This window comes from Pradoshia sp. TA40_28 (assembly GCF_059694525.1).
In genome coordinates, this window is record NZ_JCATZO010000011.1 from 1 (window position 1) to 84,067 (window position 84,067).

80 protein-coding genes, 16 tRNA genes and 1 pseudogene are annotated in these 84,067 nt (G+C 38.4%); 76 read left to right on the forward strand and 21 right to left on the reverse strand.

The annotated features are described in order from the left end of the window. Positions 1-95 precede the first annotated feature (95 nt). The 8 genes from AC58NB_RS14050 (at position 96) to AC58NB_RS14085 (ending at position 907) form a co-directional block, all read left to right on the forward strand. Positions 96-168, forward strand: a tRNA-Thr gene (locus tag AC58NB_RS14050). Positions 169-202: 34 nt separating this feature from the next. Next, positions 203-277: transfer RNA gene (locus AC58NB_RS14055), tRNA-Glu, on the forward strand. A 7-nt stretch (positions 278-284) separates the two neighbouring features. Beyond that, positions 285-360: transfer RNA gene (locus AC58NB_RS14060), tRNA-Val, on the forward strand. Positions 361-455: 95 nt separating this feature from the next. After that, a tRNA-Thr gene (locus tag AC58NB_RS14065) sits at positions 456-528 on the forward strand. Between the two features lie 11 nt (positions 529-539). Further along, positions 540-623, forward strand: a tRNA-Tyr gene (locus AC58NB_RS14070). Between the two features lie 53 nt (positions 624-676). Further along, positions 677-751 (forward strand) — tRNA-Gln (locus AC58NB_RS14075). A gap of 4 nt (positions 752-755) precedes the next feature. Next, positions 756-828 (forward strand) — tRNA-Lys (locus AC58NB_RS14080). 4 nt (positions 829-832) lie between these two features. Further along, positions 833-907, forward strand: a tRNA-Gly gene (locus AC58NB_RS14085). 733 nt (positions 908-1,640) lie between these two features. On the opposite strand, the gene AC58NB_RS14090 is transcribed toward AC58NB_RS14085, so the two are convergent. Further along, positions 1,641-1,808 (reverse strand): Spo0E family sporulation regulatory protein-aspartic acid phosphatase, encoded by a 168-nt coding sequence (locus tag AC58NB_RS14090; RefSeq protein WP_497427472.1) that lies wholly within the window; start codon positions 1,806-1,808, stop codon positions 1,641-1,643. A 152-nt stretch (positions 1,809-1,960) separates the two neighbouring features. Here AC58NB_RS14090 and sigW point away from each other — a divergent pair, with 152 nt between their 5' ends. The 20 genes and pseudogenes from sigW to AC58NB_RS14190 all read left to right on the forward strand — a co-directional run bounded on the left by sigW (position 1,961) and on the right by AC58NB_RS14190 (position 25,513). After that, complete coding sequence (gene sigW, locus AC58NB_RS14095) at positions 1,961-2,533, forward strand: RNA polymerase sigma factor SigW (protein WP_497427473.1); 573 nt, start codon at positions 1,961-1,963, stop codon at positions 2,531-2,533. A 15-nt stretch (positions 2,534-2,548) separates the two neighbouring features. Next, positions 2,549-3,151, forward strand: coding sequence for an anti-sigma factor family protein (locus tag AC58NB_RS14100; protein ID WP_497427474.1), 603 nt, complete (start codon positions 2,549-2,551; stop codon positions 3,149-3,151). A gap of 159 nt (positions 3,152-3,310) precedes the next feature. Beyond that, the gene (cdaA, locus tag AC58NB_RS14105) at positions 3,311-4,153 is read left to right on the forward strand and encodes a diadenylate cyclase CdaA (RefSeq protein WP_497427544.1); all 843 of its coding nucleotides are present in this window, start codon (positions 3,311-3,313) and stop codon (positions 4,151-4,153) included. After that, positions 4,146-5,396, forward strand: a complete 1,251-nt coding sequence (locus tag AC58NB_RS14110) for a CdaR family protein (RefSeq protein WP_497427475.1) — start codon at positions 4,146-4,148, stop codon at positions 5,394-5,396. Before cdaA ends, AC58NB_RS14110 begins: the two co-directional genes overlap by 8 nt. A gap of 82 nt (positions 5,397-5,478) precedes the next feature. Continuing rightward, positions 5,479-6,828, forward strand: coding sequence for a phosphoglucosamine mutase (gene glmM, locus AC58NB_RS14115; protein ID WP_497427476.1), 1,350 nt, complete (start codon positions 5,479-5,481; stop codon positions 6,826-6,828). A 417-nt stretch (positions 6,829-7,245) separates the two neighbouring features. After that, a complete protein-coding gene (gene glmS / locus AC58NB_RS14120; protein ID WP_497427477.1) occupies positions 7,246-9,048 on the forward strand; it encodes a glutamine--fructose-6-phosphate transaminase (isomerizing) in 1,803 nt (600 codons plus the stop codon). A gap of 350 nt (positions 9,049-9,398) precedes the next feature. Then, positions 9,399-10,139, forward strand: a complete 741-nt coding sequence (locus AC58NB_RS14125) for a GntR family transcriptional regulator (protein ID WP_497427478.1) — start codon at positions 9,399-9,401, stop codon at positions 10,137-10,139. A gap of 624 nt (positions 10,140-10,763) precedes the next feature. Continuing rightward, positions 10,764-12,122: an MFS transporter gene (locus AC58NB_RS14130; RefSeq protein WP_497427479.1), complete on the forward strand. Its 1,359-nt coding sequence runs from the start codon at positions 10,764-10,766 to the stop codon at positions 12,120-12,122. Between the two features lie 501 nt (positions 12,123-12,623). Next, positions 12,624-13,712, forward strand: a pseudogene (locus AC58NB_RS14135) (glycosyltransferase family 2 protein); the annotation flags it as partial. A gap of 414 nt (positions 13,713-14,126) precedes the next feature. Then, positions 14,127-15,368, forward strand: a complete 1,242-nt coding sequence (locus AC58NB_RS14140; protein ID WP_497427545.1) for a nucleotide sugar dehydrogenase — start codon at positions 14,127-14,129, stop codon at positions 15,366-15,368. Between the two features lie 62 nt (positions 15,369-15,430). Then, positions 15,431-16,933, forward strand: coding sequence for a glycosyltransferase (locus AC58NB_RS14145; protein WP_497427480.1), 1,503 nt, complete (start codon positions 15,431-15,433; stop codon positions 16,931-16,933). A gap of 223 nt (positions 16,934-17,156) precedes the next feature. Further along, a complete protein-coding gene (locus tag AC58NB_RS14150) occupies positions 17,157-17,402 on the forward strand; it encodes a hypothetical protein (RefSeq protein WP_497427481.1) in 246 nt (81 codons plus the stop codon). Positions 17,403-17,820: 418 nt separating this feature from the next. Next, complete coding sequence (locus AC58NB_RS14155; protein WP_497427482.1) at positions 17,821-18,801, forward strand: LacI family DNA-binding transcriptional regulator; 981 nt, start codon at positions 17,821-17,823, stop codon at positions 18,799-18,801. Next, positions 18,798-19,676 carry a ribokinase gene (gene rbsK, locus AC58NB_RS14160; protein WP_497427483.1) on the forward strand — a complete coding sequence of 293 codons (879 nt, stop codon included), beginning with the start codon at positions 18,798-18,800 and terminating at the stop codon, positions 19,674-19,676. The genes AC58NB_RS14155 and rbsK overlap by 4 nt, the downstream gene beginning before the upstream one ends. Continuing rightward, the gene (gene rbsD / locus AC58NB_RS14165) at positions 19,676-20,065 is read left to right on the forward strand and encodes a D-ribose pyranase (RefSeq protein WP_497427484.1); all 390 of its coding nucleotides are present in this window, start codon (positions 19,676-19,678) and stop codon (positions 20,063-20,065) included. The genes rbsK and rbsD overlap by 1 nt, the downstream gene beginning before the upstream one ends. Before the next feature lie 20 nt (positions 20,066-20,085). After that, the gene (locus AC58NB_RS14170; RefSeq protein WP_497427485.1) at positions 20,086-21,573 is read left to right on the forward strand and encodes a sugar ABC transporter ATP-binding protein; all 1,488 of its coding nucleotides are present in this window, start codon (positions 20,086-20,088) and stop codon (positions 21,571-21,573) included. Beyond that, entirely contained in the window at positions 21,545-22,507 is a 963-nt protein-coding gene (gene rbsC, locus AC58NB_RS14175; RefSeq protein ID WP_497427486.1) for a ribose ABC transporter permease, read from the forward strand. The genes AC58NB_RS14170 and rbsC overlap by 29 nt, the downstream gene beginning before the upstream one ends. A 14-nt stretch (positions 22,508-22,521) precedes the next feature. Next, entirely contained in the window at positions 22,522-23,439 is a 918-nt protein-coding gene (gene rbsB, locus AC58NB_RS14180) for a ribose ABC transporter substrate-binding protein RbsB (RefSeq protein WP_497427487.1), read from the forward strand. Positions 23,440-24,247: 808 nt separating this feature from the next. Further along, the gene (locus AC58NB_RS14185) at positions 24,248-24,718 is read left to right on the forward strand and encodes an alpha/beta hydrolase (protein WP_497427488.1); all 471 of its coding nucleotides are present in this window, start codon (positions 24,248-24,250) and stop codon (positions 24,716-24,718) included. Positions 24,719-24,889: 171 nt separating this feature from the next. Beyond that, a complete protein-coding gene (locus tag AC58NB_RS14190; protein WP_497427489.1) occupies positions 24,890-25,513 on the forward strand; it encodes a DUF305 domain-containing protein in 624 nt (207 codons plus the stop codon). A 58-nt stretch (positions 25,514-25,571) separates the two neighbouring features. Here AC58NB_RS14190 and gsiB read toward each other — a convergent pair whose 3' ends face one another. Further along, complete coding sequence (gene gsiB / locus AC58NB_RS14195) at positions 25,572-25,937, reverse strand: glucose starvation-inducible protein GsiB (RefSeq protein WP_497427490.1); 366 nt, start codon at positions 25,935-25,937, stop codon at positions 25,572-25,574. A 445-nt stretch (positions 25,938-26,382) separates the two neighbouring features. Here gsiB and AC58NB_RS14200 point away from each other — a divergent pair, with 445 nt between their 5' ends. Then, positions 26,383-28,107 (forward strand): ABC transporter ATP-binding protein, encoded by a 1,725-nt coding sequence (locus AC58NB_RS14200; RefSeq protein ID WP_497427491.1) that lies wholly within the window; start codon positions 26,383-26,385, stop codon positions 28,105-28,107. Positions 28,108-28,259: 152 nt separating this feature from the next. On the opposite strand, the gene AC58NB_RS14205 is transcribed toward AC58NB_RS14200, so the two are convergent. After that, positions 28,260-29,525, reverse strand: a complete 1,266-nt coding sequence (locus tag AC58NB_RS14205) for a cation:dicarboxylate symporter family transporter (protein ID WP_497427492.1) — start codon at positions 29,523-29,525, stop codon at positions 28,260-28,262. A gap of 658 nt (positions 29,526-30,183) precedes the next feature. On the opposite strand from AC58NB_RS14205, the gene AC58NB_RS14210 reads away from it, so the two are divergent. Together AC58NB_RS14210 and manA are read left to right on the forward strand one after the other, a co-directional pair. Next, entirely contained in the window at positions 30,184-30,750 is a 567-nt protein-coding gene (locus tag AC58NB_RS14210) for a superoxide dismutase family protein (protein WP_497427493.1), read from the forward strand. A 198-nt stretch (positions 30,751-30,948) separates the two neighbouring features. Continuing rightward, a complete protein-coding gene (gene manA / locus AC58NB_RS14215; RefSeq protein WP_497427494.1) occupies positions 30,949-31,896 on the forward strand; it encodes a mannose-6-phosphate isomerase, class I in 948 nt (315 codons plus the stop codon). Positions 31,897-31,923: 27 nt separating this feature from the next. On the opposite strand, the gene AC58NB_RS14220 is transcribed toward manA, so the two are convergent. The 7 genes from AC58NB_RS14220 to AC58NB_RS14250 all read right to left on the reverse strand — a co-directional run bounded on the left by AC58NB_RS14220 (position 31,924) and on the right by AC58NB_RS14250 (position 37,268). Next, on the reverse strand, positions 31,924-32,604 hold the full coding sequence (locus AC58NB_RS14220; protein WP_497427495.1) for an N-acetylmannosamine-6-phosphate 2-epimerase: 681 nt from the start codon (positions 32,602-32,604) through the stop codon (positions 31,924-31,926). Positions 32,605-32,878: 274 nt separating this feature from the next. Further along, a complete protein-coding gene (locus AC58NB_RS14225; protein WP_497427496.1) occupies positions 32,879-33,859 on the reverse strand; it encodes an ABC transporter permease in 981 nt (326 codons plus the stop codon). After that, complete coding sequence (locus AC58NB_RS14230) at positions 33,856-34,758, reverse strand: ABC transporter permease subunit (RefSeq protein ID WP_497427497.1); 903 nt, start codon at positions 34,756-34,758, stop codon at positions 33,856-33,858. Before AC58NB_RS14230 ends, AC58NB_RS14225 begins: the two co-directional genes overlap by 4 nt. A gap of 12 nt (positions 34,759-34,770) precedes the next feature. After that, positions 34,771-35,307, reverse strand: a complete 537-nt coding sequence (locus tag AC58NB_RS14235; RefSeq protein ID WP_497427498.1) for a hypothetical protein — start codon at positions 35,305-35,307, stop codon at positions 34,771-34,773. Positions 35,308-35,453: 146 nt separating this feature from the next. Continuing rightward, positions 35,454-36,311 carry a manganese catalase family protein gene (locus tag AC58NB_RS14240; RefSeq protein WP_497427499.1) on the reverse strand — a complete coding sequence of 286 codons (858 nt, stop codon included), beginning with the start codon at positions 36,309-36,311 and terminating at the stop codon, positions 35,454-35,456. Between the two features lie 23 nt (positions 36,312-36,334). After that, positions 36,335-36,844, reverse strand: coding sequence for a DUF3231 family protein (locus AC58NB_RS14245; RefSeq protein WP_497427500.1), 510 nt, complete (start codon positions 36,842-36,844; stop codon positions 36,335-36,337). A 118-nt stretch (positions 36,845-36,962) separates the two neighbouring features. After that, complete coding sequence (locus AC58NB_RS14250; protein WP_497427501.1) at positions 36,963-37,268, reverse strand: iron-sulfur cluster assembly accessory protein; 306 nt, start codon at positions 37,266-37,268, stop codon at positions 36,963-36,965. 128 nt (positions 37,269-37,396) lie between these two features. Here AC58NB_RS14250 and AC58NB_RS14255 point away from each other — a divergent pair, with 128 nt between their 5' ends. From AC58NB_RS14255 to gshAB, 3 genes are read left to right on the forward strand one after another with little or no spacing between them, the layout of a single operon-like run. Further along, positions 37,397-37,744 (forward strand): ArsR/SmtB family transcription factor, encoded by a 348-nt coding sequence (locus AC58NB_RS14255; RefSeq protein WP_497427502.1) that lies wholly within the window; start codon positions 37,397-37,399, stop codon positions 37,742-37,744. 17 nt (positions 37,745-37,761) lie between these two features. Then, positions 37,762-39,126, forward strand: coding sequence for an MATE family efflux transporter (locus AC58NB_RS14260; RefSeq protein WP_497427503.1), 1,365 nt, complete (start codon positions 37,762-37,764; stop codon positions 39,124-39,126). A gap of 13 nt (positions 39,127-39,139) precedes the next feature. Then, the gene (gshAB, locus tag AC58NB_RS14265; RefSeq protein ID WP_497427504.1) at positions 39,140-41,371 is read left to right on the forward strand and encodes a bifunctional glutamate--cysteine ligase GshA/glutathione synthetase GshB; all 2,232 of its coding nucleotides are present in this window, start codon (positions 39,140-39,142) and stop codon (positions 41,369-41,371) included. 68 nt (positions 41,372-41,439) lie between these two features. Here gshAB and AC58NB_RS14270 read toward each other — a convergent pair whose 3' ends face one another. After that, positions 41,440-41,769 (reverse strand): four-helix bundle copper-binding protein, encoded by a 330-nt coding sequence (locus AC58NB_RS14270; protein ID WP_497427505.1) that lies wholly within the window; start codon positions 41,767-41,769, stop codon positions 41,440-41,442. Between the two features lie 366 nt (positions 41,770-42,135). Here AC58NB_RS14270 and AC58NB_RS14275 point away from each other — a divergent pair, with 366 nt between their 5' ends. The 6 genes from AC58NB_RS14275 (at position 42,136) to AC58NB_RS14300 (ending at position 47,171) form a co-directional block, all read left to right on the forward strand. Further along, positions 42,136-42,678 carry a helix-turn-helix domain-containing protein gene (locus tag AC58NB_RS14275; protein ID WP_497427546.1) on the forward strand — a complete coding sequence of 181 codons (543 nt, stop codon included), beginning with the start codon at positions 42,136-42,138 and terminating at the stop codon, positions 42,676-42,678. 28 nt (positions 42,679-42,706) lie between these two features. Then, a complete protein-coding gene (locus AC58NB_RS14280; protein ID WP_497427506.1) occupies positions 42,707-43,813 on the forward strand; it encodes an ABC transporter ATP-binding protein in 1,107 nt (368 codons plus the stop codon). Next, positions 43,803-44,594 (forward strand): ABC transporter permease, encoded by a 792-nt coding sequence (locus AC58NB_RS14285; RefSeq protein WP_497427507.1) that lies wholly within the window; start codon positions 43,803-43,805, stop codon positions 44,592-44,594. The genes AC58NB_RS14280 and AC58NB_RS14285 overlap by 11 nt, the downstream gene beginning before the upstream one ends. Before the next feature lie 10 nt (positions 44,595-44,604). Continuing rightward, the gene (locus AC58NB_RS14290) at positions 44,605-45,405 is read left to right on the forward strand and encodes an ABC transporter permease (RefSeq protein WP_497427508.1); all 801 of its coding nucleotides are present in this window, start codon (positions 44,605-44,607) and stop codon (positions 45,403-45,405) included. After that, positions 45,402-46,475 carry an ABC transporter substrate-binding protein gene (locus AC58NB_RS14295; protein WP_497427509.1) on the forward strand — a complete coding sequence of 358 codons (1,074 nt, stop codon included), beginning with the start codon at positions 45,402-45,404 and terminating at the stop codon, positions 46,473-46,475. The genes AC58NB_RS14290 and AC58NB_RS14295 overlap by 4 nt, the downstream gene beginning before the upstream one ends. 153 nt (positions 46,476-46,628) lie before the next feature. Further along, positions 46,629-47,171: an REP-associated tyrosine transposase gene (locus AC58NB_RS14300; protein ID WP_497427510.1), complete on the forward strand. Its 543-nt coding sequence runs from the start codon at positions 46,629-46,631 to the stop codon at positions 47,169-47,171. Positions 47,172-47,557: 386 nt separating this feature from the next. Here the strand turns inward: AC58NB_RS14300 and AC58NB_RS14305 are convergent, their stop codons facing one another. Genes AC58NB_RS14305 through AC58NB_RS14315 form a run of 3 tightly spaced genes read right to left on the reverse strand, consistent with a single transcriptional unit; the run spans position 47,558 to position 49,786 of the window. Continuing rightward, positions 47,558-48,298: an amino acid ABC transporter ATP-binding protein gene (locus AC58NB_RS14305; RefSeq protein WP_497427511.1), complete on the reverse strand. Its 741-nt coding sequence runs from the start codon at positions 48,296-48,298 to the stop codon at positions 47,558-47,560. A gap of 19 nt (positions 48,299-48,317) precedes the next feature. Continuing rightward, positions 48,318-48,980 (reverse strand): amino acid ABC transporter permease, encoded by a 663-nt coding sequence (locus AC58NB_RS14310; protein ID WP_497427512.1) that lies wholly within the window; start codon positions 48,978-48,980, stop codon positions 48,318-48,320. A 23-nt stretch (positions 48,981-49,003) separates the two neighbouring features. Further along, complete coding sequence (locus tag AC58NB_RS14315; RefSeq protein WP_497427513.1) at positions 49,004-49,786, reverse strand: transporter substrate-binding domain-containing protein; 783 nt, start codon at positions 49,784-49,786, stop codon at positions 49,004-49,006. Positions 49,787-50,066: 280 nt separating this feature from the next. On the opposite strand from AC58NB_RS14315, the gene AC58NB_RS14320 reads away from it, so the two are divergent. Together AC58NB_RS14320 and AC58NB_RS14325 are read left to right on the forward strand one after the other, a co-directional pair. Then, entirely contained in the window at positions 50,067-50,330 is a 264-nt protein-coding gene (locus AC58NB_RS14320; protein WP_497427514.1) for a metal-sensitive transcriptional regulator, read from the forward strand. A gap of 86 nt (positions 50,331-50,416) precedes the next feature. Beyond that, the gene (locus tag AC58NB_RS14325; protein ID WP_497427515.1) at positions 50,417-50,713 is read left to right on the forward strand and encodes a rhodanese-like domain-containing protein; all 297 of its coding nucleotides are present in this window, start codon (positions 50,417-50,419) and stop codon (positions 50,711-50,713) included. Positions 50,714-50,904: 191 nt separating this feature from the next. Here AC58NB_RS14325 and AC58NB_RS14330 read toward each other — a convergent pair whose 3' ends face one another. The 3 genes from AC58NB_RS14330 to rraA all read right to left on the reverse strand — a co-directional run bounded on the left by AC58NB_RS14330 (position 50,905) and on the right by rraA (position 53,235). Next, on the reverse strand, positions 50,905-52,212 hold the full coding sequence (locus AC58NB_RS14330) for a hemolysin family protein (RefSeq protein ID WP_497427547.1): 1,308 nt from the start codon (positions 52,210-52,212) through the stop codon (positions 50,905-50,907). A 297-nt stretch (positions 52,213-52,509) separates the two neighbouring features. Next, the gene (locus AC58NB_RS14335) at positions 52,510-52,593 is read right to left on the reverse strand and encodes a putative holin-like toxin (protein ID WP_491078047.1); all 84 of its coding nucleotides are present in this window, start codon (positions 52,591-52,593) and stop codon (positions 52,510-52,512) included. A gap of 156 nt (positions 52,594-52,749) precedes the next feature. Then, the gene (gene rraA, locus AC58NB_RS14340) at positions 52,750-53,235 is read right to left on the reverse strand and encodes a ribonuclease E activity regulator RraA (RefSeq protein ID WP_497427516.1); all 486 of its coding nucleotides are present in this window, start codon (positions 53,233-53,235) and stop codon (positions 52,750-52,752) included. Positions 53,236-53,383: 148 nt separating this feature from the next. On the opposite strand from rraA, the gene AC58NB_RS14345 reads away from it, so the two are divergent. Together AC58NB_RS14345 and AC58NB_RS14350 are read left to right on the forward strand one after the other, a co-directional pair. After that, positions 53,384-54,289, forward strand: a complete 906-nt coding sequence (locus AC58NB_RS14345) for a diacylglycerol/lipid kinase family protein (protein WP_497427517.1) — start codon at positions 53,384-53,386, stop codon at positions 54,287-54,289. A gap of 60 nt (positions 54,290-54,349) precedes the next feature. Continuing rightward, positions 54,350-55,177, forward strand: a complete 828-nt coding sequence (locus AC58NB_RS14350) for an AAC(3) family N-acetyltransferase (RefSeq protein WP_497427518.1) — start codon at positions 54,350-54,352, stop codon at positions 55,175-55,177. A 181-nt stretch (positions 55,178-55,358) separates the two neighbouring features. On the opposite strand, the gene AC58NB_RS14355 is transcribed toward AC58NB_RS14350, so the two are convergent. Next, positions 55,359-55,973: a histidine phosphatase family protein gene (locus AC58NB_RS14355; RefSeq protein ID WP_497427519.1), complete on the reverse strand. Its 615-nt coding sequence runs from the start codon at positions 55,971-55,973 to the stop codon at positions 55,359-55,361. A 182-nt stretch (positions 55,974-56,155) separates the two neighbouring features. On the opposite strand from AC58NB_RS14355, the gene AC58NB_RS14360 reads away from it, so the two are divergent. From AC58NB_RS14360 to uvsE, 9 genes are all read left to right on the forward strand, one after another. Then, positions 56,156-56,491 carry a metal-sensitive transcriptional regulator gene (locus AC58NB_RS14360; RefSeq protein WP_497427520.1) on the forward strand — a complete coding sequence of 112 codons (336 nt, stop codon included), beginning with the start codon at positions 56,156-56,158 and terminating at the stop codon, positions 56,489-56,491. A gap of 11 nt (positions 56,492-56,502) precedes the next feature. Then, on the forward strand, positions 56,503-56,709 hold the full coding sequence (gene copZ / locus AC58NB_RS14365) for a copper chaperone CopZ (protein ID WP_497427521.1): 207 nt from the start codon (positions 56,503-56,505) through the stop codon (positions 56,707-56,709). Between the two features lie 77 nt (positions 56,710-56,786). After that, positions 56,787-59,198: a heavy metal translocating P-type ATPase gene (locus tag AC58NB_RS14370; RefSeq protein WP_497427522.1), complete on the forward strand. Its 2,412-nt coding sequence runs from the start codon at positions 56,787-56,789 to the stop codon at positions 59,196-59,198. Between the two features lie 138 nt (positions 59,199-59,336). Beyond that, on the forward strand, positions 59,337-61,697 hold the full coding sequence (locus tag AC58NB_RS14375; RefSeq protein ID WP_497427523.1) for a penicillin acylase family protein: 2,361 nt from the start codon (positions 59,337-59,339) through the stop codon (positions 61,695-61,697). Between the two features lie 426 nt (positions 61,698-62,123). Next, positions 62,124-62,891, forward strand: a complete 768-nt coding sequence (locus AC58NB_RS14380; RefSeq protein ID WP_497427524.1) for a hypothetical protein — start codon at positions 62,124-62,126, stop codon at positions 62,889-62,891. A gap of 196 nt (positions 62,892-63,087) precedes the next feature. Then, positions 63,088-64,161, forward strand: coding sequence for a D-alanine--D-alanine ligase (locus AC58NB_RS14385; RefSeq protein ID WP_497427525.1), 1,074 nt, complete (start codon positions 63,088-63,090; stop codon positions 64,159-64,161). A 215-nt stretch (positions 64,162-64,376) separates the two neighbouring features. Beyond that, positions 64,377-65,744: a UDP-N-acetylmuramoyl-tripeptide--D-alanyl-D-alanine ligase gene (locus AC58NB_RS14390; protein WP_497427526.1), complete on the forward strand. Its 1,368-nt coding sequence runs from the start codon at positions 64,377-64,379 to the stop codon at positions 65,742-65,744. A gap of 859 nt (positions 65,745-66,603) precedes the next feature. Next, the gene (gene cshA, locus AC58NB_RS14395; RefSeq protein ID WP_497427527.1) at positions 66,604-68,091 is read left to right on the forward strand and encodes a degradosome RNA helicase CshA; all 1,488 of its coding nucleotides are present in this window, start codon (positions 66,604-66,606) and stop codon (positions 68,089-68,091) included. Between the two features lie 101 nt (positions 68,092-68,192). Then, positions 68,193-69,164, forward strand: a complete 972-nt coding sequence (gene uvsE / locus AC58NB_RS14400) for a UV DNA damage repair endonuclease UvsE (RefSeq protein ID WP_497427528.1) — start codon at positions 68,193-68,195, stop codon at positions 69,162-69,164. Here uvsE and AC58NB_RS14405 read toward each other — a convergent pair. Together AC58NB_RS14405 and AC58NB_RS14410 are read right to left on the reverse strand one after the other, a co-directional pair. Continuing rightward, positions 69,139-70,284: an AimR family lysis-lysogeny pheromone receptor gene (locus AC58NB_RS14405; protein WP_497427529.1), complete on the reverse strand. Its 1,146-nt coding sequence runs from the start codon at positions 70,282-70,284 to the stop codon at positions 69,139-69,141. The two genes, uvsE and AC58NB_RS14405, sit on opposite strands and share 26 nt — an antisense overlap. 77 nt (positions 70,285-70,361) lie before the next feature. Further along, the gene (locus AC58NB_RS14410; RefSeq protein WP_497427530.1) at positions 70,362-70,958 is read right to left on the reverse strand and encodes a rhomboid family intramembrane serine protease; all 597 of its coding nucleotides are present in this window, start codon (positions 70,956-70,958) and stop codon (positions 70,362-70,364) included. A gap of 94 nt (positions 70,959-71,052) precedes the next feature. Between AC58NB_RS14410 and acpS the strand changes: the two genes are divergently transcribed. The 14 genes from acpS (at position 71,053) to AC58NB_RS14480 (ending at position 82,295) form a co-directional block, all read left to right on the forward strand. Further along, positions 71,053-71,406 carry a holo-ACP synthase gene (gene acpS / locus AC58NB_RS14415; RefSeq protein WP_497427531.1) on the forward strand — a complete coding sequence of 118 codons (354 nt, stop codon included), beginning with the start codon at positions 71,053-71,055 and terminating at the stop codon, positions 71,404-71,406. Between the two features lie 302 nt (positions 71,407-71,708). Then, the gene (locus tag AC58NB_RS14420) at positions 71,709-72,719 is read left to right on the forward strand and encodes a LolA family protein (RefSeq protein WP_497427532.1); all 1,011 of its coding nucleotides are present in this window, start codon (positions 71,709-71,711) and stop codon (positions 72,717-72,719) included. A 122-nt stretch (positions 72,720-72,841) separates the two neighbouring features. Further along, on the forward strand, positions 72,842-74,014 hold the full coding sequence (alr, locus tag AC58NB_RS14425) for an alanine racemase (RefSeq protein ID WP_497427533.1): 1,173 nt from the start codon (positions 72,842-72,844) through the stop codon (positions 74,012-74,014). A 160-nt stretch (positions 74,015-74,174) separates the two neighbouring features. Then, positions 74,175-74,456, forward strand: coding sequence for a CopG family ribbon-helix-helix protein (locus tag AC58NB_RS14430; RefSeq protein ID WP_497427534.1), 282 nt, complete (start codon positions 74,175-74,177; stop codon positions 74,454-74,456). Next, a complete protein-coding gene (locus AC58NB_RS14435; RefSeq protein ID WP_066102464.1) occupies positions 74,449-74,811 on the forward strand; it encodes a type II toxin-antitoxin system PemK/MazF family toxin in 363 nt (120 codons plus the stop codon). Before AC58NB_RS14430 ends, AC58NB_RS14435 begins: the two co-directional genes overlap by 8 nt. A 349-nt stretch (positions 74,812-75,160) precedes the next feature. Then, positions 75,161-75,997 (forward strand): RsbT co-antagonist protein RsbRA, encoded by an 837-nt coding sequence (gene rsbRA, locus AC58NB_RS14440; protein WP_497427535.1) that lies wholly within the window; start codon positions 75,161-75,163, stop codon positions 75,995-75,997. Continuing rightward, positions 75,994-76,350 carry an STAS domain-containing protein gene (locus AC58NB_RS14445; RefSeq protein WP_497427536.1) on the forward strand — a complete coding sequence of 119 codons (357 nt, stop codon included), beginning with the start codon at positions 75,994-75,996 and terminating at the stop codon, positions 76,348-76,350. The genes rsbRA and AC58NB_RS14445 overlap by 4 nt, the downstream gene beginning before the upstream one ends. A 4-nt stretch (positions 76,351-76,354) precedes the next feature. Beyond that, the gene (locus AC58NB_RS14450) at positions 76,355-76,756 is read left to right on the forward strand and encodes an anti-sigma regulatory factor (RefSeq protein WP_497427548.1); all 402 of its coding nucleotides are present in this window, start codon (positions 76,355-76,357) and stop codon (positions 76,754-76,756) included. 11 nt (positions 76,757-76,767) lie between these two features. Further along, a complete protein-coding gene (locus AC58NB_RS14455; RefSeq protein ID WP_497427537.1) occupies positions 76,768-77,778 on the forward strand; it encodes a PP2C family protein-serine/threonine phosphatase in 1,011 nt (336 codons plus the stop codon). A 63-nt stretch (positions 77,779-77,841) separates the two neighbouring features. Next, positions 77,842-78,174, forward strand: a complete 333-nt coding sequence (locus tag AC58NB_RS14460; protein ID WP_497427538.1) for an anti-sigma factor antagonist — start codon at positions 77,842-77,844, stop codon at positions 78,172-78,174. Continuing rightward, on the forward strand, positions 78,171-78,644 hold the full coding sequence (gene rsbW, locus AC58NB_RS14465) for an anti-sigma B factor RsbW (protein ID WP_497427539.1): 474 nt from the start codon (positions 78,171-78,173) through the stop codon (positions 78,642-78,644). Before AC58NB_RS14460 ends, rsbW begins: the two co-directional genes overlap by 4 nt. Further along, the gene (sigB, locus tag AC58NB_RS14470; protein ID WP_497427540.1) at positions 78,622-79,422 is read left to right on the forward strand and encodes an RNA polymerase sigma factor SigB; all 801 of its coding nucleotides are present in this window, start codon (positions 78,622-78,624) and stop codon (positions 79,420-79,422) included. Before rsbW ends, sigB begins: the two co-directional genes overlap by 23 nt. Beyond that, a complete protein-coding gene (locus AC58NB_RS14475) occupies positions 79,419-80,021 on the forward strand; it encodes a PP2C family serine/threonine-protein phosphatase (protein WP_497427541.1) in 603 nt (200 codons plus the stop codon). Before sigB ends, AC58NB_RS14475 begins: the two co-directional genes overlap by 4 nt. Positions 80,022-80,129: 108 nt before the next feature. After that, positions 80,130-82,295, forward strand: coding sequence for a Tex family protein (locus tag AC58NB_RS14480; RefSeq protein WP_497427542.1), 2,166 nt, complete (start codon positions 80,130-80,132; stop codon positions 82,293-82,295). Positions 82,296-82,318: 23 nt separating this feature from the next. On the opposite strand, the gene cmpA is transcribed toward AC58NB_RS14480, so the two are convergent. Next, positions 82,319-82,438, reverse strand: coding sequence for a cortex morphogenetic protein CmpA (cmpA, locus tag AC58NB_RS14485; protein ID WP_497427543.1), 120 nt, complete (start codon positions 82,436-82,438; stop codon positions 82,319-82,321). Between the two features lie 119 nt (positions 82,439-82,557). On the opposite strand from cmpA, the gene AC58NB_RS14490 reads away from it, so the two are divergent. From AC58NB_RS14490 to AC58NB_RS14530, 9 genes are all read left to right on the forward strand, one after another. After that, the gene (locus AC58NB_RS14490) at positions 82,558-83,022 is read left to right on the forward strand and encodes a SprT family protein (RefSeq protein WP_497427549.1); all 465 of its coding nucleotides are present in this window, start codon (positions 82,558-82,560) and stop codon (positions 83,020-83,022) included. Between the two features lie 213 nt (positions 83,023-83,235). Beyond that, a tRNA-Glu gene (locus tag AC58NB_RS14495) sits at positions 83,236-83,310 on the forward strand. A 39-nt stretch (positions 83,311-83,349) separates the two neighbouring features. Then, positions 83,350-83,423 (forward strand) — tRNA-Met (locus AC58NB_RS14500). Positions 83,424-83,428: 5 nt separating this feature from the next. Further along, positions 83,429-83,505, forward strand: a tRNA-Asp gene (locus AC58NB_RS14505). A gap of 72 nt (positions 83,506-83,577) precedes the next feature. After that, a tRNA-Gln gene (locus AC58NB_RS14510) sits at positions 83,578-83,652 on the forward strand. 4 nt (positions 83,653-83,656) lie between these two features. After that, positions 83,657-83,732, forward strand: a tRNA-Lys gene (locus AC58NB_RS14515). 10 nt (positions 83,733-83,742) lie between these two features. Further along, positions 83,743-83,827: transfer RNA gene (locus tag AC58NB_RS14520), tRNA-Leu, on the forward strand. Between the two features lie 66 nt (positions 83,828-83,893). Next, positions 83,894-83,980 (forward strand) — tRNA-Leu (locus tag AC58NB_RS14525). Between the two features lie 14 nt (positions 83,981-83,994). Beyond that, a tRNA-Arg gene (locus AC58NB_RS14530) sits at positions 83,995-84,067 on the forward strand.

The following is an 84,067-nucleotide window of genomic DNA, read 5'->3' on the forward strand; positions in this document are numbered from 1 at the left end:
CCGCAGTAGCTCAGTGGTAGAGCACTCGGCTGTTAACCGAGCGGTCGTAGGTTCGAATCCTACCTGCGGAGCCATTTTTATGTCCTGTTTAATGTGCTTCCATAGCTCAGCAGGTAGAGCACTTCCATGGTAAGGAAGAGGTCAGCGGTTCGAGCCCGCTTGGAAGCTCTCGAAAGTAGTTATGAAAAGACATCTTATGAATGGCCCCTTGGTCAAGCGGTTAAGACACCGCCCTTTCACGGCGGTAACACGGGTTCGAATCCCGTAGGGGTCACCACTTATATGGAGGATTAGCTCAGCTGGGAGAGCATCTGCCTTACAAGCAGAGGGTCGGCGGTTCGATCCCGTCATCCTCCACCATTTTAAACCGAAAAAATTACCATAAAATACTTGGTGAAATCCTAAATAGTATAGATTATACTAATAAAGTATTAAAACGGTTTAAAAACGAATATGCCGGTGTAGCTCAATTGGTAGAGCAACTGACTTGTAATCAGTAGGTTGGGGGTTCAAGTCCTCTTGCCGGCACTCTTCATATCGGAGGGGTAGCGAAGTGGCTAAACGCGGCGGACTGTAAATCCGCTCCTTCGGGTTCGGCAGTTCGAATCTGCCCCCCTCCACCATTATTTTAATATGCATTGAGTAATGGACAAGATATTGTCCCTTTTTTTCTTTTTGGGCTATAGCCAAGCGGTAAGGCAACGGACTTTGACTCCGTCACGCGTAGGTTCGAATCCTGCTAGCCCAGCCATTTAGAGCCATTAGCTCAGTCGGTAGAGCATCTGACTTTTAATCAGAGGGTCGAAGGTTCGAGTCCTTCATGGCTCATCTTGCGGAAGTAGTTCAGTGGTAGAACATCACCTTGCCAAGGTGGGGGTCGCGGGTTCGAATCCCGTCTTCCGCTCCATAATCTTATATAAATGATCAAACCTTAAATGCTATGCAGTTAAGGTTTTTTTTATTATAAAAGACAGATGTTATTCCCTGAAAAAATATAGTAAGCCACTTTACTAATCATATAAGAAATGGGCCCAAGTAATACCCAAGAGAAATAACGGACAGTCAGCTCAATTTCACGTAAATAAAGGTATTTCTGACCGAATTTGAAGACTGAGAGAGAAACATGAGGTATGATAAGAATTAAGTATTTGTAGACATATTCAAGAGGTTCGTAATTAAATTTATTTAGATGAATAATAGTGAAATCCTGTTTATTTCTAATTGCCCCAATTTAGTGAGTGTGGGTTTACTCTAAAAGAAATTAGATAGGTTTAATCGCTAACTTATAAGATGAATCATCTGAATTCTCAGAAGAGATTTAGGTGAGAGGATGACTTAATACTGTGGAAGGAAATATAGGAGAATACTTGTGAGAGATAAAAAGAGAAAACGTCTTGGATAAAAGAAACGAAGGGTTCTAAAATACCAACGTGGTTAATGGAAAATAATCATAAAGATACGATTATTTCTGTCAGGGATTCTTTTATTACAGCTGCCTATAACGATTGTAACGTGTTCGCAGCCAATGATGAAAGAACACTTAAAGAGTGATCAATTATTAACCAAAGGCTGATTAAACTGGTATATGGGTTGATCATATAATTTCTATAAAGAAAAGCAGCTCCCCATTATACGGATTACTACTTTTTATAGACGTATCTAGTTTGGGTTTGATAGAGATTAATTAATGAATCCAATTCAGTACTTGCTTTTATGACATCAGAGTCAAGCATTGAGGTCGAAGAGGCAAGTAAAATCATTCGTTGGCGACATCGTTCAATATCTTTCATAAGTATATGTAGTTCCAAGTCCTCACTCCTATCTGCAAGAGTTTTATTACCTTTATTACCCATTTCTGTAGAGATTAAACAGGTGTTTGGTTGTAAAATAAATATTATTTTTATTGAAACTTTTCTCAAGGCCAATGCGTATAAATGCTGAGGGCCGCCAATGCGGAAGGATGGACAATTTGGAAGGACTTATTAAAGAAAGAATCCAGCAAGTGCTGGGAGGAAAACAACAAGCATATGAGGATATCGTTGAATTTTATAAGGACAGGGTATTTCAATTGTGCTATCGCATGCTGGGTGACCGCTATGAAGCAGAGGATGTGGCACAAGAAGCTTTTTTACGGGCTTATTTAAATATCCACACATTCCAGTTGAACAGAAAGTTCTCCACATGGTTATACCGGATTGCTACAAATTTATGTATCGATCGGATACGGAAAAAGAAGCCGGATTATTATCTTGATGCAGAAGTAGCAGGTACAGAAGGGCTTGATATGTACTCTCAGATTCCTTCAGATACGAAGTTGCCAGAAGATGAGTTGGAGAGTTTAGAGCTTAAGGAACAAATCCAAAAAGAGATTCAAAATTTGCCTGACAAATATCGTTCGGTTATTGTATTAAAATATGTAGATGAACTTTCTTTAAAAGAGATAAGTGAAATTCTAAATTTGCCTGTAGGAACCGTGAAAACACGAATTCATAGAGGAAGAGATGCACTGAGAAAATCACTGCGATCTATATAAATGAGGTGGATCAAAATGAAACTATGCCCTGAAAACATCGAAGATTATATGCATGATTATCTCGACGAAGACATTAACGAAGAGAGTGCCAGTGTGCTTCTTGAACATATAGCAAAATGTGATAAGTGTATGAACACGTTTCATGAGCTTAATAGAACAGATGCCTTTCTTAAAAGCACATCTATTCCTGCACCCAGCGGATTTACCGCGAATGTAATGGGTAAATTGCCAAAGCAATCAAAAGGAGAATTAATTACCAAATGGCTGCAGCGTAACCCTGTATTAATAGCCGCGTCTCTTTTCATCCTTCTGATGGGCAGTACTTTATTTTCATATTGGGGAGAAGATGAAAAACAGTTCTCTTTCTCTAAAGACCCTAATCTGGTAGTTGAGGGACAAACTGTGATAGTCCCTGAAGGAAAAACAGTTAAAGGTGATCTGGTAGTTAAGAATGGGAATATAAAAGTGGAAGGCAAAGTAAATGGGGATGTAACGGTTATTAATGGAGATAATTATTTAGCAGGAGCCGGTGAGGTTACTGGAAATATAGAAGAAATTGATAAACTCTTCGAATGGATTTGGTACCATATGAAGAATACCATATCAGGAGTGTTATAAATCATAATAATGAACTTACACAAGGCGATCCGTTTGGATGGCCTTTTTCTATATGAAATTGTACTGAATTCTTAGAGTTTGTGGAACAGTATGTTATAATAATGGGGTTATACTAACATAGCGGTATATAACTGTATATAACCGTTCATGGGAAAGGACATGACTGGAGGAAATGACATGCCGTTTCTAAACAATTTTTCTTTATTGGATTATGTTATTAGCATAACCGACATATTTCTTGTTTGGTTTGTTTTTTATAAATTATTGCAAATTATTAAAGGAACAAAAGCTGTACAGCTATTGCGTGGAATTCTCTTAATTGTAGTTGGCCGATTTGCCAGTGAAGTTATTGGATTAAATACCTTAAGCTATTTATTGGAGAATGTAATGACTTGGGGAGTTTTAGCAGTTATCATTATCTTCCAGCCTGAGTTACGACGGGCGCTCGAACAATTGGGCAGAGGTCGGTTTTTTACAAGGACAAATTTTCAGGAAGAGAATGTGCAGGAGCAAACGATCGAAGCTATTATTAAATCAACCACTTATATGGCCAAGCGCCGGATTGGTGCCCTGCTCTCGATAGAAAGAGAAACTGGTCTTAATGATTATATTGAGACAGGTATACGTATGGATTCCAGAATTTCATCTGAGTTATTAATTAATGTGTTTATCCCGAATACTCCGCTGCATGATGGAGCCGTTATCTTACAAAATGGCACTGTTGCAGCTGCTGCATGTTACCTTCCGTTATCTGAAAGTCCGTTTGTCTCAAAGGAATTGGGTACAAGACACAGAGCGGCACTTGGGATAAGTGAAGTAACCGATAGCTTAACAATCGTTGTTTCGGAAGAGACGGGGAGTATCTCATTAACTAAAAACGGTGAGCTTTATCGGAATCTTTCGATAGAAGAACTACAAAATATGCTTGAAAATGAATTGTCCATAAATACAAAAACGACCTCTTCGAATATCTGGAATTGGAGGTCGAGAAAAGATGGATAAACTTACTTCTAATAGTTGGTTTATGAAGGTTGGAGCGTTTTTCATAGCTATATTTCTGTTTTTTTCTGTCAATAGTGATCCGATTAACAATTCTTCTAATCCTTTTGATACACCTTCAAGCACTGAAACAGCTACTATTAAAAATGTACCTGTTGAAGTTTACTATGATACAGATAATTTAATTGTCAGTGGAATACCTGAAACCCTTGATATTACAATAGAAGGGCCTAAGAGCATTGTCATATCAGCTAAAAATAAAATGGATTTTGAGTTATATGTGGATTTATCAGATCCTAAAATCGGGTCCCAAAAGGTACCAATAAAGGTGAAGAATTTATCTGATAAAATCAACTATACTCTAGCACAGGCCAATACGACAGCAGTGGTGGAAGAAAAAGTATCTGATGAATATAAGGTGGAAGCCGAATTTGATAAAACCCTTTTGGCGGAAGGATACACTTCAGACCCACCATATGTGAATCCACCAACAGTTCATATAACAGGAGCCAAAAGTAGTATTGATAAAATTGCTGTTGTAAAAGCAACTGTAAAAACTGACTCGCATGTAACAAATGATATTACAACAGAAGCAACCGTACAGGCATTTGACACTAATATGAACTTGTTAGATGTAACCATCGAACCAAGTACTGTTGACATTTCAATTAATGTAAACAGCCCTTCCAAAAAGGTCAGCCTATCTGCTGAAGCTACAGGTTCACCACCTGAAGGTGTTACGATTGAAAGTATTAAGATAGACTCAGAAACGGCTACCATCTATGGCGGGGAATCCATTCTTAAGGATATTAAGGAAATAAAGATACCAGTTGATATCAGCAATATTGATGATGATACTGAGATTGAAATCCCTGTTAGCTTGCCTGATGGAGTGGTTGGTTCATCTGTCGACACGGTAAAAGTGACGATCAAGATAAAGAAGGATAATGCTCGAACTATCTCGAATATACCTATTGAAATAAAAGGGGTAGACGAGGAAAAATATACAGCCGAAATACTTGATCCTGCAAACGGTATGATAGACCTGGCCATTGAAGGCGACGAATCTGTAATAAAGTCCTTGAAATCCAGCGATTTTGATGTATTTATTGATGTAAAAGAACTGAATGAAGGAAGTCATAATGTAACATTAGAGGTGAATGCACCAGATAAGGTTCATTGGGAACTACCAAACAACAGCAAGACAGTTAAAGTAGAAATAACAGAAAAAGATCCAGAAGGATAATGAACTTACACTCTTCTGATATGGTGAAAAGGAAAATTTAAGCATAATACATGAAGAGAATTAGTAGAAGGAGAGATTTTTAATGGGTAAATATTTCGGTACAGATGGTGTGAGGGGTGTAGCAAACAGCGAATTGACACCTGAGCTTGCTTTTAAGCTAGGCCGATTTGGCGGATATGTTTTAACGAGGCATAATGAAAACCGTCCTAAAGTAATAATAGGCCGCGATACAAGAATATCCGGATTTATGCTGGAAAGTGCTTTAGTGGCTGGTCTATTATCTATGGGAGCGGAAGTTATGCGTTTAGGTATCATTTCCACACCTGGTGTTGCCTATTTAACAAAAGCTTTAGGCGCAGAAGCAGGTGTTATGATTTCTGCCTCCCACAACCCTGTAGCGGATAATGGCATCAAATTCTTCGGGTCTGATGGGTTTAAGCTATCGGATGATCAGGAAGAAGAAATTGAAGCATTATTGGATATGGAAGAAGATCAACTGCCAAGACCAATTGGCGAAAATATTGGAAGAATTAATGACTACCTTGAAGGTGGACAGAAATATATTCAATATTTAAAACAAACGGCTGATGAAGATTTCACGAATATACATGTTGCGCTAGATTGTGCACACGGAGCTACATCTTCCTTAGCGACACATTTATTTGCTGATTTGGATGCTGATGTTTCGACAATGGGTGCTTCTCCCAATGGATTGAATATAAATGAAGGTGTCGGATCAACACATCCAGAGAAGCTGGCTGAATTTGTACTTGAGAAGGGTGCAGATGTAGGTCTGGCTTTTGATGGAGATGGAGACCGTTTGATAGCCATCGATGAAAAAGGCAACATTGTTGATGGAGATCAAATTATGTTCATATGTGCCAAATACATGAAAGAACATAATCGTCTTAAGCATAATACGGTTGTATCAACAGTCATGAGTAACATGGGATTCTATAAAGAATTGGATGTAAATCAAATCTTGAGTGCGCAAACAGCTGTTGGAGATCGATATGTTGTTGAAGAAATGAAAAAAGGCGGATATAACCTAGGCGGAGAGCAATCTGGCCATATCATTTTCCTTGATTACAATACAACAGGAGATGGATTATTGACAGGTGTTCAGCTCATAAATATTATGAAGTTGACGGGCAAGCCACTATCTGAACTTGCCGGTGAAATGAAAGTTTATCCACAAAAACTTGTCAATATCCGTGTAACGGATAAGCATCATGTGACAGATAATGAGAAAGTCAAAGCGATTATTGAAAAAGTGGAAGAGGAAATGAGCGGAAACGGGCGTATTCTAGTGAGGCCGTCCGGTACAGAGCCACTTGTTCGTGTAATGGCTGAGGCACCTACACAGGAGCAATGCGATCAATATGTTGAGCGAATTGCTGATGTTGTAAGGGCTGAGATGGGACTAGAGTAGAATGATAAATAGTATATGCATAAGGGGAACGATTCTTCCTCTTATGCATATTTTATATATGTGTAACTTGATTTTTGAAGGATATATGTATAATCCTGTAAATGTTGACGAAATAAGAGCATATGGTGTATGCTGAAAAATGAGTCTAAAATAATAAGGAGGGTAGAGTGTTCTATAGTTAATAAAGCGCCAGGACTGGAATAAGCCAGTTGACGAGGTGGAGGTTATCGATTTTTCGGCGGATGCCTTCCGGTTGCATGCACAACTGACCCTCTTTTTACTAAATCAGTTTGGTGACAAATTGGACAGAATAAAAAGAGATGCATATATATCAATTAAATTATTTAGAGATAAGGGGGCAAGAGTGCCCCCGGGCGTTCTTGTTCCCTTCATCTTTCTATAGGAGGATAAACAAGTATGTGTGGAATCGTAGGTTATATTGGAAATCAAGATGCTAAAGAAATTTTGCTAAAAGGCTTGGAAAAGCTTGAATATAGAGGATATGATTCAGCTGGTATTGCTGTCATGAATGAGAACGGTGTACATGTGTTCAAAGAAAAAGGAAGAATAGCTGATTTACGTGAAAGCGTGGATATGACAGTACAATCTTCCAAAGGAATTGGGCACACTCGCTGGGCAACTCATGGTGTACCAAGCATAAGAAATGCTCACCCTCACCAAAGTTCGAATGCACGTTTTACGATTGTTCATAACGGTGTAATTGAGAACTATGAGTTATTAAAGAGGGAGTACCTTCAAGATACAGATTTAGTGAGTGATACGGATACAGAGGTAATCGTTCAGCTCATCAGCAAATTTGTTGAAGAAGGACTTAATGTAGAGGCGGCTTTTGCTAAAACTTTGGGACTGTTGCATGGTTCTTATGCAATTGGTTTGCTGGATGCACAAGATGATGAAATCATTTATGTAGCTAAAAATAAAAGCCCGTTATTAGTGGGTGTAGGTGCTGAATTCAATGTAATTGCAAGTGATGCGATGGCTATGTTGCAAGTAACTGATCAATTTGTTGAACTAATGGATAAAGAAATTGTTCTTGTTACAAAGGATAAAATCACCATTAAACAATTGGATGGTACAGTGGTTACTCGTGAACCTTACACAGCACAGCTGGACGCTAGCGACATTGAAAAAGGAACTTATCCACACTATATGTTAAAAGAAATTGATGAGCAGCCTTTAGTGACTCGTAAAATCATTCAAGCTTATCAGAATGAAGCGGGAGAGCTGGAAATAGACGGAGCGATTATTGAAGCAATTAATGAAGCAGATCGTCTGTATATTGTTGCTTGTGGAACAAGCTATCATGCCGGCCTAGTTGGAAAACAAATGTTTGAAAAAATGGCTAAAGTACCGGTAGAAGTACATGTAGCTTCCGAATTCAGCTACAATATGCCACTACTATCAGAAAAACCATTATTCATTTTCATTTCCCAAAGTGGTGAAACAGCAGATAGCCGTGCCGTACTTGTACAAGTGAAAGAAATGGGCTATAAAGCCTTAACGATCACTAATGTACCTGGATCTACATTATCCCGTGAAGCTGACTTTACGTTGTTGTTACATGCCGGTCCTGAAATTGCTGTTGCATCTACTAAAGCATACACAGCACAAATGGCTGTATTAACAATCCTGGCAGCTGTTGTAGCAAAAGCAAAAAATCAATTAGCAGATTTTGATGTAGTAAAAGAATTGGGTATCATTGCGAACGCAATGGAAGCTTTATGTGATGACAAAGATAAATTCGAAATGATTGCTCGCGAATATCTTTCTGTTACACGTAATTGTTTCTTTATCGGACGTTCTGTCGATTATTTCGTTGGCCTTGAGGGTGCGTTAAAGTTAAAAGAAATTTCCTATATTCAAGCGGAAGGCTTTGCCGGCGGTGAACTTAAACACGGTACAATTGCCTTGATTGAAGAAGGAACTCCTGTTATTGCTTTAGCAACACAGGAAGCTGTAAACTTAAGCATCCGCGGTAACGTAAAAGAAGTGGTAGCACGTGGTGCTAATCCTTGCATCATCTCCATGAAAGGACTTGAACAAGAAGGAGACGCATACGTACTTCCAGAAGTGAACCCAATGTTAACACCTCTTATCTCTGTAATACCTTTACAACTTATTGCTTACTATGCATCCCTTCACCGTGGCTGTGATGTGGATAAACCTCGTAATCTAGCAAAATCGGTTACGGTTGAGTAAGAATATCTTTAATAACAAAACCTCTTGCGGATATTGAGTCCGCAAGAGGTTTTTTTTAACTTGATAAAAATAGGTAGAACACCTGTAGAATACCAATCTGAATAAACATTTACTTATATACATTCTTGAAGATCCTTCCTATCCATATAAATTCACCAACCTTCTCGTTTTGAATTTTTTTAAATTCTACCCGCAACATATAGAAACTCTAGTTTGTTTAGATAAAAAAGAAAGTTTATAGAAAGCGCATTCATTTACATGCTATACTTGTATTAATAGTACATAACCAAAGAAATCGATAATATATATGAACTTTGTCTTTAATACTAAAAATACAGGTGTGTGAAGGTATGGAAATGAAAGTTTCAGATATACCAAGGGAAAAGAAACCTTTGTATATTACAGTATATGACAAGCTTTTTAAGCGAATAATGGATGGTACGTTCCCATCAGAAAGTAAATTACCGACTGAACCTGAATTAGCCAGAATGCTGGGTGTAAGCAGAATGACATTGAGACAGGCGTTAGCCCTGTTGCAGAATAATGGATTAGTTAGCTGCGTTCATGGAAAAGGAAACTTCATTACAAAGACTTCAACTATAAAAAATAGTGAAGGATTAGAGAAAATAGGAAACCCTATATATAAATGTCATACCGAAGCAATCGATGATGTAGAATTGTATTTTAGATTAGAGTTAGAAAGTGAGTATACTCAACAAGTATTAAAAAGAAAAGCAGCAGCAGTAGTTGTTTTTGATCGCTGGTATAAACGTAAAGGAGAGGTAGTAGCTTATTCTTTTACATGTATGGCCATCGATATGGTTTCGGAATTGAATATGGATTTGAAAAATAAACAGCAGGTATTAGAAATGGTTGAAAGAAAAGTATATAGTTTGGCCAATTCAGCAACGGTTGAAATTAAGCAATCAAATTTCTGGAACATCCCCTCATCTAAATACACATTAATGGGTGGAGAGCAATGCAACCTATTAGTAGAAAGTATTTATATCAATGAACAGTATCCCATAGTTTATAACAAATACTATATTCCAAAAGAATTCAGCTCAATAAAAATAAATGTGACGAAATAAGATATCAGTAATAAACGAAAAGGATGAATCGATTTCAAAGATTCATCCTTTTTGTATGTTTCATGGTTTTGTTAGTACGTATGATTCGTAATAGATCAGCTATCTCTCCATAGAGAAAATGATTATTCATACTTATAACTTCTTGCTTTAAAGTGGATCGATCTGAGTAAACTTTATACAACTCTCTAGACAACTATATAAAGTTGTTTGAAAAATAAGCAATTTATTACTCTTCACTCATTGACAGAGACTTAATTAACGTGCTATGTTAAAAATATCCTGCAATACAACTTTTTGGACAACTATATAAGTGTTGTTTGTTGGAAGGTTCTTTTAGTACAAGTAAGCGATTGCAGGGGTCGTATGGATTTTTATTTAGGAGTGAATGAGGGTGAGTAGACAAATACATCAAGAAACATCGGATATTAAACCAAATGGAGTATAAATCACAGAAATAATGCTTTTACCTGGAGTTCTTTACGAGCATTAATATAAGCAATCTATTACTTTATCTTTACTCGTGAAATGATTCACTAATGTATTTAATGGTTGCGATACGTGAAGGAATGAAATATAGCAATCTAGAGAGCATCAACAATTTAATGAAAGAAAGTGAACTGACAAATGGTAACAATCAATGAAACATCGCCGGAGGCCAATTACAATCGTGTTAAAAAGGCTGTACCTGCTATTCTATTCTTCTTTGTTTTTGCGTTAATTATTGATAATTCTTTTAAATTAATTTCCGTTGAGATTGCAAATGATCTCGGAATTTCAGCATCAACTGTCAGTTGGCAAGCTACGCTTGCAGGACTGGTTATTGGAATAGGAGCGGTCGTATACGCATCTTTAGCCGATTCTATCAATATAAGGACACTAATCATTGCAGGGATCATCCTAACTTGCGTCGGTTCAGTATTAGGTTTTGTTTTTCAAGACTCATTTATGATGATTTTAATTTCAAGAGTAATTCAAGCATCTGGTTTAGCAGCTGCTGAAACATTATATGTTATCTTCGTCATGAAGCATTTGCATAAAAAAGATCAGAAGCTATTTTTAGGATTAAGTACAAGTAGCTATTCATTGTCCCTTGTTATTGGTTCAGTAACGGGTGGTTATATATCTACCTATCTTGATTGGACTATTTTATTTATCGTTCCGTTGTTATCCCTTTTGATTCTTCCTTTTATTATGAAATATTTGCCGAAAGAAGAATCAAAAAAGAGTTCGATAGATGTTATTGGATTAATCCTGATTGCAGCTATTGCCACAAGCATCATGCTGTACATGTCTAACTTTAATTGGATCTTTATTGTTCTCTTTATCATTGCGATAGGGTTGTTCATAGCGTATATCCAAAGAAGTTCAAAAGCTTTAATAAGTATTTCGTTTTTCAAGAATAAACAATTCGTAAATACGCTTGGAATTGCCTTTATTGTTTATTCCATTCAATTAGGCTATATCTTTATGTTTCCATTCCTAATTCAAGATTTATATGGATATGAACTGGATAAGGTATCTCTATTGTTAATTCCCGGCTATATAATTGCTGTCATAGTTGGTGCTCTTTCTGGGAAAATTAGTACATTTTTATCAAGCAAAATGACTATTTCAATAGCTATCCTTTGCATTGCACTTAGTCTAGTCCTGCCAGGCTTATTTGTGGAAAGTTCCGTAATCATTTTCGTTATTTCCATGATTTTATTCTCTGGATCATTTGCCTTGATGTATGCTCCATTACTTGATACATGTATTGGTACCATTGCAACTGAAAAAACAGGAACAGCAATTGGTTTTTATAATCTGATTATAAACGTTTCTGCATCGATTGGTGTCAGTTATACTGCAACCATGATGGATTCACTATCGTACACTACTATCTTATTCGTACTGGCTATTCTCTCTTTATTTGCCTTTGCAGCGTACTGGCTGTTTGTAGAGCGATTGAATAAAACAGTATATGTAGCTCAATTAGAGAAATAGAATAAGTAGTTACTATAGTTAGATGGAAGAAGAGTTAAGTGGAAGATAAAGTACCTAGGCTTCGTTAACAGTTGCTATCTAATAAGTAAATGAAGTCAGTCTGAAACTGTACTCCCAGTCATTTAAAAAAATAGTTAGGTTACAACAAAAAGATGATCTCTGTATTATACAGGATCATCTTTTTCGTATTTCCTAGATATCTACAATTCGTTTGAAGGTACGCTTTTTTTAATTCGTTTGTTAAGCAAATGAATATTTGATCTTTAGTATCCCTTTATATTATCGTGACGACCGATTCTACAATTTGAACGATGGCAAAAAATAAACCAATATATGATATTAATCTAACCATATCAAAATAATTGCATCAAATGTCCGAGAACCAAAACAAAATAATTGTATATATTAGTATTACTTAGCGTTTTCCTTTTTTGTTTATGAAAAAGCTAAAGTCATCGGAGAGAGATTACACATAATTGTTTAAGGAGAGATGTGAAGTGTATGAACTTATCTGTTATTATTCCCATTCAGAATGAAGAAGCTACCTTGACCGAGGTTTTAAAAGAATTATTAAAATTAAATCCTTATGAAATGATCGCTGTTATAAATGGTTCGACTGATAGATCGGAAGAAATAGCATTAGAGTTTGGTTGTAGAACGCTCGTTTTCGATGAACCACTTGGGCTCGATATTGGACGAGCTATCGGAGCAAAAGAATCTTCGGGTGATATATTGCTTTTTATCGACGGTGATATCGTGATTGCTGCGGAAGACTTAGAGGCTTTGCTTAATGGTATTAACAATGGGGCAGATATAGCATTGAATGATTTAAGTTGGACGTTAAGACGAAAAATTAGACCACATCTATCAGCAATATCAAAATATACTTTTAATCATATCCTGGGTAAGGGTAGCTTTTCTGTTAATTCCATAGTTGCTGTTCCACATGCAATGAAAAGATCCGTTTTAGATGTGATTGGCTGGGAAAGTTTAGCATGCCCTCCATTAGCCTACTCGATTGCTGTCATGAAGGATTTAAAAATTTGTGCTCCCATTTCGATTGACGTTATTACTACAAATAAAATACGGCAGAAGCATCAAAAGAGGATAGATGAATCGCCTTTCTTATTTTCAACGAGTTTAATTATTGGTGACCACCTGCAAGCAGTTGCCAATCTAATAGAAGAAAAAGGGGTAAGAGGCGGTTTAAATGATGGTGCGAGAAATCGATTATTTTTACATGAATATGTAAAGTCTTTCAATAAAAAGGCTAAGCAAAAGGTTAAATATAGTGCCATTATTCCTGCTGGTAAAGAACCGGATACTATTGCAGAGGTTATTAGTGAAGTAAAGAAGGCTGGGGTAGACGAAGTGATTGTTGTATTAAATGGATCTGACGAATTAACGAAGAAAAAGGTTGAGGATTCGGGCGCTGTATCTATTACTTTTGATGAACCACTTGGTCACAATATACCAAGAGCGATTGGGGCTCTCCACAGCACCGGGGAAATCTGCTTGTTTTTAGATAGTGATTTTGTCATTAAAGCAAACGACCTTGTTCATTTTCTTGAAGCAGTTGAGTCAGGAGTAGACGTTGCATTAAATGATTTAGAAACCTTGTTGGACCAAGCTCATCCTCTACATGCAGTAAGTGCTGCTAAATATTTTTTGAATATGGTACTAAAGCGAGAGGATTTGAAAATCAATTCGTTAACTGCCATTCCACATGCAATGAAAAGAAGTGTAATAGAGGATATCGGTTTTTCTTTATTAATGTCACCGCCCTTGTTTCAGGCAAAGGCTATATTAAAAGGATATAAAGTTGAAGCAAAACATTATGTTGATGTTGTGAAACCTAACAAAATCAGATTGCAACATCGCCGTCAGCCGGATGGTCGAGTGGAATCTACGGATCGTATTTTAGGTGACCATGTTGAAGCCCTATCTTATTTATTAGATTTAGATAAAAGATATGGATATACAGATGGAAATAGAAGATGGGAAATGTTATGCGAGGAAAATGATCAGGTGGCTGTAATCGGTTTGGGTTATGTTGGTCTACCTCTAGCCCTTCACCTTGCTAAAAAAGGCTGCCGTGTTATTGGTATTGATCAGGACGTAAAGAAAATTGATTTATTGCAAAAAGGATTAAGCTATATTCCCGACGTACAAAATGAAGAAATAGTTGATACCTGTAGGTTTCAACCGAAGCATACAGAAGAAGCAGCCGATTTATTAAAAGAAGTATCCTATATTATTGTGACTGTAGCAACCCCTATTAATGATAATCTCGAGCCTGATTTAAGCGCTATAATTTCAGCGACTAAGTTTATTCGGAAACATTTGCAAAAAGGACAAACCATTATTTATGAAAGTTCTACTTATCCTGGGACAATTGAGGAAGTTATTCAGCCTATTTTTGCATTAGATGGCTTAAAGACAGGAGATGATTACTATTTATGTTACTCTCCTGAAAGAATTGATCCTGCCAATAAGAAGCATACCCTTGAATTAATACCAAAAGTGATAAGTGGACAAACCAAGAATTCTTTAGAGAAAATCAATCAGTTTTACAGCCGGTATTTTAAGCAAGTGGTACCTGTAAGTTCTCCAAGAGTAGCGGAGTTGGCGAAGCTATTTGAAAATACACAAAGATTGGTGAACATTTCCTTGGTAAATGAGTTGGACGCACTTTGTGAAAGAATAGGTGTTGATTTTCACGAAGCTCTTCAGGCAGCTGCAACAAAGCCATTTGGATTCACTCCATATTGGCCGGGCCCTGGTATTGGAGGACATTGTATTCCTGTTGATCCAATCTATCTACAATGGAAATTCAACCAGTACGGTTTAAAAAGCGAACTGGTGGCTGTTGCCAGAGAAATCAATGAAGCAATGCCCAAGAAAATAGTAAACAAGGTAGAGGCTAAGCTTGAAGATAAAAATAGCTCTATTCTAGTGATAGGACTAGCTTATAAAAAAGATGTAAATGATGTGCGAGATTCACCAGCTTTAACGATTTTTAATGATCTTATCAATAAAGGCTATAAAGTGGACTATCATGATCCTTACGTTCCAAGCATTCTAATAGAAAATAAAAACTATCAATCCATCTCGCTAACTAAAGAAACTATTCAGAATTACGAATTAACCCTTCTTCTAACAGACCATAGTACGCTTGATTATTCTCTTTTATCCGCAGTGGAAAATTTAATTGATACCAGACATGTAATAAAAAAGGAGAAATGATGAAAGGAAAGTAATGCAGGCTTTTAAGGGGGGATGCCATAGATTAAAAGGAGGAAATGAGTTTGGATGGATCTAATTTATCTGTCATTGTCCCAATAAGTTTTAAAGCCAGTGAGAGAACAATTAGGAATCTAATGAACGAGTATCAATCGATGGAAAATATTGAATTAATCTTTGTCGCTCAGTCGATAAGATTTAGTTGTCACTTGTTAAGCGATGTAATTTGGATTGTTGATGAACCCTGGAATGAAGTATATGAGGCACATTCAATTGGTGTGCAATATTCATCGAGAGAAATTATATTGTTTATGGATGTTAATCAACATCTAACAGCTGCAACTATTCATAAATTTGTGCAACCGATTTTGTTAGGTGATGCAGATGCAGTACTAAATGATATGGATTATGAATATCGAAAAAAACGCCACCCTATACCTTCTATAATATTCTCCCAATTGACCAATTATTTTATCAACCGATCTGACTTGAAAATAGACTCAATCATGTTTTTGCCATATGCATTAACAAAGCAGGCTATTCAATTAATTGATGCGAAGACATTGGTGAATCCAGTGTTCACCCACGTGAAATTAAATCAACAAGGTTGCAGGGTATCTCATCATCTTCCAATTAGAAATATTTTTAAACTGCAAGACAAAGAGTGGGAAAACCGAGACAATCGGGAGATTCTTGATTATTATTTGCAAGCATATGTTCATTGCTTCAATAATCATGCTCGTTCTGTCTATTCTGATGGAGGACGTAGACTAGACTTATTGAAAAGTTTAATAGCAGGTAATGAAGCAACTATGCCTTTAATTAATTCAAATGAATATTATCAACCACATGCTAGATTGTCGATTATTATTCCGGTTCAAAATGAAGAAAAAAGCATTAAAGAAGTATTGGAAGAATGTAAAAAGTTAGATCCTCTGGAAATAATCGTGGTTGTCAACCAATCTAATGACCGTACGGCTTTAATTGCGTATGAGTCTGGAGCGACAATTATCAAATACAATGAAAAACTAGGCTTAGATACTGGTAGAGCAGTAGGAGCTTATTTTGCAATGGGCGATATATTGTTATTTATCGATGGTGATTTTGTCATCCCAGCTCAAGACTTAAGACCATTTATAGAAGCGATTGAGCAGGGGGGGGATGTAGCATTAAATAATCAAAATCATTATTTAGACAATACAAACCCCTTACATCTCGTTACGGCCTGTAAATACGCTATTAATCTTGCCTGTCAACGAGGAGATTTAGGAGCGGGCTCTACTGTCGCAGTCCCACATGCCCTTAGTAGGAAGTGTGTGGAAGCGATTGGATTTGAATCATTAGCAAATCCGGCATTGAGCTACGCAATGTTACTATTAAATGGTTTTATGGTTGAAAATATACACCATGTTAATGTTAACAAAATGAATCGTTTTAGGCCGGCTAGTCATTATCCCAACCAAAAGGGCTCTTTAGCGCCGACAACATCCGTTATAGTTGGAGACCATATAGAAGCATTGACTTATTTAGGGAAAGAAAGCCACCTACGTACAAAGAGCGAAAAATGATGACGTGTAAATATGAAGGCGGTTTTGATGTAAGCCTGAAATTACTCATAGATGCGAATAAAGAAGAGAAACACTAGATAGTTGTGAAGAAGCCAGTTTAGGAATTGACTTTGAGTACGAAAACGATGTAATCGTTCTAACTTAATATTATGTGTTTCCAAATCATTAAATAATGATTAAAACAGACTGTACTTTAGCTGAACAATAATAAGGGGATGAAGAAATGGCAGTTGTTAATGAAAATTGCTTTGATATTTGTTTGAAAATCACTGTGAGTACAAGAAATGGACGAAGACGTGCGAAAACAGAGGTACAATCTGAAGATGCATGTACAGGAATTGATTTTGAGTTTGAAAATGGGGACTTTATTATTACTCTACCGCTAGTTGCGTGTGTAAGAACAACCTTACGAGATAATTTAAGTGCAGACGCACAATTGATAAGCTTATCCTTACCAGGATATTTCTAATAAAGATCAAGAATGGAGGGGCTGTACAGGATGAGCAGATATATCTGACTTCCGAGTACAGTCTTTTTGGTTTGTTCACTGCCATTTATTGATGAAAAAATATAGAGAAGAGTATAACCCAAGTTTGAGAGGCTGATTTTCCTGAAACAATCGAAATACCAAGGAGCAGATCTTGATTTTAATTTTCTTCTATAAATCAATTACTATAGCAAGCATATTCGTGATTTATTAGGTTAGAAAAGGAATATAAAATTCAGGATTAGTTAAGAAAGTATTTTTGTAATTTTTTTAAAAAGACGCTGTGTATCCGATTGATTCCATAAATGAAAATGATTGACAACGTCCTGTGATTTCATGTAATGTAATATGTAACCGGTTACATATGGAACCGGTACCACAATTTCTCAGGGGTTTTAATATGGCTACTATAAAAGATGTCGCGAAGTATGCGGGAGTTTCTGTAGCGACTGTATCAAGATATTTAAATCAAGGTTATATCAGTGAAAATGCACGCAAACAAGTAGAAGATGCCATTCACGCTTTGGGGTATCAGCCTAGCTTGATTGCAAGATCATTAAATACGAAACAAACAAATGCAATTGGCCTTATTATTCCTGACATCACGAATCCTTTTTTTCCTGAACTGGCAAGGGCGGTGGAGGATGCTGCTTATGAGAGCGGGTATGCGGTCATACTATGTAATTCCGATGAAAAAGCAGAGAAAGAACTCCGGTACATAGAAACTCTTACGAGAAAGTATATAGCTGGGGTTATTTTGGCAACAAACGAAATGGAGATGGAGTATTACAGCAAACTTAATATTCCGTTAGTAGCGCTCGATCGACCGATTGGTGAAAATTTCCCAACAGTTATGACTCAGAATATTGAAGGAGCAAAGCTTGGAGCGGAATATCTGCTCAGTCAGCAAATTAATCATCTAGTTTGTTTGCGAGGCCCGGTTGGATTAAAACCAGCTGAAGATCGGTTAAACGGATTTCTGCAAGCAGCAGAAAAGGGTTCAGTAAAAACAACTGTCATTGAGTGCCCATTTGATTTTAATGAATCAGAGCGTATTGTATTTGAATTATTGAAAGATAATCAAACCATTGATGCTATCTTCGCTTGCAGTGATGTATCCGCAATAGGAGCAATAAAGGCGGCGCATTCTCTTCAAATAAAGGTACCGGAGCAATTGCAAATACTCGGCTTTGATGGAATTATGCTCGGGCAAATGACGACGCCAGGCTTATCGACAGTAGCCCAGAATATTTATGAGCTTGGCTCTAAGGCAACCAAATTACTGATTAAACAAATTAATGGAGAAGAACTCGAACAAATGACTGAGTATGTAGCTCCGCAATTAATAATTCGAGGCTCAACAAAGGAGGTAGTACAATGATTACCATAATAGGAAGTATAAATATGGACTTAGTTTGCCAATCAGGAACATTCCCTGAGCAGGGCGAAACCGTGCTCGGGGAACGCTTTGAAACCATTCCAGGTGGAAAAGGAGCTAATCAAGCAGTTGCTGCAGCCCGCCTAGGAAGTCAGGTTGCGATGATTGGCGCAGTCGGCAACGATAGCTTTGGCGATATTCTCATTAATAATCTAAGAAAAGAAAAAATTGATATAAATGGAATTAGCAAAGTATCTGATAGTACGGGTATAGCGAATATTATCGTACACGATCGAGACAATCGCATCATTGTAGTGCCGGGTGCAAATTTTAAAGTCGATACGGAAATGATAGATCAATATCGCAAGACAATTGAACAATCGAAACTAGTCATTATGCAGCTCGAAATTCCACCAGAAACAGTGGAGTACATACTGAATTTATGCTCAGAGTTAAAGGTTCCCGTAATCGTAAATCCTGCACCAGCACAAAATTTTAGAATGGACTGGATGGATATGATTACGTTCTTAACGCCTAACGAAACAGAATGCAGTTTAATAATAGGGCTTTCAGCTGAACAAGCAGTCAGGCAGTACCCAAATAAACTGATAGTCACCTTGGGAGATAAAGGAGCTATGTATTGTGACGGTAAGGAGATTATTCACGTAAAGGGATTCCCTGCAAACCCGATTGATACAACAGGGGCAGGTGACACGTTTAATGGAGCTTTTGCTCATGCTTATATAAATGGTAAATCCATCAAAGAGGCTATCCATTTCGCGAATATTGCCGCATCATTATCTGTTGAAGGATTTGGCGCCCAAGGCGGAATGCCTGGAATAGAAGCGGTAGAGGCAAGGGTAAGGGGGAAAGCTTAATGAAGAAACAAGGAATCATTAATCGTGAATTGGCCGGTATTTTTGCCAAACTTGGCCATACAGACCAGATTGTTATAGCTGATTGCGGACTGCCAATTCCTGACGAAACACTATGTATCGACTTAGCCTATAAGCTTGGAGAACCGGGATTCATTCCTGTTTTGGAAGAGGTACTTAAAGACTTGGAAGTTGAGAGGGTCTTTATAGCGGAGGAAATGGAGAATTTGAATCCAGATTTAAATCGATATATTCATGGTTGTTTTAATGATATAGAGAAAATAACGCATGAGGAACTTAAAATACAAACTAAAGCAGCCAAGGTAATCATTCGTACAGGTGAAGCTTCACCATATGCAAATATCATTTTACAGAGCGGCGTTATTTTTTAACAAAGGGTGGGTGAACAGCAATGATTCAAATGTCCGGTATTTCAAAAGCATTCAGTGGTAATGTCGTATTGCGGGATGTCCAATTTGAATTGCTAAATGGAGAAATTCATGCACTTATGGGAGAGAATGGGGCAGGAAAATCTACACTTATGAAGATCCTGTCAGGTATTTATACAAAAGACAACGGAGAAGTGAGAGTCGACGGCCAATTGATGGATTTTAAATCTGCGAAGGATTCTGAAAAGCAGGGTATACATGTGATTCATCAGGAGTTGAATATTTTACCTGACCTTACCGTAGCCGAAAATCTGTTTCTCGGCAAAGAATTAAAGTATGGGCTTGGCATTTTGAAACGTAAAGAAATGGAACAGGAAACAAAAAAGCTATTGATTAAGCTTGGCTTAGATATTCATCCACGGACCAGGGCAGGTGATTTATCTGTCGGGAAGCAACAAATTATTGAGATTGCGAAAGCGATTGCGTCTGATGCTAAATATATTGTTATGGATGAACCTACTGCTGCTTTAACAGATCGTGAAATCCAAACTTTATTTAAAACTGTTAGAGAGTTGAAAAGCAAAGGAATTTCATTCGTCTATATTTCCCACCGTATGGAAGAGATATTTGCCATTTGTGATCGAATTACCGTATTGCGTGATGGTGCATATGTAGGTGTGAAAAAGATTCCGGAAACAACATTTGATGAAATCGTTGCGATGATGGTTGGACGTCAGCTGGGAGAGCGTTTCCCCTCCCGTAGTGTCAAAATAGGCAATAAGAAACTGGAAGTGAAGGGATTAAGTTCGGATGATGCCTTTCAAGATGTGTCCTTTACCTTGCATCAGGGAGAGGTGCTGGCACTCGCTGGATTAATGGGAGCAGGCAGAACCGAAATAGCAGAGTCCCTGTTTGGATATAGAAAATCTACTCAGGGAGAAATATTCCTTGATGGTCAGAAAGTCCATATCCGAACCCCTATGGAAGCTATGAAGCTAGGAATTGGCTTGGTGACAGAGGATCGAAAATCGGAAGGCTTAATTTTAGATTTCTCAATCAAAGAGAATATTATGCTTGCAAATTTAGAAAAAGGTTCTAAGGCTGGTGTCATAAAGCCAAGCAAGGAAAATGAGCTTGTTCAAAATTACATAAATCAGTTACGAATACGCTCCTCAAGTGCAGAACAACCGGTTAAATCTCTTTCAGGGGGTAATCAACAAAAGGTTGTGATTGCTAAGTGGCTTGGGACTCATCCAAAAATTCTTATTCTGGATGAACCTACTCGTGGGGTTGATATTGGCGCTAAGAAGGAAATCTATCACATTATTAATCAATTAGCTGAGGCTGGTGTTGCTATTTTAATGATCTCTTCTGAACTTCCGGAAGTTATTGGCATGGCTGATAGAGTACTAGTGATGCAGGAAGGCAAATTGACTGGCGTAGTAGAGAAGGATGAAATGACTCAGGAAAGAATTATGCACTATGCAACAGGAGGAGAGAAAATTGTCTAAAGTAAACTATAAAGAGTGGCTTTCAAAGCTTGGCCCGTTATTTGGTCTATTGTTATTAATAGTGGTAGTCACGATTATGAATCCGAGCTTCTTGACAGTTTCAAATATTTTAAACGTTTTAAGACAAGTTTCAATAAGTGGACTAATTGCATTTGGGATGACATTTGTTATTTTGACCGGAGGAATTGACCTTTCTGTTGGATCTACTCTCGCCTTAACCGGTGCGGTCGCAGCAAGTTTACTTGCCAGCGGAATGGATCCAATTATTGCGATGGGTGCTGCTCTCATACTCGGTTTAATTTTAGGTGCCATCAATGGAGTTATCATCACAAAGGGAAAAGTTGCTCCATTTATCGCTACATTGGCAACCATGACAATCTATCGTGGATTAACACTTGTTTATACGGAAGGAAAGCCAGTATCTGGACTGGGTGATTCTATTACCTTTCAAATGTTTGGGAAAGGGTACTTTTTAGGCATTCCTGTTCCTGTCATTACTACGATACTAGCATTTATTGTTTTATATTTCATTCTTCATAAAACGACTTTTGGACGCCGTGTCTATGCAGTGGGAGGAAATGAAGACGCTTCCAAATTATCAGGTATCAATACGGATCGAGTAAAAATTTGGGTTTATGCGATTACAGGACTTTTAGCCTCTATTTCAGCATTAATTTTGACATCACGTCTAAATTCAGCACAACCGACAGCTGGTGAATCCTATGAGTTGGATGCCATTGCAGCCGTTGTGTTGGGAGGTACCTCATTAACGGGAGGACGTGGCTGGATATTCGGTACATTAGTTGGAGCTTTAATTATCGGAGTACTTAATAACGGAATGAATTTAATTGGAGTCTCTTCATTCTTCCAACAAGTTGTGAAGGGTGCAGTTATATTAATGGCAGTTCTCTTGGATCGAAAAAAACAAGCATAAAGGGAGTGTACTAAATGAAAAAGTATTCATTAATCCTGTTAGCAGCAATGTTATCCGTTATGTTGGCCGCTTGCTCAATGGAGTCAGGCAGCCAATCAGAGTCTAAATCATCCAAAGAAAAAGGGGATATGGTCATTGGATTCTCCGTGTCTACATTAAATAATCCGTTCTTTGTTTCATTAAGTGAAGCTGCTGAAAAGAAAGCAGAAAGCCTTGATTCAAAAATCACGGTAGTAGATGCTCAGGATGATGCTTCTAAGCAAGCGTCTGATGTGGAAGATTTAATTCAGCAAGAAGTTGATATGATAATGATTAATCCAGTGGACTCCTCCGCGGTTTCTTCAGCTGTTGAATCAGCTAATAGCGCCGGAATTCCTGTTATTACGGTAGACAGATCGTCAGAGGGTGGAGAAGTTGTTTCTCATATCGCGTCTGATAATAAGGCCGGAGGTAAATTAGCAGGGGAATATTTACTGACTTTAGTAGAAAAAGGTGCTCAGGTTGCTGTATTAGAAGGAATAGCAGGCTCATCAGCAGCTATCGACCGTGGTGATGGATTTAACGAAGCCGTAAAAGATTCAGTTGAAATAAAAGCTAGCCTGACTGCTAACTTTGATCGTTCGGAAGGTTTAACAGTTATGGAGAATATTCTACAAGCTAACCCGGATATTGAAGCAGTGTTTGCACAAAATGATGAAATGGCACTTGGTGCTTTAGAAGCAGTTGAAGCGAGTGGAAAAGATATCATTGTTATTGGTTTTGATGCGACTGATGATGCAGTCAAAAAAGTTGAATCTGGTGAGATGGCGGCTACTGTTGCTCAGCAGCCAGGTTTAATTGGTGAGACAGCCATTCAGGCTGCTGTTGATTATTTAAGTGATAAAGATATCGAAGAATCTATACCAGTAGAGCTCAAGCTTATTAAAGAATAATAGTTTTACGATTATCGTATATAAATTGCTAAAATCTATTTCAAAATACTAAGGCTGTCGACCAAGTCGGCAGTCATTTTTTTATTTAAAGACGGCTTTTTCTATTTAGGTTAATTAAAATGAAAGACGGGTGATAGCTGGGGTTAAGCGGCTATGCCCAGCCTATGAACCGGCTATGGAATAGCTATACCGGGGGAAAGGCATGTCAAAGGTAGGTGAAGTCCCGGGGAAAGAGACTATGCCCGGGCTATGCCCCGGCTATGGAGCGGCTATACCGGGGGAAAGCCATGTCAAAGGCAGGTGAAGTCCCGGGGAAAGAGACTATGCCCGGACTATGCCCCGGCTAAGGAGCGGCTATACCGGGGGAAAGCCGTGTCAAAGGCAGGAGAAGTCCCGGGGAAAGAGGCTATCCCCTACCTATGCCCCGGCTACGGAGCGGCTATACCGGGGGAAAGCCCTGTCAAAGGCAGGTGAAGTCCTGGGGAAAGAGACTATCCCCGGGCTATGCCAGTTTAAAAATGAACCTTCCAGTTCGCTAAAGCAGAATACAACATAAATTTCAAAAAATAAGATACAGTTTGGTAAAAAGCGGTACTATTAATCTACATATTTTTATGAAGGGGAGGACAGCGCTATGCTTTAGGTTAAACATAATCAGGTATCAGGATATAAAGAGAAAATAATTCATTATTCCACTTTAAGCAAAATTGAGGATTCAAAGAGCCTGGTCATCATGTTTCCGGGTGTGGGATATACTGTTCAGGGACCTCTGTTTCATTTTGCCACTGGGATATATTTAAACAAAGGAATGGATATTTTGCATTTAGAGTACTCGTATGGAGATAATTCTTATTATGATTTTACCGATGACCAGTTAAGCGAAGCGGTGATTTACGATTCCGGAGCAGTCATTGATCGAGTTCTAGAGGAAAAAGATTATGAAAATTTTTATCTGATTGGAAAGTCCTTTGGAACCATTGCGATGAGTAATGAAATAAGAAAAGCCCGATTCAAAAAGGCAAAAGCTGTGTGGCTGACTCCTTTATTAAAGAGGGATGATGTATTTACTGCCATGAAAGAGAGTTCTGGACAAGGACTATGCTTTATTGGTGATCACGATCCTCATTATGTAGAGAATCGATACAAACAGTTGAAGCAAAATCCCAATATGATAATGAAGCTTTATCCTAAAGTGAATCATAGTATGGAATATGAAGAGGATATACTTAAATCAATAGATGTAGTAAAAGATGTTATACGGGATATTGATCAATTCTAAATTCTGCGTGCATGAAAGCAAGGAAGAAGTAGAACACCCTGTTATTATACGAAAAATTTTGAGTTGAAATTGCTGGACTATTGATCAGAACTTCATTTTGTGAATGATATGCATAGGAGTTGTACTTTTTTTACATAATAAGAAAAATCAGCAACTATAGGAGGATTCTTTATGAAAAAAAGAAGTATAGCGGTACTATTGGTATTCCTATGTATGTTTAGTTCGCAGGTTCATGCGGAATTGGGACCTAAGGAAAAGGACTATTATGATAATTATAGAAGTATTTTGCAAGTGATGAAGGAAGGCATGTCGATGGCACCTAGAACAGGAGACCCAACGCTTGATTTCTTAAATGAAATGATTCCTCATCATGAAGCCGCTGTTTCCATGTCAGAGAATTTATTAAAGTATGAAGGTGCCAATGATCAGGTGAAAAGACTGGCCGATACTATTATTAGGGAACAGTTGAATGGGATAAGAAAAATGGAAGAGTTGGAAAATAAACTTAAAGCGAATCCCATCCTGAATAAGCAGGCAGAGGCATCTTATTTACAGGCATATAATAAAATTTATAATACGATGATGACAAAAATGGAGGGAGCCAAACAAACAGGTAATATCAATAGAGACTTCCTGACTGAAATGATCCCACATCATGAGGCTGCCATTCAAATGGGCGAGAATATATTAAAATACACTCAAAATCCCGAATTAAAGACACACGTTCAAAATATGATTGCTACTCAACAAAAGCAAGTTGCAGAAATGAATAGCCTTTTAAAAACCGTTCAATGAGCATAAGAAAGGTGACGTGATTTGGTTCACGTCACCTTTTTTATGTTTAAACAACCTATTAATCGTTATTACGTGCTTCTCCGCCTTTTTTACCAATTTCACGGTAAAAATCTTTATCATGATTATCGGAAGTAGCTTCTCCGCCTTTTTGTCCGATTTCTTGGTAGAATTCTTTATCGTGGTTTTCAGAAGTAGCTTCTCCACCTTTTTGTCCAATTTCTTGGTAGAATTCTTTATCATGATTTTCAGAAGTAGCTTCTCCGCCTTTTTGTCCAATTTCTTGGTAGAACTCTTTATCGTGGTTTTCAGAAGTAGCTTCTCCGCCTTTTTTGCCGATTTCTTGGAAGAATTCTTTATCTTGTTTTTTAGATGTAGCTTCTCCACCTTTACGTCCTGCTTCTTCTCTAGACATTTTGTCAGCCATAATAAATCGCTCCTTTGCGTTTGTTTTTATTGTTTTATTGTTTTATTGTTTTGCTGTTACACTCTTTATATTTCCAACCTAGATATAGAAAAAACCCCCAAATGAAGGCTTTAATGTAAGTGTAATGGGTTTGTAAAAAATTATAAAAAAACAAAAAATATAGCCAGAATTGGGAAATCCTTGAAATGTTGATAGATTCAAGGATGCGAGTTGATTCTAGCAAATTTATAAAGTCTATTATTTTTAAACTTAAATTTTGGTTACAGTTTCATAAAAAATTTTTAGTTTGTCGAAAAGGAGTTTAAAAGTATATCAGATCGATTTGTACGAATGATAGGGTGAATTTAGTATAATTCCCTTCCTTTATTAAACAGAAATTGCATTTAATTGATCGGGATATTGATATAATGAATAATTAAGAATAGAAAAGAGAGGGATAAATGGGATGCTGAGGAAATTTTTTGCGTATTATAAACCGCATAAGCGGCTGTTTTTAATCGACTTTAGCAGTGCTATCATTGTTGCGTTGCTAGAGTTGGCTTTTCCAATGGCAGTTCAGTGGTTTATTGATGAATTGTTGCCAACAGGAAATTGGAGCATGGTTGTTACGGTCAGCATTTTATTATTGGCTGTTTATGTATTGAGTACATTCCTGCAATTCGTTGTAAACTATTTAGGGCATAAGCTTGGAATAAATATTGAAACGGACATGAGACAGGAGCTCTTTAATCATGTTCAGCGTCAATCATTCCGATTCTTTGATAACACGAAAACCGGCCATATTATGAGTCGTGTGACAAATGATTTATTTGATATCGGGGAATTTGCCCACCATGGACCTGAGGATTTCTTTATCGCCATTATGACCTTCTGTGGAGCCTTCGCCATCATGTTTAATATAAATCCTACCTTAGCCATCGTGGCGGTTATTATGATTCCATTTTTGATATGGCTGGTGACCTTCAGTAATATGAAGATGAATATAGCATGGAAAAACATGTACAGCCGTATTGCTGATGTTAATGCCCGAGTGGAAGACAGTGTAGCTGGGGTACGAGTTGTTCAATCCTTTACAAATGAAGCGTATGAAATGGATCGTTTTGAGCTAAATAATGGTTTATTTCGATCAGCTAAACTTATGGCATACAAGGTGATGTCGTGGACACATTCTTCTATATTTATGATGACAAGAATTCTGACCTTGTTGGTTCTGATTGTAGGAGCCTGGCTCAGCTTCAATGGCACATTGTCATATGGGGAACTGGTTAGTTTTGTTTTATATACAAATGTTTTAATTAAACCAATTGATAAGATCAGTGCATTGCTTGAGCTTTATCCAAAAGGAATGGCAGGCTTTAAACGTTTTCGTGAGCTTATTGAACAGGAAACGGATATACAGGATAAAGATAATGCAATAGCGGTAACTGGCTTAAAAGGTAATATCACCTTTAATCATGTTGATTTTAGCTATGATGAATCGAAGCCGGTTTTACAGAATGTTACGCTCCATCTTAAAGCAGGGGAGACCACCGCATTTGTTGGTCCATCCGGAGCCGGAAAAACCACGATATGTTCACTCATTCCACGCTTTTATGATGTGGACGCTGGTTCCATTGAAATAGATGGAATAGACATTCGAGAGATGACAACCGACTCACTTCGTAAACATATTGGGATTGTGCAACAGGATGTCTTTTTATTTACAGGGACCATACGTGAGAACATTGCTTATGGTAAACTCGATGCTTCATTGGAGGAAATTAAAGAAGCGGCTCGAAAAGCTCATCTGGAAAAAATGATTGAACAGCTGCCAGATGGATACAATACACAGATTGGCGAGCGGGGACTTAAGCTATCCGGAGGGCAGAAACAAAGACTTGCAATCGCACGTATGTTTTTGAAAAATCCGCCAATCCTCATTTTAGATGAGGCCACATCTGCCTTAGATACGGAAACGGAAAGGATCATTCAGCAATCGTTAAACGAACTGGCTGCGAACCGTACTACGTTAGTCATTGCTCATCGTTTGGCAACCATTCGTAATGCAGACCGCCTAATTGTTGTTACCGAAGAGGGTATTGCAGAGGATGGATCTTATGAAGAATTACTGAACCAAGATGGGATATTTGCAAACTTGCATCGAATACAATTTGGAAAAGACCGAGGATGATGATTGTCCTCGGTTTTATTTAGTTTCTACTATTATAAAGTGATAATTAGAGAGTTTGCGTTCACTAGACTAGTGTCCAATAAACAATCAGTTTATAAAATCAAAAACAGCCTGGACGTGTCTATGCGTCCAGGCTGTTTAAACTTAATCTATTAAATGGCTTCCTGTTGTTGTTGTTCAACAGGAGGGTTAAATGCTTTTTCTGATTTGGCGATTACAATCGATGCAAGAGCATTACCCAATACATTTACAACAGTTCTGCCCATATCAAGGATACGGTCGATACCTGCGATAAAGGCTAACCCTTCAACTGGAATACCAACTGTGCCGAGGGTAGCTAATAAGACGACGAAGGAAACTCCCGGTACACCGGCTATTCCTTTAGAAGTAATCATTAGTACAAGCATTAGAGTCACTTGCTCCATGATAGATAAATCGATGTTATACATCTGGGCAATAAACAATGCGGCCAAGGCTTGGTATAGAGTAGATCCATCCAGGTTAAATGAATATCCTGTTGGAATAACAAAGGTAGCAATATGTTTCGGGCAACCCTCTTTTTCCATCTTGTCCATAATTCTAGGTAAAACAGCTTCAGAACTTGCTGTAGAAAAAGCGAGAATCAGTTCTGCTTTCAACACCTTGAACAATCGGAAGATACTGTATCCGACTGCTTTGGCAATTAATCCTAAAACGACAACGACAAAGAACGCCATTGTTCCAAATACGGTAATAACTAGTTTTCCTAATGGAATAAGAGATTCTAACCCGAATTTTGAAATCGTTACACCAATTAAGCCAAATACACCAATTGGTGCAAATTTCATAATGAGATTAGTTATATAAAACATAATTTGGGCAACACCGTCAAAAAAGTTATAAACAGGCTTTGCTTTGTCACCGACAGCTGCAACACCCAGTCCAAAAAGGACAGAGAAGAAGATGATGGCCAGCATATCTGTTGTGACAAATGCTTCGAATGGATTTGCTGGAACAATATGAACGATCATATCAATAATAGATTGGTCTTCCTTGGCTTCAGCCGATCCTACATAGCTGGAAATATCCGTTTGCTCAAGTTTTTCCATATTAATGCCCTTACCAGGTTGAAAAATATTGGCGGATACTAGGCCTACGATGATGGCAATCATAGTTACACAGACAAAGTATAATAGCGATTTACCACCGAGTTTTCCGACTGCTTTTATGTCTCCAACACCTGCAATCGCAACAATAATACTAGAGATGATGATCGGTACGACAATCATTTTAATTAAATTGAGAAAAATATCTCCAAGAGGCTGTAAGTAGGTTTGTGCAGTTTCATTCTGATAAAAAATTGCACCAACAAAGATTCCTAATACTAAGCCGATTAAAATTTGAGTAGCTAATGAAAATTTAAATTTAGAAGTTTTCATATTCTAGCTCCCTTCTTTTGATGTTTTTAGGATATAAACTGCTTCAGGTTAGATCTTGCTTTCTATCTATCTATTTATCTTCGAAGAGGAGATTGAATAGTTAAGAGATTGAATAGAAATTTAGAGCAAGAAAAATAGGCAATTAGCTAAGAGGACTAACTAAGTTCCTATAAACAGAATGAACAAAACAATAGAGGTACGACGGAGAGACAAATTTAGCAGTTAAGGATTTTATTGGTACGGTTGGTACAATAAACACATTTTAACACAAATGTTCAGAAAAGAGGAAATTTGAGCAACTAGGTATATAAGTAGGATAGATGGAGTGGAATATCTGACAGGAAAGTACAAGGGTAATTGGTGACTTAAGCACATGTTAGAACTGGTATTTAAAGATAAGAGTAGCCTTATCGTATGAATCTTTTCTGCCTGATTAGAGTTACTAAAAGAGAGATCCTCTAAACCTCTTTATCCATACAAACCGAATAGATGGTAAACCGACTCGATACTCTGAGGATGGATCATTGTTAAGCTGGTGCAAAAATTAATCATTTGAGTACATAACCTAAATTTATTCAGGACTTAGGGCACATTTTTTTTCAAAGTTGTTTAATTTTAGGAGTAGATGGTATGGAGATGTAAAAGGAGGGAACTGACTATGTTAAAGAAGACCGGGATTTGCATCGTAATGCTTATGACTCTTTTATTGGTTGCCTGTAATAAAGAAGAATCCGATCAAACTACAAATGATACAAAGAATAGTGGGTCGGATAAGGTAGAGAGTAAAGTAATAGATCTTTATAATACTAAGAAAGAGAAGATTGGAACTGCAGAGCTGAATGAGGTAGCAAAGGGAGTGGTGGTAGAATTGAAAGCAGATGGTCTGCCGCCAGGACTTCACGGCTTCCATTTTCATGAAAAAGGTGTATGTGAGGCTCCTAGTTTTGAGTCGGCGGGCGCGCATTTTAATCCAACTGATGCAAAGCATGGGGCAGAGCATGAGGAAGGTCCGCATGCAGGAGACCTCCCTAATATTGAGGTAGATAAAGAAGGAAGCGTTAATGTGACGGTAAATGCAGAAGATGTGTCCTTATCTGATAATGACGATGTATCTTTAGTTGATTCTGATGGAACAGCATTAGTTATTCATGAAAATCCCGATGATGGAAAAACGCAGCCAACAGGGGATGCCGGTGATCGGATCGCATGTGGAGTCATTAAGTGAGGATTTTATAGAAAGAATATCTCCCAAAAAAGGAATAGAAGGGTGGGGCTGAATCATACTTGGTTCAGCTTTCTTTTTGGCTATACATACTCGTGTACTAACTCATATTAGGCAAGGAAATTGAGATTAGACAAGGATTCTCCCTTGAATTATAGTTAATAGTGTACATAAATATTGGGTGTTGGAGGGATTTCATCAATGGCAGAACCTCTTTTTTTAAAGCCTGTTTTTCAGGAAAGAATCTGGGGCGGGACAGAGCTTAAAACAAAATTCGAATATGATATTCCATCTGAACATACAGGTGAATGCTGGGCGATATCCGGTCATATAAATGGACCATCTGTTATTGAAAATGGGCCATATGCAGGCAAAACTTTAATCGAATTATGGAATGAAGAACGTCATTTATTTGGGAATATGGAGGGCAATGTATTCCCACTCCTAACAAAAATTTTGGATGCAAATGCCGATCTATCCGTGCAGGTCCATCCGAATGATGAATATGCAAATATTCATGAAAACGGTGAACTGGGCAAAACGGAATGTTGGTATATCATAGATTGTAAGGAAGGCGCAGAAATGATATATGGCCACACCGCACAATCCAAAGAAGAATTTACGTCCATGATTGAAAAGGGCGAATGGAATCGTTTGTTACGACGTGTAGCCATCAAACCGGGAGATTTCTTCTATGTTCCAAGTGGTACGGTCCATGCTTTGTGTGAAGGAACACTTGTGCTTGAAACGCAGCAAAGCTCTGATACAACATATCGTGTTTATGACTATGACCGTCTAGATCAAAATGGGCAAAAAAGAGAGCTTCACATTGAAAAATCAATAGATGTGAGTATGGTGCCACATAAAGATGCTGAGGTGCAAATATCCAAAATAGTTAAATCTGGTGCAGAATTGACTACATTTGTGGAAACGGAATTCTTCTCCGTTTATAAATGGACTATCCATGCTAAAACTTCATTCCAACAGGATCAGCCTTTTATGCTTCTAAGTGTCATTGAGGGAGAAGGTATCCTTAAGACAACAGAGGATAATTATGCGCTAGAAAAAGGTACTCATTTTATTCTTCCATCTGGTACGGGAAGTTTTGAACTTGATGGGAATCTTTCTTTAATCGTGTCCCATCCATAATAAACAAGCGTAAGGGGAAACTTCCTCTTACGCTTTCATTTTATCAGCGAACCGTTTTGTTATCTGTTGAGGACGTGTAATAGCACCGCCAACTACGACAGAATGGGCACCCGCTTCAAGACAGCGTCGGGCCATTTCCGGGGTTAAAATGTTTCCTTCTGCAATAACCGGGATTTTAACAGTAGAAACCAACTCCCGTAATAACTTGAAATCATCATCATGAACAAATTTCCCTTTTGAATATGGCGTGTAACCAACCAATGTGGTAGATATACAATCAAATCCAATTCGCTCTGCTTCAATTGCTTCGCCAATAGTGGATATGTCGGCCATGAGTAATTGATTAGGGAAGTGCAGACGGATGGATTGTACAAAAAATTCAAGTTCCACTTTCGACGGTCGCGGACGATATGTGGCATCCATCGCAATCATATCTGCTCCGGCAGATACAACTTCACTTACCTCTCGAAGTGTGGGGGTAATATAGATGGAAGAATCAGGATAATCACGCTTGACAATTCCTATTACAGGTAAGGGAACCTCCTCTTTAATAGCAACAATATCATCATGCGAGTTAGCCCGAATGCCAGCTGCGCCGCCCTCCATAGCTGCGAGCGCCATTTTACTCATAATCATTGGACTGTGGAGTGGCTCCTCTTCAAGAGCTTGGCATGAAACAATTAAACGATTTTTAATAGCTTGTAGCATGTTGTTAGTACCTCCTGCAATACATATACGAGTTTTCTATACTATTCTATTTTACAGCAGTTGAGCAATCATGTTTAGGATAATCAATCCAACGAGATTTGCGAATGAGTATTTATAGGGTTTAAAAAAGGAAAGAAATGGTGATTTGGTATGGGGAGTAGTCCTCATTATTGAGCCCTGTATTTTGTTGTATCTCTTTTCCTATTTCATATTATAAAACTGAACCCTCCCTATTTTCATACGATAGGATAAGGGGGGGCACTTATTATGAAAATTATTTAATTGGATTGACGAGTGTGAAGGCATCTTGATTTAATTCATCTTTATGGATGTGTTCCTCAGTTTTTTTGATAGAAGAACGGTCTGTCAGAACGTTTTGAATCCCCCTGAGCATGAGGTTTAGAGAGAATAAGCTTAGGACAAAACCAAGTGATGGACCGAGCACAATCCATTTATTGTACCGCAATTCTTGATAGGAGAGACCAATCATCCCTGACCACTCATGTGAAAGTGAAGTAGCAACATTATAGGGGTCACCTGGTGGACCAAGGTCTAGCATTTCATATCCGCCTATTACAAAAAGGAAAGCACCCAGCTGAACAAGCAGGACTAATGATTGAGCGATTTGCTGAAGGAGGATAACAATCATTCTTGGTCTTAAATGATGTGAAATATGTACCTTTACAATCCACCACTTCGTTCCTCCTAGTAGGCGGGAGGCATGAATAAATTCATTATTTAAGTAATAACGCAGTTCATTTCCAATGACAGAGGTTAACGGCAGGAAGGTTATGATGGACAGCATTAAACATTGCTTAAAGATTACATCAAATCCTTCCTCAGACACAAAAAACATCATCGCAATCAATATTGTTGGAATAAAACGAAATGCACGGGTTAAAGGTTCTATAGCCCAGCTGAAGCGTTGACGATACAGACCGTATAAAATGCCTGTACCTATCCCGAGGAACATTCGGAGAATCCCAATAAATGCCGCAATAAATAATGTGTATTTAGCTCCTTCAATCACGTTCCAAAATGTATCTTGACCTATTCTATCTACGCCCAAGGGATACTTCAGGCTTGGTGGGTAGGGTGGTTTATCAACAAGGACACCATCTTCATATACAAGTTCGGGCGGCGGCTCAAGATTTGGCTTAATCCATGCAGGATAGAGCAGGCTCGTTACAATCAGAATAAATAAAAATAGGAACCCAATTATAAAAGGCGGGCTCTTACGTAATTTGGTCATCATCCCTGCTCACCGCCCATTACACGATTAACAATCGTTTTTCCCCATACATCTAATAAATAGAAGGGTATAAATAAAAAAGTCAATCCAACGGCAATAAATTTAACATCCAGTCCGTTTAAGAAAGAAAATAGGCCATCCATATTAAATAAGCGCTCAAGAATAAGCAGGCTTGAAATCATAAACCAAAGCAAATAGTGCAAGTTCGAAATAATAGTGATGGTCGTATTACGAAGGATATGTTTAAAAAACACCTCTCTTTTGGATAATCCCTTAGCATAAGCATACTCCACATACAATTTTTGCTCCTCTTCACTGACTGATAAATCAATCATTTGGAACAGCAAAAAAATCGGTAAAATAGACAGAGCCAAAATAGGCAGAATGTAAACATGGTCTTCATCTAAAGCGATAGGGTCCAAAATGAGCATACCGGTTTTCTTGAAAAGCCAAATAGAAAATAATTGAATGGCAAAAATTATGATGACATCCGGGATGGATTGAATAAAGAATGCAAATTCGCGGAATATTTTCTGGAGAAATCGTGGTGAAAAGTAATGGAATAATTCCAATGTTAAAGCTGCGAGAAATGTTGCTAATAAAGTGCCTCCTAAAATAAGCAGGGAATACATAAACGGTTCTTTCAAACTGGTCCAGAATAGCGAAAATTTTGGCACAAGCTGGTACGCGCTAGATTCTATCATAATTTGTATCTGGTCGATAAAAAGAAAGGCTTCGTAAATATCTCTGGCTTGGTTCGTGAATGCCTTCCACCAGCTAATGGACGGCTCTGCATGATTCCATTCCCAAATAGAACTGAAAAAGAGGGTAATAAGGATGATTGAGAGAATAGTTAGAATGAAATCCAATAAATAGGCAGACAATCTTTTTAATTTTTTCATATGTATATTCACCTACTCCAACATACTTTCTAAATTAGTAAAGTCTGATTCCAAGTACCAGGACTGGTGTTGGACTTTACCTTCTGTTTCTTGGTCGAAGCTGTTAATGACTCCATACATAACAATGCCATTAATTGTTTTTTTGCCGTATGTATAGGATCTATATCCAGGACTGTCGTCTCTTATATGTTCTCCTAATTTACCATATACATTTTGTATAGATGACTTTTGCCTATTAGGCTCAAATAAAACTTCAAGTTTATATTGTTGATTAATCTTAGGCCGCTTAAACTCATACTTTATGAAGCCGCCATCGATAACTGCCGTAATTCCTTCCCAAGCTATTTTGTCACTGCCAATTTCTTTTAAGATAACACGGATCATAGATTCCTCAAGAAGAGTGCTGGAAAGTGATAATGTAACACTTCTATCACTGTATTCATGTACTTCTCCCATAATCATAATATCCTGTCTTAAATGGCCCCTGCATCCCATTAAGCTGTAAAGAAGAGCTAGTAAAAGAAAGCCTGTAAACCACTTTTTATACATCCAATCAATCATCTCCCTTTATGGCTGTTTATTGTTAATTTTATCCAATATGCAACCGGAGTGTAAATAAAATGTTTTGAATTTTTAGATTGGAATGGATTAAAAAACAGCTACCCATTCTAAAATAGAATCGATAGCTGTACTTTTTATCTATTTATATCGCTGATTCCAGATGCATGCTCATTGGGCAGATCCGGTAATTGGGGAACAGGGAACCCTTGCGGTGGTGGAGTAACCGACAATGTCCCGCCATTTCTGCTCGGTGTTTCTCCCTGGAAGACTTCAGCAATTCTGGTCGGGTCTAAGCGGAAGTTAAACTGAGCATTATGGAAGCCCATATCCACAAATTTCTTACATTCAGGATATTTATTGATATCATAATTTGGAACTGGGAAGATTTTACCCCAATCGACACCCAATGTTTCAAGAGCTTTAGCAAAAGCATTTTGATGGGCATTATCCCGGACAATTAAAAATCCGAGCGTCTCACGGAATGTCTGATTATTGCTCATTTCATAAATTCTTGTTTTCTGAAGGACACCGGTTGATTCAAGCATTAAATTATTCAGCAAATTGGCAATTAAGTTACCGTGGTCATAAACCCATGAACCATTCCATGGATTTCCGCCTGCATCAACTGGAAGAGATGCCTGGGCTCCCATAATATAATGATGTGGATTGGCGTGCTTGATTGCTTCATCAAGAGGCGCGCCATCTGCGCCACCGTTGCCAGGTTCTGAGGATAGACCGGAATCATTTAATAATTGATTGATGGTTTTTTGAACCAGTTCAACATGGCTGATTTCTTCTAAAAAGATGCCTTTGATGAGATCCTTATATTGAGTGGCCTTTCCTCTGAAATTATTACTTTGGAAGAAAAATTGCATCATTGTACGCATTTCTCCAAATTGTCCGCCCAAAGTCTCTTGTAATACTTTCGCTGCAGCCGGATCTGGCTTATCAGGTTTAATAATATTGATTAGCTCTTCTTTGTAATAATACATGTAGGCTTCTCTTCCTTTCGTATTTATTCAGTTGTTGTCACAACATGAAGAGGTGGGGGGATTAACCAGCCTTTCTCTTTGTTGATTTTCAGTAAGGCTGCTCCAAATTGAGCTTTTTTCATATGAAATTGACCAAACATTAAGCCGATATCTTCGCGGATACATTGTGCCATTGCCTGAGCGCATGCAGCCAATCCAGCTGCTATATCAGCTGATACAAGTCCAGCGACCTCTTGGTCTGTAAAACGTGCGCCAGGAGGAATATTTTCGATTTGGCTTTCTGGTTTTTCAGGCGGCGCTGGTGGAAGTGCAATACCGTTATGTTTCAGTAACTCCTGCAGTTGTTTTGCATCTGATCTGGCATTGGCAATCATGTCATCTAATAAGTCTCGTAAATCATGATCACCTGTATGGTTTTTCAAGGTTTGAAAGCCTGGAATCATAGCTTGTGCACCCATTAATTGCGTCCATACAGCAAATACTTCACCATAATGCATTGGTTCTTTTTGCGGATTTCCACTTAATATACCCATATCGTATAGTCGACTCCTTTATTAAAATTGATGAGCTCATTTGTTAATATGAACCAGTTAACTTCTATTTATACAAAAAAAGGCAACCAATTATTTGGTTGCCTTTTGTACTTATATATTAATGATGGTGTGCATGTCCTTCTTTTTGAGGGTTCGTAATTTCAAAACCTGGCTCAGGTAGATAAAAGTATTTGATCCATACTCCATCAAGGAAATCTTCGCGTCTATCGAGTAAAACATCGATATCCTTATCTGTTTTGACGATTTCATCATGCTCAGTCGGTGTGTCCAATTCAATATCATAGTGAGCATGATCGCCGTGCATATGGGTGATTACTACACGAATCATTTTTCCCTCGGCTTCCTCTGTACTAAGTAATTTTTTTAATTCTTTAGCGGCATTACGATTTATCTTACAATTCACAGCTATCCCCTCCAATAAAAATCTTTCTTTAAATAGTGTACCGCAAAAATTTTCATTATTAAAATGATGTGGTTATAATAGAACCATAAAACTAGATTTATGGTTCTATTGTGAGGAGGAAAACAACTGTGACATGGAAATTAAAAACGGATCAGAGAATGCGTTGTATATGTGAAGAAGGTAAACAACAGCTTCCAGCTGTTAATAATGAAGGGGTTTTACTGGATTTGGCCGAAATGTTTAAAGCGCTTGGCGATCCAACTCGGCTGGAGATACTGTCACTACTACTAATTGAGGAATTATGTATGTGTGAAATTGTCACAGCCCTTTCGCTTCCAAACTCTACTGTCAGCCATCATCTAAAAATCATGGAAAAGGGTGGAGTTATTAAAGGAAGAAGAGAAGGAAAATATACAATATATCGGTTGTGCGAAGAAAGAGTGGAGTCAATAATCACTTTTTTACGTAAGCAGTGAGAATAGGAGGGAACAAGTTGAAGGATGCTTATCATTTAACAGAAGATCCGATTTCTTCATCTCTTCTGAAGCTTTCCATCCCTATCATTGCGACAAATTTTATCCAGACGACTTACGGTATGGTCGATATGATATGGGTTGGCAAGCTTGGCAGCGGTCCGGTGGCAGCCATTGGTACAGCGAGTTTCTTCGTTAACTTGGCGGTTGCCCTGGCCACGATGGTTTCAATCGGAAGCGGGGTAAAAATTGCTCAATGCATAGGAGCTAATCAACAAGATGAAGCGGCAGAATACATAAAAAACGGGTTTATTATGTCACTTATTCTGGCTATTTTATATACGCTTGTTGTCTTTATCTATAAGGATTCATTTATCGGTTTTTTCGAACTGGGCAATCACCAAGTAGAGAAAATGGCTGTCCAATTCCTTGTCATCTCCATGATTGGAGTCATATTTTCAATCGTGAATTTACTATATAGCATGATTCTGAATAGTATGGGAAACAGTAAAACACCATTTCGAGTTTATACGATTGGGTTTATCATTAATATCATTCTGGATCCGTTTTTAATTTTTGGAGCAGGATTTATACCGGGAATGGGAGTAATGGGAGCAGCACTGGCTACATTAACAGCAAACATGACGGTCACGCTTCTTTTCTGGTTTAACTCCAGGCGATCTCTATCTTTTGGGGGCCGTACAAATTGGAATGGACGAAAGATGATTGAAGTCATTAAAATGGGGATTCCGATTACGGTACAAAGGGTAGCCTTTATTGGGATATCGATTATTATTGCCAAAATTATTGTGCAATGGGGAGCAGATGCAATTGCCGTCCAAAAAGTCGGTATACAAATTGAGTCCATTTCCTATATGACAATAGGTGGGCTGCAAGGGGCAATTGCCGCGTTTGTCGGCCAAAATTATGGTGCAAAGAAACTCGATCGAATTCATGAAGGATACAAAATTGCTTTGTATATGACCATTGGGTTTGGCATACTTACGTCACTCTTATTTATTCTATTGCCGGAGCAGCTTTTTTCTATTTTTATCAGTGAACCAGCTAGCATAAAACTGGGAGCAGACTATATGCGAATCCTTGGATACTCTCAAGTGTTTATGTGTATGGAACTTTTAACAGTCGGAGCGTTTAATGGGTTGGGGAAAACCTATATACCGCCAATATTTAGTATTATCTTTACAGTACTCAGAATCCCGATGGCCATCATTCTATCTGGTCCATTTGGATTAAATGGTGTATGGATGAGTATTGCCTTCAGCAGTCTGTTAAAGGGAATTGTTCTAGTGATTTGGTTTATGTTTACTTTACGAAGAATGAGAAATAAGACATCAAGAATACAGACTTCCAGTAACGGTTGGTAAGGAGAGTATAGTTATGACAAATATAGACCATAGACTTTTAAAGTTCATGAAAGAAAAGAACGTATCCCAACAATGGTTGAGAGGTAATTTTGGGCTCGAAAAGGAAAATATTAGAGTTAATAGAGATGGCACACTCGCTTTGACGCCGCATCCGGTTGCATTTGGCAACAGAGCGAAGAATCCCTATATTACAACAGACTTTTCTGAGTCCCAGATCGAGATGGTAACTCCTGTGTTCTCGACGATTGAAGAGGCATTTGATTTTTTGGAGAATGTACATGATATCGTGAGTTTGGAGCTTTCGAAACAAGGAGAATATTTGTGGATCGGCAGTAATCCGCCCATTCTCCCCGATGAATCTATGATTCCAATTGCCAGAATGGAAAAAGAGCAGGATACAGAGTATCGATATGAGCTTGCACAGAAATACGGCCGAAAGAAACAATTGATCAGTGGTATACATTATAACTTTTCGTTTTCCGAAGAACTGCTTCATGAATTGTTTCAAGAGCAATCCGAACATAATTCATATCAAGAATTCAAAAATAATATCTACTTAAAAATTAGCCGAAATTTTAACCGCTACCGAGATGTATTGGTTGAAGTGACCGGAGCAAGTCCAGTTTTTCATGATACATATATTCCAGAATGTCTGCAAAGGGCAGAAGGATTAACTCAAGGTAGTTATTATCTTCCCGGAGTCCCTTCGGTCAGAAATAGCATATGCGGCTATAAAAATAGAAGAGACTATGATGTTTCCTATCAATCAGTCGAAAAATATGTGAACGATATCCGAGCGTTAATTCAGGAACATGAATTGTTGTGTGCAAATGAATATTATCATACGCTTCGCTTGAAGGCAGACAGAGGCGATGATCTCCTACAAAGCCTTTTAGATAATGGAATCAGATATATTGAGATTCGTCTGTTGGATTTAAATCCTCTGTTTAAGATTGGAACAAGTAAGGAGATTCTTTATTTTATTCACCTATTTATCTTGTACATGCTGCTGCTTGATGAAGAGGATAAAACTAAGATTAGTTATCTCTCAATCGTAACCGGCATAAAAGACATGGCGAGAGAATTAAGATTGGCAGAAAAGTACATCAGAATCCTGGATGATGTTGAAAATAAGCTTATCCATCCAGAGCTTTCATATGCGACGAAAATAAAGGCTGGCATTAAGCAATCATCCTATGAAATGTTTCATATGAAACATTCTTTTGATTATTTACACGAAAGTGAAAAACATTCATTTACGTTATTGGGGTATGAGGACATGGAGCTTTCCACTCAAATCTTAATGAAAGATGCCATTAAAAGAGGTATAGGAATGGAGATTGTTGACCGGGATGAAAATTTTATTGCCTTGAGTGATGGCGTGAAAACCGAGTATGTAAAACAGGCAACCAAAACATCGCTCGATTCATACAGTACTGTTTTAGTCATGGAGAATAAGCATGTTACGAAGGAGGTTCTCCGTAAGGCCGATATAAGAGTACCACATGGAGGAGCTTATCCTTCGATAGAGGCAGCGATTCATGATTATCAACAGTATCATGCCAAGCGAATTGTAATCAAACCCAAATCCACCAATTTTGGACTGGGCATAACGATTTTCACTAGTTCTTTTTCTAAAGCCGATTATATGAAAGCATTAAACATGGCTTTTAGCCATGATCAGACCGTTTTGATTGAGGAATTCCTAAGTGGTAAGGAATATCGCTTTCTGGTCATGGGGGATCAAGTAACTGGAATTCTGCACCGTGTCCCTGCCAATGTGATAGGTGACGGACAATCGAGTATTGCTGAACTGGTTACAGAGAAAAATAATGATCCATTGCGGGGAAAGGGCTATAAAACTCCATTAGAGAAAATTCAATTAGGGGAAAGCGAAGCTCTATTCCTGAAAGGACAGAATAAAAACTTTACCTATATCCCTCAAAAAGGTGAGATCGTTTATTTGAGAGAGAACTCTAATATCAGTACGGGTGGCGATAGCATTGATTTTACGGATGATATTCCAGATAGCTATAAAGAATTGGCCATACAATCGGCAAAAGCTGTTGGAGCGACAATCTGTGGTGTTGATATGATGATTGATGATCACACTGTTGAAGCAAGTGAAAAGAATTACGGAATTATTGAACTTAATTTTAATCCTGCCATTCATATTCATTGTTATCCATACAAAGGAGAGAACCGGAAGGCTGGGGAACGAATTCTTCAATTACTTTTTGGATAAATAACAGGGCCGCAACAGGCAAACGTGCTGCGGCCTTTTATCTTTTATAAAGCTGATAGCTTGTTAATTTAAGCACTCATAGTAAGACAAGCTTCAGCGCATTTGAAGCAAGCCTCGGCGCATTTTTGACAATGATCATGGTCGTGTTGTTTACACTCCTCGCCACACGCCTTACATATAGCCGCACAAAGGGTGCAGATTTCTTTCGTAAAAGGACTGTTTGATTGCATGGATTTAACTGCAAATGCACAAATATCCGCACATTCTCGATCCAGACGGATACATCCAGCCATCATTTGCACATGATCCTCTTTTAAGCAGGCATCAAAACAAGCATTACAAGCATCCATACATTCCATGCAGGCATTAATACAATCTTGATACATTTCCTTATTCATAAAAAAACCTCCTCGCTAAATATAGTTATATCCCTATCTATTCAAATTCCCTTGATGAATAAAATTAAACGGATTAACCGTTAGTTAGTCTGATCATTTGGTTAATAAATCGGTTCTTCCCAGCTGACTGATATTATTTCAGGTTAATGCTGATATTTAACGAATGGGCAAGGAAGAGGTGTTTAAATAGGGTTTTCCTTTTTTATAAAATTTAAAAACTTTACTTTAATATAAATTTCTGTTGATGTTTCCTAAAAATGTTGTATAATAGTTTGAGTTTGATAGTAAACTTTAAGTTTGGTACTATTAAACTTTCTCTAGTGAGAGTTTACTTATAATAAACGAAATTGAGGTCCTACCATGCTAATGGAAATTGGAAGCAAAATTAAAAATTTAAGATTAAAAAAGGGTCTGACTCAAGAAGAACTTGGTGAAAGAACCGATTTAAGCAAGGGATACATCTCACAGCTGGAACGAGGCCTCAGTTCACCATCGATCGAAACATTCTTTGATATACTCGAAGTTCTAGGCTGTACTCCGAAGCAATTTTTTGATGAGGAAGAGCGTGAACAGAAGGTAGTATACGGAGAAAATGATACGACAGATTTTATGGATGAAGATCGAGGTTATCAAATTCAATGGCTTGTTCCAGAATCAAATGAAAAGGAAATGGAGCCGATTCTGTTGACATTGCAGCAGAAGGGGGAGTTCAAAAAATTTGAACCCTCACTTTCGGAGACATTTGGCTATGTATTAAAAGGTAGAATCATGATAACTCTAGGCAGAAAAACATATACTGCCAAAGCAGGAGAAGCAATTTATTTTAACGCAACCGAAGAACATCAACTAATTAATGATTTCGATGGAATTTCAGAATTATTGCTTGTAGCGACGGATTCTTATCTATAATTAATATCCACGAGAAGGAGTAATGAACATGAATGATCATACTATTATTCGTTTTGAGAACGTCACAAAGCAATATGATGACGATCCAGCGGTATTAAATGATGTTAGCTTTGAAATTGAAAAAGGAAAATTCTATACACTATTAGGGCCATCTGGTTGCGGAAAGACGACGATTCTCCGCTTAATTGCAGGGTTTATGCAGCCATCTAAAGGCAAGATTTACTTTAACGGAAAATTGATTAATAATGTTCCGGCTAACGAGCGTCAGGTTAATACCGTATTTCAGGATTATGCACTTTTTCCGCATCTGAACGTATTTGAAAATGTTGCATTTGGATTACGCATAAAAAAAATGAAAAATGCAGACATTGCTAAGAAGGTAACCGAAGCGTTACGCTTTGTAAACTTGGCAGGTTATGAAAAACGCGAAATCAAAGAAATGTCCGGTGGACAGCGTCAGCGTGTAGCGATTGCCCGTGCGATTGTTAATGAACCGGAAGTCATCTTACTTGATGAACCTTTATCAGCACTGGACTTAAAGCTTCGTACAGAAATGCAATATGAATTGCGCGAATTACAGCGCCGCCTTGGAATTACCTTTATTTTTGTTACACATGACCAGGAAGAAGCATTAGCCATGAGTGATGAAATATTTGTTTTGAACAAAGGCAGAATTCAGCAAAGTGGTACGCCAACTGATATCTATGACGAGCCGGTTAACCGATTTGTTGCAGACTTTATCGGGGAATCCAATATTGTTCCTGGTAAAATGATTGCTGACTATGTAGTAGAATTTGCGGATAAACGTTTTGACTGCGTAGACGGTGGTTTCAGAGAAAATGAGTCTGTCGAAGTTGTCATTCGTCCTGAAGATTTAGAAATAACTACACGTGAACAAGGAAAATTGCAGGTACGTGTGGATTCCCAATTATTCCGTGGTGTTCACTATGAAATTTGCTGCTTTGATGAAGCGGGTAATGAGTGGCTTGTACACTCTACGAAAAAAGCGGTTGTTGGGGAAGAAATAGGGTTAAGTTTTGATGAGGAAGCTATTCATGTCATGCTGCCGGGGGAAACGGAAGAAGAATTCGATAAACGCTTAGAAGCATATAATGAGGCCGGCCATGAAGAATAAAGCGAAAACTCTCTACCTGATCCCGTACTCCATTTGGATTGCTTTATTCGTTATATTCCCGATCATTTTGGTTGTCTATTATTCCTTTATTGGGTTAGATGGTCAATTCACTTTAGATAATTACAGTAAATTCTTTACACCTGTCTATATGAAAATGACATTAAGTTCGTTTTGGTATGCATTTTTAGTTACGGTCATTTCTCTATTAATTGCCTACCCAACCGCTTTTTTATTAACGAAAACGAAACATAAGCAATTATGGCTACTATTAATTATTTTACCAACTTGGATTAACCTGCTTTTAAAAGCATATGCCTTTATTGGTATTTTTGGTACGTACGGTGCTGCCAACGCCTTTTTGGAAGTACTCGGTATAGGCACAAAGCAAATCCTGTTTACTGATTTTAGCTTTATATTTGTTTCTACTTATATATTTATACCGTTTATGTTATTGCCGATATATAACGCGCTGGAGGAAATGAACCAATCCTATGTAGATGCGGCCAGTGATCTTGGAGCGTCCAAATGGATGACTTTCCGCCGTGTTATTATCCCTCTGACACTCGACGGCGTTAAATCAGGTGCTCAGGCTGTCTTTATTCCTGCTTTGTCACTGTTTATGATTACACGTTTGATTGCGGGAAACCGTGTCATTACATTGGGGACAGCCATTGAACAGCATTTTCTCGTTACCCAGGATTGGGGAATGGGAGCGACGATTGCGGTATTCCTAATAATCGCCATGGCATTAATAATGATTCTGACAGGCAGAAGAAAGTGAGGGATGGAAAATGAAAAAGAAATTTAAGCTATCAAATCTATATTTAATCTTAGTGTTTGCCATCCTTTATGCACCAATTTTCTATCTGATGTTCTATTCATTTAACAGCGGCGGAAAAATGCATGGCTTTGATGGGTTTACGTTGCAATGGTATAAAGAAGTATTTGCTGATACACGCTTACTTATTATTGTTTTAAATACATTGGTTATTGCTCTATTATCAGCTACGATTTCTACCATACTTGGTGTTTTTGGAGCGCTGGCGATCCATGAGGTACGAAAGAGAAGAACGAAGAACACTTTGCTTTCTCTGAACAATGTATTAATTGTAAGCCCTGATGTCATTATTGGTGCTTCCTTCTTAATCATGTTCACCATCATTGGGATTAAACTGGGCTTTATGTCCGTCCTTTTATCTCATATCGCATTTAGTGTTCCAATTGTCGTAATTATGGTATTGCCTAAACTACAGGAAATGAGCCCGACACTAATTGATGCAGCTCGTGACTTGGGAGCAAGCCAATGGAATGTGCTGACAAAGGTTATTCTGCCTTATATTACGTCTGGGATCTTTGCCGGTTTCTTTATGGCATTAACCTATTCATTGGATGACTTTGCGGTAACCTTCTTCGTGACAGGAAATGGTTTCTCTACTTTATCAGTTGAAATCTACTCCATGGCACGACAGGGGATTACCTTAACCATAAATGCATTATCAACCTTGTTATTCTTATTTACAATTCTCTTGGTTATTGGATATTACTTTATTACAAAAAGAAGCTCCAAACCGCGAATGGGGGTTAAAGAATGAGCAAACTGACTCGTACCCTGATTCTAATTTTGATTACTTCATTCGGTCTTCTGTATTTGATTGATCGATTAAATGCTTCAGAAGGATATGCCGGGGACAATACCTTAACGGTTTACAATTGGGGAGATTATATCGATACAGACTTAATTGATAAATTCGAAAAGGAAACGGGCATTAAAGTCATTTATCAAACCTTTGATTCAAATGAAGCGATGATGACAAAAATCGAACAGGGCGGTACATCCTATGATGTGGCAGTCCCTTCGGAATATGCCATCAGCAAAATGAAAGAAGATGACTTACTGATCAAAATTGATCACGATAAAGTACCAAATATGAAGCATATTGATTCCCGTTTCCTTAATCTTTCCTTTGATGAGGGGAATAAATATTCGGTTCCATATTTCTGGGGAACCGTTGGAATTGCCTATAATACGAAACTCCTGCCAGATAAAGAGTTCAAAAGCTGGAATGATCTATGGGACAAGGATTTAGAAAATCAGATTTTGCTGGTTGATGGAGCGCGTGAGGTTATAGGTATGGGCCTAAACAGCCTTCATTATTCATTAAATGATACAAATGAAGAGCATCTACAGGAAGCAAAGTCTAAATTGGATACACTCACTCCAAATATCAAAGCTATCGTGGGCGATGAAATTAAAATGCTTCTCGCTCAAGAGGAGGCAGCAGTCGGGCTCGTTTGGTCCGGTGATGCAGCTGATATAATGTGGGATAACGAAGACATTGACTATGTAGTGCCGGAAGAAGGATCTAACCTATGGTTTGATAATATGGTTATCCCGAAAACATCCAAAAATGTAGAAGGCGCACACCAATTTATTAATTTTATGCTTGATCCTGAAAATGCAGCCCAAAATGCAGACTATGTTGGCTATTCAACGCCAAATAATGCTGCCCTTGAAATCTTAGGTGAAGATGTATCTGGCGATGAACGCTTTTATCCATCTGCAGAATTAACAGACCGTCTCGAGGTCTATGATAATCTCGGCAAAAAGATGCTGGCTCATTACAATGAGCTCTTCCTTGAATTCAAAATGCATAAAAAATAATGCTATGAAAAACCGATTTCACTTAAGAGTGGGGTCGGTTTTTTTATTGGAATAAGGGAGCTTTAATGTATGATAAAAATTTCACAAACTTAAAGGGATAGAGGCGCCTGAGGTCGAAATAGTAATATAATAACTTTAAGGGAGGTACTATTATTGCTCGATAACCAGAATATGTTTGATACATTTCAAATTTACCACATTACTAATAGAGGGGTTAGAAAAGAGCCGATTTTTTATAACATGATTGATAAGCATAAATTCATGATTATTCTTGCCGAAACATATAGCAAATTTAAATTTAAAATCCATGCATATTGCCTTATGAACAATCACTTTCACCTACTCATCCAACCCTCCGATTCCTCTTTGAGCAAAATTATGCAAACCATTCAACAAAGATATGCTATCTATTTTAACCATACTTACCACTCCCACGGTCATGTATTTCAAGCAGGGTACTATTCCAGATTAGTTGGTAACTCAAATGATTTTTTAAATGTAAGCAAATATGTTCATATGAACCCAGTTGCAGCAGGCATAGTCACGAATCCTCAGGATTATCAATGGAGTAGTTACGCCACATTCTCCAATCACTCTCCCCGAAATCATCCACTGATCGATACGGAATTGACTTATTCTTGTTATCCCAATAATCCCAGAGAATTATATAAAAAATTCGTTGAAAAACAATCATAACTTATAATGTAGGATAAAAAGTGCCAAGCGGTTGGCGCTTTTTATTTTGTAGAGTGCCTATGGAGCGGCTATGCCCGGGTAAAGGCGGGTCAAAGGCAGGTGAAGTCCAGGGGAAAGAGGTTATAGTGGGGCTATGCGCCGGCTATGGAGCGGCTATGCCCAGGTAAAGGCGGGTCAAAGGCAGGTGAAGTCCAGAGGAAAGAGGTTATAGTGGGGCTATGAACCGGCTATACCAGGGTAAAAGCGGGCCAAAGGCAGGTGAAGTCCAGGGGAAAGAGACTATAGTCGGGCTATGCCCTGGCTAGCCCCGCCCATCCCCCAGATATAAAGTGCCTATCCCCGGGATAATCGCAAAAACCCCCTCCCATCGAAGGAGGGGGGTATTATTATAACTGGCTTCCAAAGAATTCCCTAGTTCGTTCTTCTGTAGGATTTTCAAATATTTGTGCAGGGGTGCCTTTTTCTAAAATGTTACCCTCATGCATGAAGAATATCCAGTCAGCGACTTCACGGGCAAAGCTCATTTCATGAGTGACGATGATCATGGTCATGCCTTCTTCGGCAAGTTCCTTCATGGTGGTTAATACTTCCCCAACCAGCTCTGGGTCGAGGGCAGAGGTTGGTTCGTCAAATAGCATGATATCGGGTTTCATAGCCAAGGCACGGGCAATGGCTACACGTTGTTTTTGTCCACCGGATAGTTTGTTTGGGTAGACATCGGCTTTGTCGTCCAAGCCGACTTTTTTTAGTAGTTCTAATGCTTCTTTTGTTGCGATATCTTTAGAAATTTTCTTCACCATAATCGGGGCTTCTATGATATTTTCCAGCACCGTTTTATGAGGAAAAAGGTTAAAATGCTGGAAGACCATTCCGATTTTTTGACGTACTTCATTGATATTATGGGTGGCTATTTCGATCTGCTCACCTTCGACCACAATTGAGCCGCTATCTTTTTTCTCAAGAAAATTAAGGCAGCGGAGCAAGGTACTTTTGCCAGATCCGCTTGATCCGAGTAAGCAGACAACATCGCTTTCATACACAGTCATATTGATATCTTTAAGAACATGTAAGTCCCCAAAAGATTTATTTAGATTTTCAATGCGTATCATTTCTCTTACTTCATTCATTTTTTAAATCCCCCTTTGACTAATCACTAATAGCCATTCTCTTTTCTATAGCTCGAAGACCAAGTGTTAACACGGCAACCAATATCAAATAATAAACGGCAACAATGAGCAAGTAGGTCATCTCGTCGAAATTATTGGAGCCAAGCGTGGTCGCAACATTAAACAGCTCATTCAATGAGATGAAAGCAGCAAGGGAGGAATCCTTGAGCCCAATAATGAATTGATTTCCAAGCGGTGGCAGTGCTCTTCGGAAAGCTTGCGGAAAAACAATCCGGCGCATGGCGAGTCCGCGTGTCATACCAAGTGAGCGACCAGCCTCCATCTGCCCTTTATCAATTGATTGAATTGTTCCACGAAATATCTCAGCAATATAAGCTCCGTTATGGAAGGCGAGAGCTAAAGAGGCTGCCCAGAAATCTGGAATCAAAAAAATACCGCTGAAACCGAAATAAAGGATGAAAATTTGAACAATTAATGGAGTACCTCGAACAAGATAAATATAGGCATCAGATATGTATCCAAGTAATTTGATTTTTGAGATTTTTAATAATGCCACAAAAAGTCCTATGATAATTCCGAAAATGATCGATACAACTGTTAGTTCAAGAGTTAATAGAAGGGCATCGAAGAATACCCCGCGGGTATCAACCAATGTTTGAAAAAAATGTGATAAACTTTGCAATCATAACAGCTCCCTTTCCTAAATTATTTATCTGGTTTCTGAGTGATATCTTCACCAAAATATTTCATACTGATTTTTGATAACGTACCGTTTCTACGCAATTCTTCAAGTGCTGTATTCACTTCTTTGAGAAGCTTAGGGTTATCCTTTGGAATCACAATCGCTTGTTCACTGCGTTCGATAAGCTGCTGCCCAACGATCTTAAAACCTTCCTTAGCAGCGGTTTTTCCTGTAACAAAATCGGTAATGACAGCATCATGGCGGCCATTGCTTAAAGCTTTGAGTGCAGTCACATCACTATCATATGTTTTAATATCAGATGTATATTTGCTGGCAGTATCTGCATATGTAGATCCTTTGGCTGCTGCGACTTCTTTTCCTTTTAAATCTTCAGCAGTTTTAATGGAACTGTCTGGACGGGTGAAAATTTGTGGACCGGAATAGTAGTAGGGAGTAGAAAAGAGGACGAACTTTGAACGCGCCTCATTAATGGTATGGCTGGCTACTGCGGCATCCGCTCTGCCAGTTTTTACACCTTCGACAATTCCTTTAAATTTCATTTGCTTTTGGACAGGTTCAAGTCCCAGTTCTTTAGCAATTGCTTCCCCAACCTCAATATCAAAGCCAGTCATAGTCATATCATCATTCATATAACTGAAGGGTTTGAATTCTCCGGATGCGGTGAAAACGAATTGATCTTTGTTGATTAATTCTGCCCCGCTTGCCATCTGTTCCTTTTCTGCACAGGCAGTCAGGGTGGCAAGCAGGAATAATAGAAAGATAAAAGGAAGAGTATTTTTTTTCATTCCACTAGAATCTCCTTTCTGGGTCTGTAGAGCTTGCTTTCTAACTAAATACCCTCAAATGTCATTAATTAACCAAAATACTAAAAAACAACTTTATTGGAATAGTAAATGCTGGTATGGAAGGGGGATGGAGTACATACCTAAATAGAATCTGCCTGTAATATCAGGTATACTGATACTGATTAATGGGAGATAAATGTTCTATCCGATAGATGATTTTGTTTTTATCAACATCGCTTTCTACAGAGAAACGATTTGATTAATTTGAGGAGTGAGGTCAATGGATTATAATGATAAAATTAAAAACCGTATTAAGCGGATGGAAGGGCAGTTACGGGGGATATTGAACATGATGGAAGAGGGGAAAGATTGCAAAGAAGTTGTTACGCAATTGTCTGCGGTACGTTCTGCAGTCGATAAAACAATTGGGGTCATTGTCAGTGATAACTTAATTGAGTGTGTAAAAGCTGCGGAGGATGCAGAGAATGAGGAGAAGGAAAAATTAGTGAATGAAGCTGTCAATTTATTGGTCAAAAGTCGCTGAGAGCTTCGGTTGGCTTTTTTTATCGAAATTTGTTATACCTATAGGGGTAATAAAGAAAAGTACTCAAGGGAGGCGAAATCGATCTGATGAAAACAATTGAACCACATGAAGTAGAAGAAAGATTAATGGCCGGGCAGTCCTTAAATATTATTGATGTTCGTGAAGTAGATGAAGTACAAAGCGGCAAAATACCAACAGCAATTAATATTCCTTTAGGCTTGCTTGAGTTTCGCACAAATGAGTTAGATAAATCAAAAGAATATATTGTAGTTTGCCATGCAGGGGGACGGAGTGCCAGAGCTGTCCAGTTTCTTGAATCCCAGGGATATGATGTCACCAATATGAATGGCGGCATGCTCGAATGGGAAGGGGAAACCGAATAATGAGAAAAGGCGAGGAATCGGTTCACGCTCGAGTCCTCGTCTTTTTTATGCCATTTTTTCTTTAAAGGTTCAGGTGGGTCAGCAAAATCTGTGAGATTTCACTTGTTGCTCTCTTTTACCCGTGATTTAATCGATAAAAAAAGCATGCAACTTTTTCAGTATGCATGCTCAGCTTTATCATTTATCATTCGTTAATTTTTAACTTTAGCTGCCTTTTTTACTTCAATATATAGTAGATGGTGATCTTCCGCATCCTGTACGGTAAAGATGTAGCCATCTTCTTCTAATGAATCTCCAATGGCTGCGTCGATTTTATGGGTTAAAAACCAACCGCCTAATGTATCGACGTCCGGATAATCCATGTGTATTCCAAGCAGATCTTCAATCTCAGATAATAGCATTTTTGCGTCCAAAATATAATGATAATCAGCTATTTTACGAATCTCTGGAAGCTCATCTGTATCAAATTCATCGCGAATTTCCCCAACGATCTCTTCGAGGATGTCCTCAACCGTAACAATACCGGAAGTTCCGCCATATTCATCAAGTAGTACGGCTATGTGGATCCGTTCTTTCTGCATTTTTACCAGCAAATCATGAATAGGAATCGTTTCAATAACCGTAATAATTGGTTTGACATAATCTCGGATCGGCATATCTGTTTTCAAACCGCTTCTAAGACTTGCAGTTAGTAATTCCTTCACATTCACAAACCCAATAATGGTATCTTTATCTCCATCAGTGACAGGATAACGCGTATATTGTTCATTATTTAAAGAGAAGACAATATCTTCTAAAATATCATCCTTTTGAAAAGCATGAATTTCTGTACGTGGAACCATAATTTCTCTCGCAATCCGGTCATCAAATTCAAAGATATTGTTCACATATTTAAATTCAGATTGATTGATTTCTCCCTTTTGATAACTGTCAGTAAGAATCATCCGCAATTCTTCTTCAGAATGGGCAATGTCTCCTTCGGATGCCGGTTTTATACCAAATAAACTAGTGATAAAACGAGCAGAATGGTTGAGTGCCCATATGACAGGAAACATCACTCTGTAGAACATAATAAGCGGGCGTGCAAAATTCATTGTAATTGTTTCGGCCTTTTGGATTGCAACTGATTTAGGCGCTAATTCACCTACTACCACATGTAAAAATGTAATAATGGAGAAGGCAATGACAAAGGATATTACAGACGCTACAGATTCTTGAATGTGTAAATGTTTAAATAGCGGGTCAATGAGATGTTTTACAGTTGGCTCGCCAAGCCACCCAATACCTAATGAGGTAATGGTGATACCAAGTTGAGTGGCTGATAAATATTCATCTAAATGTGTGACAACCCTCTTAGCTGCTATAGCTTTTCGATTTCCTTCTGCAACAAGCTGATCTATTCTGGTCGCACGGACTTTAACAATAGCAAATTCCGATGCAACGAAAAACATCGTACTTGCCAGTAAGAATAAAAGTAAAATTAGATTAACTATGTCCATCGTCTCCATTCAAATTCTTTACCCGAAGCATGAGTAAAGATTCACCTCCTGACAAAAAAATCCCTATACATATTTTTTCACCAACAGGCTCTTGTTTAAACTTTTTTATGATATATGGTTAAAAATTCACCTATATACAGGATACTCCTCCAAGTGACTTTGCTCAATCTTTATGATACTCTTTAACTAGAAAAGAATCATGAATGGTGGGCATTCATGATTCTGCAAAAGCCACTCCTTATTGGAGACAGGTCATAATGATTAGAGGCCTCTCATTCTTTTAAAAGACCTGAGAGGTTATTTTTTATTATTTATCGTGATTACTGTCAGAATCAAGGTGGCAAAGCTGAATGTAACCATAAATGTCTCAAAGATGGACATGGGACATCACTCCATTTCAGTGGATTGGTTTCTACTTAATGGAAATGACTTTTGCTAGTTTATTATAGCATAGATTTAGTAATTCTAAGAACATATGTTCTGTTTTTGACGCAAATAATGACTTTTGACTCATCTAACAAAAAAGCTGGGATTTAGTTATCCCAGCTTGGCATGCAATGGTTTATCTGAAATAATGACACCATCATCATCGGCATATACATATTGTCCAGGTATCCATTCTACTTCTCCAAATGACAATGATTCTCCTTTTGAACCTTTTCCTATCTTCTCGCTTTTAAATGGGCAAGTTCCAATTGCTTTTATCCCGATTGCTATACCAGCCAAATCGGTAGAATCCCGGACGCACCCGTTAATAATGATTCCGTTTATATCTCTTTCAGCGGCAATGGCTGCTAATCTATCTCCTAAAAGTGCACAATTCAAAGAGCCTCCTCCGTCCACTACTAGAACAGTTCCAGCTTTAATTGTTTCTAGGCATTCCTTTACCATTACATTATCTTCATACACTTGAACGGTTTGGATCTCTCCATGGAATTCTTTGTTCTTTCCATATGAATGAAATGGAGTTTTGCATAGCTTTAAGCGGTCAGCATACTCATCACATAAATCAGCGGTTTTCATATTTTCTCGCATCCTTTCACATTTAATTTTAAATTGATTATATTGAATTATCTGTAAATTATCCATTTATTAGAAGAGGAATGTTTTTAAATATAGGTAGCATGGGAATAGATGAAGTATACGTTATAGGAAGATGAGGAGAAGGATTATGGGTATGTATAATCAGGCACTATTTATTTACAATGGAGCTGCGGGTCAAACAGAGACGGACCGAGCGCTTGCTGCCGTACTTCCTGTTATCAGTGCGGGAACGAAAGAATTAAAAGTGGTGCAGACAGAAGAGGCAGGGGAAACTAAAAGAATTTGCCATGAGCTCGGAGAAAGGTACGACCTGGTTATTATTCTGGGTGGGGATGGAACTGTTCATGAAGCCATCAATGGTCTTGCTTCTCTGAAAAAGAGACCCATTTTAGCAATATTGCCAGGAGGGACTTGTAATGATTTCAGCAGAATGCTCAATATCCCTCAAAATTTAAAAAAAGCGGCAGAGACCATTATGGATGGCCAATCTATTCCTGTAGATATAGGTCAAGTAAATGACCATTATTTTCTTAATTTCTGGGGTATTGGGCTCATTGCTCATACATCAAACAATATAGATGAAAATCACAAAAGATTAATGGGTAAAATGAGTTACTTTATAAGCGCGTTGCGGACAGTGAAAGAAGCAGAGACTTTTCGTTTTAAAATGAAAACGGATCATGGAGAGTATCAAGATGAGGCAGTCATGGTATTGGTACTAAACGGTAAATATATTGGATCTAATCAAATTCCACTGGCGAGCATCAAAATGAATGATGGACTTTTTGATGTGTTAGTAGTGAAAGAATCATCTTTTGGTGCCTTTCTTGATTTATTTTCCTTGGTTCCCCCAGACGAAAGCCCAATTGATACTGAAGCGAGACTATTACATTTGCAGACTGCATCATTGTCCATTGAAACAGATGAAGTGCTGGCTGCGGATACAGATGGTGAGATTTATATGGAAACTCCCGCAACCATGAAGATATTGAAACATCATTTACACATGATAACAGGGGAAATTATAGAGTAGGGTTACAAAACTTCTCTTTACCATTTAAAATGATAGAAAAGCAGAATTGGAAGTGAGCCTATGTCTAAGTTGATTGAGAATACTCCATTTCCCCGGACACGCGAGCTGCTCCGTGCAGATATGCGCAGTTTAGGATTAAAGCGAGGTATGAGTGTCCTTGTCCATTCCTCGCTTTCCTCGGTTGGATGGATTAATGGGGGGCCTGTAGCCGTAATTCAGGCGATAATGGATACAGTTACAGATGAAGGAACCATTATCATGCCAGCTCAATCAGCTGATTTGTCGGATCCGGCTGAATGGTTAAACCCGCCGATCCCTTGGGAGTGGTGGGAAACGGTAAGAAATACAATGCCAGCATATGAGCCGGAGATTACACCTACCTATGGAATGGGGAAAATAGCTGAATTATTCCGCACCTATCCGGATGTGTTAAGGAGTGACCACCCAAACGTTTCGTTCACAGGATGGGGGAAACGGAGTAAGGAAATTCTGGCTCAGCATACTTTAGAAAATGGTCTTGGGGAAGGGTCTCCATTAAGAAAACTGTATGATTTAGATGCCCATGTCCTGTTTATCGGAACCAGTTATGAAACGAATACTTGCTTTCATTTAGCTGAATATCGTTCCGGCACTAGAGAAGTAATCCAAAAAGGAGCACCTGTCTTTGTAGAAGGAGAGCGGAAATGGGTGGAATACATGGATATTGAATATGATGATACTGAATTTGAAACAATAGGAATCGCGTTCGAACAGCAGCACACCGTTATAAAAGGTAAAATTGGAAGTGCTGATTCCAGATTGTTTTCCTTGCGGGAAGCAGTGGATTATGCAGAAGTATTTTTTAAGAATGAAGAAAAATTTAGTTTTACAAATGGAGAAAAGATTTAGTTTTATAGATGAATTCTTCAAACTTAAGAGACCTCTGTCTAAGGGAATCTGGCTGAATAACAGTTTTATGGCTAGTAGTTCCCTTTTTCTTTTGCATCTTATTAGATTACTGGACATTACATAAAGAGGGATAAACAAAAGGCTTCCCTCCAATTAGTGGAAGGAAAGCCTTTAGGTTAATTCATACTTCTACATGCTGCATGTCATTTTCATATAAGAGTTCGATTTCCCCTTCACGAATTTCGAGCTTCGTTAAACTTGTGTTACCTGGAGGAGTCGCTTTAAAGACATCTGATAGAGGAGTATCTTTAATATAAGTAAGCAGTACTCGCAGGAAAATGGAATGAGTCACAATAAGAATCGTTCCTCCGGAAGGGTTCTCATTTATAATCCGTTCAAATACGTCAACGGCTCTTTTCTTAAGCTGATTAAATGTTTCGCCAGTCTCCGTTTCAAATAAATGTGGGGTTTCCCAAAAGATTTTAAATTCCTCTGGATATTCCGCCTCAATTTCATCTCGAATACGGCCGTCCCAATCACCGAAATGCATCTCACGTAAGTCATCTTCCTGAATCAGGCTGATCTTACGTTCTCCAATAATATATTGAGCTGTTTCGTAAGCGCGTTTGGAACTGCTGCTGTACACTTTATCAATCTTTACATCTGCAAGTCTTTTTCCAAGGGCCTTTGCATCATTGATACCTTTTTCAGTCAGTTCGCCATTTCCCCAGCCTTGCATAATTCGATTAACATTCCATTCTGTTAGCCCATGTCTAGTTAAGTAGATTGTAAGCAATGTACATGTCTCCTTTGCTATTTGTGAATAATCATAAGTATAACGCAATCAGGGTTTGATATGAAAACATTGAACATCTAAGAAGGTTTTAAAAAATTCTGTCATTTAATTAAAAAAGTTGTTTTATATACTGTAGGGGGGTATAGTATATTTGATGATAGATATGCAGGAGGGAGGTTCCTATGAGCGAGATAGAGATTACTGAGGACATGGGTAACCATTGTCACCATGATCAAGAACGAAAGAGTCATCACTCTGACAAAGTGAAAAAAAGTTTGATCACCCGTTTGAATAAAGTGGAAGGGCAAATCAGAGGGATAAAAGGAATGATTGAAAAAGATATATATTGTGACGATATTATTACTCAAATCGCCGCTACGCAATCAGCCTTGAATGCCGTTGGGAAGCTGATGCTTGAAGGCCATATGAAATCGTGTGTAGTAGAACGGATTCAGCAAGGTGATATGGAAGTCCTCGATGAAGTATTGATAACTATACAAAAGTTAATGAAAAAATAGGAGGAATTAAAATGGAAAAAACAATCTTAGATGTAAAAGGGATGTCTTGCGGGCATTGTGTAAAAGCGGTGGAAAGCAGTGTTGGTGAGTTAGGTGGGGTTACATCCGTAACCGTTACATTAGAGACAGGGAAAGTTGAAGTCCAATATGACCCGGCTCTGATTAGTCTGGAAACAATTAAGGAAACCATTGATGACCAAGGATATGATGTCAATTAAGATTGATTGATGTTAAAGCTAAGCTGTTCACCATTTTGGGCTTATCAGGTGAAAGCGATCAATAAGGTGGTGAAAACATGAAGCAAATTCAATATCAGATTACAGGGATGACCTGTGCAGCTTGTTCGGCGAGGATCGAAAAGGTACTGGGCAAAATGGAGGGGATTCAAGAGGCGAATGTGAACTTAGCTACCGAAACCTCCGCCATTAAATATGATCCGACTCTTATATCAGCGAAAGATATAAAAGAAAAAATAGAAAAGATAGGGTATGGCGTAGCGACGAAAAAATCTGAATTGGTTATTACCGGAATGACCTGTGCGGCCTGTTCAGCCAGGATTGAAAAGGTGCTGAATAAGACGGAGGGTGTCCTGGATGCCAATGTAAATCTTGCTTTGGAAACAGGCACAATTGAATATACCGGTGAAGAGATATCTGAAAAGAATCTAATTGCCAAAATAGAAAAGCTTGGATATGGAGCTGCCCCGAAGAACCAACAGTCACAAGAAGATGACGATCCAAGAAAATCGGCTATTAAGAGACAGCAGTTTAAGTTTATAGCGGCTGCAGTTCTGTCTTTGCCATTATTGTGGACGATGGTAGCTCATTTTTCCTTTACATCCTGGATGTATGTGCCAGATATATTGCTGAATCCTTGGGTACAGCTGGCTTTGGCAACACCAGTTCAATTTATTATTGGTTGGCAATTTTATAAAGGTGCCTACAAAGCCTTGCGAAATGGCAGTGCCAACATGGATGTATTAGTGGTGCTTGGTACGTCGTCAGCTTATTTTTTTAGTCTATATGAATCGATTGTAAAGAGTGGAAGCCATCACGGGGAGATGCCGCATCTATATTTTGAAACAAGTGCCATTTTAATTACTTTAATTTTGCTAGGTAAATTATTTGAAGCCAAGGCAAAAGGACGCTCTTCGGATGCGATTAAAAAGCTGATAGGGTTACAGCCTAAGACGGCGATCGTAATACGGAATCAAAAAGAAATAAAGATCCCTCTTTCTGATGTGATAAAAGGGGACATAATCTATGTGAAACCAGGGGAACGCATCCCTGTAGACGGGCAGGTGATAGAGGGAAGTTCTGCAGTGGATGAATCGATGTTAACTGGCGAAAGTGTCCCTGTAGATAAAAATAGGGACGATTACGTATTCGGTGCCACTATTAATAAAAATGGTTCACTAAAAATACAGGCCCTTAAAGTCGGCAAAGATACTGCCCTCTCCCAAATTATTAGAGTAGTTGAACAGGCGCAGGGATCAAAGGCGCCGATCCAGCGTTTGGCCGATAAAATATCAGGAGTCTTTGTCCCGATTGTCGTGGGTATAGCGATTTTAACATTTTTGGTTTGGTATTTTATCGTCGATCGAGGAAATTTTACATCGGCACTGGAAAACATGATTGCTGTACTCGTTATAGCCTGTCCATGTACGTTAGGTTTAGCTACACCAACATCCATCATGGCAGGATCGGGCCGGGCGGCTGAGTACGGTATTTTATTTAAAGGTGGAGAACATTTAGAGACCGCTCATCAGATTGATACGGTTATATTGGATAAGACCGGAACCATTACACATGGAAAGCCAGTATTAACTGATATAGAACCAATTGGTGAATGGGATCACGCACAGTTGCTAAAACTGGTTGCGGCTGCGGAGAAACCATCCGAACATCCACTTGCGCAGGCAATTGTGGAAGCGGCTGTTGAACGAGAGTATGAAATTGCCGAAGCGGTCGATTTTCAAAGCAATCCTGGATATGGAATCCAAGCAACTGTTGGACAAAATCTAGTCCTGGTGGGGACGAGAAAATGGATGATGAATCACAAAATAGATAGTACCCTCGTTACATCAGTCATGGAGGAACTTGAGGAAAAAGGGAAAACGGCGATGATTGTAGCTGTTGATGGGAATATTGCTGGAATCATTGCGGTGGCAGATACCATTAAAGAGACATCTCAACAAGCCATACAGCGCCTTAAGGATATGGGGATTGATGTGTGGATGATCACTGGTGATAATGAGAGAACCGCCCAGGCTATCGCAAAGCAGGCAGGTATAGGAAATGTGATTGCTGAAGTCCTTCCAGAGGGCAAGGCGACAGAGGTGAAAAGGATTCAATCTAAAGGCCGAAAAGTGGCAATGGTTGGTGACGGCATAAATGATGCACCTGCTCTTGCATTGGCTGATACGGGTATTGCCATTGGAACAGGCACAGATATTGCGATGGAAGCAGCAGATATTACCCTGATGAAGGGTGATTTAAATGGAATTGCTGATGCGCTGTATTTAAGTAAACAGACGATGCGAAATATTAAACAAAATCTATTTTGGGCTTTTGGCTATAATACTCTCGGAATCCCCGTTGCGTTTATGGGACTGCTTGCCCCTTGGCTGGCAGGTGGAGCAATGGCGTTTAGTTCAGTGAGTGTCGTGTTAAATGCCTTGCGCCTCCAACGAATCAAACTAAAATAAAGATCAAGAAAAGCTGACACTCGTTTGTCAGCTTTTTTAGTTTTTGTAACGATGGATGGAAGGTAAGATTATGTCTTTAATAAATAAAGGAAACTCTCATCTTTTATAGAATGTAAGGAGTATAAGGGGTGGGATATAATGGAAATTGAAGCGCCGAGAAAACGGATGTCAAAAGGAAAGAAAATTAGTTTATGGGTCATTGCCATTATGGCAGCCTTTCTTTTGATTGGTTCGCTGGGAGTGGTGTATTTTCTAAAAAGACCTTTGCCGCAACTAAAAGGAGAGCTTGGGTTGAAAGGATTACATAATTCTGTGAACGTCTTGCGTGATCGAGAAGGCGTACCGCATATAAAGGCCAGTGATACCCAGGATCTATTTTTCGCTCAAGGATACGTCCAAGCACAGGACAGAATGTTTCAAATGGATTTATCAAGAAGGCAGGCGTCCGGCCGGTTAAGTGAAGTAATTGGAGAGTCAACACTTGAAAATGATAAATATTTTCGTACGCTTGGCCTGAGGAGAACGGCTGAAGATTCTTATCCTGTTTATTCAGAGGAAGCTAAAGAAATACTGCAATCTTTCGCTAATGGTGTAAATGCCTATATTAATGAGAGAAAGGCTGATGGAAAATGGCCAATTGAATTTACGTTTCTAGGATATGAACCAGAAAAATGGACACCAATTGATTCATTGACAATCGGAAAGTATATGGCATTTGATTTGGGAGGCAATTGGAACAGTCAGGCTTTTCGTCACTATTTACTGCAAAACTTTCCGAAAGAAAAGGCTTATGAATTATTCCCGAGTTATCCTGCAGGAGCTCCCGTAAATATAACAAAGGATGAAATCGACATAGAAAGCAGTTTATCTGCTTCAGTGGTCCCTAATGAATTTAATGGAAGTAATAATTGGGTCATATCAGGTGAGAAAACCAAGACCGGAGCTCCTTTATTGGCCAATGACCCTCATTTATCACTGGCCACTCCTTCTGTTTGGTATCAAACACATTTGGAGGGTCCCGGCTATAATGTAAGTGGTGTAATCTTTGCGGGCATTCCAGGTATAATCCTTGGTCATAATCAAGATATTGCATGGGGTGTCACAAATGTAGGGCCGGATGTACAGGATTTATATATTGAGAAAAGAAATCCTGAGCAAGAAGACGAATTTCTTTTTAAAGAAAAATGGGAAAAGGCAGAAGTGATTCATGAGAAGATTGATATTAAAGGACATAAAGCAGAAGATTATAAGATAACAATCACACGTCATGGTCCGGTCATCTCGGAGTTTCTGGAAAGCTCTGGCATGGAGCATGTATTGGCTTTAAAGTGGACGGCCTTACAGCCTTCCAATGAATTGGAGGCAGTGCTTAATATGGGTAAATCAAAAAATTGGACCGAATTCGAAAAGTCCTTGGAGGATTTTGAATCACCGGCCCAAAATTTTGTATTTGCTTCAAAGGATGGAAACATTGCCTATAAAGCTAATGGGAAGATTCCTATACGAAAAAAAGGGCAGGATGCTCTTTTGCCTATAGAAGGATGGACTGGAGAAAACGAATGGACTGGATATATCCCGTTTACTGAATTACCGCGTACCATTAATCCAGAAAAAGGGTATATATCAACAGCAAATAATAAAGTGACTGATGATAGGTATCCCTATCATATAAGCCATGATTGGGCACAGCCCTATCGCCAAATGAGAATTGATGATGTTCTTTCAAGTGAATCTGATTTAACAAGTGAAGGTATGAAAGATTTGCAAATGGATCAACTAAACCTTCAGGCAGAGGAATTTTTGCCGAAATTTTTAGAAGAGATATCTGAGGATAACGAAAATGCGGCTATTGGTGTTCTGCGGGACTGGAATTACATCGATGACAAAGATATGGCGGCTCCATTGATATTTCAATTGTGGATGACGGAAATCTCGGACACCCTGTTTGATGATGAAATATCTGATGAAATGCTTTCTCTTTTCAGAGGAAAAAAGCAGGCTGTTGATCAACTTCTCCGGAAAACACTTAAGGGTGAAGAAAGTAGATGGGTGGAAGAAAAGGGCGGTATAAAGAAGGTGCTGGAAACTAGTTTGACTAAAGCAGTGGTAAAAGGAAAGGAACTACAAGGTGGACATCTTTCTAATTGGAAGTGGGGAGATTACCATCAAATTCAATTTAGACATCCTCTATCCAGTGTCAGTCCCCTTCAATATGTGTTTAATTATAAAGGAGCAGTGGAAAGCGGGGGAAGTTCGGTTACTGTTCAGGCGGCAGCTTACAATAATCTGGGGGATATTAATCATGGGGGATCTTGGAGGTTCGTTGCAGATCTCTCCGATTTATCAAAGGCATCACATTTAGTTGGACCCGGACAGTCAGGCCATTTGGGCAGCGAGTGGTATCAAAATCAAATGAAAGATTGGGTTACCGGAACGTATCATGTGACAAAACTAAATGAACGGGATGGTTCCTTCTTAAAGTTAACACCAATGAGGTAAAGTAGATTATTCCTGAAAAAGGGAAATAAATCAAAAGTTGTCAAGGCGAAAATTTAGTAATGTAGTACTAAAAGTCATATAATTTAGTATGTAAAGTTAACGGAAGTGTTCGAATTTTTAAAACTAAAGACTTATATAAAAAATCTTCTTCATTATTATTGCAATAGACAAATATGCATGATGCCTATACATCCTTTTCTGTTGATAGATTGTAGGATTACCAATGTTACAGCAACTTTACAATATAATTTTTTTACGATTTTTTGAATCTTTTTTTGTATTATATCGTCTAAAATAAGAGAGAAACAGTTCACACTGATAACTTGAACAAAGAATGGGTAATAAGATATAGGGTTGACTGGAGAAAGAGTAGTCTAATCGCCATCTAAACATCTTAATGATGAACACATGCCGGAGGGGTTTGCATTGAAACATGGTAAAAGAGATTTTATATATCTTCATAAACAGGAAGCGGAGCATTTTGTAGCTTCATTTGGCATGGACTTTTTCAGTTTTATGCAATCTTTGAAAGAGCCGCCACAAAATGTTTTATTATTGGATCATCCGTTTATGGATGTCGAATACGATATGCATACACAGTTTAATTATGTTTCTTTCCCCTTTTATAAAAAATATTATAAAGAAAATGGGAAGGAATACGGACATATAAGCTGGATTGATTTTGACGATATTGAGGGACTGGAAGAATTAGCTCCATGGGAAATTGCTGAGATTTTGTATATCAGACATACGTTTAACCATCTTAGATCCCCCTTTTATCAAAAATTAAATAATCGGTTTGTGTATCTAACATTGGAAGATGGCTTTTATAATAAAATTTATTACCGGTATTGGAATGATTTTTACCATTTGATTGCTAAACTGATTCCTGAGCATGTTGAAATGAATAGGCCGGAAAGACTGTGGCTTGGCGGTAAGAAAAGACCCGAAAATTCGATTATCCCTATAGATATTCTGAAACAGCTATCTCCTTTGCTTAATGAGGGAGCACTTATCAGCTTTCATAAATCTGTTCAAACAAGACAAAGTATCGAAATTCCGATATGGGCTGTTGGAGATTATCGTCATGAAGATGAATTAAGAGATGATTTAAAAGTAATTTATCAAAAGAGACAAACGGTTAATCTGGTTTATCAGAAGAAAACGAAGGAATGGGTCATAGATGAAAAATAAACCTCCTGTAAAATTAAGGGAGGTTTTCCTGTTTCTTAAACGGATATTCCTGTTCACAAATTGTATTCAAAAATGCATATAATAGGATGAATGTATGTTTAGTCTATTAGATCAAACAAGGTCACATATTAATTTAATGTTCTGAAAAGGAAATGATACAATAAAGTATGTATCAACTAACGGAGGGTAAAATACAATGAAAATCAAACTGGGATTATTATATGGTGGTAAATCAGCTGAACATAAAGTATCGATGCAAACTGCATTGGCAGTAATCAAGGCATTGGATTCTTCTAAATATGATATACATCCGATTTACATAAATGAAGAAGGGGAATGGATGAAAGGACCTCAATTACAAGGACCGGTAGAATCTGTTAAACAGTTGGAATTTGGTGGCGGTCATCTAGAAGTTCAGGAAACTGGTTTCACTAGTATTATGGCTAAAGGTTCCGAGCAGAAATTCGATGTTATTTTTCCATTATTGCACGGCCCGAATGGCGAAGATGGTACAGTACAAGGATTATTGGAGCTGCTTAACCTTCCATACGTAGGAAATGGTGTCCTTGCATCATCTGCAGGTATGGATAAAGTCATTATGAAAAATATCTTTGCACAGGCTGGCCTGGAGCAAGTTGGCTATGTTTCTTATTTACGTTCAGAATGGAGCGGCAGTGAAGAAAAGGTATGCCAGGAAGTAGAAGAGGCAGTGGGATATCCTTGTTTTGTTAAACCAGCGAACTTAGGTTCCAGCGTTGGAATTAGCAAATGTGATAATGCGGAAGAACTCCATAAAGCGTTTGAAGAGGCATTCCAATTTGACCGTAAAGTAATTGTTGAAGAGGGCGTTACGGCAAGAGAAGTTGAAATTGGCGTTATCGGCAATGATTATCCTGAATGCTCGGTGGCTGGGGAAATTATCCCGAAAAAAGATTTTTATGATTATAAAGCGAAATATGAAGACGGAGACACAGCGTTAGTGATACCGGCTGAGATTTCTAAAGAAGAATATCAAATGTTGCATGATATGGCGATCAAAGCCTATAAAGCATTGGATTGCTCTGGACTAGTTAGAGCAGACTTCTTCCTTACACGTGATGGAAAGGCCTATATCAATGAGGTAAATACGATGCCTGGATTTACTCCGTTCAGTATGTTCCCATTACTTTGGAACCACACGGGTGTGGAATATCCACAATTAATTGAAAAACTAATTAATCTAGCCATCGAAAGACATGCTGAAAAGCAAAAAATTAAATATACTATTTAAACCTAGTCAATCAAGCCGAATGCGGTGACAACTAGGTGAAACAGGCCACACATATCTTTAAAGACAAAGCAGTAGACAAATGTTCAGGCCTAGATTATTCAGGCCTGACATGGGCTGCTTTGGCAAGACGAAACGGCACAGGAATACTGTACCGCACTTCTTTTTAGAGTGGTTGTTTCTGTTCCAGGGATGATAAAGGGTAATGGAGGATTAATATGATCAAGCGTACATTGGCTGAAATTGCAGCTATGGTAAATGGCAGTATGAATGAAAGATTCAAAGACATCCTTGTATCAGGGGTAACAAATGATACAAGAAAGATTGAAGATGGTAATCTATTTGTTCCTCTTCAAGGGGAACATAGCAATGGACATCATCATGTAGAGACAGCATTTGAGCAGGGAGCTTCTGCTTCTTTTTGGGAAATCGATGCACCAAATCCTCCTCAAAACAGGGCTTTGATTTACGTAAAGGATAGTTTAAAAGCATTGCAGCAATTATCTAAAGCGTATCTACAAGAGCTAAATGCAAAAGTCATCGGTATTACGGGGAGTAATGGTAAAACGACCACTAAAGATATGACGGCATCCATTATGAAAACGAAATACCGGGTCCATAAAACGAACGGAAATTACAATAATCATATTGGATTACCGCTTACAATTTTGTCAGCCCCGGAAGATACGGAAGTACTGATTCTTGAAATGGGTATGAGCAGTCGTGGTGAGATTGCCCTGCTTTCCGCTATTGGACAACCAGATATCGCTATTATTACTAACATTGGAGAATCACATCTACTTGATCTTGGTTCCCGTGAAGGAATTGCAGATGCCAAAATGGAGATTGTTGAGGGTTTAAAGAAGAATGGAACACTCATTTATCATGGGGATGAACCTCTTCTGGTCAGCAGGGTATCCAAAGGTAATTACGAACAAATCACTTTTGGCAGTAGCATGACAAATGACTATTATCCCATTCAAAGCGAATCAGGTGAGAATGAAATGAGATTTACAATTGATGTAGAGGGAGCTCATTCTTTCGTATTGCCTCTTCTGGGCAATCATAATGTGCTGAACGCATTGGCCGCCATCGCAGCTGGTAAAACAATGGGATTATCATGGGATCATATCGCAAAAGGACTTGCTGAAGTGAAGCTTTCAAATATGAGGATGGAAATGTCGGTTGGAGCGCGTGGCGAAAAAATTATCAATGATGCTTATAATGCCAGTCCAACCTCTGTAAAAGCTGCCATTGAATTAGTGAAGGGACTGACAGGAGCTGAGCGGAAAATCCTTGTACTTGGAGATATGCTCGAATTAGGGCCGGAAGAAGAGATGTATCACTCCAAAATGGGTGAGTTAATCACTGAGGAAATTGATTATGTCTTTACATATGGAAAGCTGGCTAAAAAGATCGCTGAAAGCGCCACAGAGAACCTCGGCAAAGAGCGTGTCTATCATTTCAATGATAAAGATCAATTATCCTTGAAATTAAAAGAAATGATCGATCAGCATTCCATAGTACTGGTCAAAGCTTCAAGAGGTATGAAGTTAGAGGAAGTAGTTCGCAGCCTCCAAAACTAGTTTTCGTTTATCAATCCTATTATAGTTGGGATGATGCCATTCATTCTTTTGAGTTAAAAGAATGAATGGCATTAAAAAAAGCTGCCTTCCTGCATGATTTTATATAAATTTGGGTAAGATATAAACTATATGTGAATAGAGGTTGTACGAATAATTAGAAATTTCCACAGCAGAGGCTTAGCTGGTGAAATCAGGCTGCAGTAAGGAATTTGCCAACTTTTCTACAGCTAATCAATCGATTGATTAATACTGTAAGGAAACATTCAACTATTTTCAGATATGAGATTGAGTGAAAAGAAAGCAAACATCCAGTCCTGAAAATAATAATAAAATATACAGAGTGCGATACAAAGAGTTAATAAATTTACATTCGTAAACCTCTATCTAAAAACATCGTAAAACCCACTTTATCGCACAAAATGTCCTGTGCTATGTTTGTCTTTCATTCGTAGAATCTAGATACAACCCAATCGATACTATAGAGGGAGGCGGTATATGAATGCAGGCATTAATCTTCTGACTTTGAACTACTTATTACTTAATTAAGAGGTAAAATGTCTAAAAGAAATTCGAATCGATAACTAGCATAATAGAATACCGTAAACCTGATTATTTGCAATCCGGGTCAGTTTTTGTTAACATAAGTTAAATACATGCGTTTCATGAAAATTTTCCAAATGAATTGGACTTATGAACTCATGCTGCCGGGATACTGACGGCCGCTTTTTTTTATGAGATCGAAACCCTGTGCGACAGGCACGATTAAACGACCCGTAATCCTGTTTTACAGGAATGAAAAATATATTGAAGCAATTGTTAAAATAACACCTATTTTCGTGAAAAAGGGGTAGAAAAATTAATGGCATTATTTAGTGAATTAGGAATTAGCCGCGACACATTAAAAGCAGTAGAAAAAATGGGGTTTGAAGAAGCAACTCCAATCCAATCCGAAACGATTCCACTCGCATTGCAAGGTGGAGATTTAATTGGACAAGCTCAAACTGGTACTGGTAAAACTGCTGCTTTCGGAATTCCGATGATTGAAAAGATCGATGTAAACAAAGATGAAATCCAAGGCTTAATTATTGCACCGACACGTGAGCTTGCTATTCAGGTTTCTGAAGAGTTGTACAAAATTGGAGCAGGCAACCGTTCTCGTGTACTTGCAGTATACGGTGGACAGGATATTAGTCGCCAAATCCGTGCGATGAAAAAACGTCCGCATATCATTGTGGGGACACCAGGCAGACTGTTGGATCATATTAACAGAAAAACAATTCGTTTAAACAATGTTCATACTGTTGTACTTGATGAAGCAGATGAAATGTTGAACATGGGATTCATTGAAGATATTGAATCAATTTTGTCTTCTGTTCCAGATGATCACCAAACTCTATTGTTCTCTGCAACAATGCCTGATCCAATCCGTCGCATAGCTGAGAGATTCATGCATGAACCAAAAACGGTACGTGTTAAAGCAAGAGAAATGACTGTTCCTGCGATCAGCCAATACTATGTTCGCGTTCCAGAAAGAGAAAAATTCGATACATTAACTCGTCTGATTGATATCCATACACCAGAATTAGCTATTATATTCGGTCGTACTAAACGCCGTGTTGATGAATTAGCAGAAGCGTTGACAGTACGTGGATATACAGCTGAAGGAATTCATGGAGATTTGACACAAGCGCGTCGTATGTCAGTTTTACGTAAGTTCAAAGAAGGAGCAGTCGATATATTGGTTGCTACAGATGTGGCAGCGCGTGGTCTTGATATTTCTGGAGTTACACATGTATATAACTACGATATTCCTCAAGATCCTGAGAGCTACGTTCACCGTATTGGACGTACAGGAAGAGCGGGTAAAGAAGGAATGGCTATTACATTCGTAACTCCTCGTGAAATGTCTTATCTTGAAGTAGTTGAACGTACTACTAAAAAGAAAATGGAACGTATGAAAGCTCCGACTGTTACAGATGCGTTAGAAGGACAACAAAAAACAGTTAGAGAAAAATTGTACAATGTTGTTTCTTCTGAAGACTTAACAGCTTATCTTCCGTTGGCTAAAGAAATGTTGAATGATCAAAGTGCAGAGGAATTAGTTGCAGCTGCATTGAAATTATTCATTAGAGAGCCGGATGAAAAGCCTGTAAATATTTCAGAAGAGAAACCACTACCTTTCCGTAAAGAGGGTTCTTACAAAGGTGGAAAAGGTGGCGGAAAACGTCCATATAACAGAGGTGGAGACAGAGATAGCCGCGGCGGTGGAGACAGAAAACGCAGCAGCAATCAAAATGGACGCAGAAAGTCCTACTCAAACTCCAAACCGAAAAACACAAGTAAATAAGTAATCATAGAAGGGCAAGTCCTCACTTAATGAGGATTTGCCCTTTTTGTGTTTTACTTGCTTCCTTTGTTCATAATAAGAAAAAGGAGGCGAAAGGAATCATGACGTTCGTTCGTTTGGGTTATGTAGCAATGAGTATGGAATTGAAAAATGCGTCCCCTTCTAAAACGATGACCTATGCACAATTCAGCAAGTTGGCAGACAGGGAGGCAGCTATAAGAAAGTTAGAAAAAATTGCAAAAGCCAATCTGAAAAATTGCCTTCGTTTGCTAATACACAATGAAGCAAATGGAATCAAATTCTTTCGGTTTTCCTCAAAATTAATACCGCTGGCCAATCATCCGGAATTAAAAGATTGGAAGTACATGGAGAGTATAATAGATGAAACCAGAGCCATTAAAGATTATCTTGAAAAACATCCAGATATGAGAATTGATTTTCATCCGGATCATTTTGTGGTTTTGAATAGTGAGGATAAAAATATATTAAAGGCGTCTATTAAGACGTTGAGGATGCATCATCAATTGCTGAAAGCATTTGGATTGGAGCCGAAACATAGGTGCGTTTTACATGTTGGAGGATTATATCAAAATAAGGAACAAGCACTGGAACAATTTATTTATAATTGGGGATATATTCCCGTTGACCTACAGGAAATGATTATACTGGAAAATGATGATACGTTATTTAATATCCATGATACCCTCTATCTATGTGAAAAACTGTTAATTCCCATGGTCTTTGATTTACACCATCATAAAATTAATAACCATGGTGGTTGGAAAGAGCAATGGCCAAGAATTGTACAGACTTGGTCTAACTCGAAGCTACCGGTTAAAGTCCATCTTTCCTCCCCTAAAGAGGCGAAAAATAAAAAAGCACATGCTGATCATGTGCAAATAGAAGAAGTAATTGAATTAGTAAAAGGAAATAATGGTCAAGCCAGTCAAATTGATTGCATGTTGGAAGCGAAGTATAAAGATTTTGCTGTATTTAAGATGATGGAAGGTTTGCAATCGCTGAATGATTTTACGATTTTAAGTGGGGCTACGTTTTCTTATGACCATCTGTAAGGCGAAAATCGATAAGCTTAGCATAATAGTAATTACGGCTGTGTAAGAAAAGAAGTTGAACCTCACGCAGAGCATTAGAATCTTTGCCAATGGCTAAATAATAATGTTCGAAAAAGGTCAGTGAACCTTTCTCGGAGTGTAAGGAGTCCAAGAGTCGAGTTCCTACATCTGTATTACCAGTGACCATAAAACGATGAGCTTTTTCAGATGGAGATGCTGGTGGAATATCCAATTCCCTTTGCCATAAGCTTCTAAATATATCTAATGAACTATTAAGAGAAGACTCTATAAATTGCCTCCGTTGTGGATGTACATTTTTTGTTAAGGCCTTGCCTTTCATTATCCATGCTTTTGCAATCATAAAGCTTTCAAACATATATGAATGGGCTAGAATATGACACAAGGATATCTCCAGAGTGGGAAATTGATGTAATAAATCCTTTTTATCATAATACAGTTGACAGGCATTTCGTACATGCTTGGGATCTGTATTGCGGCATAATATAGAAACCAAATACATTTCCCCAAGTTGTATTTTAAAAATCGTTAACAAATCTTGATTCTTACATAATAAAAGCATCGATTCAACTGCTTTTATTAGCTTAGTGAAGGGCTCTTGCAAACGTAATCGGCTAATCCCATATAGATGGGAAATGATGGAGGCTATATTTATTTCCAGGCAGCTTGATGACATATTGAATGCTTGATCAATGAGCTCGATGTCATCAGTCTGAGTTTCTGCCTGGGCAATATAAATGGAAAATACCTTTCTCAATTCATCATTTTCAGGATCTGAAGTATCCTCCAATAGTAATCGTTTAATCCATTCGATACACCCCAACCGTAATAAATATTCAAGGATGAGAAGCTTTTGAACCATTCCGCACGTACATTTGCGATAATAGGAACTAACCAATTTGAAGGCTTCCTTTTCATTTTGTAATGAACAAGAAGCCATAGCTTTCATGACATATATTGGATGATACTCTTCATAAGTCTTAAGGGAGAAGTTGTCCGATAATGTTACCCAATCTGGGATCGTAAAAGTAAGGCATTCTTGGCCTTTTCCTTTTATGGGGGGAGGAATCAAATATTCCAATTCCTTAAATGCTAAATCCATTATCCTCTACCTACTCTCTGTAACATTACCTATACTATATCCTATTATAGTTATTATTTCCTATATAGGAAATACTTTTATGTCAATTTTCGATTGGTTACTAGCAACCAGGATAATGCGAAACCTATGATAAGACCGCCGATATGCCCAGTAATGTTAATGGATGATTGAAAAAAAGACATCACGACACCAATGATAATCAAAGCTAAAATGGTTTGTGAATTTTGAGGTGAGATTAAGTCTTTTCTAAAAAAGATAATATACGCGTAACATCCAAACAAGCCATAAATAGAACTGCTGGCTCCAACGTGAGCATACATCAGAGGCTCTGCGAAGAAGGTAAACAGATTGGCTAAAATGCCGGAGAGCATAAAAAATAAAATGAATTTAGATGTTCCCAAAATTTGTTCCAAACCTGGACCAATAATGATTAAGGAAAAGCAGTTGAATAATAAATGGGAGAACCCAACATGGAGAAAAATTGGCGTAACCAATCTCCAATATTGGCCCTCTGCTATGAAGAAATTAACCCCGCTTAATAAAGTGTAGAGATCTCTGCCAGGAAATAGCGGTAAAAAGGTAATAATATAAAGGGCTATACAAATGCCTGTTAAAACACTTACTCCTGGATAATAACGGAGGAATTGCTTGAAACTTTCAGTACGCGTGAACAAAAGACATCATCCTTACATAAAAGATTTGGTAATTCATTTATAATGGAGTGTGATAGAAATACAGATCACCATAAAAATTGGAGCGTGAAAACCAATGATTGTTGGAATGGGCATCGATATTATTGAACTTGAGAGAGTGAAAAATATACTTGAACGAAAGCCGAAATTCGTGAAGCGTATACTTACAGCAGATGAGGAAAAATACTTCTCGTCATTGAGTGAAAATCGGAAAATAGAATGGTTTGCCGGTAGATTTTCTGCCAAAGAGGCTTTTTCTAAAGCGTATGGAACAGGTATTGGTGAAAAACTATCATTCCAAGATATAAGCATCGTACCAGACCGCAATGGTAAACCCGTTATTCAACATCCATTTGGGATGAAGGCGCATGTGAGTATTACCCATACTAAACAATATGCAGCTGCCCAGGTTATATTGGAAGAACTGTAAAAATAAATTGTTTGTCCAACACCAGCACATAATCAGAAGGATTGTCTCATATATTCAAGTAGCGAATAGGAGAGACAAGGCCTTGTTTTGGAAGTTTACTACCCGCATTTTGTTTGGATAAAACTCGCCGTAGCAGTCGTTTAAATAACAGATATGCATTAAATTAAGAATAGCAGACTTACTACCTGTTTTGAACGAATCTATCCGAAAATGCCCAGGCATTAATGTGAGACTTGAACGGACGAAACCTGATTGCCTTTTCCTCTCCCTTTTACTTACTACTGTTAAAAGGGGATGAGATCTTGAAGAGGTTAATGATGCTAATGCTGACAATGGGATTTATGTTGGTCTTGGCAGGCTGCGGAGAAAAATCACAAACAGATGTTGTGGATGCACTTACGAAAAAGATGAATGATTTAAAGGGATACAAGGCTGATGCAAAAATGACCTTGAAAATGGGGACAGAACCGCAAGTATATGATGTGGAAGTATGGTACCAATCGCCATCCAACTACCGTGTAAACTTAAAAAATGCCCAAAAGGATCAAAGTCAGATCATCCTGCGAAATCAAGAAGGGGTATTTGTGTTAACTCCTGCGCTTAATAAAAGCTTCAAATTTCAAAGCGAATGGCCAAAAAACAGCTCCCAGGCTTATCTGTACGAATCCTTAATCACAGATGTCTCTGTAGATAAGGATGCAAGTTTTAAAGCCACAGAAGATAGTTATGTGTTTGAGACAAAAACGCGGTATCAAAATAATAAAATGTTACCATTGCAAGTCGTGGAATTCGATCGAAAAACACTGGAACCGAGAAGTGTGGAAGTAATGGATTCTGATCGCAATACGTTAGTTCAGGTGGAATTTGAGCAAACAAAGTTTAATCCTAACTACGGCAATGGTGACTTCGATGTGAAAAAGAATATGACAGGGGCACAACTGGAAGTGCCAGTCATGTCTTCGGAAGAAGAGATTGAGTTCGAAGTTCAATACCCGACTGCTGAAATTCAGGGAGTGGAACCTGCAGGTGAGAAAACAATTAAATCTGAGGATGGAAAGAGAGCTATTCTGACATTTGTGGGCGATAAGAAAGAATATACCTTAATTGAAAACAAATCGAAAATTGTTAAAGAAGCAGCAGTTACAACAGCGGAAGGTGAGCCTGTAGATTTAGGATTTACAATTGGGAATATGACAGAGAATTCAATTTCCTGGTCTTATGAAGGAATAGACTTTATGCTGGCAGCAAAGAATCTCTCAACAGATGAGATGGTTATGATCGCACGATCTGTACAGGAAACTGCAGAGAAATAGAGAAATAGGCCTGTTACAGATACAGGCCTATTTTCTTTTGGATTTCTTCAGGTATGAATTGACTATCTTTTCGTTAAGGGGAATAATCAAGGTATAAACATCTAAAGGAAGGTCAACCGCATATGAAAAATAGTCAATTATCGTATAGAGATACTTGGGTAGAAATAAATTTAGATCATATACATCATAATGTCGAACAATTTAGACAACACTTACCTTCTACTACTAATATCATGGCAGTTGTAAAAGCAAATGCTTATGGTCATGGTGATAGACAAGTGGCTGAGACTGCCCTGGGTGCGGGAGCAACAAGTTTGGCGGTAGCTTTTCTTGATGAGGCAATCCGGTTGCGCCAGGCAGGAATAAAGGCTCCTATATTAGTGCTTGGTTCCACTGGGGCTAGAGATGCAAAGGTTGCAGTACAGTACAATATTTCTTTAACTGTACATGATATCGATTGGATAGGGAAAGCTGTTGAATATTTACAGGAAGAAAAAAGTGCGCAACCATTAAATATACATGTGAAAATTGATACTGGTATGGGCAGGCTTGGGATTAGAAGTAAACAAGAGATGAAAGAAATTGAATATATCCTCAAACATCAGAGTCATATCCATCTGGAAGGTGTGTTTACTCATTTTTCTACTGCGGATGAACTTGATTTAAGAAAAACGCAAAAGCAATTGTTGAAATTCAATGAGATTCTTGATAGTATGGAATACTTGCCGCCTTTTATTCATACTAGTAATAGTGCGGCAGCTATGCGATATCCTGAAGCTTATTTCAATACAGTGAGGCTTGGTATTTCCATGTATGGCTTAAGCCCATCTCCGGAAATAAAGGATCAATTACCTGTGTCATTAAAGCCTGCCTTATCTCTATATACGAAAGTGAAGCAAATCAAGAAGATTTCAAAAGGGGATACGGTTGGGTACGGTGCAACATATGTGGCGGAGGAACCAGAGTGGATTGCAACACTACCTATTGGATATGCTGATGGATGGATAAGAAAACTATCAGGTCAATCTGTACTGATTAAAGAAAAGCGAGCACCTATTGTAGGGCGGATTTGCATGGATCAATGCATGGTGAAATTAGATCAGTTTGTTCCGGAAGATACGATAGTTACTCTCATCGGGTCCGATGGTGATGAGATGATTACGGCAGATGAGATTGCCCAAAAACTAGAAACGATTAACTATGAGGTGGTTTGTCAATTATCAAGTCGAATTCCTCGGGTTTATAAACGGGATGATTTAATAGTTGAAACAGTAAACCAACTATTCCGGTATTGATTATTTAGCACATTTGTGCATGAATAATGAATAAAGAACATCTATTTAGCCTCATAATAAGTAAGAAATGTACTAGACACCTTTGCATGCAGAAGTATTAATGGTAAGATATAATAGTAAAGAACTATGTGGTTTGTAGTGATGGTGGAGGTGTTTGCCTGTGTCTGAGTCCAGTGCAACTACGGAAATTCTAATACGCTTGCCCCAAAATTTGCTAAGTGAGTTGGATGGATACGTGAGAGAAGAAAATGTGAATCGAAGCGAATTTATTTTTCAAGCTACAAAAATGTATTTGCAAGAACGCAAAAAGAAAGAGTTTCGCGAATCCATGCGCCGTGGATATATGGAGATGGCCAATATTAATTTGACTATGGCAGCTGAAGCTTTCCAGGCAGAATATGAGGCTGAACATGCCGTGGAGCGTTTAGTTAGCGGTGAATAAGGGTTTAAATGTAAAACGTGGTGACGTGTATTTCGCTGATTTGTCTCCGGTCGTTGGATCTGAGCAAGGAGGGGTAAGACCGGTCCTTGTTATTCAAAATGACATAGGTAATCGATTTAGCCCTACCGTAATTATTGCGGCAATTACGGCACAAATACAAAAAGCGAAACTGCCAACCCATGTAGAAATTGACGCCCAAAAATATGGATTCGAACGTGATTCTGTTATTTTACTTGAACAAATTCGAACAATTGATAAGCAGAGATTAACAGATAAAATAACGCAGCTCGATGATGAAATGATGCGTAAGGTTGATAATGCGCTCCAAATCAGTCTGGGACTTGTGGAATTGTAATAGTTAAAAGATTATAAAAACATACTTCTGTGCTGAAGGTTTGGCTGCCAAGAATTTAAATTCTTGGCAGCCTTTTTATTTACCTATAATAGCAGGAAAATTTATCTTTTAAGGTTTAAGTTGTAGAAAAGAGGGAAAAAAGTACAAGTTACAGTGAAGTAAGAAAAAGAGTACGGTATATTGTGGTTTTGATAATACCTATGGATTTAGATTTCTGATTTCCTATTTTCTTTTTAAGTGTTTATAATAGTTTGTAAATACGACTTTTTAAAATTAATCGAAAACTTACCGAAAGAACAGATTCTCATATAAAAAAAGGATTCATATAAATGTGCTGGAGGAGGAGCTAATGAATAAGCTAGTGCAAAACTATATCCAGGATCATAAAGACGTTATACTGCAGCAATGGGTTAATCGCGTTAAGGAAAAGGCAGATGAACGAGTCGCTAAGATTGTTACTGACCATATGTTTATACACACAAGTAATGAGTTTATTGAAGTGTTGATTTCTAATATTACAGATTCAGATGAAGAGTTTAAAACGAAGTTAGGTGATTTTGCAGCCAAGATTATTCGTCTGGGCTGGCCATTAACGTTTGTGAATGACGGGATGAAGGCGTTCAACATCGTTGTAACAGAAGGGATGATTAACGAGGGGATAATGACAAAGGAAAATCAGCTTGAGATTGTGCTCGATTTTGATGAATGGATTACACCTTTAAACAATGAAATCCTTAATGTCTATACATCTACATGGGAGCGAACTGTTTCGTTGCAAAAAATAGCTCTTCAGGAATTGTCTGCACCGCTCATCCCGGTGTTTGAAGGGATTACAGTAATGCCTTTAATAGGAACAATCGATACAGAACGAGCGAGACAAATTATGGAGAATCTTTTAGATGGCGTAGTTAAGCATCGTTCCGAGGTGGTGTTAATTGATATTACTGGGGTACCGGTTGTAGACACTATGGTGGCCCATCATATTATCCAGGCGGCAGAAGCTGTCCGTCTTGTTGGCGCACGTTGTATGCTTTGCGGGATACGTCCAGAGATTGCTCAAACAATTGTTAATCTTGGGATTAACTTAGATGAAATCATAACTAAAAACACATTGAAAAAGGGTGTAGAGGCTGCCCTGGAAATTACAAACAGAAAAATTATAATAACCTCGGAGGAGTTAGCATGAGGATTCCAATATTAAAGCTGCACGATTGTCTCCTGATCTCGATACAGTGGGAACTGGATGATGCAACTGCTCTCCAATTTCAGGAGGATTTATTGCATAAAATACATGAAACGAATGCGAGTGGAGTGGTAATTGATTTAACCTCGGTGGATATAATCGACTCCTTTATCGCTAAAGTTCTTGGCGACGTCATTAATATGTCGAAATTAATGGGAGCCAAGGTTGTAATTACAGGGATTCAACCAGCTGTTGCCATCACATTAATCGAACTGGGTATTACCTTATCTGATGTTATGACTGCATTAGATCTTGAAAAAGGTTTGGAGAAATTACAAAAGGAACTGGGGGACTAGCATGATGAGTACCCAATCCTACGTAAAAATTCTAAATGAATGGGATATTGTTGCAGCCCGCCAAGTGGGCAGAAACGTGGCCAAAGAATTAGGTTTTGGCACTGTGGATCAAGCAAGAATTACCACAACCATAAGTGAATTAGCAAGGAATATATATTTATATGCAGGGCAGGGTCAAGTGTGCATTGAGAAGGTATATGACAATGGAAAAACAGGCCTAAGAGTCATTGCCGAAGATAACGGTCCCGGAATAAGTGATATAAGAAGAGTAATGGAAGATGGATATACAACATCTGGTGGTCTTGGAGCGGGACTGCCCGGAGTCAAAAGATTGATGGATGATTTTGATATTGATTCTGATGTTGGAAAGGGTACAAAGATTACATCAACCAAATGGCTTCGATAGGAGGGAGATAGGTGAGTAATAGAGAGTGCATGGAAGAAAGATACCGTGAAGCTCTCTCGAACTATTTGACAGAGCATACGGAAAAAGCGTTATATCTAGGACATAAATTAAGCAAAGAAGCTATTGAACATATGGTATCTCCTGAAGAAATCATAAGTTTACATAAGAATGCGCTAAAGGATATTCTCCCTGATATACCAGAGGACGTTAGCCACTCTCTTGATTTTTTACTGGAAATTATGATGGAATACGGTGTTGCATTTCGTGAACTCCAGAGTCTTCGACATCAACAAAGAGAGTTGAAGAGTGAAATGGAGATCGCGGCCAATGTTCAACAAACATTATTGGAAACGCGAGTTCCTATCCTCAAAAATCTTGAAATTGGTGCCATTAGTGTTCCAGCTAAGCATATGAGCGGAGATTATTATCATTTTGTCGAGGATGAAAATGGTCGGGTAGCAGTAGCGATAGCAGATATTATTGGCAAAGGAATTCCTGCAGCATTGTGTATGTCTATGATCAAGTATGCTATGGATTCTTTACCGGAGCATCGTACTTCCCCGGCCAGTGTCCTTGAAAGTATTAATCGGGTAGTGGAGCAAAATGTTGGTCCGAGTATGTTTATAACCATGTTTTATGGACTGTATGATCCATCTGATCATATTTTTACATATGCATCAGCTGGTCACGAACCTGGTTTTTTCTATAATTATCAAGAAAATGAATTTACCGAGTTAACGGCAAAGGGTTTGTTGCTTGGTGTGAATAAAAGAACGACTTACCAGCAATATGAACGCAAAATTGAAGTGGGGGATATGATTATTCTCCTTTCAGATGGAGTAACGGAGTGCAGGACAGATGAGGGATTTATTGAAAGAGATACCTTGGTTAAATTTATTCAGGAGTCCATCCATTTAGATGCCCAATCAATCGTAAATAATCTATATAAAAAGTTGGAAAAGATGCAACATTTCCAATTAAGGGATGATTTTACCTTAATAATTATGCGACGGAAGTTTTAAATGGATAAAAACGGGTAAAAGGATTAGAAGCGAAACTTGACTTTTTGAGGAGAGGTACAATTCATGAACATTTCAATTGATGTACAAAATGTGAATTCGGATATACACGTAAATGTTAAAGGCGAGATAGATGCATATACAGCACCAAAGCTAAGAGAAACACTTTTTCCTTTATCGGATCAGGATAAAGTGGTTATGATTGTTGATTTGACTGATGTTTCTTATATGGATAGTACAGGTCTTGGTGTATTTGTAGGATTGTTTAAAAATGTCCGTGCGCATAATGGAGATTTTAGAATCATCGGACTATCCGAGAGGTTACATCGTCTTTTTGAAATAACTGGTTTAGCGGATATAATCCATATAAAAAGCCATGCAGAGGGTGGAGCGCAATGAGTGAAACATACGAATATATTGAAATGAAAATACCTGCAAAACCTGAATTTATTGGGGTAATGAGATTGACTTTATCAGGCATAGCCAGCCGTATGGGATTCTCATATGATAGTATTGAAGATTTGAAAATTGCTACGAGCGAGGCTTGCACAAATGCCGTTCAGCATGCATATAAAGGTAATCATAACGGTGAAGTAGTCGTTGGTTTTGGGTTATATGAAGACCGTCTGGAAGTGATGGTTGTTGATAATGGAGAAAGCTGCGACTTTGAAGAGGTTCGACAAGGCTTGGGGCCGTATGAAAGAGACCAATCGGTAGAATTCTTAAGAGAAGGAGGATTAGGTCTATATCTGATTGAAACACTCATGGATGAAGTGAAAATACATCAAAATGAAGGTGTGACAGTATTCATGACGAAGTTTCTTGAGGGAGAGCAGGTGGAGAGTGATGCAGAAACAATCTCAAATTAGTGAAGAGAAAAAGGCTCAAATGAGAGAACAAGTCACCGAATGGATTAAAGCCTATCAACTGCACGGAGATGAAGAAGCACAAGCCCAACTTGTTCAGCATTATCAGGGATTAGTAGAAACGATTGCGAGAAAATATTCTAGAGGAAAATCCTATCACGAAGATATTGCTCAGGTCGGTATGATTGGATTACTTGGAGCGATTCGCAGATACGATGATTCTTTTGGAAAAAGTTTTGAAGCATTTGCTGTTCCAACAATAATTGGTGAAATCAAGCGCTTTTTACGAGATAAAACATGGAGTGTTCACGTCCCACGAAGAATTAAAGAACTTGGTCCTAAAATCAAATCGACTGTGGAGGAACTTACCACAACGTTACACCGTTCTCCTAGGATTGAAGAAATTGCTCAGTACTTAGAGGTTTCCGAGGAAGAAGTATTAGAAGCGATGGAAATGGGTAAAAGTTATCAAGCGTTGTCAGTGGACCATTCAATTGAAGCAGATTCAGATGGCGGAACAGTCACGTTATTAGACATATTCGGAAATGTAGATGAAGGATATGAAAGGGTTAACCAGCGTCTGGTTTTAGAGAAAGTTCTTCATGTATTGTCTGATCGAGAAAAGAAAATTATTCAATATACGTACTTAGAAAATTTGAGTCAAAAAGAAGCAGGAGACCGATTAGGTATCTCCCAAATGCACGTGTCACGTCTCCAGCGTCGTGCTATAAAAAAATTGCAAGAAGCCATCAATGCTGAAAATTCGGAGTATATACGGTGAATCAGGAAGTATTGAGAGACAATAGAGTTCAATTAATTGCTTCTCAATCCCCTAAACAAGGGAAGCTATTATGTGGAGACGATTATTTTTTTGAAGTGACGGACGATTATTTTATATGTGTGCTCGCAGATGGATTGGGCTCGGGAGAGTTTGCGCATGAATCGTCTCGGGCAGTTACAAACGTTGTCCGAGAGTTTCAGGGCGCTGATGTCGGAGAGATCATGGAACGTTGTAATCAGGCTTTGGTAAGAAAAAGGGGAGCAGCCGTAGCTATTTTTAAAGTGGATTTTAAAAAGAAAGAATTCCAATATAGCTGCGTAGGCAATATTCGTTTTTATTTATATCCACCAGATGATAAAATGATTTATCCTTTACCTGTAACTGGGTATTTGTCTGGAAGGAAGCAACGTTTTCATACTCAACGGTTTACATATATACCTGCTACTAAATTTTTCATTCACTCAGATGGCTTTGAAATGAAGGGAACTAAAAACTTCTTACGTAATTCCGGTTCTCTTGAAGAAACAGCAAGAAAATTAGAGAGTCAAAATAGTGCCATTAACGATGATGTTACATTCATTTTTGGGAGTCTTTTATAATGATAAGAGACTTCTTTTTTGTGTTATTTTAGAATTTAGCCCGGTATTTGAAAAAGAACGGGTTATGATACTATAAAGATAATAATTGCAGAGGGAAGGTTTGATGGGATGAAATCTAAGGATGAACTGATTAAATATATAGCTGCAGAACTTTCTATACGGGAAAAACAAGTTAGTAGTGTGTTGGCGTTGTTAGAAGATGGAAATACAATCCCTTTTATTGCGCGTTATCGAAAAGAAATGACCGGCTCATTGGATGAGGTTGAAATTCGGTCCATTTCTGAGCGGTGGACCTATCTCGAGAATTTGGAAAAAAGAAAAAATGAAGTCCTGCGGATTATCGAGGAGCAAGGGAAACTCACAGAAGAGTTGTCCCGTGAGATTATCAAAGCTGTCAAATTACAAACTGTCGAGGATCTCTACCGCCCATTCAAGCAGAAACGTCGAACAAAAGCGACGATAGCTAAAGAAAAAGGATTGGAGCCACTGGCGACTTGGATTATTGAAGCCCCTGTGTCCGCTAGCCCGCTTGAAAAAGCTGCTCAATTTGTAGATGCAGATAAAGGAGTTTTATCGGCTGCGGAAGCAATTGAAGGAGCTAAAGATATTATAGCTGAGAATATATCCGATAATGCCTCATTCAGAAAATGGATTCGGGAGGAAACATTCAAGCATGGTACGATCAAGTCCATCGGCAAAGATGAGGAAAAGGATGAGAAAAAAGTTTTTGAAATGTACTATGACTATGAAGAGGCGATTGGAAAAATAGTTCCCCACCGTATTTTAGCTTTAAATCGGGGTGAAAAAGAGGGCGTGCTCAGAGTTTCCGTTAAAGCGGATGTTGAGAAGATTTTAGACTACCTCTACAAAAAAATGACTTTGAATGTAAATAATCCGAGTACAGTGATTATAAAAGAGGCAATTGAAGATAGTTATAAGCGGTTGATCCAGCCTTCTATAGAAAGAGAAATACGTAATGAACTTACGGACAAGGCTGAAGATCAAGCTATTTATATTTTTTCGGAAAACCTGAGAAATTTACTGCTTCAGCCTCCGTTGAAAGGGAAAATGGTTTTAGGGGTTGATCCGGCTTATCGTACTGGCTGTAAATTTGCAGTGGTCGATCCTACAGGGAAAATGCTTGAAGTAGGTGTTATTTACCCGCATCCTCCAGTAGCTAAAAAGAACGAAGCGACTAAAATTATCCTATCTATCCTAAAGAAATATAACATTGAGATCATTACAATTGGAAATGGAACAGCTTCGCGGGAGACAGAGCAATTTATTGCAGATACTTTAAAAATGCAAAATGAGAAAATTTATTACGTCATAGTGAATGAAGCCGGTGCGAGCGTTTATTCGGCATCGGATATCGCAAGAGAAGAATTTCCGGATTTACAAGTGGAACAACGGAGCGCTGTCTCGATTGCTAGAAGGCTCCAGGATCCTTTGGCTGAATTAGTCAAAATTGATCCTAAGTCTGTAGGTGTCGGGCAATACCAGCATGATGTATCAGAAAAGAAATTAAATGAGTCACTGAGTTTTGTGGTGGAAACGGCTGTAAATAAGGTTGGAGTTAATGTAAATACGGCTTCTCCTTCTTTGTTGCAATATGTGGCAGGACTTTCGAAATCCGTAGCCCAAAATATCGTGAATAAAAGAGAAGAAGAAGGTGCTTTTTCTAATCGATCTGCTTTAAAAAAGATACCGCGACTTGGTGCGAAAACGTATGAACAAGCTATTGGGTTTTTAAGAGTGATTGGTGGGGAGGAACCTCTTGATCGAACTTCTATACATCCGGAAAATTATCAATCTGTTCGGTTATTATTGAAAATGCTTGGCTTTACAACTGAGGATTTAGGAAGCGATCGATTAAGGGAAGCGTTGTCTTCTGTAAATAAAAGCGAAATATCAGCTAAATTGGATATCGGTGAAATCACGTTGGCGGATATCATAGATGCTTTGATGAGACCGGAAAGAGATCCGCGTGATGAGTTGGCAGCCCCTTTATTGAAATCCGATATATTGAAAATGGAGGACCTTAAGCCGGGAATGGAGCTTCAGGGAGTGGTCCGCAATGTGGTTGACTTTGGAGCGTTCGTTGATATAGGTGTGAAGCAGGCCGGGTTGGTTCATATTTCAAAATTGAGCAATCGTTTTGTAAAGCATCCAATGGATGTTGTATCGGTTGGTGATGTGGTTACTGTTTGGGTGGATCAAGTAGATATACCTAAAGAACGTATCGCTCTTACAATGGTAAATAAATCTGTATAAGAAGAGAATGAAAAGCATTGCCTCTATTCGGAGAGGGCAATGCTTTTATTATAAAAAAACCAACATTGATTCAAAAGCTGTACTTGTCTGCTGTTTTTTTCAAAAAAGGCTTTTTGAATTTGATTTTGCAACCAGGCAGGCACGGTTAGACCTCCTTTGATAAATGTTGTACTATGAATAAGGTGATACGCCTATGGCTAGTTTATTGTATGTAGTGAAGGCTAGGTTTGTTACTTTAAAAGGTACGGAGGGTTTATCAAAGATGACGGATAATGAGTTGCAGCAATTAGTTGAAAAATTATCAATGCGCTATTTCGGGAGGCCTTTCACTCATAAAGCAATCTTTAATAGAAGGTTAAGAACAACAGGCGGTCGATATTTATTAGGGAGCCATAATATTGAGATTAATCGAAGATATTTAGACGAAATGGGAATGAGTGAGATAGTGGGAATCATCAAGCATGAATTATGCCACTATCATTTACATCTTCAAGGAAAGGGATACAGGCACGGAGATCTTGACTTTAAAAAACTCTTGGCAGAAACAAATTCACCGCGATTTTGCTCTGTATTAGAGAGTAATAAACCTACTGTAAGGCCTATTAAATGGATATATGAATGTGGAAAATGCGGTCTTGAGTACAGGAGGAAAAGACAGATTAATACTAAGAAATATGTATGTGGAAAATGCCGTGGAAAAATAATTTTAAAAAAGTCATTGACATAGACCTTGCTAACATGGTAACTTATTTGAGCGGCCTTAAAAAAGCCGAAAGCAAAAACAACCTCGAAAACACAACTAAAAAAAACTTTTAAAAAAGTGTTGACAGGTTGAAAGAGAGTCGTTATAATAGATAAAGTCGACAGGGCGCTTGAAAATCTCTGAAAGAGATGATAAAGTGTTTAAGAGACTGAAATAAACGCAAACGATACTATGTATGGCCCCTTGGTCAAGCGGTTAAGACACCGCCCTTTCACGGCGGTAACACGGGTTCGAATCCCGTAGGGGTCACCATTCAAAACTCAGATTGTTTGAGCGAGATATTACGATCGTCGCGGGGTGGAGCAGTCTGGTAGCTCGTCGGGCTCATAACCCGAAGGTCACAGGTTCAAATCCTGTCCCCGCAATAAATGGTCCGGTAGTTCAGTTGGTTAGAATGCCTGCCTGTCACGCAGGAGGTCGCGGGTTCGAGTCCCGTCCGGACCGCCATTTTTATTAAAATAACACTTAACTCATAAAGAGAAAAGTGATTATAATAAATAGTGTGTTTAGAAACACCTTTGGGCTATAGCCAAGCGGTAAGGCAACGGACTTTGACTCCGTCACGCGTAGGTTCGAATCCTGCTAGCCCAGCCATTTAGAGCCATTAGCTCAGTCGGTAGAGCATCTGACTTTTAATCAGAGGGTCGAAGGTTCGAGTCCTTCATGGCTCACCATTATAAATATGCGGGTGTGGCGGAATTGGCAGACGCACCAGACTTAGGATCTGGCGCCTTACGGCGTGGGGGTTCAAGTCCCTTCACCCGCACCATTTATTACCACTTGATTGCAAGTGAAATAAATACTATAATGAATGTTGTCGTCGCGTTGTTAAGACGCGGTCGTGGCGGAATGGCAGACGCGCTAGGTTGAGGGCCTAGTGGGGGTTAACCCCGTGGAGGTTCAAGTCCTCTCGGCCGCACCAACCAAATAAAATATGCGCCCGTAGCTCAATTGGATAGAGCGTTTGACTACGGATCAAAAGGTTAGGGGTTCGACTCCTCTCGGGCGC

Excerpts from the sequence above, each read along its gene's own strand:
- AC58NB_RS14295 (WP_497427509.1), top strand. The coding sequence starts at position 45,402 with ATGAGCAAACTGACTCGTACCCTGATTCTAATTTTGATTACTTCATTC.
- AC58NB_RS14100 (WP_497427474.1), top strand. The coding sequence starts at position 2,549 with ATGAAACTATGCCCTGAAAACATCGAAGATTATATGCATGATTATCTC.
- AC58NB_RS14315 (WP_497427513.1), bottom strand. The coding sequence starts at position 49,786 with ATGAAAAAAAATACTCTTCCTTTTATCTTTCTATTATTCCTGCTTGCC.
- AC58NB_RS14480 (WP_497427542.1), top strand. The coding sequence starts at position 80,130 with ATGAAATCTAAGGATGAACTGATTAAATATATAGCTGCAGAACTTTCT.
- AC58NB_RS14405 (WP_497427529.1), bottom strand. The coding sequence starts at position 70,284 with ATGGATTTAGCATTTAAGGAATTGGAATATTTGATTCCTCCCCCCATA.
- AC58NB_RS14390 (WP_497427526.1), top strand. The coding sequence starts at position 64,377 with ATGATCAAGCGTACATTGGCTGAAATTGCAGCTATGGTAAATGGCAGT.
- rbsC (WP_497427486.1), top strand. The coding sequence starts at position 21,545 with ATGCAACAGGAGGAGAGAAAATTGTCTAAAGTAAACTATAAAGAGTGG.
- manA (WP_497427494.1), top strand. The coding sequence starts at position 30,949 with ATGGCAGAACCTCTTTTTTTAAAGCCTGTTTTTCAGGAAAGAATCTGG.
- gshAB (WP_497427504.1), top strand. The coding sequence starts at position 39,140 with ATGACAAATATAGACCATAGACTTTTAAAGTTCATGAAAGAAAAGAAC.
- AC58NB_RS14280 (WP_497427506.1), top strand. The coding sequence starts at position 42,707 with ATGAATGATCATACTATTATTCGTTTTGAGAACGTCACAAAGCAATAT.
- AC58NB_RS14385 (WP_497427525.1), top strand. The coding sequence starts at position 63,088 with ATGAAAATCAAACTGGGATTATTATATGGTGGTAAATCAGCTGAACAT.
- AC58NB_RS14290 (WP_497427508.1), top strand. The coding sequence starts at position 44,605 with ATGAAAAAGAAATTTAAGCTATCAAATCTATATTTAATCTTAGTGTTT.
- AC58NB_RS14170 (WP_497427485.1), top strand. The coding sequence starts at position 20,086 with ATGATTCAAATGTCCGGTATTTCAAAAGCATTCAGTGGTAATGTCGTA.
- AC58NB_RS14235 (WP_497427498.1), bottom strand. The coding sequence starts at position 35,307 with ATGTATAAAAAGTGGTTTACAGGCTTTCTTTTACTAGCTCTTCTTTAC.
- uvsE (WP_497427528.1), top strand. The coding sequence starts at position 68,193 with ATGACGTTCGTTCGTTTGGGTTATGTAGCAATGAGTATGGAATTGAAA.
- AC58NB_RS14335 (WP_491078047.1), bottom strand. The coding sequence starts at position 52,593 with ATGTCCATCTTTGAGACATTTATGGTTACATTCAGCTTTGCCACCTTG.
- AC58NB_RS14200 (WP_497427491.1), top strand. The coding sequence starts at position 26,383 with ATGCTGAGGAAATTTTTTGCGTATTATAAACCGCATAAGCGGCTGTTT.
- AC58NB_RS14345 (WP_497427517.1), top strand. The coding sequence starts at position 53,384 with ATGGGTATGTATAATCAGGCACTATTTATTTACAATGGAGCTGCGGGT.
- AC58NB_RS14375 (WP_497427523.1), top strand. The coding sequence starts at position 59,337 with ATGGAAATTGAAGCGCCGAGAAAACGGATGTCAAAAGGAAAGAAAATT.
- sigB (WP_497427540.1), top strand. The coding sequence starts at position 78,622 with ATGCAGAAACAATCTCAAATTAGTGAAGAGAAAAAGGCTCAAATGAGA.
- AC58NB_RS14320 (WP_497427514.1), top strand. The coding sequence starts at position 50,067 with ATGGATTATAATGATAAAATTAAAAACCGTATTAAGCGGATGGAAGGG.
- AC58NB_RS14220 (WP_497427495.1), bottom strand. The coding sequence starts at position 32,604 with ATGCTACAAGCTATTAAAAATCGTTTAATTGTTTCATGCCAAGCTCTT.
- AC58NB_RS14285 (WP_497427507.1), top strand. The coding sequence starts at position 43,803 with ATGAAGAATAAAGCGAAAACTCTCTACCTGATCCCGTACTCCATTTGG.
- AC58NB_RS14225 (WP_497427496.1), bottom strand. The coding sequence starts at position 33,859 with ATGATGACCAAATTACGTAAGAGCCCGCCTTTTATAATTGGGTTCCTA.
- AC58NB_RS14360 (WP_497427520.1), top strand. The coding sequence starts at position 56,156 with ATGAGCGAGATAGAGATTACTGAGGACATGGGTAACCATTGTCACCAT.
- AC58NB_RS14140 (WP_497427545.1), top strand. The coding sequence starts at position 14,127 with ATGTTATGCGAGGAAAATGATCAGGTGGCTGTAATCGGTTTGGGTTAT.
- glmS (WP_497427477.1), top strand. The coding sequence starts at position 7,246 with ATGTGTGGAATCGTAGGTTATATTGGAAATCAAGATGCTAAAGAAATT.
- AC58NB_RS14150 (WP_497427481.1), top strand. The coding sequence starts at position 17,157 with ATGGCAGTTGTTAATGAAAATTGCTTTGATATTTGTTTGAAAATCACT.
- AC58NB_RS14270 (WP_497427505.1), bottom strand. The coding sequence starts at position 41,769 with ATGAATAAGGAAATGTATCAAGATTGTATTAATGCCTGCATGGAATGT.
- AC58NB_RS14125 (WP_497427478.1), top strand. The coding sequence starts at position 9,399 with ATGGAAATGAAAGTTTCAGATATACCAAGGGAAAAGAAACCTTTGTAT.
- rsbW (WP_497427539.1), top strand. The coding sequence starts at position 78,171 with ATGAGTGAAACATACGAATATATTGAAATGAAAATACCTGCAAAACCT.
- AC58NB_RS14110 (WP_497427475.1), top strand. The coding sequence starts at position 4,146 with ATGGATAAACTTACTTCTAATAGTTGGTTTATGAAGGTTGGAGCGTTT.
- rbsK (WP_497427483.1), top strand. The coding sequence starts at position 18,798 with ATGATTACCATAATAGGAAGTATAAATATGGACTTAGTTTGCCAATCA.
- rsbRA (WP_497427535.1), top strand. The coding sequence starts at position 75,161 with ATGAATAAGCTAGTGCAAAACTATATCCAGGATCATAAAGACGTTATA.
- cdaA (WP_497427544.1), top strand. The coding sequence starts at position 3,311 with ATGACTGGAGGAAATGACATGCCGTTTCTAAACAATTTTTCTTTATTG.
- AC58NB_RS14245 (WP_497427500.1), bottom strand. The coding sequence starts at position 36,844 with ATGGGTATATTAAGTGGAAATCCGCAAAAAGAACCAATGCATTATGGT.
- AC58NB_RS14185 (WP_497427488.1), top strand. The coding sequence starts at position 24,248 with ATGGATATTTTGCATTTAGAGTACTCGTATGGAGATAATTCTTATTAT.
- glmM (WP_497427476.1), top strand. The coding sequence starts at position 5,479 with ATGGGTAAATATTTCGGTACAGATGGTGTGAGGGGTGTAGCAAACAGC.
- copZ (WP_497427521.1), top strand. The coding sequence starts at position 56,503 with ATGGAAAAAACAATCTTAGATGTAAAAGGGATGTCTTGCGGGCATTGT.
- AC58NB_RS14275 (WP_497427546.1), top strand. The coding sequence starts at position 42,136 with ATGGAAATTGGAAGCAAAATTAAAAATTTAAGATTAAAAAAGGGTCTG.
- AC58NB_RS14450 (WP_497427548.1), top strand. The coding sequence starts at position 76,355 with ATGAGTACCCAATCCTACGTAAAAATTCTAAATGAATGGGATATTGTT.
- AC58NB_RS14325 (WP_497427515.1), top strand. The coding sequence starts at position 50,417 with ATGAAAACAATTGAACCACATGAAGTAGAAGAAAGATTAATGGCCGGG.
- AC58NB_RS14190 (WP_497427489.1), top strand. The coding sequence starts at position 24,890 with ATGAAAAAAAGAAGTATAGCGGTACTATTGGTATTCCTATGTATGTTT.
- rbsD (WP_497427484.1), top strand. The coding sequence starts at position 19,676 with ATGAAGAAACAAGGAATCATTAATCGTGAATTGGCCGGTATTTTTGCC.
- rraA (WP_497427516.1), bottom strand. The coding sequence starts at position 53,235 with ATGAAAACCGCTGATTTATGTGATGAGTATGCTGACCGCTTAAAGCTA.
- AC58NB_RS14350 (WP_497427518.1), top strand. The coding sequence starts at position 54,350 with ATGTCTAAGTTGATTGAGAATACTCCATTTCCCCGGACACGCGAGCTG.
- AC58NB_RS14130 (WP_497427479.1), top strand. The coding sequence starts at position 10,764 with ATGGTAACAATCAATGAAACATCGCCGGAGGCCAATTACAATCGTGTT.
- AC58NB_RS14210 (WP_497427493.1), top strand. The coding sequence starts at position 30,184 with ATGTTAAAGAAGACCGGGATTTGCATCGTAATGCTTATGACTCTTTTA.
- gsiB (WP_497427490.1), bottom strand. The coding sequence starts at position 25,937 with ATGGCTGACAAAATGTCTAGAGAAGAAGCAGGACGTAAAGGTGGAGAA.
- AC58NB_RS14230 (WP_497427497.1), bottom strand. The coding sequence starts at position 34,758 with ATGAAAAAATTAAAAAGATTGTCTGCCTATTTATTGGATTTCATTCTA.
- sigW (WP_497427473.1), top strand. The coding sequence starts at position 1,961 with ATGGACAATTTGGAAGGACTTATTAAAGAAAGAATCCAGCAAGTGCTG.
- AC58NB_RS14370 (WP_497427522.1), top strand. The coding sequence starts at position 56,787 with ATGAAGCAAATTCAATATCAGATTACAGGGATGACCTGTGCAGCTTGT.
- AC58NB_RS14460 (WP_497427538.1), top strand. The coding sequence starts at position 77,842 with ATGAACATTTCAATTGATGTACAAAATGTGAATTCGGATATACACGTA.
- rbsB (WP_497427487.1), top strand. The coding sequence starts at position 22,522 with ATGAAAAAGTATTCATTAATCCTGTTAGCAGCAATGTTATCCGTTATG.
- AC58NB_RS14305 (WP_497427511.1), bottom strand. The coding sequence starts at position 48,298 with ATGAATGAAGTAAGAGAAATGATACGCATTGAAAATCTAAATAAATCT.
- acpS (WP_497427531.1), top strand. The coding sequence starts at position 71,053 with ATGATTGTTGGAATGGGCATCGATATTATTGAACTTGAGAGAGTGAAA.
- AC58NB_RS14155 (WP_497427482.1), top strand. The coding sequence starts at position 17,821 with ATGGCTACTATAAAAGATGTCGCGAAGTATGCGGGAGTTTCTGTAGCG.
- AC58NB_RS14205 (WP_497427492.1), bottom strand. The coding sequence starts at position 29,525 with ATGAAAACTTCTAAATTTAAATTTTCATTAGCTACTCAAATTTTAATC.
- cshA (WP_497427527.1), top strand. The coding sequence starts at position 66,604 with ATGGCATTATTTAGTGAATTAGGAATTAGCCGCGACACATTAAAAGCA.
- AC58NB_RS14490 (WP_497427549.1), top strand. The coding sequence starts at position 82,558 with ATGACGGATAATGAGTTGCAGCAATTAGTTGAAAAATTATCAATGCGC.
- AC58NB_RS14445 (WP_497427536.1), top strand. The coding sequence starts at position 75,994 with ATGAGGATTCCAATATTAAAGCTGCACGATTGTCTCCTGATCTCGATA.
- alr (WP_497427533.1), top strand. The coding sequence starts at position 72,842 with ATGAAAAATAGTCAATTATCGTATAGAGATACTTGGGTAGAAATAAAT.
- AC58NB_RS14240 (WP_497427499.1), bottom strand. The coding sequence starts at position 36,311 with ATGTATTATTACAAAGAAGAGCTAATCAATATTATTAAACCTGATAAG.
- AC58NB_RS14330 (WP_497427547.1), bottom strand. The coding sequence starts at position 52,212 with ATGGACATAGTTAATCTAATTTTACTTTTATTCTTACTGGCAAGTACG.